The 111,988-nt window shown below is 66.0% G+C and carries 103 protein-coding genes and 3 tRNA genes (2 of these 106 running past the window's edge); 46 read left to right on the top strand and 60 right to left on the bottom strand.

Annotated features, from left to right (window positions below):
• From ACYX4S_RS16020 to ACYX4S_RS16000, 5 genes are all read right to left on the bottom strand, one after another.
• A protein-coding gene (locus ACYX4S_RS16020) for a hypothetical protein (RefSeq protein ID WP_293719126.1) crosses the window boundary here: on the bottom strand, positions 1-158 show its 5' portion. The gene continues 52 nt to the left of window position 1, outside the view; the window shows 158 of its 210 coding nt (coding positions 1-158); the start codon lies at positions 156-158; the stop codon falls past the left edge of the window.
• Positions 159-413: 255 nt separating this feature from the next.
• The gene (locus ACYX4S_RS16015; protein ID WP_476360925.1) at positions 414-2,054 is read right to left on the bottom strand and encodes an NTP transferase domain-containing protein; all 1,641 of its coding nucleotides are present in this window, start codon (positions 2,052-2,054) and stop codon (positions 414-416) included.
• Entirely contained in the window at positions 2,051-2,764 is a 714-nt protein-coding gene (locus ACYX4S_RS16010; RefSeq protein ID WP_476360924.1) for an XdhC family protein, read from the bottom strand. The genes ACYX4S_RS16015 and ACYX4S_RS16010 overlap by 4 nt, the downstream gene beginning before the upstream one ends.
• A gap of 6 nt (positions 2,765-2,770) precedes the next feature.
• Positions 2,771-3,130, bottom strand: coding sequence for an XdhC family protein (locus ACYX4S_RS16005; RefSeq protein WP_422067667.1), 360 nt, complete (start codon positions 3,128-3,130; stop codon positions 2,771-2,773).
• A 248-nt stretch (positions 3,131-3,378) separates the two neighbouring features.
• A complete protein-coding gene (locus ACYX4S_RS16000; RefSeq protein ID WP_476360923.1) occupies positions 3,379-4,992 on the bottom strand; it encodes a phosphoenolpyruvate carboxykinase in 1,614 nt (537 codons plus the stop codon).
• A 420-nt stretch (positions 4,993-5,412) separates the two neighbouring features.
• Here ACYX4S_RS16000 and ACYX4S_RS15995 point away from each other — a divergent pair, with 420 nt between their 5' ends.
• The 16 genes from ACYX4S_RS15995 to ACYX4S_RS15920 all read left to right on the top strand — a co-directional run bounded on the left by ACYX4S_RS15995 (position 5,413) and on the right by ACYX4S_RS15920 (position 27,015).
• On the top strand, positions 5,413-6,810 hold the full coding sequence (locus tag ACYX4S_RS15995) for an MATE family efflux transporter (protein ID WP_476360922.1): 1,398 nt from the start codon (positions 5,413-5,415) through the stop codon (positions 6,808-6,810).
• Positions 6,811-6,971: 161 nt separating this feature from the next.
• A complete protein-coding gene (locus ACYX4S_RS15990) occupies positions 6,972-7,670 on the top strand; it encodes a response regulator transcription factor (RefSeq protein WP_293719114.1) in 699 nt (232 codons plus the stop codon).
• A 73-nt stretch (positions 7,671-7,743) separates the two neighbouring features.
• Positions 7,744-9,576, top strand: a complete 1,833-nt coding sequence (locus ACYX4S_RS15985; RefSeq protein ID WP_476360921.1) for a stimulus-sensing domain-containing protein — start codon at positions 7,744-7,746, stop codon at positions 9,574-9,576.
• Positions 9,573-10,022, top strand: a complete 450-nt coding sequence (locus ACYX4S_RS15980; protein ID WP_476360920.1) for an HPr kinase/phosphorylase — start codon at positions 9,573-9,575, stop codon at positions 10,020-10,022. The genes ACYX4S_RS15985 and ACYX4S_RS15980 overlap by 4 nt, the downstream gene beginning before the upstream one ends.
• A gap of 177 nt (positions 10,023-10,199) precedes the next feature.
• On the top strand, positions 10,200-10,604 hold the full coding sequence (locus ACYX4S_RS15975) for a PTS sugar transporter subunit IIA (protein WP_293719109.1): 405 nt from the start codon (positions 10,200-10,202) through the stop codon (positions 10,602-10,604).
• A 14-nt stretch (positions 10,605-10,618) separates the two neighbouring features.
• Complete coding sequence (locus ACYX4S_RS15970; protein ID WP_476362880.1) at positions 10,619-10,909, top strand: HPr family phosphocarrier protein; 291 nt, start codon at positions 10,619-10,621, stop codon at positions 10,907-10,909.
• A gap of 250 nt (positions 10,910-11,159) precedes the next feature.
• Positions 11,160-11,534, top strand: coding sequence for a VOC family protein (locus ACYX4S_RS15965; RefSeq protein ID WP_476360919.1), 375 nt, complete (start codon positions 11,160-11,162; stop codon positions 11,532-11,534).
• A 239-nt stretch (positions 11,535-11,773) separates the two neighbouring features.
• Positions 11,774-13,171, top strand: a complete 1,398-nt coding sequence (gene ahcY, locus ACYX4S_RS15960; RefSeq protein ID WP_476360918.1) for an adenosylhomocysteinase — start codon at positions 11,774-11,776, stop codon at positions 13,169-13,171.
• A 306-nt stretch (positions 13,172-13,477) separates the two neighbouring features.
• Positions 13,478-15,907, top strand: coding sequence for a sensor histidine kinase (locus tag ACYX4S_RS15955; RefSeq protein WP_476360917.1), 2,430 nt, complete (start codon positions 13,478-13,480; stop codon positions 15,905-15,907).
• Positions 15,908-15,916: 9 nt separating this feature from the next.
• The gene (gene tsaE / locus ACYX4S_RS15950; RefSeq protein WP_476360916.1) at positions 15,917-17,524 is read left to right on the top strand and encodes a tRNA (adenosine(37)-N6)-threonylcarbamoyltransferase complex ATPase subunit type 1 TsaE; all 1,608 of its coding nucleotides are present in this window, start codon (positions 15,917-15,919) and stop codon (positions 17,522-17,524) included.
• A 24-nt stretch (positions 17,525-17,548) separates the two neighbouring features.
• Positions 17,549-18,274 (top strand): nucleotidyltransferase family protein, encoded by a 726-nt coding sequence (locus tag ACYX4S_RS15945; protein WP_476360915.1) that lies wholly within the window; start codon positions 17,549-17,551, stop codon positions 18,272-18,274.
• Positions 18,275-18,322: 48 nt separating this feature from the next.
• Positions 18,323-21,505 (top strand): double-strand break repair protein AddB, encoded by a 3,183-nt coding sequence (addB, locus tag ACYX4S_RS15940; RefSeq protein WP_476360914.1) that lies wholly within the window; start codon positions 18,323-18,325, stop codon positions 21,503-21,505.
• Positions 21,502-25,074, top strand: a complete 3,573-nt coding sequence (gene addA, locus ACYX4S_RS15935; protein WP_476360913.1) for a double-strand break repair helicase AddA — start codon at positions 21,502-21,504, stop codon at positions 25,072-25,074. The genes addB and addA overlap by 4 nt, the downstream gene beginning before the upstream one ends.
• A 90-nt stretch (positions 25,075-25,164) precedes the next feature.
• A complete protein-coding gene (trxA, locus tag ACYX4S_RS15930; protein WP_293719093.1) occupies positions 25,165-25,485 on the top strand; it encodes a thioredoxin in 321 nt (106 codons plus the stop codon).
• Positions 25,486-25,638: 153 nt separating this feature from the next.
• The gene (grpE, locus tag ACYX4S_RS15925; RefSeq protein WP_476360912.1) at positions 25,639-26,271 is read left to right on the top strand and encodes a nucleotide exchange factor GrpE; all 633 of its coding nucleotides are present in this window, start codon (positions 25,639-25,641) and stop codon (positions 26,269-26,271) included.
• A gap of 114 nt (positions 26,272-26,385) precedes the next feature.
• A complete protein-coding gene (locus ACYX4S_RS15920; protein ID WP_476360911.1) occupies positions 26,386-27,015 on the top strand; it encodes a trimeric intracellular cation channel family protein in 630 nt (209 codons plus the stop codon).
• A 117-nt stretch (positions 27,016-27,132) separates the two neighbouring features.
• Here ACYX4S_RS15920 and ACYX4S_RS15915 read toward each other — a convergent pair whose 3' ends face one another.
• The 3 genes from ACYX4S_RS15915 to sppA all read right to left on the bottom strand — a co-directional run bounded on the left by ACYX4S_RS15915 (position 27,133) and on the right by sppA (position 28,962).
• On the bottom strand, positions 27,133-27,492 hold the full coding sequence (locus ACYX4S_RS15915; protein ID WP_476360910.1) for a LapA family protein: 360 nt from the start codon (positions 27,490-27,492) through the stop codon (positions 27,133-27,135).
• A 166-nt stretch (positions 27,493-27,658) separates the two neighbouring features.
• Complete coding sequence (locus ACYX4S_RS15910) at positions 27,659-27,961, bottom strand: integration host factor subunit beta (protein ID WP_293719087.1); 303 nt, start codon at positions 27,959-27,961, stop codon at positions 27,659-27,661.
• On the bottom strand, positions 27,958-28,962 hold the full coding sequence (gene sppA, locus ACYX4S_RS15905) for a signal peptide peptidase SppA (protein WP_476360909.1): 1,005 nt from the start codon (positions 28,960-28,962) through the stop codon (positions 27,958-27,960). The genes ACYX4S_RS15910 and sppA overlap by 4 nt, the downstream gene beginning before the upstream one ends.
• Before the next feature lie 177 nt (positions 28,963-29,139).
• On the opposite strand from sppA, the gene panB reads away from it, so the two are divergent.
• Positions 29,140-29,949, top strand: a complete 810-nt coding sequence (panB, locus tag ACYX4S_RS15900; RefSeq protein ID WP_476360908.1) for a 3-methyl-2-oxobutanoate hydroxymethyltransferase — start codon at positions 29,140-29,142, stop codon at positions 29,947-29,949.
• Positions 29,950-30,056: 107 nt separating this feature from the next.
• Here the strand turns inward: panB and rpsA are convergent, their stop codons facing one another.
• The 3 genes from rpsA to aroA form a co-directional block, all read right to left on the bottom strand.
• Entirely contained in the window at positions 30,057-31,766 is a 1,710-nt protein-coding gene (gene rpsA, locus ACYX4S_RS15895; RefSeq protein ID WP_293719081.1) for a 30S ribosomal protein S1, read from the bottom strand.
• A gap of 365 nt (positions 31,767-32,131) precedes the next feature.
• Complete coding sequence (gene cmk, locus ACYX4S_RS15890; protein ID WP_476360907.1) at positions 32,132-32,758, bottom strand: (d)CMP kinase; 627 nt, start codon at positions 32,756-32,758, stop codon at positions 32,132-32,134.
• Positions 32,755-34,110: a 3-phosphoshikimate 1-carboxyvinyltransferase gene (gene aroA, locus ACYX4S_RS15885; RefSeq protein ID WP_476360906.1), complete on the bottom strand. Its 1,356-nt coding sequence runs from the start codon at positions 34,108-34,110 to the stop codon at positions 32,755-32,757. Before aroA ends, cmk begins: the two co-directional genes overlap by 4 nt.
• Before the next feature lie 277 nt (positions 34,111-34,387).
• On the opposite strand from aroA, the gene ACYX4S_RS15880 reads away from it, so the two are divergent.
• Positions 34,388-34,780, top strand: a complete 393-nt coding sequence (locus ACYX4S_RS15880) for a TIGR02300 family protein (protein WP_293719076.1) — start codon at positions 34,388-34,390, stop codon at positions 34,778-34,780.
• Positions 34,781-34,997: 217 nt separating this feature from the next.
• Positions 34,998-35,073, top strand: a tRNA-Ala gene (locus tag ACYX4S_RS15875).
• Between the two features lie 100 nt (positions 35,074-35,173).
• Here the strand turns inward: ACYX4S_RS15875 and ACYX4S_RS15870 are convergent.
• The 3 genes from ACYX4S_RS15870 to ACYX4S_RS15860 form a co-directional block, all read right to left on the bottom strand.
• Entirely contained in the window at positions 35,174-35,527 is a 354-nt protein-coding gene (locus ACYX4S_RS15870; RefSeq protein WP_476360905.1) for a YqaA family protein, read from the bottom strand.
• 126 nt (positions 35,528-35,653) lie between these two features.
• Positions 35,654-37,342: a methyl-accepting chemotaxis protein gene (locus tag ACYX4S_RS15865; protein WP_476360904.1), complete on the bottom strand. Its 1,689-nt coding sequence runs from the start codon at positions 37,340-37,342 to the stop codon at positions 35,654-35,656.
• Between the two features lie 16 nt (positions 37,343-37,358).
• Complete coding sequence (locus ACYX4S_RS15860; protein ID WP_476360903.1) at positions 37,359-37,964, bottom strand: hypothetical protein; 606 nt, start codon at positions 37,962-37,964, stop codon at positions 37,359-37,361.
• A 396-nt stretch (positions 37,965-38,360) separates the two neighbouring features.
• On the opposite strand from ACYX4S_RS15860, the gene ACYX4S_RS15855 reads away from it, so the two are divergent.
• Together ACYX4S_RS15855 and ACYX4S_RS15850 are read left to right on the top strand one after the other, a co-directional pair.
• Positions 38,361-38,789: an Hsp20 family protein gene (locus tag ACYX4S_RS15855; RefSeq protein WP_293719070.1), complete on the top strand. Its 429-nt coding sequence runs from the start codon at positions 38,361-38,363 to the stop codon at positions 38,787-38,789.
• Positions 38,790-38,899: 110 nt separating this feature from the next.
• The gene (locus tag ACYX4S_RS15850; protein WP_476360902.1) at positions 38,900-39,160 is read left to right on the top strand and encodes a BQ00720 family protein; all 261 of its coding nucleotides are present in this window, start codon (positions 38,900-38,902) and stop codon (positions 39,158-39,160) included.
• Positions 39,161-39,232: 72 nt separating this feature from the next.
• Here the strand turns inward: ACYX4S_RS15850 and ptsN are convergent, their stop codons facing one another.
• The 8 genes from ptsN to ACYX4S_RS15810 all read right to left on the bottom strand — a co-directional run bounded on the left by ptsN (position 39,233) and on the right by ACYX4S_RS15810 (position 45,751).
• Complete coding sequence (ptsN, locus tag ACYX4S_RS15845; protein WP_293719066.1) at positions 39,233-39,697, bottom strand: PTS IIA-like nitrogen regulatory protein PtsN; 465 nt, start codon at positions 39,695-39,697, stop codon at positions 39,233-39,235.
• Between the two features lie 78 nt (positions 39,698-39,775).
• Positions 39,776-40,351 (bottom strand): ribosome hibernation-promoting factor, HPF/YfiA family, encoded by a 576-nt coding sequence (gene hpf / locus ACYX4S_RS15840; protein WP_293719064.1) that lies wholly within the window; start codon positions 40,349-40,351, stop codon positions 39,776-39,778.
• A 431-nt stretch (positions 40,352-40,782) separates the two neighbouring features.
• On the bottom strand, positions 40,783-42,330 hold the full coding sequence (rpoN, locus tag ACYX4S_RS15835; RefSeq protein WP_476360901.1) for an RNA polymerase factor sigma-54: 1,548 nt from the start codon (positions 42,328-42,330) through the stop codon (positions 40,783-40,785).
• A gap of 136 nt (positions 42,331-42,466) precedes the next feature.
• A complete protein-coding gene (gene lptB, locus ACYX4S_RS15830) occupies positions 42,467-43,345 on the bottom strand; it encodes an LPS export ABC transporter ATP-binding protein (protein WP_422067684.1) in 879 nt (292 codons plus the stop codon).
• Between the two features lie 42 nt (positions 43,346-43,387).
• Positions 43,388-43,966, bottom strand: a complete 579-nt coding sequence (gene lptA, locus ACYX4S_RS15825) for a lipopolysaccharide transport periplasmic protein LptA (protein ID WP_476360900.1) — start codon at positions 43,964-43,966, stop codon at positions 43,388-43,390.
• Complete coding sequence (gene lptC / locus ACYX4S_RS15820; protein WP_476360899.1) at positions 43,963-44,691, bottom strand: LPS export ABC transporter periplasmic protein LptC; 729 nt, start codon at positions 44,689-44,691, stop codon at positions 43,963-43,965. Before lptC ends, lptA begins: the two co-directional genes overlap by 4 nt.
• A 48-nt stretch (positions 44,692-44,739) precedes the next feature.
• Entirely contained in the window at positions 44,740-45,375 is a 636-nt protein-coding gene (locus tag ACYX4S_RS15815) for a ribonuclease D (protein ID WP_293719056.1), read from the bottom strand.
• 289 nt (positions 45,376-45,664) lie between these two features.
• A tRNA-Leu gene (locus ACYX4S_RS15810) sits at positions 45,665-45,751 on the bottom strand.
• A gap of 241 nt (positions 45,752-45,992) precedes the next feature.
• On the opposite strand from ACYX4S_RS15810, the gene ACYX4S_RS15805 reads away from it, so the two are divergent.
• A complete protein-coding gene (locus tag ACYX4S_RS15805; RefSeq protein ID WP_476360898.1) occupies positions 45,993-47,006 on the top strand; it encodes a complex I NDUFA9 subunit family protein in 1,014 nt (337 codons plus the stop codon).
• A 78-nt stretch (positions 47,007-47,084) separates the two neighbouring features.
• Here ACYX4S_RS15805 and ACYX4S_RS15800 read toward each other — a convergent pair whose 3' ends face one another.
• Positions 47,085-47,351: a DUF1127 domain-containing protein gene (locus tag ACYX4S_RS15800; RefSeq protein ID WP_476360897.1), complete on the bottom strand. Its 267-nt coding sequence runs from the start codon at positions 47,349-47,351 to the stop codon at positions 47,085-47,087.
• Positions 47,352-47,526: 175 nt separating this feature from the next.
• On the opposite strand from ACYX4S_RS15800, the gene ACYX4S_RS15795 reads away from it, so the two are divergent.
• Complete coding sequence (locus tag ACYX4S_RS15795) at positions 47,527-48,549, top strand: helix-turn-helix transcriptional regulator (RefSeq protein ID WP_476360896.1); 1,023 nt, start codon at positions 47,527-47,529, stop codon at positions 48,547-48,549.
• Here ACYX4S_RS15795 and ACYX4S_RS15790 read toward each other — a convergent pair.
• Positions 48,534-49,340: an undecaprenyl-diphosphate phosphatase gene (locus ACYX4S_RS15790; protein ID WP_293719048.1), complete on the bottom strand. Its 807-nt coding sequence runs from the start codon at positions 49,338-49,340 to the stop codon at positions 48,534-48,536. The two genes, ACYX4S_RS15795 and ACYX4S_RS15790, sit on opposite strands and share 16 nt — an antisense overlap.
• Before the next feature lie 157 nt (positions 49,341-49,497).
• Between ACYX4S_RS15790 and ACYX4S_RS15785 the strand changes: the two genes are divergently transcribed.
• Both ACYX4S_RS15785 and queG read left to right on the top strand, forming a co-directional pair.
• Positions 49,498-50,190, top strand: coding sequence for a glutathione S-transferase family protein (locus ACYX4S_RS15785; protein ID WP_422067690.1), 693 nt, complete (start codon positions 49,498-49,500; stop codon positions 50,188-50,190).
• Entirely contained in the window at positions 50,088-51,347 is a 1,260-nt protein-coding gene (gene queG / locus ACYX4S_RS15780; RefSeq protein WP_476360895.1) for a tRNA epoxyqueuosine(34) reductase QueG, read from the top strand. The genes ACYX4S_RS15785 and queG overlap by 103 nt, the downstream gene beginning before the upstream one ends.
• Here the strand turns inward: queG and ACYX4S_RS15775 are convergent.
• The 14 genes from ACYX4S_RS15775 to ACYX4S_RS15710 all read right to left on the bottom strand — a co-directional run bounded on the left by ACYX4S_RS15775 (position 51,337) and on the right by ACYX4S_RS15710 (position 64,483).
• Positions 51,337-51,828 carry an RNA pyrophosphohydrolase gene (locus tag ACYX4S_RS15775; RefSeq protein ID WP_293719042.1) on the bottom strand — a complete coding sequence of 164 codons (492 nt, stop codon included), beginning with the start codon at positions 51,826-51,828 and terminating at the stop codon, positions 51,337-51,339. The genes queG and ACYX4S_RS15775 overlap by 11 nt on opposite strands.
• 132 nt (positions 51,829-51,960) lie before the next feature.
• Complete coding sequence (locus ACYX4S_RS15770; protein ID WP_476360894.1) at positions 51,961-53,139, bottom strand: divergent polysaccharide deacetylase family protein; 1,179 nt, start codon at positions 53,137-53,139, stop codon at positions 51,961-51,963.
• Between the two features lie 267 nt (positions 53,140-53,406).
• Positions 53,407-54,741: a S41 family peptidase gene (locus ACYX4S_RS15765; RefSeq protein ID WP_293719039.1), complete on the bottom strand. Its 1,335-nt coding sequence runs from the start codon at positions 54,739-54,741 to the stop codon at positions 53,407-53,409.
• Positions 54,738-56,192, bottom strand: a complete 1,455-nt coding sequence (locus tag ACYX4S_RS15760; protein WP_476360893.1) for a murein hydrolase activator EnvC family protein — start codon at positions 56,190-56,192, stop codon at positions 54,738-54,740. Before ACYX4S_RS15760 ends, ACYX4S_RS15765 begins: the two co-directional genes overlap by 4 nt.
• A gap of 316 nt (positions 56,193-56,508) precedes the next feature.
• A complete protein-coding gene (gene rlmH, locus ACYX4S_RS15755; RefSeq protein ID WP_293719035.1) occupies positions 56,509-56,991 on the bottom strand; it encodes a 23S rRNA (pseudouridine(1915)-N(3))-methyltransferase RlmH in 483 nt (160 codons plus the stop codon).
• Positions 56,992-57,130: 139 nt separating this feature from the next.
• The gene (gene rsfS / locus ACYX4S_RS15750) at positions 57,131-57,541 is read right to left on the bottom strand and encodes a ribosome silencing factor (RefSeq protein WP_293719023.1); all 411 of its coding nucleotides are present in this window, start codon (positions 57,539-57,541) and stop codon (positions 57,131-57,133) included.
• 202 nt (positions 57,542-57,743) lie between these two features.
• On the bottom strand, positions 57,744-58,388 hold the full coding sequence (locus ACYX4S_RS15745) for a nicotinate-nucleotide adenylyltransferase (RefSeq protein ID WP_476360892.1): 645 nt from the start codon (positions 58,386-58,388) through the stop codon (positions 57,744-57,746).
• Positions 58,388-59,671 carry a glutamate-5-semialdehyde dehydrogenase gene (locus ACYX4S_RS15740; protein ID WP_476360891.1) on the bottom strand — a complete coding sequence of 428 codons (1,284 nt, stop codon included), beginning with the start codon at positions 59,669-59,671 and terminating at the stop codon, positions 58,388-58,390. Before ACYX4S_RS15740 ends, ACYX4S_RS15745 begins: the two co-directional genes overlap by 1 nt.
• Entirely contained in the window at positions 59,664-60,881 is a 1,218-nt protein-coding gene (proB, locus tag ACYX4S_RS15735) for a glutamate 5-kinase (protein WP_293719020.1), read from the bottom strand. Before proB ends, ACYX4S_RS15740 begins: the two co-directional genes overlap by 8 nt.
• A gap of 121 nt (positions 60,882-61,002) precedes the next feature.
• Complete coding sequence (gene obgE / locus ACYX4S_RS15730) at positions 61,003-62,046, bottom strand: GTPase ObgE (RefSeq protein WP_476360890.1); 1,044 nt, start codon at positions 62,044-62,046, stop codon at positions 61,003-61,005.
• A 143-nt stretch (positions 62,047-62,189) separates the two neighbouring features.
• Positions 62,190-62,768 (bottom strand): GNAT family N-acetyltransferase, encoded by a 579-nt coding sequence (locus tag ACYX4S_RS15725; RefSeq protein WP_476360889.1) that lies wholly within the window; start codon positions 62,766-62,768, stop codon positions 62,190-62,192.
• Complete coding sequence (locus ACYX4S_RS15720; RefSeq protein ID WP_293719017.1) at positions 62,765-63,385, bottom strand: GNAT family N-acetyltransferase; 621 nt, start codon at positions 63,383-63,385, stop codon at positions 62,765-62,767. Before ACYX4S_RS15720 ends, ACYX4S_RS15725 begins: the two co-directional genes overlap by 4 nt.
• A 134-nt stretch (positions 63,386-63,519) precedes the next feature.
• The gene (gene rpmA, locus ACYX4S_RS15715; protein ID WP_293719016.1) at positions 63,520-63,789 is read right to left on the bottom strand and encodes a 50S ribosomal protein L27; all 270 of its coding nucleotides are present in this window, start codon (positions 63,787-63,789) and stop codon (positions 63,520-63,522) included.
• Positions 63,790-63,868: 79 nt separating this feature from the next.
• Entirely contained in the window at positions 63,869-64,483 is a 615-nt protein-coding gene (locus ACYX4S_RS15710; RefSeq protein WP_293719015.1) for a 50S ribosomal protein L21, read from the bottom strand.
• A 501-nt stretch (positions 64,484-64,984) separates the two neighbouring features.
• On the opposite strand from ACYX4S_RS15710, the gene ACYX4S_RS15705 reads away from it, so the two are divergent.
• Both ACYX4S_RS15705 and ACYX4S_RS15700 read left to right on the top strand, forming a co-directional pair.
• Positions 64,985-65,074, top strand: a tRNA-Ser gene (locus ACYX4S_RS15705).
• 612 nt (positions 65,075-65,686) lie between these two features.
• Positions 65,687-66,823: a hypothetical protein gene (locus ACYX4S_RS15700; protein ID WP_476360888.1), complete on the top strand. Its 1,137-nt coding sequence runs from the start codon at positions 65,687-65,689 to the stop codon at positions 66,821-66,823.
• 163 nt (positions 66,824-66,986) lie between these two features.
• Here ACYX4S_RS15700 and ACYX4S_RS15695 read toward each other — a convergent pair whose 3' ends face one another.
• The 6 genes from ACYX4S_RS15695 to ACYX4S_RS15670 all read right to left on the bottom strand — a co-directional run bounded on the left by ACYX4S_RS15695 (position 66,987) and on the right by ACYX4S_RS15670 (position 72,803).
• The gene (locus ACYX4S_RS15695) at positions 66,987-67,484 is read right to left on the bottom strand and encodes a hypothetical protein (protein WP_476360887.1); all 498 of its coding nucleotides are present in this window, start codon (positions 67,482-67,484) and stop codon (positions 66,987-66,989) included.
• Positions 67,485-67,915: 431 nt separating this feature from the next.
• Positions 67,916-68,458 (bottom strand): flavin reductase family protein, encoded by a 543-nt coding sequence (locus ACYX4S_RS15690; protein WP_422067707.1) that lies wholly within the window; start codon positions 68,456-68,458, stop codon positions 67,916-67,918.
• A 79-nt stretch (positions 68,459-68,537) separates the two neighbouring features.
• A complete protein-coding gene (locus ACYX4S_RS15685) occupies positions 68,538-69,350 on the bottom strand; it encodes an IclR family transcriptional regulator (RefSeq protein WP_476360886.1) in 813 nt (270 codons plus the stop codon).
• A gap of 42 nt (positions 69,351-69,392) precedes the next feature.
• Complete coding sequence (locus ACYX4S_RS15680) at positions 69,393-70,331, bottom strand: DMT family transporter (RefSeq protein WP_476360885.1); 939 nt, start codon at positions 70,329-70,331, stop codon at positions 69,393-69,395.
• The gene (locus ACYX4S_RS15675; protein ID WP_476362879.1) at positions 70,324-72,033 is read right to left on the bottom strand and encodes an FAD-dependent oxidoreductase; all 1,710 of its coding nucleotides are present in this window, start codon (positions 72,031-72,033) and stop codon (positions 70,324-70,326) included. The genes ACYX4S_RS15680 and ACYX4S_RS15675 overlap by 8 nt, the downstream gene beginning before the upstream one ends.
• Positions 72,034-72,050: 17 nt before the next feature.
• Positions 72,051-72,803, bottom strand: a complete 753-nt coding sequence (locus tag ACYX4S_RS15670) for an SDR family NAD(P)-dependent oxidoreductase (protein WP_476360884.1) — start codon at positions 72,801-72,803, stop codon at positions 72,051-72,053.
• Between the two features lie 212 nt (positions 72,804-73,015).
• Between ACYX4S_RS15670 and ACYX4S_RS15665 the strand changes: the two genes are divergently transcribed.
• From ACYX4S_RS15665 to ACYX4S_RS15650, 4 genes are all read left to right on the top strand, one after another.
• Positions 73,016-74,056, top strand: coding sequence for a TRAP transporter substrate-binding protein (locus tag ACYX4S_RS15665; protein ID WP_422067712.1), 1,041 nt, complete (start codon positions 73,016-73,018; stop codon positions 74,054-74,056).
• A gap of 174 nt (positions 74,057-74,230) precedes the next feature.
• On the top strand, positions 74,231-74,815 hold the full coding sequence (locus tag ACYX4S_RS15660) for a TRAP transporter small permease subunit (protein WP_422067713.1): 585 nt from the start codon (positions 74,231-74,233) through the stop codon (positions 74,813-74,815).
• A 1-nt stretch (position 74,816) separates the two neighbouring features.
• On the top strand, positions 74,817-76,151 hold the full coding sequence (locus ACYX4S_RS15655) for a TRAP transporter large permease (protein ID WP_476360883.1): 1,335 nt from the start codon (positions 74,817-74,819) through the stop codon (positions 76,149-76,151).
• Positions 76,152-76,219: 68 nt separating this feature from the next.
• Positions 76,220-77,170: an MBL fold metallo-hydrolase gene (locus tag ACYX4S_RS15650; protein WP_422067715.1), complete on the top strand. Its 951-nt coding sequence runs from the start codon at positions 76,220-76,222 to the stop codon at positions 77,168-77,170.
• A gap of 73 nt (positions 77,171-77,243) precedes the next feature.
• On the opposite strand, the gene ACYX4S_RS15645 is transcribed toward ACYX4S_RS15650, so the two are convergent.
• The 3 genes from ACYX4S_RS15645 to ACYX4S_RS15635 are packed head-to-tail and all read right to left on the bottom strand — an operon-like array spanning position 77,244 to position 78,638.
• On the bottom strand, positions 77,244-77,786 hold the full coding sequence (locus ACYX4S_RS15645) for a helix-turn-helix transcriptional regulator (RefSeq protein ID WP_476360882.1): 543 nt from the start codon (positions 77,784-77,786) through the stop codon (positions 77,244-77,246).
• Entirely contained in the window at positions 77,783-78,373 is a 591-nt protein-coding gene (locus ACYX4S_RS15640; RefSeq protein WP_476360881.1) for a cytochrome b/b6 domain-containing protein, read from the bottom strand. Before ACYX4S_RS15640 ends, ACYX4S_RS15645 begins: the two co-directional genes overlap by 4 nt.
• Positions 78,374-78,380: 7 nt before the next feature.
• A complete protein-coding gene (locus tag ACYX4S_RS15635; RefSeq protein ID WP_476360880.1) occupies positions 78,381-78,638 on the bottom strand; it encodes a PepSY domain-containing protein in 258 nt (85 codons plus the stop codon).
• A 272-nt stretch (positions 78,639-78,910) separates the two neighbouring features.
• Here ACYX4S_RS15635 and ACYX4S_RS15630 point away from each other — a divergent pair, with 272 nt between their 5' ends.
• The 8 genes from ACYX4S_RS15630 to ACYX4S_RS15595 all read left to right on the top strand — a co-directional run bounded on the left by ACYX4S_RS15630 (position 78,911) and on the right by ACYX4S_RS15595 (position 89,013).
• On the top strand, positions 78,911-79,669 hold the full coding sequence (locus ACYX4S_RS15630; RefSeq protein WP_476360879.1) for a MauE/DoxX family redox-associated membrane protein: 759 nt from the start codon (positions 78,911-78,913) through the stop codon (positions 79,667-79,669).
• 386 nt (positions 79,670-80,055) lie between these two features.
• The gene (locus ACYX4S_RS15625; RefSeq protein ID WP_476360878.1) at positions 80,056-81,078 is read left to right on the top strand and encodes an ABC transporter permease; all 1,023 of its coding nucleotides are present in this window, start codon (positions 80,056-80,058) and stop codon (positions 81,076-81,078) included.
• Between the two features lie 44 nt (positions 81,079-81,122).
• Positions 81,123-82,139 (top strand): sugar ABC transporter substrate-binding protein, encoded by a 1,017-nt coding sequence (locus ACYX4S_RS15620; protein ID WP_476360877.1) that lies wholly within the window; start codon positions 81,123-81,125, stop codon positions 82,137-82,139.
• 17 nt (positions 82,140-82,156) lie between these two features.
• A complete protein-coding gene (locus ACYX4S_RS15615; protein ID WP_476360876.1) occupies positions 82,157-84,274 on the top strand; it encodes an ABC transporter permease in 2,118 nt (705 codons plus the stop codon).
• The gene (locus tag ACYX4S_RS15610) at positions 84,271-85,368 is read left to right on the top strand and encodes a YncE family protein (protein WP_476360875.1); all 1,098 of its coding nucleotides are present in this window, start codon (positions 84,271-84,273) and stop codon (positions 85,366-85,368) included. Before ACYX4S_RS15615 ends, ACYX4S_RS15610 begins: the two co-directional genes overlap by 4 nt.
• A gap of 66 nt (positions 85,369-85,434) precedes the next feature.
• Complete coding sequence (locus tag ACYX4S_RS15605) at positions 85,435-86,928, top strand: sugar ABC transporter ATP-binding protein (protein ID WP_476360874.1); 1,494 nt, start codon at positions 85,435-85,437, stop codon at positions 86,926-86,928.
• 306 nt (positions 86,929-87,234) lie between these two features.
• Positions 87,235-88,131: a LysR family transcriptional regulator gene (locus ACYX4S_RS15600; RefSeq protein ID WP_476360873.1), complete on the top strand. Its 897-nt coding sequence runs from the start codon at positions 87,235-87,237 to the stop codon at positions 88,129-88,131.
• Between the two features lie 135 nt (positions 88,132-88,266).
• A complete protein-coding gene (locus ACYX4S_RS15595; protein ID WP_422067726.1) occupies positions 88,267-89,013 on the top strand; it encodes a glucose 1-dehydrogenase in 747 nt (248 codons plus the stop codon).
• Between the two features lie 37 nt (positions 89,014-89,050).
• On the opposite strand, the gene ACYX4S_RS15590 is transcribed toward ACYX4S_RS15595, so the two are convergent.
• The 7 genes from ACYX4S_RS15590 to ACYX4S_RS15560 all read right to left on the bottom strand — a co-directional run bounded on the left by ACYX4S_RS15590 (position 89,051) and on the right by ACYX4S_RS15560 (position 95,843).
• Positions 89,051-89,662, bottom strand: coding sequence for a hypothetical protein (locus ACYX4S_RS15590; protein ID WP_422067727.1), 612 nt, complete (start codon positions 89,660-89,662; stop codon positions 89,051-89,053).
• The gene (locus ACYX4S_RS15585; protein WP_476360872.1) at positions 89,655-90,419 is read right to left on the bottom strand and encodes a hypothetical protein; all 765 of its coding nucleotides are present in this window, start codon (positions 90,417-90,419) and stop codon (positions 89,655-89,657) included. The genes ACYX4S_RS15590 and ACYX4S_RS15585 overlap by 8 nt, the downstream gene beginning before the upstream one ends.
• Before the next feature lie 36 nt (positions 90,420-90,455).
• Positions 90,456-91,439: a carbohydrate kinase family protein gene (locus ACYX4S_RS15580; protein ID WP_476360871.1), complete on the bottom strand. Its 984-nt coding sequence runs from the start codon at positions 91,437-91,439 to the stop codon at positions 90,456-90,458.
• Positions 91,436-92,482, bottom strand: coding sequence for an ABC transporter ATP-binding protein (locus ACYX4S_RS15575; protein WP_476360870.1), 1,047 nt, complete (start codon positions 92,480-92,482; stop codon positions 91,436-91,438). The genes ACYX4S_RS15580 and ACYX4S_RS15575 overlap by 4 nt, the downstream gene beginning before the upstream one ends.
• A 3-nt stretch (positions 92,483-92,485) precedes the next feature.
• Positions 92,486-93,328: a carbohydrate ABC transporter permease gene (locus ACYX4S_RS15570; protein WP_422067731.1), complete on the bottom strand. Its 843-nt coding sequence runs from the start codon at positions 93,326-93,328 to the stop codon at positions 92,486-92,488.
• Positions 93,328-94,203, bottom strand: a complete 876-nt coding sequence (locus ACYX4S_RS15565) for a carbohydrate ABC transporter permease (RefSeq protein WP_422070290.1) — start codon at positions 94,201-94,203, stop codon at positions 93,328-93,330. Before ACYX4S_RS15565 ends, ACYX4S_RS15570 begins: the two co-directional genes overlap by 1 nt.
• Positions 94,204-94,289: 86 nt before the next feature.
• Positions 94,290-95,843: an ABC transporter substrate-binding protein gene (locus ACYX4S_RS15560; protein WP_422067732.1), complete on the bottom strand. Its 1,554-nt coding sequence runs from the start codon at positions 95,841-95,843 to the stop codon at positions 94,290-94,292.
• A 261-nt stretch (positions 95,844-96,104) separates the two neighbouring features.
• Between ACYX4S_RS15560 and ACYX4S_RS15555 the strand changes: the two genes are divergently transcribed.
• Genes ACYX4S_RS15555 through ACYX4S_RS15535 form a run of 5 tightly spaced genes read left to right on the top strand, consistent with a single transcriptional unit; the run spans position 96,105 to position 101,913 of the window.
• A complete protein-coding gene (locus tag ACYX4S_RS15555) occupies positions 96,105-97,424 on the top strand; it encodes an NAD(P)H-dependent oxidoreductase (RefSeq protein ID WP_476360869.1) in 1,320 nt (439 codons plus the stop codon).
• A 2-nt stretch (positions 97,425-97,426) separates the two neighbouring features.
• Positions 97,427-98,449: a thiamine pyrophosphate-dependent dehydrogenase E1 component subunit alpha gene (locus ACYX4S_RS15550; RefSeq protein ID WP_476360868.1), complete on the top strand. Its 1,023-nt coding sequence runs from the start codon at positions 97,427-97,429 to the stop codon at positions 98,447-98,449.
• Between the two features lies 1 nt (position 98,450).
• Positions 98,451-99,488 (top strand): alpha-ketoacid dehydrogenase subunit beta, encoded by a 1,038-nt coding sequence (locus ACYX4S_RS15545; protein ID WP_476360867.1) that lies wholly within the window; start codon positions 98,451-98,453, stop codon positions 99,486-99,488.
• A 2-nt stretch (positions 99,489-99,490) separates the two neighbouring features.
• A complete protein-coding gene (locus ACYX4S_RS15540) occupies positions 99,491-100,906 on the top strand; it encodes an acetoin dehydrogenase dihydrolipoyllysine-residue acetyltransferase subunit (RefSeq protein WP_476360866.1) in 1,416 nt (471 codons plus the stop codon).
• A gap of 38 nt (positions 100,907-100,944) precedes the next feature.
• Positions 100,945-101,913, top strand: coding sequence for a sugar-binding transcriptional regulator (locus ACYX4S_RS15535; protein ID WP_476360865.1), 969 nt, complete (start codon positions 100,945-100,947; stop codon positions 101,911-101,913).
• A 174-nt stretch (positions 101,914-102,087) separates the two neighbouring features.
• Here ACYX4S_RS15535 and ACYX4S_RS15530 read toward each other — a convergent pair whose 3' ends face one another.
• From ACYX4S_RS15530 to ACYX4S_RS15520, 3 genes are all read right to left on the bottom strand, one after another.
• The gene (locus ACYX4S_RS15530; RefSeq protein WP_476360864.1) at positions 102,088-105,237 is read right to left on the bottom strand and encodes a multidrug efflux RND transporter permease subunit; all 3,150 of its coding nucleotides are present in this window, start codon (positions 105,235-105,237) and stop codon (positions 102,088-102,090) included.
• Between the two features lie 135 nt (positions 105,238-105,372).
• On the bottom strand, positions 105,373-106,542 hold the full coding sequence (locus tag ACYX4S_RS15525) for an efflux RND transporter periplasmic adaptor subunit (RefSeq protein WP_476360863.1): 1,170 nt from the start codon (positions 106,540-106,542) through the stop codon (positions 105,373-105,375).
• Positions 106,543-106,647: 105 nt separating this feature from the next.
• Positions 106,648-107,268 carry a TetR/AcrR family transcriptional regulator gene (locus ACYX4S_RS15520; RefSeq protein ID WP_476360862.1) on the bottom strand — a complete coding sequence of 207 codons (621 nt, stop codon included), beginning with the start codon at positions 107,266-107,268 and terminating at the stop codon, positions 106,648-106,650.
• A gap of 294 nt (positions 107,269-107,562) precedes the next feature.
• Between ACYX4S_RS15520 and ACYX4S_RS15515 the strand changes: the two genes are divergently transcribed.
• Positions 107,563-108,126 (top strand): invasion associated locus B family protein, encoded by a 564-nt coding sequence (locus tag ACYX4S_RS15515; RefSeq protein ID WP_422067741.1) that lies wholly within the window; start codon positions 107,563-107,565, stop codon positions 108,124-108,126.
• A gap of 77 nt (positions 108,127-108,203) precedes the next feature.
• Here the strand turns inward: ACYX4S_RS15515 and ACYX4S_RS15510 are convergent, their stop codons facing one another.
• The 3 genes from ACYX4S_RS15510 to ACYX4S_RS15500 form a co-directional block, all read right to left on the bottom strand.
• Positions 108,204-108,695, bottom strand: a complete 492-nt coding sequence (locus ACYX4S_RS15510) for a glyoxalase superfamily protein (protein ID WP_476360861.1) — start codon at positions 108,693-108,695, stop codon at positions 108,204-108,206.
• Entirely contained in the window at positions 108,692-110,134 is a 1,443-nt protein-coding gene (locus ACYX4S_RS15505) for an MATE family efflux transporter (protein WP_476360860.1), read from the bottom strand. The genes ACYX4S_RS15510 and ACYX4S_RS15505 overlap by 4 nt, the downstream gene beginning before the upstream one ends.
• 289 nt (positions 110,135-110,423) lie before the next feature.
• Positions 110,424-111,176: a SapC family protein gene (locus ACYX4S_RS15500; RefSeq protein ID WP_476360859.1), complete on the bottom strand. Its 753-nt coding sequence runs from the start codon at positions 111,174-111,176 to the stop codon at positions 110,424-110,426.
• A 381-nt stretch (positions 111,177-111,557) separates the two neighbouring features.
• Here ACYX4S_RS15500 and ACYX4S_RS15495 point away from each other — a divergent pair, with 381 nt between their 5' ends.
• Positions 111,558-111,988: the 5' portion of a hypothetical protein gene (locus tag ACYX4S_RS15495; protein ID WP_476360858.1), read on the top strand. The gene runs 7 nt beyond the window's last position; 431 of the gene's 438 nt are visible here — the first part of the coding sequence; it begins with the start codon at positions 111,558-111,560; the stop codon falls past the right edge of the window.

The raw sequence follows: 111,988 nt of genomic DNA, 5'->3' as shown, positions 1-111,988 counted from the left end.
CGGCGGCGCTCTTCCGGCGCGATGTAGACAAGCGCGTGGTGCTCGACGCAATAGGAAACGCCGGGCTCGACCCGGTTGCTGCACGGGAACGTGTAGTTTCCGCCAGTGCCCTCGGCCCATTTGCATTGGCCGGAGCGCGGCAGGCGAAGTTCGGTCATGATCATTGCCTCTTCGATGAACGCGAAGGACCGCTGCCCGAACGGGATGTCGCCCTTGACGGGCGCCGGCCGGAGTAGGGGAACTTGCGATCCGCGACAGGCCCGATGTCTTGTGCAGACGCGGCCTCGTGAAAAACACCATGGTTATATAAGTGTCACAACCGATGCGGCCAAGTGCGACCTCGGCATGGGAGCCATGCTTTTTTCGCGGTGCAGCATCATGGTAAACGCGGGGCTTCATCGCAAGGCCAGCCCTCAGGCGCCAGAGGGTGCCCCGTCGTCGAGGTCGGCACCTGCCGCAACGAGGGCTGCCCGGGTGTCGAGGTCGTGACGGGCCACCGCGCCGATCTCGACCTCGGCCACGAGCCCGGCGTTCTCGACGATCAGCCTGCGGGCGCCCGTATCGCCTTCCAGCCGTGCCAGACTTGCGAAGAACAGCCGGTCGAAGAGCACGGGGTTGCCACGCGTGCCCTCATGCGTGGCGGCAATGATCGCGCGCCCGGCTTCCGGGCGGTAGGCCCGGATCAGGCGGTCGATTGCCGTGGCGTCGATCCCGGGCATGTCGGCCAGCAGAATGGCGACGGCCTCGGCGCTTTCGGGCAGGGCCCGCATCCCGGTGCGGATCGAGCCGCCCATGCCCTCGGCAAAATCGGGGTTGTGCACGATATCGACGTCGAGACCGGCAAGAGCGTCGCGGATCTCGCCCTGCATGTGGCCGGTCACGACGACGAGGCGCGATAGCCCGCTTTCAAGCGCGTTCTCGGCGGCGATGCGGACGAGCGGTTTTCCGCCAAGGCGTGCCAGAAGCTTGTTGGCGCCCTCCGCCCGGCTGGAGCGGCCGGCGGCCAGAAGGAGACCGGCGATCTCGCGCGTTCGGTCCCGTGGTCCATTCCGGTCGCGCTTGCCCTCTCGCGGTTGGGGGCGCGATCCGATCTCCATCAGAAGGCCGCCAACGCCGAGACCGGTGATGTCCGCCTCGGTGACCGGAAGGTCGGCCATCAGTCGGTCGAGGACCCAGTCGAATCCGTTCTCGCTCGGGCTTCTCGCACAACCCGGCGCGCCGATCACGGGAACGCCGTCGATCTCGCCGACAAGCAGCAGGTTGCCCGGATCGACCGGCATCCCGAAGTGCGCAACCGTCCCTCCCGCGTGCTCGATTGCCGCCGGGATCACGTCGCCGCGGTCGACGATGGCGGATGCGCCGAAGACGAGCAGCATCTCGGCGCCCCCGTGCAGGAGCTTCGTCAGCGCGGACGCCACGGCCTCCGTTTCGTGGGCGACGCGGTGTTCGGCGACCAGCGTGGAACCGGACACATCCAGACGCGCCTCGGTGATGCGTCGCGTCTTGTCCATGACGGAGGGCTTGAGGTGGGGCAGGAGGGTCGCGACGAGGCCGACCTTGCGGGCCCTGAAGGGGGCAACGCGCACCGCGCGCCGGGCAGCGGCTTCCGCGCGCGCCACGGCGTCCTCGCCGACCGCGAAGGGGATCACCTTCGCGGTCGCGACCATCCGTCCGCGCGTCACCCGCGCAAAGGCGGGAAGCGTCGCCAGCGTCAGGGCGGGATCCACACGGTTCGCCGCATCCACCGCCGCTTCGTCGATCACAAGGACGCCGTTGCCGGCGGCCAGAAAATTGACCCGGCCGGTAAACGGCGGTTCCAGCGTCAGGCCACCGCCGTCGGCGGCCCGGGCCAGACGCTCCGCCGCACGGTCCTCGTGACAGTCCCCGGTCTCGAGGCTGGCGGCCACGATGGCATCGATCCCGGCGGTTGAGAGGCGGTCGACATCGGCTGCAGAGAGACGTTGACCCTTCTTGAGGGCGCCGTCCTCCAGGCGGATCGTATGGGCGAGGATCGCACCCTCGGCGTTTCGGGTCGCGACGGAGCCGAACTTCACGGCCGCTTCCTTTCCCCCTTGCGCAACGCCAGGATCACGTTCGCCAGAACCGCGACGGCGATCTCGGCCGGGGACGCGGCGCCGATGTCTGCGCCGACGGGCGCGTCGATCCGCGCCAGCGCCGCCTCGGACACGCCGGCCTGTGTCAGTCGTTCCACCCGGCGACCGTGCGTCTTGCGACTGCCGAGCGCACCGACGTAGAAGCATCCGGCCTCAAGTGCCGCCTGCAGCGGAACGTCGTCGATCTTCGGGTCATGGGTGAGCGCGGCGACGGCGGTGTACGGATCAAGGGCCACCTCGTCGAGAACGTCCTGCGGCCATTCCGCCAGAAGCCGTCCGCCCGAAAAGCGCTCGGGTGTTGCGAAGGCGGTGCGCGGATCGATCACGGTGACGTCGAAGCCGGCAAGCTCGGCCATCGGCAGCAATGCCTGGCTGATGTGCACCGCGCCGATGAGAACCAGCCGGGGAGGCGGTACGCTCACCGTCAGGAAGGCGCTTTCGCCACCGCGTCCGGTCACGATGCCGGAGCGCCCCGAGCGGAAGGCCGCGCTGAGCGGTTCCGCGAAGGGATCGTCTGCGAGGTCGTCGGTCTCGGCGACAAGGCGCTGGTGCCCGGACGTTGCACCCTGCGGATCCATCGGCGTGACGAGAATGGCCGCGCGCCGGCCGCTGCGCGCGGCGTTGAACCGCGCGAGAAGGTCGAGGTCCATGGTCGTTCAGCCCCCGTGGCCGATCGGCTCGACGAGAACGCGGATGCGTCCGCCGCACGAAAGACCCACCTGCCATGCCGTTTCGTCGGCGACGCCGAACTCGAGCATCGCGGGTTTGCCCGTCTCGATGACGTCGGCGGCCTCCGCGACCACCGCGCCTTCGACGCAGCCGCCCGAAACGGAGCCCTCAAAATTGCCCTCGGCGTCGATCACCAGATGCGCGCCGACGGGGCGCGGTGCCGAGCCCCAGGTCTCGACCACCGTGGCCAGCGCCACCGGGCGGCCCTCGCGCGCCCACGCCTCCGCCAGCGTCAGCGGATCGATCACGCTGGCCGCCGGGCCATCCTGCCCTGCTTCCTGCTGCATGTGCCCTCCAGTCCCGAACCGGGAAATCTCCGCGACACACACGCGGACGGGTTTGTCCGCCGGTGCCCTGTCGCGGGAACTATAGGCATCATTTGGGGCTGGTGCACGGGGGAGACAATGCGAGGTCCGTGGCGAAACGCCTCCCGGGCGCTTCGGAGACCCTCAAGGCATGGGCGAAACGCAAACGGGCGAAGCCATGGCTTCGCCCGTCCGGCAAGAGATCCGTGCGGCCGCTGCCGCGATGATGCCTACTCGGCCGCTGCCGCCAGGGTCGGAGCCGCGGCAAGCACCGTGCCGTCCACATGCTCCTCGAACTTGGCGAAATTGGCGACGAACATCTCCACCAGACGCGCGGCCTGGCGGTCATAGGCAATCGGGTCTGCCCAGGTCGAACGCGGATCGAGGATCGTGCTGTCGACACCCGGCACCGCCACCGGGACGGCGAAGCCGAAATGCGGGTCCGTACGGCATTCCGCCTCACGCAGGGAGCCGTCGAGCGCGGCGCCGAGCAGCGCGCGCGTGGCACGGATCGGCATCCGGTAGCCGGTGCCATAGGCCCCGCTCGTCCAGCCGGTGTTGACGAGCCAGCAATCGACTTCGTGACGCGCGATCAGTTCGCGCAGGAGATTGCCGTATTCGGAGGGATGACGCGGCATGAAGGGAGCGCCGAAACAGGTCGAGAAGGTCGCCTGGGGCTCGGTGACGCCCTTTTCGGTGCCCGCGACCTTCGCTGTGTAGCCCGAGAGGAAGTGATACATCGCCTGGGCCGGCGTCAGCTTGGCAATCGGGGGAAGAACACCGAAGGCGTCCGCCGTCAGCATGATGATGTTCTTCGGATGCGGCGCGCGCCCGGTCTCGCTGGCGTTGGAGATGAACTCGATGGGATAGGCGCAGCGCGTGTTCTCGGTCTTCGAACCGTCATCGAAGTCCACGGTGCGCGTGACCGGATCCATCACCACGTTCTCGAGCACCGTTCCGAAGCGCTGCGTCGTGGAGAAGATTTCCGGTTCGGCCTCCGCCGAGAGCTTGATTGTCTTGGCGTAGCAGCCGCCCTCGAAGTTGAAGATGCCGTCCGGGCCCCAGCCGTGCTCGTCGTCGCCCACGAGCGTGCGCGACGGGTCGGCGGAGAGCGTGGTCTTTCCGGTGCCCGACAGGCCGAAGAAAACGGCCGAGTCGCCGTCGGCGCCGACGTTCGCCGAGCAGTGCATCGGCATCACGTCGCGGCCCGGCAGCAGGAAGTTGAGAAGCGAGAAGACCGACTTCTTCATCTCGCCCGCATAGGACGTTCCCGCGATCAGGACGATCTTGCGGGTAAAGTCGCAGGCGATCACCGTATCGGTGCGACAGCCGTGCCGCTCCGGATCGGCCTTGAAGCTCGGCAGGTCGATGATCGTCATTTCCGGGTCGAAACCGGCGAGCTCGGAAGCATCCGGGCGGATTAGCAGGTTGCGGATGAAGAGCGAGTGCCAGGCGTACTCGGTGAAGACACGCACGGAGATCCGCTCGTCCGGATCCGCGCCGCCGTAAAGATCCTGCGCGTAAAGCGTCATGCCGCGCACGTGCTCGCGTATGTCGGCATGAAGGCGTGCAAAGGCCTCCGGGGTCATGGACGCGGTGTTGTCCCACCACACGGTGTCATGGGTGGTTTCGTCGACAACGACGAACTTGTCCTTGGGGGAGCGCCCGGTGTGAACGCCGGTCTCGACCACCAGCGCGCCGCCGGCCGCGATGTCGCCCTCGCCCCGGGCGATGGCATGCTCATAGAGCGCAGATGCCGTGAGATTGTGGTGAAGCCCCGCAAGCCCGGCAAGCCCGCACGTGTCCACGGGAGCCGATTGCTGCCCTACGCCCTTGTCCGCCATGTTTCCTTGGATCCCTGTCTCGGTTTGCCGGGCGCTTGTCCGCTGGTGGTTCGAGCGAGACGGATTTTCCCCGCCGGGTTCCGGTTGCCCGGCGCAACCGATCCCGCCTCTGGTCCGCGAGGTATCCATCTTCGTTTTGAGCAAGGCGAACCTAGTTGATGCGATTTCGATCAACAAGCGGAACAGGGCGCGAGACTTGTCGTTTAAATCGATTTAGTACTTGATAGGCGCAAAATATATTATTTCATCCGGCAAATTAATTATGGGACCGAACATGTCCGTATGGAATATTCGCTTCATTCGGTCCGCGCGCAGGGCCGTACATGCGGGCTCGGGATTCTTGTTCATGGGGAACGCTCAAACGTGGTCGTCGGTCCTGGCGGGGCCGGGTGGGGAGAGAGCGTGCGCCGGGGGTGTCTCATGAGTGTGGCCGGAACCGACGCCGCACCGACGCTGCTGCGTCACGGACTTTTCACCGCCCGCCTGGCACTGCCCATCATCGTTGCCCGCGCGGCACTGTTGCTGATGGTCACGGTGGACACGGTCATGGTTGGCCGGGCCGGGGCGGCGGAGCTTGCGTATTTCGGCCTGGGTGTCGCGCCCCAGGTCACGCTGATGCTTGTCGCGGTCGGCGGCCTTCAGGCAACGGCCGTCCTTGCCGCGCAGGCGCTGGGCGCCAATGACGCCTTTCGCGCCGGGGCGGTCGCGCGTGCCGCTCTCGTGCATGGCGTGCTCTTGGGGCTGGCCATCCTCGTGCTGTCCCGGTTTGCCGAGGGCTTCTTTCTCGCCGTGGGGCAGACGCCGGACCTGAGCGCGGGCGCGGCGCGGGTTTCCGGTGCCTTCGGCTATGGCATGCCGGGCATTCTTGTCTTCGTTGCCGGCAATCTCTTTCTCGAGGCGACCGGACGGCCGAAGACGGGCATGCTCATCATGCTCCTTGCCAATCTGATCAATGTTCCCCTCAACGCCGTCTTCGGCTTCGGCTGGGGCGGCTTCGTCGAGCCCGGCGGAGCGGAGGGCATCATGACGGCGAGCAGTCTGGCGCGCAGTTTCGCCGGCGTTGCCATCCTGGTCGTGCTCATGCGCGCCGCCCGGCGCGATGACGCCTTCAGCCTGATCCCGCGCCGTCCGCCGCTTGCGGCACTGGCCGGAGCGCTGCGTGACCCGGATGCGCGCGAACTGCGCCGTCTCGGGTTGCCCATGGGACTTGCGCAGGGCGTCGAGAGCGCCGCCTTCGCCACGGTCGTCATGATGGCGGGGTGGCTCGGAACGGCCCAGTTGGCCGCCTATCAGACCACGATGACGCTGGTGAGCCTGGCATTCATGATGGCGATCGGCACCGCCGGAGCGACCTCCATCCGGGTCGGTCGCGCACTTGGCGGCGGCGATACCGTGGGGATGCGCCGGGCGGGCTGGGCCGGCATCCTGCTCGGCGGACTCTGGCCTGTGCCGGTGGCGGTGCTGTTTTTCTTCGCGCCCGAGCGCGCCGCCACGCTCATCTCGCAGGATCCGGCGACCATCGAGGCCGCATCCCGTGCCCTGTCCGTTGCCGCCTTCATGCTGTGTGCGGATGCGTCCATGGTGGTGGCGATCGGCGCCCTGCGCGGGCTTGGCGATGTCTGGTGGCCGACGCTCCTGCAGATCGGGGCCTTCTGGCTGGTGGCCATTCCGGTCGCCTATGCAACGGCCATCGCCCTGCAGCTCGGCGCGGGCGGACTGATCGTCGGCCTGATCTGTGGCGTCGTGGTCTCGCTTGCCGGGCTCTGCCTTCGCTTCGCGGCGAAAACGAGAGCGCCGCAGCCCTTGCACTCGCCATAATTTATGCGCATTTGCAACGGCAAGCCTGATACATCGACCGTCCGGGTGCAGATACGGCCCGGAACGGACGGGTCGTGTTCCGCGCGGGTCGGAGCCAAGGCCGACCGGTGCCGTCGAGCGGGCCGGACGGGAAACACAAGAATGGGAGCTGGTATCGAACCATGCCGACGATCGCGCTGGTAGACGACGACCGCAACATCCTGACCTCCGTTTCGATCGCGCTCGAGAGCGAGGGCTACCGGGTCTTCACCTACACCGATGGCACCTCGGCGCTGGACCGGCTCATCACCGATCCGCCCGACCTTGCAATCTTCGATATCAAGATGCCGCGCATGGATGGCATGGAACTTCTGCGCCGCCTGCGCCAGAAGTCCGATCTGCCCGTCATCTTCCTCACCTCCAAGGATGACGAGATCGATGAACTCTTCGGTCTCAAGATGGGCGCCGACGATTTCATCCGCAAACCGTTCTCCCAGCGCCTCTTGGTGGAACGGGTGAAGGCGGTGCTGCGTCGGGTGCAGCCGCGCGATGCCACCACGGCGAAGCCCGAGAGCGACAAGCTCCTCGAGCGCGGCGACCTGGTCATGGACCAGGAACGTCACACCTCGACGTGGAAGGGGCAGCCTGTCACGCTGACGGTGACGGAGTTCCTGATCCTCTATGCGCTGGCGCAGCGCCCGGGAGTGGTCAAGAGCCGCAATGCGCTGATGGACGCCGCCTATGACGATCAGGTCTATGTGGACGATCGCACCATCGACAGCCACATCAAGAGGCTGAGGAAGAAGTTCAAGCTGGTTGACGACAGCTTCGACATGATCGAGACGCTTTACGGCGTCGGCTACCGCTTCCGCGAGGGCTGAGGCGGCTGCGGCTCCGCCCGGGAGCGCGATGCACGAGGGACACGAGGCGCGCCCGCGCGCCGGAGAAGGCGAAATGAGCGCGGAGGCTGGGACAGACAACGCACCCGATGCCGGCACAGGCCCACGATCCGAAACGGCGCGGGGCGATCGTCCGGCCGCGTTGCGCACGCTCGGCAATCGCCGCATCCGCCGTCGTTTTTTCGGGCGCATCGGCGGGTTCCTCGGCCCCTATCTGACGTCCTCCCTCACCCGTCGCATTCTCGTTCTCAACCTTGCCGCCCTGTGCGCCATGGTTGGCGGCATCCTCTATCTGAACCAGTTCCGTGCCGGCCTGATCGATGCCCGGGTGCAGAGCCTCCTCACCCAGGGCGAGATCATCGCCGGCGCCATCGCCGCCTCCGCGACGGTCGAGACCGACGGGCTGATGGTCGATCCCGAGCAACTCCTCCAGCTGCAGGCGGGAGAGAGCATCTCGCCGACCGACAGCGGGCGGCTGACCGATTTTCCCATCAACCCCGAGCGTGTCGCCCCGGTTCTGCGCCGGCTGATCTCGCCGACACGCACGCGGGCCCGGATCTACGACCCGGAAGGCATTCTCATCCTCGATTCGCGCCACCTCTATGCGCGCGGTCAGATCCTCCGCTTCGACCTGCCGCCGCCGGCCTCTGACGAACCGGGGCTCTGGGACAAGTTCTGGGCCGACGTGAAGCTGTGGTTCCGTCGTGGCGACCTGCCGCTTTACGAGGAGATCGGCGCTGGGAACGGGCGCGCCTATCCCGAGGTCGAGGCGGCCCTTGCCGGGTCTCCCGCAAGTGTCGTGCGCGTCTCGCCCCGTGGCGAGCTGATCGTTTCCGTCGCGGTTCCGGTGCAGCGCTTCCGTGCGGTTCTGGGCTCCCTGCTCCTGTCCACGCAGGGCGGCGACATCGATGCCATCGTGCGTGCCGAGCGTATCGCCATCGTGCGTGTCTTCCTGGTGGCCGCCACGGTTACCATGGTGCTCTCGATCCTGCTTGCCGGCACGATCGCCGGACCGGTTCGTCGCCTGGCGGCGGCGGCGGAACGCGTGCGCCGTGGGATCAAGTCGCGCGAGGAAATCCCGCAGTTCTCCGAACGGCGCGACGAGATCGGACACCTTGCGCGAACCCTGCGCGAGATGACCAATGCGCTTTACAACCGGATGGACGCGATCGAATCCTTTGCCGCCGATGTGGCCCACGAACTGAAGAACCCGCTCACCTCGCTGCGGAGCGCGGTCGAGACACTTCCGCTTGCGCGCAAGCCCGAGGCGCAGGAGCGCCTCATGGAGGTGATCCAGCACGACGTGCGTCGTCTCGACAGGCTCATCACGGATATTTCCGACGCTTCGAGACTGGATGCCGAACTCGCCCGTGCCGATGCCGCGCCGGTGGATGTCGCGACGCTTCTGCGCACGGTCGCCGATTTCGCCAATGATCGTGGCGACCCCGATCTTGCGCGGGTCGAACTGGCGATCACGCCTTCGAGGCGCGACCACCCCTATCGTGTCATCGGTCACGACAGCCGTCTCGCCCAGGTCATCAACAATCTGGTCGACAATGCCCGTTCCTTCTCGCCGCCCGATTCCCGTGTGCTGATCACCGCGACGCGCACCGCGGATGCGGTGGTCGTGACGGTCGAGGACGAGGGGCCGGGCATTCGCGCGGAGCTGCGGGACCGCATCTTCGAGCGTTTCTACACGGACCGTCCCGAGGCCGAGGGCTTCGGCAACAACTCGGGCCTCGGCCTGTCCATCTCGCGCCAGATCATCGAGGCCCATCGCGGAACCATCGCGGTGGAGAACCGGGAGGAATCCGACCCGGATACCGGCGAGACACGCGTCCTGGGCGCGCGCTTCATCGTTTCGCTGCCGGCGGAGAAGAAGGCGTGAGCGGAGGCGGGACCAACGTTCATGCCTCCTGCGTTCTCATCGGCGCGTCCGGTGTCCTGCTCCGCGGCGGTTCGGGAGCCGGCAAGTCCCGGCTCGGCGATCTTCTGGTCCTGCAGGCGCGAGCGGAAGGGCGCTTTGCAGCCCATGTGGCCGATGACCGCGTGGAACTCGCGGTTGCTCACGGGCGGGTCGTCGCGACAGCTCCGCATATGCTGAGCGGTCTTTGGGAGCGCCGGGGCGAGGGCATCTGTCGTGTGGCGGTTGAACCGCGTGCCCTCCTGCGCCTGGTCGTCGACCTGGAAAACGCTTCGGAGATCGAACGGATGCCGGACGAGCAGGCAATGGGAGAGACGCTTCTGGGAGTGCGTCTGCCGCGCCTTGTGCTGGCCGGTGCGGAACCGCATCTTGCGGCCCTGAGAATTCTGACAGGGCTCGGGAAAGCCTGACCCGGTCCGCGACTGGCGAAAAACCATGCAGATCGCGCCGATTTTTCTTGCACTGCAATGCAGGCTTGCGGACATTGGGCGCCCGGTCGCGCGAAGACCGGCACCTTGCGGCGCAAGATAAGCGCGCGGGTGCAATCGACCCGGGCGTGGGGCGCATCAACGAATGACGGACAGGGCATGATCGGACTGGTACTGGTCACACACGGACGTTTGGCGGAAGAATTCAAGTCGGCGCTCGAGCATGTCGTCGGTCCGCAGGACCGGATCGCCACCATCTGCATCGGCCCCGACGACGACATGGAGCAGCGCCGCCAGGACATCCTTGCCGCCGTGGAGGCGGTGAACGACGGTCAGGGCGTTGTGCTTCTCACGGATATGTTTGGCGGCACGCCCTCCAACCTCGCCATCTCGGTGATGGACGGCACCCAGATCGAGGTGATCGCCGGCGTGAACCTGCCCATGCTCATCAAGCTGGCCAGCGTGCGGGCGGATGCCGCCGTGGCCGATGCCGTGGAGGAAGCCCGCAAGGCCGGCCAGAAATACATCTCGGTCGCAAGCCAGGTTCTGTCCGGTCACGGGTGAGGACGACGATGGATATGACCCAAGCCGCCAGCGCCGATGAGGCGCGAGAGCTCGTCATCGTGAACAGGCGTGGCCTTCATGCCCGTGCCTCGGCCAAGCTGGTGAAGCTTGTGGAGACGTTTGACGCCGAGGTGACCGTCACCAAGGACGGACAGTCTGTCGGCGGCACCTCGATCATGGGCTTGATGATGCTCGCCGCAAGCCCCGGCTGCTGTATCCGGGTGAGTGCCACGGGCGCCGAGGCCGAGGCGGCGCTGGCCGCGATCAGCGAACTGGTCGAGGGCGGTTTCGGCGAGACCGACTGACCTGCTCCCCCCCCCCCACACACACATGCAGGATTTCCGGAGCATGGCCTGTGCCTTCCGCCGCACCTCTTGAGCGGAGGAGCGCGAGGCTGCTAGAACTCCCCCGGGCACCGTCCCGAAGCTCATGCGCGCCTGGCCGGTGCGCCTTCCCGGACACTGTCGCTGACGGGATCACCGTGTTCCGCGCGAGACGTCCGGCCGACCCCTGGGGTGTTTCGTGACCTCTCCATCAACTTCGAATTCACGTGGTTTGCCCGAGCCCGCGCGCTTCGGTCGAATCGCGGCGACGCTTCCCGTTGCGGACATGGACCGCGCACTTGCGTTCTGGGAAGGCGGCCTCGGCTTCGAGCGTGTCTTCGCCAATGGGGATCCGATCGGCTTCGTGATCCTCAAACGGGAGGCGGCGGAGGTGCATCTCACCCTTCAGCCGGATCACCGTCCGCCGGCCTTTGCCGTCGCGCACATGATGGTCGGGGACATTGACGCCCTGCATGATGTGGTCCGCGCCTTCGGCCTGCGCATCCTGAAGGGCCTGAGAACCCACGACTACGGACTGCGTGCCTTCGTGTTCGCCGATCCCGACGGAAACCGCATAGACGCGGCCGCGCCGGCAGGAGAATGTTAAGGATAAGGACATAAAGAAATCTTTATATCCTTATTGCCTTGTATTGCGCTGCCCCCTATAAGTCTTGTGGGATTTCGCGGGTCGGAATGCGGCGGTGGCCGTTTCTTCCGCCTGCCAGAAGGGGCCGGACCGGCATGGGCGGGTCCGGTCGTCCGTAGGGAACGTATGTCCCGCACGACCCTGTGAGGTCGGTGGGCGGGGCAGCGCATTTCAATCGAAAAAGCGAGTGAACGATACCGATGAGCACCGCAACGGACTACTACGTGAAGGACATCTCCCTGGCTGACTATGGCCGCAAGGAGATCGACATCGCCGAGACGGAGATGCCGGGCCTGATGGCCTGCCGTGAGGAGTTTGGCGAGAAGAAGCCGCTCAAGGGCGCGCGTATCGCCGGGTCCCTGCACATGACCATCCAGACGGCGGTCCTGATCGAGACCCTCGTTGCTCTTGGCGCCGACGTGCGCTGGGCTTCGTGCAACATCTTTTCCACCCAGGACCATGCCGCTTCGGCCATCGCCGCCGCCGGCGTGCCGGTCTTCGCCGAGAAGGGGGAGACGCTGGAGGAGTACTGGGACTATTGCGACCGCATCTTCCAGTTCGAGGAAGGCACGGCCAACATGATCCTCGACGATGGTGGCGACGCCACCATGTACATTCTGCTCGGCGCCCGTGCCGAGGCCGGCGAGGACGTCCTGTCCAACCCGCACTCGGAGGAGGAGAAGGTCCTCTTCGCGCAGATCCGCAAGCGCCTTGCCGCGAGCCCGGGCTGGTTCACGAAGCAGCGTGACGACATCCAGGGCGTCTCCGAGGAGACCACGACCGGCGTCAACCGCCTGTATCAGCTCAAGGCCAAGGGTCTGCTGCCGTTCCCGGCGATCAACGTCAACGATAGCGTGACCAAGTCGAAGTTCGACAACAAGTACGGCTGCAAGGAAAGCCTCGTCGACGGCATCCGTCGCGGGACCGACGTGATGATGGCCGGCAAGGTCGCCGTCGTTTGCGGCTATGGTGACGTGGGCAAGGGCTCGGCCGCCAGCCTTCGCGGCGCGGGTGCGCGTGTGAAGGTGACCGAGGTCGACCCGATCTGCGCCCTGCAGGCCTCCATGGACGGCTTCGAGGTCACCACGCTGGAGAAGGCGGCTCCGGTCGCCGACATCGTCATCACGACGACCGGCAACAAGGACGTCGTCACCGTCGATGACATGCGCGCCCTCAAGGACATGGCGATCGTCGGCAACATCGGCCACTTCGACAACGAGATCCAGGTCGAGGGTCTGCGCAACTTCAAGTGGACCAACATCAAGCCTCAGGTCGACATGATCGAGTTCCCGGACGGCAAGCGCATGATCCTTCTCTCCGAAGGGCGTCTGCTGAACCTGGGCAACGCAACCGGTCATCCGAGCTTCGTTATGTCGGCGAGCTTCACCAACCAGGTGCTGGCCCAGATCGAACTGTGGACGCGTCCGGATGCCTACGAGAAGGACGTCTACGTCCTGCCGAAGCACCTCGACGAGCGCGTCGCGCGTCTGCACCTGGAGAAGCTGGGTGTCGAGCTGACCGAACTCAGCACGGAACAGGCCGATTACATCGGCGTGTCGGTGACGGGGCCCTACAAGCCCGAACACTACCGCTACTGATATCCCGCAAGGGGCCTCGCGCCCCTTGCCGCGACCTGTCCTTGCAGGGCACATGGACGGGGGCTGTGGACGACACGGCTCCCGTTTACTTTTCGGTAACGCACCCTTCTTCGCGATTCGCCTTTGCGCTATGGTCTTTGCGAATCGGTCGGTTCGTGAGGCAGAACTGACCGTGTGGGCCCGAGTGCCCGATGCGGCGGTTAAAGGATCATGCGGATGCCGGGGGACGGCTGTCAGCACGCGCGTGCCACTCGCGCGTGGCAAAATTGGAGTCGAAAATCAGTCCTGCGGGCTGGGGCATCCACGGTGTCCCTTCTCTCCACGACGATTGGCGCCGCCGCGCAGAGCGCGGTGACTGCCGCCGATGCGTTGGAGCCGTTTCCCCTCGATGCCACCAAGGTCGTCTGGATTGCCGCCATCGGCGGGGCGGTCACTTTCGCCGTGGCGTCGGCTGTCGCCCTCCTCAGACACAATCGCTCCTCCAGCGGAGACCTTGCGGCCGCCCGTCAGAAGAGCGCGGCCCTGGCGGCGCGTCTCGATCGTCTTGAAAGCCTGATCGCGTCCGACGACCAGCGCATCGTCGTCTGGCAGGACGGCGAGGAACCGATGGTCGCGGGTGTTCTGGACGAGACGTCCGGAGTTCCCCGTTCTCCCGCCCGCCTGCTTGCCTTCGGGTCCTGGCTCGACGCGCGTGAAGCGGAAATGCTCGAGCATGCGGTCGAGCGGCTGCGCCGGCATGGTGAAGCCTTTCGTCTCGTTCTTCCCACGACCCTGGACGGTCTGGTCGAGGTGCGGGGCCGTGTCGCGGCCAGTGCCCCCGTGATGCGCCTGCGCGACCTGACCGGCGAGCGGCGCAGCCATGCCCTTCTCGCCGGCAGGCACGAGGCGCAGACGCATGAACTCGAGACGCTGCGCTCGATCCTCGACGGCTTCGCCGGGCCGGCCTGGCTGCGCGACGGTGAGGGCGCCCTGATCTGGGCCAATGCAGCCTTTGCGCGCGCGGTCGAGGCCGCAGACGCGAAAACGGCGGTGGACGGGGGCACCGAGTTTCTGGATTCCAAGGGACTCCAGACCATCGAGAAGGAGCGCGGCGCCGACGGTTTCGCCCGTGCCCGCATGCCGGTCGTCGCGGCCGGCGCGCGCCGGATCTTCGATGTCACCCATTTCGTTGCCGAAGGCGGTGCGGGCGGTATCGCGGTCGATGTCAGCGAGCTCGAGAACGTGCGCCAGGAACTTGGCCGCACCATCGACTTTCACGCCCGTACGCTCGACCAGCTCGCGACGGCCGTGGCCATCTTCGGTTCGGACCGCAAGCTTCAGTTCTACAATGCCGCCTTCCGTGCATTGTGGGACCTGGACACCGGTTTTCTGGAGCAGATGCCTTCCGACGGCGCGCTTCTCGACGCGCTGCGCGCGGCCCGCAAGCTGCCGGAGCAGGCCGACTATCGCGGCTGGCGCAACAAGTTGCTGGAAAGCTACACCTCGCTCGAGCCGCGCGAGTTCTGGTGGCACCTGCCGGACGGTCGGACGCTGCGCGTCATCGCCAACCCCCATCCCCAGGGCGGCGTGACCTACATCTACGAGAACGTGACGGAACGGCTTGATCTCGAAAGCCGCTACAACTCGCTGATCCGGGTGCAGGGCGAGACGCTGGACAATCTCTCCGAGGCGGTCGCCGTGTTCGGTTCCGACGGGCGCCTGCGTCTGTGGAATCCGGCCTTCGAAATGATCTGGGACCTTGCCGACGACCGGCTCGGCGACAGTCCGCACATCACCCGTATCGTCAATGCGGACGGGCTGGAGCCGGACGAGGCGACGACATGGCAGCGGCTCGTCACCGCTGTCACCAGCCTCGCCGACAACCGCGAGCCGGTCTATGGCCGTCTGGAGCGCGACAGCGGCGAGGTCATCGACTATGCGACGGTGCCGCTGCCCGACGGCGGCACGCTCATCACCTTCGTCAACGTGACGGACTCGGTGAACGTGGAGCGCGCACTTCTCGACAAGAACGAGGCGCTGGAACAGGCCGATCAGCTCAAGAACGCCTTCATCCAGCACGTCTCCTACGAACTGCGCTCGCCCCTGACCAACATCATCGGCTTCGCGCAGCTCTTGTCGGATCCGAAGTTCGGCCCCCTCACGCTCAAGCAGAACGAGTATGTGGACTACATCCTGTCGTCCTCCTCGGCGCTTCTGGCGATCATCAACGACATTCTGGACCTGGCGACAATCGATGCCGGCATCATGGAGCTCGATGTCTCCGCGGTGGACGTGGCGCGCACCGTTCAGGCGGCCGTCGAGGGCCTGAAGGACCGGCTGACCGAAAGCGGCATCACGCTCAAACTGGAGGTCGCGCCCGACGTCGGCGTGATCGAGGCCGACGAGCGGCGCCTGCGCCAGGTCTTGTTCAACCTCTTGTCCAATGCGCTGCGGTTTTCGGATGTGGGGGGCGAGATCGACGTCGCCTGCCGTCGGGACGACGACGCGCTGGAGTTCGAGGTCCGTGACCACGGATGCGGAATTCCCGAGGACATGCTCGATCAGGTCTTCGCGCGTTTCGTCGGACGGGATGCCGGAGTGCGTCGTCGCGGCGCCGGTCTCGGCCTGTCCATCGTCAAGAGCTTCGTGGAGCTGCATGGCGGCACGGTGAGCATCGAGTCGGAAGAGGGGGTCGGCACACGTGTCGTCTGCCGATTTCCCGTCTCTCCCGCAGTCCTCAAGCACGCCGCCGAATAGCTGACGCCGATGACTTCCGACGACGCGCGCCCCCTGCAGGACCGGCCCGGCGAGGCGCTCGCCGGCGAAGTCGTGATCACCTGTGAGGATGAGGCGGCGACCTGCCGGGTCGCCGACGATCTGGCCATGGCGCTTCGCCCCGGCGACTGCGTCTGTCTCGTCGGCGATCTGGGGGCCGGCAAGTCCACATTCGCCCGCGCGCTGATACGGGCACTGGCCGACGACGACGCGCTCGACGTGCCCAGTCCCACCTTCACTCTCGTGCAGTCCTACACGCTGCCGCGCTTTGCCGTCGCCCATTTCGATCTCTACCGTCTCGAGGATCCGGAAGAGGTCGATGAACTGGGGCTCGAGGATGCGCTGGAAACCGGCGTCGCGCTCGTCGAGTGGCCCGAGCGCGCGGCCGCAGCCATCCCGCGCTCACGACTTGTGCTGCGCATCTATGCCGACGTGCAGGAAGGTGCGCGCCGTCTCGCCTTTTCCTGGGGGGAAGGCGACTGGGGACATCGGATCGCGCGGACGTTCGCCATTCGCGATCTCGTCGTTCAAGCGGGAATGGAGCGTGCGACGCGCCGGTATTTTCAGGGCGATGCATCTCCACGCCGGTTCGAAACGGTGGTCGATGGTGAGCGCAGGGCCATTCTGGTGAATGCGGACCCGGCCCTGCGCCCGCCCGCGCCGGTGCTGCGGGACGGGCTGTCCTACGCGGAAATCGTGCATCTGGCGGACCAGTCCTCCGAGGCCGTCGTCGCCGTGGCGCACGCGTTGCGCGAGCGCGGTTTCGCCACGCCGGCGCTTCTCGGAGCGGATCTGCCGGCCGGCATCCTCCTTCAGGAGGATCTCGGTCGGGGCAAGGTGATCGACGCCGAGGGAAACCCGGTGCCGGAGCGCTATGCGGCGGCGATGGACGTGCTCGCCGACCTTCACGCCATGCCCCCCGAAAACCCGTTGCCGCTGCCCGAGGCCGCGCAGGCGTCCCCGGATGCCTCATGGCATTTGCCGTCCTTTGACCTGCGGGCTTTTCTTGTCGAGGTCGAACTGTTTCTCGACTGGTCGTTGCCGGAGGCCGGTATTACGGCCGATGACGGCCTGCGTGCCGAATTCGCGGCGCTCTGGACACCGCTTCTCGAAAGCGCGTTGGCAGGTTCACGCACCTGGGTTTTGCGGGACTACCATTCACCGAATCTCATCTGGCGCGCGGAGCGCAAGGGGCATGAACGCATAGGCATCGTCGATACGCAGGACACGGTGATTGGCCCCGATGCCTATGACGTCGCCTCGCTCGCCCAGGACGCGCGCGTCGACATTCCCCGTCAGCTCGAAACCGACCTCGTGGCTCGCTATGTCGCCCGGCGTCTGGAGATCTATCCGGCCTTCGACACGGAGCGCTTCGCGCGCGACTATGCGATTGTCGCGGCACAGCGCGCGACCCGGATCCTCGGGGTCTTCCGCCGTCTTCACCGTCGCGATGGCAAACCCGCCTATCTCCGTCACCTGCCGAGGGTGCGCGACTATCTTGTCCGCGCGCTCGAGACCGGCGACCTGGCGGAGCTGCGGGAGTGGTTTGCCGGACATGACCCGGACCTTGCCGACCGTCTCGGGCGGACCGCTCACTAGGGCACGACAACGGGGGAACACGACGTGGCTATCCGGCCCACCCATGCCATCATTCTCTCCGCCGGTCTTGGAACGCGGATGCGCCCGCTCACGGACCGGATGCCGAAGCCGCTCGTTCCGGTGGCGGGCCGCACGCTGCTCGACCGCGCGCGCGACAAGCTTGCCGTCGCAGGCGTTGGAACATGCGTCGTCAATGTCCACTACCTCGCGGACCAGATCGAGGCGCATGTCGCGGACTGGCGTGGAGCACCGGCCCCGGTGATCTCTGACGAACGCGATACCCTTCTCGAAACCGGCGGCGGGATCGTGAAGGCGTTGCCGTTGCTGGGCGACGAGCCCTTCTTCCTGCTCAACTCCGACAGCACGTGGACCGAAGGGGAAACCCCGGCCCTCGAAAGGCTTGCGAGCGCATGGGACAGTGACAGGATGGATGCCCTGCTGCTTCTTGCCGGGCATGACAGGTCGGTGGGCTTTTCCGGCGCGGGCGACTTTCTGATGGACGACGCGGGGCGGCTGGAGCGGCGTGGCGCGCGCGCAAATGCGCCTTTCGCCTATGCCGGTGGCGCGATCCTGCATCCGCGCCTCTTCGCGGGTTCCGCGCCCGAACCCTTCTCCCTGAACCGCCTGTTCGACGTGGCAATCGCTGCGGGCAGGCTCTACGGTGTCGCCATGGACGGCACCTGGCTACATGTCGGAACGCCGGACGCCGTCGGCGAGGCGGAGGCCGTGCTGGCACGCGAGGCGACCTGAACCCGGCGCGTTCGAAGGGGGCCCGCCGGGCGGGGTGAAGGGGAGAACATGTCCGAAAGTCTCGGATCACATCGGCACGTGGCGGAAGCACGTTCGCCGCGCCTGTTCACGCTTCCGCCGTCGGTTCCCTTTCTGTCGCGAATTGTCGACGCCCTGCTCGACGGTGAACTGATCCCGGGCTTTGCCCCGCGCGAGGATCCGCTGGCACTGGCCTCCGTGACCATCTACGTGCCCACGCGTCGTGCGGCGCGCGGGCTTCCGGCCCTTTTCCAGAAGAAGCTTGGAACCCGCGCGGCCCTGTTGCCCGCGATCCGTCCGCTTGGCGACGTGGACGAGGATGCGCTCCTTCTGGCCCCGGCACCCGCCGTGGACGGACTGCCCCCCGCGCTGCCGGACATGGAGCGGCGCATGGCGATGACCCGCCTCGTCTATGCCTGGGAGGGGGCACTTCGCCGCGAGATCCTGGAACTTCCGCCGGGCGCCGTGCTCAAGGCCCCGGCCTCCGCCGCCGACGCGGCCTGGCTGGCCACGGCGCTGGTCGCGCTCATGGACGAGGTGGAGACGGAAGAGGTCGACTGGGCGGGTTTGCTCGGACTGGTGCCCGAGGATCACGCCCGCTACTGGCAGATCACGCTGGATTTCCTCAAGATCGCCATGGAGCACTGGCCTGCCTATCTGGCGAGTCGTGGCGCCATGGATCCGAAGGCCCGGCGTTCCGCGCTCATTCGGCGCGAGGCGCGGCGCCTTGCGGCCTCGCCGCCAGACGGGCCGATCATCGTCGCGGGCACGACCGGCTCGATCCCGGCAACGGCCGAACTCCTGTCCGTTGTGGCGGGCCTGCCGCAGGGCGCGATTGTGTTGCCGGGGTTCGATCCGCTGATGTCGCGGCGCGCGCGTGACGTCATCCTCGGAAGGGGCGAGGAAGCGGATGCAACCGGCGCCCCGAGCCATCCCCAGCACGGCATGTTGCGTCTGGTCGATGCCCTGGGGGCATCGCCCGATGGCATTCGCGACCTTGGGCCGGGCACGTTCGGGCAGGCGGACCGGGAGGCCCTGTCACTTCGCGACAGACTGGTTGGTCATGCACTTTGCCCGGCCGAGATCACAGATGAATGGCCGCGGGTCATGGCCGCCATTCCCGTGGACGAGCGTCGACGTGCCTTTGCCGGTGTTTCGCTGGTCGGTGCGCGCAACGAGGCGGACGAGGCACTTACCATCGCGCTCGCGCTGCGTGAGGCGATCGGGCAGGGGCGCACCGCCGCTCTCGTGACGCCGGACAGGACGCTTGCGCGCCGCGTAATCGGCGAGCTGGCACGCTGGCAGATCGTTGCCGACGACAGTGCCGGACGCCCGCTCGACCAGACGGCCCCCGGCGTCCTAGCACGCCTTGCGGCCGGGCTCGCACTCGAGGGGCTCGACCCGGTCGCCCTGCTCGCTCTGCTGAAGCACCCGCTGTCACGCCTCGGGTTGCCGGCTAAGGAGATCCGCTCGGCTGCGCGCGCACTCGAGCGGGCCGTGCTTCGCGGACCACGCCCGCGCGGCGGAAGCGAGGGGCTTCGCCAGGCCGTCGTCGCCGCGCGCGACCTGGCTCTTTCGGACGACCCCGGTCACATGCCGCGCTGGAAGGATATCCACGATGACGACTGGAAGGCGGTCGTCGATCTCGTGGAGCGCCTCTGCGCGGCGCTGGAGCCGCTCGAAAGTCTCGCGGACGAACGCGGCGGTCCCGTGGATGTGTCGCGCCTCGTCACGGCGCACGAACGGGTTCTCGCGGCAATCGCGCGTGACGAGACCGGCGATGTCTCGGAACTCTATGCCGGCGAGGCGGGGGAGGGACTCGCGGGCGCATTTGCCGAGATGCTGGCGGCGCACCCCGCAGGACTCGCTGTGCCGCCACGCGACTGGCCGGCCGTCTTCCAGGCGCTGGTGTCCGGTATCAACGTGCGCAGGAGCCTGCCCGGCGATCCCCGCATCGCCATTCTCGGGCCCATGGAAGCCAGGCTCCAGGCCTTCGACCGGGTGGTTCTGGGAGGACTCAACGAGGGGACCTGGCCGCAGTCGACCCGAAACGACCCCTGGCTCAGCCGGCCGATGAAGCACGGCATTGGCCTTGATCCGCCCGAACGGCGCATCGGGGGAGCGGCGCATGATTTCACGCAAGGGCTGGGCGCGGGCGAGGTGATCCTTTCACGCGCCGAACGTGCCGACGGTGCTCCGACCGTGCCCTCACGCTGGCTGCTGCGGCTGACCACGCTTCTCGGTGCCGAGGTGAGCGGGGAAATGCGCGTGCGTGGCGAAAGGCTGCGCACGCTTGCCGCCCATCTCGATGTCTCGGCGTCACCCGTGCCCGCTTTGCGTCCGGAGCCGGTGCCGCCGGTCGAGGCCCGTCCGCCGCGTATTTCGGTCACCGAGGTGGAGACCCTGATCCGTGATCCCTACGCGGTCTATGCAAGGCGTGTGCTGGCGCTCGATCCGGTCGACCCGATCGGAGGAGATCCGGGAGCAGCGGAGAAGGGGACACTCATCCACGACTGCCTTGCCGCGTTTCTGGCCGAGGACCCGCCGCTCGATCAAACCGCGCTGCCGCGCCTGCTTGCCATCGGGCGGGAGAAGTTCGCCCCTCTCGACGCCTTTCCCGAGGTGCGTGCCATCTGGTGGCTGCGGTTCCAGCGCATTGCCGAGGCGTTTGTCGCCTACGAGACCGCGCGTGCCAGGCATGTCCGGCACCGGTATCTCGAAATTGCCGGGCGCATGGAGATCGACCTGGCTCCGGGACGGATCGTCACGCTGAGCGGTCGCGCCGACCGCATCGACCTGATGGAGGATGGAACGCTCTCCATCCTCGACTACAAGACCGGGCAGATGCCGAGCGGCAAGCAGGTCGCGTCGCTTCTAGCGCCGCAGTTGCCCCTCGAGGCAGCGATGGTCGGTGCCGGCGCCTTCGAGGGTATCGATCCGGGCGCGCCGGTGGAGGAGCTTCTCTACCTCAGGCTTTCCGGCGGACGCGAGCCGCTGGAGAAGGGCGCGCGCGGCCCGGCAAAGGACCAGACAATGGCGGAATTCACCGCCGAGGCGCTGGCGCGCACCCGTGCCCTCCTGGCCACCTATGAGAACCCATCGAGGGGTTATCTCTCCCGTGCACGTGTCATGAGCGAGGGTGAAATGAACGGCCCCTACGATCACCTCGCGCGCGTGGCGGAATGGGCGCTCGGTGGGGGAGACGACGCATGAGCGCATTTCAGGTCCCCGAGCGCACGCGCGAACGTCAGGCCCTGGCAGCCGACCCGACGCGTTCCGCCTGGGTGAGTGCCAATGCCGGATCCGGCAAGACTTTCGTACTGGCACGCCGTGTGATCCGGTTGCTGCTGGCCGGCACTGCCCCGTCCCGTCTGCTGTGCCTCACCTTCACTAAGGCGGCGGCGGCGGAGATGGCGACCCGCGTTTTCGACACGCTGGGCGCGTGGACGGCGCTTGACGACGAGGCCTTGGCGACGGAGATTGAGGCCATCGAGGGCAGGCGCCCCGGCGCCGCGCGCCTGTCTCTTGCACGCCATCTCTTCGCCACCGCGCTGGAGACGCCGGGCGGGCTCAAGATCCAGACGATCCATGCCTTCTGCGAGGCGTTGCTGCACCAGTTTCCGCTGGAGGCGAATGTCGCCGGCCACTTCCAGGTGCTGGATGATCGCCAGGCCGCCGACCTCATGGCGAGAGCGCGGGCCGGCGTTCTCGCCGCCGCGGAGGACGTTCCCGAAGGGCCGCTCGGAAGGGCGTTGTCCTTTCTTGTCGCGGAACTCTCCGACAAGGCGGTTGAGGACATGCTCGCCGATCTGGTCGCCCGCAGGAACGACCTTCGGGAATGGCTGCACGAGGCCGGTGGCGTGGATGCGGCGCTTGGTGAGCTTGCCCGCGCCTTTTCTCTCGCGCCCGGAGAAACCCTGCACGGGATCGAGCGCCGGATGCGCGAGGAAAGCGTATTCGACCAGGCAGGTGCGCGTCGCGCGGTCGACATTCTCGCAAAGGGCGGCAAGCGTGACGTCGAGAGGGCGGAGAAGCTGAGGGCAGGGTCTGTCGCGGGCAGTTTTTCGGAGTGGCGCGCCACGTGGCTTGCCGCCTTTTTCACGGCAAAACTGGAACCGGCAAAGTCGCTCGCGGCAAAGGCGATCAGTGAGGAACATCCCGATCTTCTTGTCGATCTCGAGGCCGAGCAGGCGCGTCTCGCGGCGCTGCTTGAAACGCGCCGCGCAGCCTATGGCCTCGCCGGAACCGAGGCCGCCCTCAGGCTGGCGGATGCGATGCTTGATGCATATGAGGCGGAGAAGACCCGGCGCGGACTGATGGACTTCGAGGACCTCATCATCCGGACGGCGGCGCTTCTGTCGCGATCAGACGCGGCCCTTTGGGTGCAGTACAAGCTCGACAACGGCCTCGACCACATTCTCGTCGACGAGGCCCAGGACACGAGCCCGCAGCAATGGGACGTGGTACAGGCGCTCGCCGAGGAGTTTTTTGCCGGCGAAACATCAAACCCCAGGCGCCGGACCCTCTTCGCGGTCGGCGACGAGAAGCAGTCGATTTACTCCTTCCAGGGCGCGGTGCCGGCCTACTTCGACCGGATGCGGCGCCACTTCGCCCGCAAGGCGGAAGAGTCGGAAAGCGCGTTCTCCCGCCTTGAGCTGACGCTGTCGTTCCGCTCGCGTCCCGATGTCCTGTCGGCCGTCGATACCGTTTTCGCGGACGCGGCTGCTCACAAGGGGCTCTCGCAGGAAAACGTCGCGCCGGCGCATGAGGCGATCAGGCGCAACGAGCCGGGCCACGTCGAAATCTGGCCGCCGGAGGAGCGGGAGGAGCTTGTCGAACCCGATGACTGGACCGAGCCGCTGGACCGACTCTCGGCCTCCAGTCCCGTGGCGCGGCTGGCGGCGAAGCTCGCCGAAACCATCGGGGCATGGTGGCGCCGGGGGGAAGCCGATCCCGGCGATGTTCTGGTGCTGGTGCGCAAGCGCGGCCCGTTCGTCGATGCGCTCACCCGCCAGCTCAAGCAGGCAGGCATTCCCGTCGCGGGCAGCGACCGTCTGCTTCTGGGGGAACATATCGCGGTTCGCGATCTCGTCGCGCTCGGCCGGTTCCTGCTTCTCGCGGAGGACGATCTGTCGCTGGCCGCCGTTCTCAGGAGCCCGCTCTTCGGCATTTCCGAAGAGGCGCTGTTCGCGCTGGCGAGGCCGGAGCCTGCCCGGCCGCGGTCGGGCACGTTGTGGCAGTCTCTCCTGCGCCTGAGCGAGGGGAGCGAAAGCTGGATGGGCATTCGCCGGACGCTGGAGGGATGGCGTGCACGTGCCGATTTCATGCCGCCGTTCGAGTTCTTTTCCAGGCTGCTTGGGGCCGATGGTGGGCGCAAGGCGTTCCGTGCAAGGCTCGGTGAGGAGGTCGATGACGTTCTGGACGAGTTTCTGGCGCTGACCATCGCCTTCGAGCAGACCGGCACACCGGGGCTCGAAGGGTTCCTCGCCTGGATCTCGGCCTCGCCCACGCCTGTGAAGCGCGAATTGAACGCCGCGCGGGGCGTGGTGCGCATCATGACAGTGCATGGCGCAAAGGGGCTCGAGGCGCCACTCGTCGTGCTCGTGGACAGCGGCGGGGCACCGGCGCCCGCACAGCATGACAAGCCCTTCGTCTCCATGTCGCGTGGTGAGGGACGACGCCCGGGGCTTGTCTGGCTGCCGCCCTCGACGGATCGAACGACCTGGCACGGGGAAGCCGTGGAAGGCCTGCGCGACGCAGCGGAAGAGGAGTACCGCAGGCTTCTCTATGTGGCGATGACGCGTGCCCGCGACCGGCTGGTTGTCTGCGGCTGGGCGCCTGCTCGGGGACAGGTGGCGGGATGCTGGCACGATCTGGTGACCCGAGGCCTTCAACCCACAGCGCGCGAGGATGTGACGGCGACCGGTGCGCCGTGCCTCGTCTGGCAGGCGGAAGGCACGCAGTCTCCGCCGCCGGCTCTTGGCAAGCGTGGGCCGGAAGCCGATGAGGGCCATCTTCGGGACATCACGCCGGCGACAAGCGGGATTGACCCGGACGAAATGCCCGACTGGCTGTTTGCGCCGGTTGATCCGGCGCCACGTCCGCGCCGCCTCAATCCCTCCACCGCCTTCGAGGCTATGGAGGCCAAGGAGGGGCCGCAGGCGATTGCCGCGCGCGAGCGTCTGGAGAGGGCGCTGCTGGAAACGGCGGATGGGGAAAGGGCACCTTCCGCACCGGCGCTTGCGCTTGAACGTGGACGGCACATGCACCGACTTCTGGAAATCCTGCCCGATCTGCCGGTGCACGAAAGACGGTCCGCGGCCTTGCGCTATGTGGAGGCGGGGCTGCCCGGACATCTTGCCGCCCATGCGGATGAACTTGTGGCGGAAGCCATTGCGCTTCTCGAACACCCCGACTTCACGGAGGTCTTCGGCGAACGCGCACGTGCCGAAGTGTCGCTCGTGGGGCGGATCGCGGCTCCGGACGGGACCGAGGTGGAGGTCAGCGGCCAGATCGACCGTCTCTGCGTAACCGCTGACGAGGTGCTGATCGTCGATTTCAAGACGGACCGCCTTGTGCCGACCGATTCGGCGGATGTCGGCGAAAACTACGTCACTCAGCTCGCGGTCTATGCGGACCTGGTGGCGCGCCTCTATCCGGCGCACAAGGTTCGCACTGCCCTGGTTTACACCGCCGGTCCCAGCCTTGTGGAAATCCCGGGAGAACGGCGGGCGGGCGCACTTGCAGCGCTTTCCCCGGCCCAGGCCGGAACGCTTGCTTGACGGCGGGTGACGGCGTTCCTACCTTTCGGTCAACAGTGGCGTGATGCGCGGCAAGGCGTATCCGCCCGACCCATGTGGAAAGGGAAAGACATGGCCACCACAGTCGTTACCGATGAGTCCTTCGATACTGACGTCCTGAAGGCCTCAGGCACGGTCGTCGTCGATTTCTGGGCGGAGTGGTGCGGTCCCTGCAAGATGATCGCCCCCGCGCTTGAGGAGATTTCCGAGGAGATGGGCGAGCAGGTGAAGATCGCCAAGCTCAACATCGACGAGAACCAGAACATGGCGATGAAGTACGGCGTGCGGTCGATCCCGACGCTGATTCTGTTCAAGGACGGCGAGCCGGTCTCCACCCAGATCGGCGCGGCGCCCAAGAACAAGCTTGCCGACTGGATCCGCACCGCGTCCTGACGCCTGCCGATCCAGAGCCGGTTCGCGCCGGACGAAACGTTGCCCGCGCATCCGGATGAATATCGTCCGGGTGCGCCTTCGCATGAGGGACCGCCGGCCCGTCAAGCCGCCGGCGCCCGATCCAAGACATGACTTTCGAGAGTTCCAAGCATCATGACCGAGACGCGCAAACCTGAAACCGAGATGGAAGAAACCGCGAATGCCGCCGACGCGGGTGCGAGCGAGGCGGGCGCGACCGAGGCTGGCCAGGAGCTGGACCCGATCGAGGCGCTTCAGGCCGAGAATGCCGAGCTCAAGGACCGGATGCTTCGCACCATGGCGGAGATGGAAAACCTCCGTCGCCGGACCGAGAAGGAACTGTCCGAGGGACGCCAGTATGCGGTGTCCAGCTTCGCCCGTGACATGCTGGGTGTTGGCGACAACCTTCGTCGCGCGCTTGAAACCGTCTCCGACGAGGCCCGTGCGGCCGCCAACGAGGCGCTGGGTGCGCTTATCGAGGGGGTGGAGATGACCGAGCGCGATCTTCTCAACCAGCTTGAGAAGCATGGTGTGAAGAAGGTCGATCCCGCCGGTGAGAAGTTCGATCCGAACTACCATCAGGCCATGTTCGAGGTGCCGAACCCGGATGTGCCCAACAATACCGTCGTGCAGGTCATGCAGGCCGGCTACAAGATCGGCGAGCGCGTGCTGCGCCCGGCCATGGTCGGCGTCTCCAAGGGTGGGCCGAAGGAGCGCAAGTCCGACACTGGCGCCACTCCCGGTGCGACGGTCGACAAGACCGCCTGACGCCAGGTCTCGGGCCTCCTCTCGGGGGGCTGCAGTGCCGATGTGTGAAATCCGGCCGGCTGGGATACCCCAGTCGGCCGTTTTCGTGGGATCCGCTTCGGGAGGGGCGCGGCCATGACGGGAATGTTGCAGGTCCTGGACTTTCTGGGGGTGGCGGTTTTCGCGGTGACCGGTGCCATCGTCGCCTCCCGGCTCAGGCTCGACATGCTTGCCTTTCTCTTCTTCGCCGTCTTCACCGGGGTCGGAGGGGGGACGCTGCGGGATCTGTTGCTTGGGGCGCCGGTGTTCTGGGTCGAAAACCAGATCTACCTGATCGTGTGCGTCGCGATCGGCGCGGCCATGTGGGGGCTGGCGCCGTTCGTCGAGCGCATCAGCAAACCCTTGCGCTGGGCCGATGCGCTCGGACTTTCCGCCTATTCCGTACTGGGGGCTGCCAAGGCTCTCAGCCTTGGCCATGGAGCGATGGTGGCGGTGCTCATGGGGGTTTCGACGGCAACCTTCGGCGGGATCGTCCGCGATACGGTCGCGGGCCTGCCGTCAGCCATTCTCAAGCGCGAGATCTACATCACCGCGGCCTTCGCGGGCGCGGGTGGCTATGTGCTGCTGTGGTCGCTCGGCATCCCGGGCTGGCCGTCGGCGCTCGGCGGCTTTGCCCTCGCTCTCGGGCTGCGGGGAGGCGCAATCATGCGCGAGTGGTCGCTGCCCTCCTATCAACCGCCGGAAGACAGGACGAAAGATCCGTAGACGCAAAATCCGGCCATGCCGCTCGTGCTGTGCCGCCGGGAACGTCCCGAGTTACCACGTCAGCGAAAGAGGGAGCGGCTGGTCCAATCGGAGGGGGGCAAGTGCGGACGACCGGCCTCAGGCCGCGTTGCGGGATCCTGCCGGCGGCAAAGCGGGGCCAGCCGGTTTTTCGGGAAGAGCCGCTTTCATCCGGTCCGCTTCCTCGTGCCAGCGATTGGCCTCGCGACGCTTCACGCGGGCCTCCTTGCGCCATTTGCCCTGACGCGCCCAGGAGGCCACGCCGCCGATGAACACGCCGAAGGCGACGGCCGCGAACAGGAACCAGAACAGCGGTGCCTGGATGCTGACCGCCGGGTCCGCCTTGTTGAACGGGTCGAGCGACAGGGTGACCTCATGCCGGTTCGCGACCGCGAGGGTCACGAGCACGATGGCGATCGGAAGCAGGACCAGGTTCTTGAGGAAACGGATCAGGGTCATTGTTCCATGTCTGCGCTGCGGCCGGGAGTCGAGGCCGGGCCGGACGGCCGAAGATGCGTCAGGATCGCTCCCGTGAAAGCGTGAAAGTCCCTGACGCGGCTTTCGGTCAAACTAGGTCTTTGACGTTCAGTCATGCGTTCAAGGGCGATCCGCGCACAAGCGCGGATCAATCGTCCTCGCCGTGATCGACACCGTCATTGAGCCGCTCACGCATTTCCTTGCCGGTCTTGAAGAAGGGAACGTATTTCTCTTCCACCTCGACCTTCTGGCCCGTGCGCGGGTTGCGCCCGGTGCGCGCGGGGCGGTTCTTGACCGAAAAGGCACCGAAGCCGCGCAATTCGACACGATTGCCGTGTCTGAGCGCGTTCGTGACCTCGTCGAGAATGGCATTGACGATGTTTTCGACATCGCGCTGGTAGAGATGCGGGTTCTGCTCGGCAATCCGCTGCACCAGTTCCGACTTTATCATTCGCGAGCCCCCGTTCCATCGTCATTGTCCGCCGCGCCTTGAGCGTGCCAAACGGATACGAGACCGTCAAGCTCGCCTCCCGGACCGACAAGACCTTTTGCCTGATGCAGGGCTTGCGAAAGCCCGTCGGACAGGCCGGCGCCGAAGCTCCTGGCAAGCCCTGCGGCAAACGGCAGCCCATCGCCTTCGCGCTTGACGCGCCACGTGACGATGGGTGTGTCCTCGTCCAGCGACTGTTCCTTCACCAGCCAGTCGCGAGCCTCGCTCTCGCCGCCGATCGCATCGATGAGCCCGGATGTCTTGGCGCGTTCCCCGGAGTAGATGCCCCCCTGCGCCAGACCCAGGACGACATCCCTGTCCATGGCACGCCGCTCGGCGACACGGTCGACGAACCAGGCATAGCTGTCGTCGATGACCGCCTGAAGGTTCTGCCGGGCGGCTTCGGGAGCGCGGTCGTAGAAGTTCGGTTCGCCCTTGAGGGGACCCGAGCGGACCATGTCGAACTCGACACCGATGGTGTCGAGCAGGCCCTTGATGTTGCCGTACTGGATGTAGACGCCGATGGAACCGGCAAGCGACGTGGACCGCGCGTAGATGCGGTCCGCCGCGATTGCGGTCATGTAGCCGGCGGAGGCGCCCAGGGTGCCGATTGTCGCGACGACCGGCTTCTTCTCGGCGAGCTTGCGCAGCGCCAGATAAAGCGACTCGCCGCCGACGGTGGAGCCACCGGGCGAGTTGATGTCGAGGATCACCGCACGGACGTTTTCGTTTCGGGTGATCTCGTCGATGAGCTTCAGCCGGTCACGGTCGTCGATGATGACGCCGCTGATCTCGAGGCGGGCGATATGCGACGAGCGTTTGGACAGTCCGCCAAAGGCACCGCTGAAGTAGGCACCGGCAATGACGGCGACGACCGCCACCAGAACCGCGACGATACGCCAAAACACGACCTTTCGTCTCAGGCGACGCCGGTCGATGATCGCATCGGCATCAAGGGCCATCGGTGTCACCTTTCTTCCGGATCTTCACGGTGCCTATGGCTACATGGCTGCGTGAGCCTTGAAAAGCCCATTCTTTTTGGCAATTGCTGCCCCGGCAAGCCGAACAGGATACCTCGGCCCTGTCGTGTCGGGTTGCCGGCGGGCCTGGAGGTGCCGAACGAAAAGGGGGCGGACGCCATGTCGCAGGTCACGGTTTCGAAACTTCGTGCGCTCAAGGAGAGGGGCGAGCGGTTCGCCATGCTCACTGCCTATGATGCCACTTTCGCGACATTGATCGCGGATGCGGGCATCGCCACGATCCTGGTCGGCGACAGTCTCGGCATGACGGTGCAGGGGCATGGCGCCACCGTCGCCGTCACCATGGAAGACATGGTCTATCACACCCGGTGCGTCGCCCGTGGCGTCAGCCGGTCGGATGCCGAACGACCGCTCATCGTAGCCGACATGCCGCTGGGCAGCGCCTATACAGTGGAGGATGCGGCCCGAAACGCCGCGCGTCTCGTCCGTGCCGGGGCCAATGTGGTCAAACTCGAGGGTGGCCTCTGGCTCGCGCCGGTCGTGCGCTTCCTGACGGAGCGTGGCCTTCCGGTGTGCTGCCATATGGGACTGACGCCGCAAACCGCCGACATGCTTGGTGGCTTCCGTCTGCAGGGACGCGCTGAGGAAGACGCAGCGCGCATCCGCGAGGAAGCACGCGCGCTGGAGGAGGCGGGCGCCCGACTTCTCCTGCTCGAATGCGTGCCGAACGCGCTCGGCAAGGACGTGAGCGAAGGTTCCAGTGTGCCGGTGATCGGCATCGGAGCCGGCCCCTCGACCGATGCGCAGGTCCTCGTCCTGCATGACATGCTCGGGCTCACGCCGGGGCGCAAGGCCCGTTTCGTGAAGGATTTCCTGGCGGACGCGGGAACCGTGCCAGCCGCCCTCGCGGCCTTTGGCAAGGCGGTTGCCGAAGGGACCTATCCGGCTGCCGAGCATTGCTACGGCTGATCGCCGCTCGTGCATGAAGGTTGGGGTGGAAACGAAAAGACCCCGGCCGGGGCCGGGGTCTTCGCAACCTCACGCGGCCGCCTGAGAGCGGCCGCGAAGTGGTTTCATCAATCGTCGGTGTCGCGGGCCTTGAGGGCCGCACCGAGGATGTCGCCGAGCGACGCGCCCGAGTCGGACGAGCCGTACTGTGCGACTGCTTCCTTCTCCTCGGCGATTTCAAGCGCCTTGATGGAGACGGAAACCCGACGGGTCTTCTTGTCGAACTGCGTGATGCGCGCGTCGAACTTCTCGCCAACGGCGAACCGCTCCGGACGCTGCTCCGCACGATCGCGCGACAGGTCCGAACGACGCACGAAGGTGGTCAGGTCGCTGTCGGCGATCTTCGCCTCCAGGCCACCGTCCTTCACCTCGGTTACTTCGCAGGTCACGATGGCGCCCTTGCGGATCTCACCGGCGGCCGCGGTCTCGAACGGATCACCGCCGAGCTGCTTGATGCCGAGCGAAATGCGCTCCTTGTCCATGTCGACGTCGAGCACGACGGCGCGAACAACGTCGCCCTTCTTGTACTCTTCGATGACCTGCTCGCCCGGACGGTTCCAGTCGAGATCGGACAGGTGGACCATGCCGTCGACGTCGCCCTCGAGACCGATGAACAGACCAAACTCGGTCTTGTTCTTGACCTCGCCCTCGACCTCGGTGCCCGACGGGAACTTCTCGGCGAAGGCCTCCCACGGGTTCTGCAGGGTCTGCTTCAGACCGAGCGAGATGCGACGCTTGACCGGATCGACCTCCAGGATCATCACGTCGACCTCCTGGGAGGTGGACACGATCTTGCCCGGATGGACGTTCTTCTTGGTCCAGGACATCTCGGAGACGTGGATCAGACCCTCGATGCCCGGCTCCAGCTCCACGAACGCACCGTAGTCGGTGATGTTCGTGACGCGGCCCGTGAACTTGGCTCCGACCGGGTACTTGGCCTCGATGCCGTCCCACGGATCCGCCTCGAGCTGCTTCATGCCCAGGGAGATGCGGTGCGTCTCCTGGTTGACGCGGATGATCTGCACCTTGACGGTCTGGCCGATCGAGAGAACCTCGCTCGGGTGGTTGATGCGGCGCCACGCGATGTCGGTGACGTGCAGCAGGCCGTCGATGCCGCCGAGGTCCACGAACGCACCGTAGTCGGTAATGTTCTTGACCACGCCTTCCATGACCTGGCCTTCCTCGAGGCTCTGGACCAGCTCGGAGCGCTGCTCCGCACGGGTCTCCTCGAGAACGACACGGCGCGACACGACGATGTTGCCGCGACGCTTGTCCATCTTGAGGATCTGGAACGGCTGCGGGGTATGCATCAGCGGAGCGACGTCGCGCACCGGACGGATGTCCACCTGGCTGCGCGGCAGGAACGCCACGGCACCGTCCAGGTCGACGGTGAAGCCGCCCTTGACCTGGTTGAAGATCTGGCCGGTGACCTTCTCGTTCGCCTCGAAGGCGACCTCGAGACGGATCCAGCTCTCCTCGCGACGGGCCTTGTCGCGCGACAGGACAGCCTCGCCGAGCGCGTTCTCGACGCGCTCCAGGTAGACCTCGACCTTGTCGCCGATGGACACGCCGGCATCTTCACCGTCGCGACCCTTGGTACCGAATTCCTTGAGCGCGATGCGACCTTCGACCTTGAGGCCGACATCGATCACCGCGAGATCCTTCTCGATGGCGATCACCGTGCCGGTGACAACGGAGCCTTCCTGATGCTCCTGCTCCTGGAAGCTCTCTTCCAGAAGGGCGGCAAATTCATCGCGAGTGGGGTTCAAACTGTTCATCGAAACTCCTGGCAGCCAGATCTGGCTCGTCGCCGGCGGGTTTGTGTTGCTCCTGACGGCTTCCCGCGTCCGGCAGGATCCTTTCGGATCCGTGCATCCACCCCGCGCGTCCCTTCATGTCTTGGACGAACCCGGGGCTGGCCGGCGAAGCGGAGGCAAGAAACCGCGCTTAATTTTGGGTGCCAAGCATCCTTGATGCGACGTGCGACCCGGCCGCGGAGGCCGCCGGACATGCCTGCCCCGCAAGGGCTTTCGCATGTCGGTCGCAGGCACGGGACCGGCAAGAAGGGGAGGCGATACCATGACGGCACACGACCCGGGACCTTGCCCGATCAGCTCACGGAAAAAACGCCGAACCGTGCCCGCTATCCCGCGCGCACGCTGTCGACGATATCCACAGCCGCCTTGAACGCCGCTTCTATATCCATTTCCGACGTGTCGAGCAAGTGCGCATCGTCCGCCTGACGCAACGGAGCCACAGCGCGTCCCGCGTCTCGCGCGTCGCGCCTGACAAGATCGGAAAGCACGTCCGCGAATTCGGCGTCCTTGCCCTTCGCCTGCAGCTCCTGTGTCCGCCTTCGCGCCCGCACCTCCGGGGACGCGGTCGCATAAAGCTTTACTTGTGCACCGGGGCAGACGACGGTGCCGATGTCGCGCCCGTCCAGGACGGCGCCGGGGTCTTCCTCGGCGAAGGCGCGCTGCAGGTGCACCAGTTCCTCGCGCAAGGCGGGAAGGACCGCGATGCGGGAGGCGGCCTCGCCGATTTCATGGGCGGACAGCACGTCGCGGTCGAGGCGGGAGAGATCGAGGTTGCGAGCGGTCGCGACGGCGACATCCTCGTCGCCCAGGGGCAGGCCGCGTGCGAGAAGTGCCGCGGCGACCGCCCGGAAGGTCAGTCCGGTGTCGAGGTGCCTCAGTCCGTAGTGGGTCGCAAGTCGCCGGGCAAGCGTTCCCTTGCCCGATGCGGCGGGACCGTCGATTGCGATGATCATGCCGCACGCTCCCCGCTCTCGGCGATGTCGGCCCCAAGCCCGGCGAAGAGCGTTCGGAACGAGGGAAAGCTCGTTGCTATCACGGCGCCGTCGTCCACGCTCACGGGGCGGTCCGCCGCGAGGCCGAGTACCAGGAAGCTCATGGCGATACGGTGATCGAGATGGGTGACGACACTGCCGCCGCCGATGGCGCCCTTGCGGCCTTCGACAGCAAGGCTGTCCTCGCCCTCCTGGCAGGTGATGCCGTTTGCCTTTAGACCGGCTGCGACGGCGGCCAGACGATCTGACTCCTTCACCCGGAGTTCTTCCAGTCCGGGCATGTGCGTGGTGCCCTCCGCGAAGGCTGCGGCAACGGCCAGGACAGGGTATTCGTCGATCATCGAAGGCGCCCGTTCGGCCGGAACGGTGATGCCCTTGAGTTTCGAATGCCGGGCACGAATGTCGCCAAGCCGCTCGCCGCCGGTCTCGCGTACGTTCTCGATCACGAGATCGGCACCCATTTCCTGCAAGGTCAGGAGCAGTCCGGTGCGGTTCTCGTTGAGAAGCACGTTCTCGACGACGACATCCGATCCTCCGGTGACGAGGGCGGCGACGATCGGAAAGGCGGCGGAGGAGGGGTCCGCCGGCACGACGATGTCCTGGGGCTTCAGTTCGGGCTGGCCGGCGAGGGTGATAATGCGCTGGCCGGCATCGTCCGTCTCCACCGACAGGTCCGCGCCGAAGCCGACGAGCATGCGTTCGGTATGGTCGCGGGTTGCCACGGGCTCGATCACCACGGTCTCGCCGGGCGCGTTGAGACCGGCGAGCAGGACCGCCGATTTCACCTGGGCGGACGGCACGGGGACGCGGTAGCGGATCGGCGAGGCGGTCGCCGCGCCCCGGATCGTCAGGGGCAGGCGGTCACCGGCCCGCGAGACGACCTGGGCACCCATCTGGCGCAACGGATCGAGAACGCGGCCCATGGGGCGCTTGATGAGAGAGGCGTCACCGGTGAAGGTCGCGGCGACCGGGTGGGATCCCACGAGGCCGAGCGCCAGCCGCACGCCGGTTCCCGCGTTGCCGTAATCGATGACGCCTTCCGGTTCCAGGAGACTGCCGAGCCCCGCGCCCTCGATCTGCCAGGTTCCGTCGTCCAGGCGCTCGACGCGGGCGCCGAAAGCGCGCATCGCCGAGGCCGTGTTGACGACATCTTCCGATTCCAGCAGCCCTTCGACACGTGTCCGACCGATCGCAAGCGCGCCGAACATGAGCGCGCGATGGGAAATCGACTTGTCGCCGGGGACCGTGACACGCCCTTTCAGCGCGGAGCCCGGGCGGGCGATCAACGGTGTCACAGAAGGCGTGTGGGGCATGGGCAAATCCGAAAGCGTGAGAGCCAGTGTTGCATCGAACCTCGTATCATGCTGGAAACGATCCGTCACCGTGAAGCGGAAGGCTTGAAAGGCTCCTTGCCGGTCTCTCCGGAACCCCGGCGGAACCGGGTGAGACAGAGGGCGCGAGCGTAACGGAAGATTGGTGGCGAACCGTTTGGCGGGCCACCCTGCTTTTGGCTTTGACAGAACCCGTGTCAGCCTTTATGCGAACGCCCGATCAAGCGATACAAGACCAACCGAGACAAGGGTTGAAACCGTGGCTAAACCCGAACTTGGCACGAAGCGGCTGTGCGGCGGCTGCGGTGCCAAATATTATGACCTGAACCGTGATCCGATCACCTGCCCCAAGTGCGGGACGGTGTTCATCGTCGCGCAGGCGCAGCGCGTCCAGAAGGCGGCCAAGGCCGCTGCCGTCGTCGAGGACGACGAGGATGACGAGACCGAGGACGACAGCGCCGAGATCGTCAGCCTCGAGGAAGCCGACGCGGAAGCCGAAGGCGACACCTCCGATATCGACGACGACGACGAGGAAGTCGAGGGCGACATTGGCGGTGGCGACGATGACGTGTTCATCGACGATGAGGATGAGGACGAGGAAAACGTCCCCGGAATCGTCGTGGAGCGCGACGACGAGGACACCGACCGCTAAACCGGTTTCCGGCTCCCGGAAAAGAGTTGTCCACAGAGCGGGCGGCTGATTTCCGGGAACCTTGCTGGGCGAGACGTCCGGGCGGATTATTCCGCTTGACTTGAATGGCGGAACACGTATTTTCCGCCCGCATCGGCCGGGGCGATCCCAATGCCTCGCCGACCTGATCCGGAGATAAAGGCCAGACTGGCCACACCGGATCTAAGCACTGGAAGACGGGGCCATAGCTCAGTTGGGAGAGCGCTTGAATGGCATTCAAGAGGTCAGGGGTTCGACTCCCCTTGGCTCCACCAGTCTTCCCCTTCATCTCCTGAAAACATGAAGTCACCGCCCTTCGGGCGAAGGTTGCCGTCTGGTGGCGCGTTGCGTTCGTCCGCGATCTTGCGTCCTGTTTCAGGCGAAGCCCGAAGCCGCCAGCGCGATGACCACATAGCGCGCCGTCTTCCCGATCGCGACGAGCAGGCTCCAGCGTCCGTAGCGGCCATACCAGGCCTGCGCGCGGGCGAGCGCACGCTCCGAGACCGGAAACCATCTGCGGTCCCGCAGCGACGTGACGGCGCGCCCCAGAAGCCAGTTCACCACCGCGCCCAGAACATTGCCCGCACTCGCCACTGCGACGAGCAGCCACAAGGGCCATGTGCCGGATATCGTCAGCACCGCCAGAACGCTTTCTGACTGCGCGGGCAGCAGTGTCGCGGCCAGAAAGGCCGACAGGAACAGCCCGCCAAGCGCGGCCACATCGTTCATCTTCAAGATCCTGGAGCAGGCGCCAGGAGCGGCAGGGCGGATGTCACGTCATATCGTGTCGCCCCCAATGCGAAAAGGCCGGGCGATGCCCGGCCTTTCCCGATGTCCTTGAACGCAAGCTGGTCCTCAGGCGGCGCGCACCGTCTGGAGGAACTCGCCCATGGCACCCTGCATGCGGTGCGACTGGTCGAGAAGGCTTCCGATCGCGGCGCGCATCTCGGTGCTGAGTTCGCCCGTCTGCGTCGCTGAATCGCTCACGTCGACGATGGACGCGCTGACGCTACGCGTGCCCTGTGCCGCCTCGGCGACATTGCGGGCAATGTCGGCGGTCGCCGCGTTCTGCTGTTCCGTTGCCGCCGCCATGGCCGAGGTGCGCTGGTGGATCGCCTGAACCATCTCGGCGACGCTGCCGGTCGCCATGATGGAATCGTCCGCTGCCTGGCGCATCTCGGAGATCTGAAGGTCGATCTCCTCGGTTGCCTTCGCGGTCTGCTCCGCAAGCGCCTTAACCTCGGATGCCACGACGGCGAACCCGCGTCCGGCCTCGCCTGCGCGCGCTGCCTCGATGGTGGCGTTGAGCGCCAGCAAGTTGGTCTGCTCGGCGATGTCGGTGATGAGCTTCGTCACGTCACCGATCTTGCCGACGACTTCCTGCAGCTTGCCGACGGCGCGGTTGGACCGCTCCACCTCGCTCGAGGCATCCGTGACCGCCTTGGCGGAGGCATGCACCTGGGTGTTGATCTCGGCGATGGACGCGGAGAGTTCCTCGGTCGCGCTCGCCACCGTGTTGACGTTCTCGGTTGCCTGCTGGGACGCGGAACTGACCGAAAGCGACCGGCTGGTGGTCCCCGTCGCGATCTCCGCCAGGCTGGTGGCTGACAGGTTGAGCGTGTCGAGACCCGCCGCCATCTCCTGGCTGAGTCCGAGCACGGTTTCCTCGAAGCTGGCCGCCACGCGGGCCATTTCCTCGCGGCGCTGCTCCTCGGATGCAAGGCGCTGACGGGCCGTTTCCTCTTCCAGTTCGCGGGTGCGGGCGAGATTCTCGCGGAAGACACCAAGTGCCGCGCCAAGCTGGCCGATTTCGTCGGATCGCTTTCCGAAATCGAGCTGGGCGCCGTCGTCCTCACCATTGGCGAGCTTACGGACGACGTCGGCCAGACGGCCAAGGGGACGCGAGACAATGGAGTGGTTGAGGAAGCCGAGCAGTCCCGCGAATGCGATCATCACCAGGCAGCTGCCGAGCGCGATCATCTGGGCGGTGCCGAGCGCGGCGTTCTGGGTCGCGATCAGTTCGGCCTGCCGTGCATTGAGATCCTGCTTGAGGGCGTCGCTTTCGGTGAAGATCCGGTCGAGAAGATCCGATCCCTGGCGTGTCAGCTCCATGGCGCGGGCAAGATCGACGGTGTCGGGCTTGTGCATGAGTTGGAACTGCTGCTCGACATACTGCATACGCCACTGCTCCCACGCGGAGCGGATCGTGTCGGCGCGTCCGGCGAGATTGCCCGGCAGGGAGGCCAGGGCGGTCTCAAGCTTGTCAAACCCGGCGGAGACGATCGGGTTGTGGTCTTCGACTTCCTTCACGAGGTCGCGATTGCCGGTGAGAAGAAAGGTCTTGGCCCAAAGGGCCTGCTCGAGAATGTCGGCACGCAGGCTGTTGGCATCCTCGGCGATTTCGGTCAGGCGAACAGCCTGGGATACGGAATCGTCCGCCGTCAGCGTACGCTGGTAGGTGAAGGCGCCGGCCAGTGCGCCTATCAGCGCCAGGAGTGCGAAGGCGATCGCGCCTTTGGCCGAAACGGAAAGATTGGAAAGCATTTTTTTCTCCCGAAGATCAGCTTGCCGGCTGCGAGCGCCGCATCAGTTCCGTCAGGTTGACTTCGACTGTGGCGGCGCCGATGGGGGTCTTGCCGTCTTCGTCGGCGAGCGTGAGGTTGAGCTGGCTGATCCAGATCTTGCGCTCGTCATCCCACTCGGGGTCGTCGATGAACACGGCATCTGCGCCGGTCGGAAAGGTCTTCTGGTACTTGGCCTCGTCACCCTGCCAGTAATCGCCGGTGATGGAGCTTTGCCCCACGTTCAGGCCCTTGGCGTCCATGACGAAGATCTCCGTGTAGAGGCCGAGATTTCGGGCCTGGATCCGGAGGAGATAGATGGACAGGGGGGCGGAGAGCGTTGCCGAAATCAGCGGCTTGTCGTCGACTTCGCGCTCATGCACCCACTGCTTGTCCAGTGCATCGATTTCCGCCTGGCCAATATTGCCGATGCGTTCATTCTGCGCCTTTACGGAAAGCGGAACGATCGGATTGGCCAGCCACGTCCGTGTCTTTGCGATGAAGTCCTGCGAGATGAGGGCTTTCGCATCGGGGGCCGGTCCCGCCGCGACGGCAGGAAGTGCCGAAACGGCCAGAATGGCGAGGGCGTTCGTGAGCAGCTTCATCGGCATCATCTCCTGCCTTGATTTTCAGCAGACAGTGCCATTGACAAATTAACGGGGCCTTTATTTGCGGAAACGCGCATTATTCTCCATCGGTGATTTTCGCGATGTTGCGCTGACGTAAGGGATTTCACGAGGGGGTAATGGTTCCGCCCTCGTCTCTTGCGGGAAAAAGGTCTTGTTTTTCACTCTCTCTGCGGGAGCCCCTTGCGCCCGTCGAGCGTGGTCTTGTCACGTGTGTTTCTTGAAACGGTCAGGGGCTGCCGCCATATTGAGGGGGCCGGGGGCGCAATGCTCCGGCCGGATGCCGGGTTCGGGTCCGATCAGACGCAAGTGACTGCCTCCCTCGTGGAAGAGGAGCTTTTGCCTGCAAGGCCGCTTTGAACAAGGGCTGTGACAATGACGCGCGTATCGGCGTTTTCTAGCCCCTTGCTTCTCGGGTTCGAGGACCTGGAGAGAATGCTCGACAGGGTCAGCAAGGGATCGAACGACGGGTATCCACCCTACAATATCGAGCGACTTCCCAAGACGGAGGCTCGTGGCGAGATCATTCGCATCACCCTGGCCGTGGCCGGGTTTACCCGGGAGCAACTCGACGTCAGTGTCGAGGAAAGCCAGCTTGTGATCCGGGGGCGCCAGGAAGATGACAAGTCGCGCCAGTTTTTGCATCGCGGTATCGCGGCGCGCCAGTTCCAGCGCGCGTTCGTTCTTGCCGAGGGGATCGAGATCCTCGGCGCGGAGCTCAAGGACGGGCTGTTGTCGATCGATCTGGCCAGGCCGGAGCCGGAACGGGTTGTCCGGCGCATCTCGATCGAGGCGCGTGATTGACGGCCTTGGTGGGCCGTTACCAGGCAGCAACCGCTTGCAATTAGGATTTCCGCGAAGATGCGGAAGCGGACGGACGCCCCTTGCGGGTCCGTCGGACAAGGAGTCATGCCATGACCTGCAATGACCGTACCCCCGCCATGATGGAGCCGCGTGAGCTCAAGGAGCTCGGCGCCGGCCAGATCGCTTACGTCAAGCCGATGAAGTCGGAGGATCTTGCGGCGCTCTTTCCCGATGCGCCCGAGGTCGAGCCGGGGTTGCGGCTGTGGGTCCTGCTCAATGCGGACGGAACGCCCATCATGCTCTCGGACAGCCGCGACGTGGCGATTGCCAATGCCGAGGAGCACGACCTGCGCACGGTTGCGCTCCACTGAGCGCATACGGCACGGCTTTCCGCAAGGAATGCAACGGGCCCGGCCTGTCGTGCCGGACCCGGTTTGCCGGCATCAGGCGGCGTTCGAGGCCGCCGGTTGTGTCAGGATGGTGTAAAGCGCATCTGCGTCGGCCGTCGCGCGGAGTTTCGCGACCGTTCCTGGGTCGCGCAGGCGCCGGGCGATGCGCGCCAGTGCCTTGAGATGATCCGCTCCCGCTCCTTCAGGCGCCAGCAGAACGAACACGAGGTCCACGGGCTGGTCATCAAGCGCGTCGAAGTCGATGGGCCTGTCGAGGCGTGCAAACAGTCCCACGAGCTTGTCCAGCCGCACGAGCTTGCCGTGCGGGATCGCGATGCCGTTGCCGACGCCGGTGGAGCCCAGCCGCTCCCGCTGGAGCAGCGTGTCGAAGATGTCGCGCTCGGGCAGCCCCGTGACGGTGGCAGCCTTCGCGGCCAGTTCCTGAAGGGCCTGCTTCTTGCTATTGGCCTTGAGGCTCGGAACGATCGCTTTCGAGGAGATGAGATCGTTGAGATCCATGAGACGCTCGTGAGGGGTTGAGGAAAAGGGGCCGGGGCGAGGCTGCGCCCGTATCCGGGCGCAGCACGACCGCGAAAGCTATTTCGCGGCGTTTTCCGGGTCGATCCACCCGTAATTGCCATCGGCGCGGCGGTAGACGACGTTCACGGTGCCGTTGCCCGCGTTGCGGAACACGACGACCGGCGCCTCTGCGAGATCGAGCTGCATGACGGCCATTCCGACGGTCATGGTCTTCACCTTGGCCGACGTCTCGGCGACGACCAGCGGCGTGAAGTCGGCGGGAACCTCTTCCTCGTCTTCCACGGAGGCAAGAACGTAGGATGCGGCTTCCATCACGTCACGGCCGTTGGCCGCGTTTGCATGATGATCCTTGAGCTTGCGCTTGTAGCGGCGCAGGCGCTTCTCGAAGCGCTCTGCCGCGGCATCAAAGCTCTGGCGCGGGTCCTGGCTGTCACCGGAAACCTGAAGGTCGATGCCGGTGTCCAGGTGCAGGAGGCATTCCGTCCTGTAGCCCGATCCCTCGCGCCCTACGGTCACGTGTCCCGTGAAACCGCCGTCGAAATACTTCGACACGCCCTCAGCGACCCGTTCCTCGATATGGCTGCGCAGGGCATCACCGACATCAACATTCTTCCCTGAAACCCGCAGTGTCATGGGAACCTCTTCTTGTTCTGGACCACGCCGCCTCGGGCCTCCGGGGCCGGGGACCGAACTTGCGCCGATCTCTCATCCCTTGCCCGGTCGGCTGTGCTCGCTCTGCACCAGAGAACGAAGACATCGGGTCCGATTCGCAACCCGGTTCCTCGCTCCCTCAAGACCCTAGCATGTGCCGTGCGGCACAGGCGAGCATGCGTTTCGTCGAGACGCGACCTGCGCGCTTGTGTCCAGTCTGCCTCTCCAGATCGTGTGCGCCGTCCGGTGCCTTCGTGTCGCAGCCTGCTCATGAGCGCCGCGCGCAACCGGTTTCGCCGGGTCCGGAGCATCGGGAAACCCCGATCGGCACGCGGCCCGAAGCTGCGCGCGCTGCTATAAGCGCAAGGGAAGGCGAAGTCAAACGCGGAGGCGGGCCTTTTGCCGCATCCCCGTCAGCCGAGGCGGGCGCGCTTCTCCCTGCGCCGCTGGACGGAGGAGCCAATGCGCATGGATTCCCGGTACTTGGCGACCGTCCGCCTTGCGATGTCGACACCGTCGTCTCGCAGGATCTTCACGATCGTGTCGTCCGACAGAATCGCGTCCGGGGCTTCCGCGTCGATGAGGGCCTTGATGCGGTGACGCACCGCTTCCGCCGAATGTGCGTCGCCGCCCTCGCTCGAGGAAATGGCTGCGGAGAAGAAATACTTCAGTTCGAATATGCCGCGTGGCGTGGACATGTACTTGTTGGAGGTCACGCGGCTCACGGTGGACTCGTGCATGGAAATCGCGTCGGCGATCGTGCGCAGGTTCAGCGGCTTGAGGTATTGCACGCCCCTGGTCAGGAAGGCGTCCTGCTGCCGTACGATCTCCGAGGAAACCTTGAGGATCGTGCGGGCCCGCTGATCGAGGCTTTTCGCAAGCCAATTGGCCGTCTGCAGGCACTCGCTCAGGAAGGCCTTTTCGGTGTCGTCTCGGGTGCGCGTCGAGATTTCCGCGTAGTAGGTCTGGTTCACGAGCACCTTGGGCAGTGTCTCGCTGTTGAGCTCCACGCTCCAGCTTCCGTCGCGTGCCGGGCGGACCAGAACATCGGGCACCACCGGCTGCACCAGGGCATCGCCGAAGGAACTTCCGGGCTTCGGGTCGAGCGCACGGAGTTCGGAGATCATGTCGGCCAGGTCTTCGTCATCGACGCCGCATGCGCTCCGCAGTCCCTGAAGGTCGTGGCGGGCGAGAAGGTCGATGTTTTCGATCAGGGCCTCCATGGCCGGATCGAAGCGGTTCTTCTCGATGAGCTGGAGCTTCAGGCACTCGGGCAGGGACGTGGCGAAGACGCCGGTTGGCTCCAGTGTCTGGAGAACGCGAAGCACCGCGTCGAGATTTTCGCGCGGCAGGCCCATGCGCTCAGCCGTTTCGTCGAGATCGAGGCGCAGGTATCCCGCCTCGTCGACGTTGTCGACCATGACCTGCGCGACGATGCGCTCCACGGGGTCCGTCACGGCGAGGATCATCTGGGCGCTCAGATGATCCTGAAGACTGGTGCCGGACGCAACGAAGGCCTCCAGATTGTAGTCCTCGCCGGAGGCTGTCGCCCCTCCTCCGCCGCCAAGGCCAAGCTGCCAGGCGTCCCTGTCTGTGGGCTCCGGGCGTGGTGCTTCTTCGGAGCCTGTCGAGGGGTCGTCGGGATAGAGGTTGCCGAGGTCGGCGTCGAGGCGGTCCGTGATGTCACGCGAGTTGTCGGGAAGTTCCGCCTGGATCCAGTCGCTGTCACCTTCCGCGCCGCGATCGGTGTCCTGGCGTTCGTCGCCTCCGCCCTCGCCGTCGTCCGCACGCTCACCTTCGCCGTCGCCGCGCTCCAGGAGCGGATTGCGCTCCATCTCCGCCTCGACATAGGTCGTCAGGTCGAGGCTGGACATTTGCAGGAGCTTGATCGCCTGCATGAGCTGCGGCGTCATGATCAGGGTCTGGCCCTGACGGATCTCCAGCTTTGGCGATAGGGCCATGAAGGCTCCCGATTTCCTCCCGATCCCGACAATGGTGCCGTCCGGAGCTGCCCGGGGCAAGTTGCCGCGCATGCGCGGAGGCGGACCCGGGAAAATTGGTCCGCTTCTTGCTTTCTATCCTATCGGGGGAATGCGATCAAAGCGTAAACTGTTCGCCGAGATAGAGCCGTCGCACGTCGGGGTCCGCAACGATCTCGTAGGGGGAGCCCTCCGTCAGCACATCACCGGCGGCGATGATGTAGGCCCGGTCGATGAGCCCGAGCGTCTCCCGCACGTTGTGGTCCGTGATGAGAACGCCGATGCCGCGCTGCGTGAGGTGTCGCACGAGCTGCTGGATATCTCCGACCGCAATCGGGTCGATGCCCGCGAAGGGCTCGTCAAGGAGCATGAAGGTGGGCCTGCTTGCGAGCGCGCGCGCGATCTCCACACGCCTGCGCTCGCCGCCCGAAAGCGCGATGGCGGGCGATTTGCGCAAGTGGGTGACGCCGAACTCTTCCAGCAGGTCTTCCAGGTCCGCCGCGCGGCGGCGCTTGTCCGGTTCCACGACCTCGAGCACGGCGCGGATGTTGTCTTCCACCGAGAGGCCGCGAAAGATGGAGGCTTCCTGGGGCAGGTAGCCGATGCCCAGTCTCGCCCTGCGGTACATGGGCAGGCGGGTGATGTCGAACCCGTCGAGCCGGATATTGCCGTGGTCGGGCTGGATCAGACCGGTGATCATGTAGAAGCAGGTGGTCTTGCCCGCGCCATTGGGACCGAGCAGGCCGACGGCCTCGCCGCGTTGCACGAAAAGGCTGACGTGCCTCACCACCTGACGCTTCTTGTAGCTCTTGCCGATGCCGTCGACGATCAGCAGGCCATCCTCGTCCGGGGCGGTCTGGTCCGACTGCGCGGTCTCGCCGGGAACGCCGGGCCGTGAGGAGAAGAACGGAAAAAGCTTCAAGGTATCATCCGGAGCAATCGGCCATACGAAGAGCGGCGGGGCTGTCCGGTACACGCCGGACCCGCGCCCAAGCAATAGGGGGTTGGTGTTTTTGTGTCGAGCCCAAAGCCGCCCGCGTTACTGGGTACGAGGGGCGCTGTTGGGCTGGATCAGGACCTTCACCCGCCCGCTCTTGGGGGCTTCGAGATCTGCCTGGCCGGTTTTCAGGTTCACCGTGAGGCGGCTGCCGACCACCACGTTGGGCCCTTGCGAAAGCACGACCTGCTTGCCGGTCATCACCATGCGCTCGCGTTTCATGTCGAAGCTGGCGTGCTCGCCGGTCGCTGTCTGGTCCTTGGACGAGATATAGACGCGGCCCGAGGCCTCGAGGCTGGCGATCTTCTGGTTCACGCCGCCAGCGGCCGAGCCGTCGTAGCGTACCACGAGGCGCTGGGTCTTGAGCACCGCGTCGCCCTGGGTCACGACCACGTCGCCGGAAAAGACCGCACTCTGGTTCTTGTCCTGAACCTGAAGCTCCTTGGCCTCGATCTGGATCGGCTCGCGCTCGTTGGAGCCGAAGCCGGCGAAGGCGTCGGAGAAGGTCTGTGCGGCGGCGGGAAGGCCGCCGGTGGCGACAAGTGCGAGTGCGAGCGTTGCGCCGCGCACGATGTGGCCGAGACGCGTTCCGGCCGTGTTGAGGCTATTTGCGCAGGTCATGGCGACTGCTCCGCTTTGGACGGGTCGATTGTCATCCGAATTCCGTCGGTGAATGTCAGTGTACTGCCATCGCGGTCGAAACGCATCCGCGAAGCGGTCAGTTCGCCGAAGGAGGAGGTGAGGGTGGTGGCCTCCGGCGTATCGATCTCTCCGCTCTTCATGTTGATGAACAGCGAGCCGAAGCGGGCCGTGTAGCCCTCGCTTGTCCTCACGTCCACGCCGTCGGAAAGCGCCAGGGTTTCTTCGGTGCTGTTGTAGATGCCGCGTACCGCGTTAACGCTCAGGTGCTGGTCCGCGGACAGTGTCAGTTCGGCCCGGATGCGTTCCAGGTCGATGATGCGCGGATCGCTGATGCGCTGGATCGCACGGGAGGCCGAAACCCTGTAGGAACGATCTCCGTCGTGGCCGGACAGTTCGGGGCTGTCCATGACGAGGCCGTCGGTCGTCAAGGTGATGGCACCGAAACCGAGGCCGTCGAGATAGCTGCTTACCGCCATCATGGCCACGATCGCCAGCACGAGCAGGCCGCCAATGCCCGGCACCACGAAACGCAACCTGCGTACGCGCCGCGTATGGCGGCGGGCGGCGTCGCGCGCTTTGGCCCGCTCGGCGCCGGAAGCCACCGGGGGCTCGCCCGGTCCGTCGATGACTAGCCTCTGTTCCAAGACTGCTCGTTCCGCATCCTGATGGTCATCGCCGGATCGCCGCAGCGCCGCGATGTCCACCCGTGTCATTTCCCCTGATATGGGGACGGGACCGCAGGGTCCTCAAGGTCAGGAATGGGCAAAGATGTCCGTGTCGTCCCAACCTGCAAGGTCGAGTGTCGCACGTGTCGGCAGGAATTCGAAACAGGCCGCGGCGATATCGCTACGCCCCTCGCGGGCAAGGCGGGCTTCGAGCTTCTCCTTCAGAGCATGAAGATGCAGCACGTCGGAAGCGGCATAGGCGAGTTGTGCCTCGCTGAGCTCTTCGGCCGCCCAGTCGGAGCTTTGCTGCTGCTTGGAGATTTCCGCGCCGAGCAGTTCGCGCACGAGATCCTTCAGACCGTGACGATCGGTGTAGGTGCGCGTCAGCTTTGACGCGATCTTGGTGCACCAGACCGGGCGGCAATCGATGCCAAGCGCGTGCGAGAGCACGGCGACGTCGAAGCGCGCGAAGTGGAAGATGACCGTGCGCGCCGGATCGGACAGGAGTTTCGCGAGGTTCGGCGCCTCCTGCTGTCCGGCGGCGATCTGGACCACGTCCGCCGAACCGTCTCCGGCGGAAAGCTGCACGACGCAGAGACGGTCGCGATGTGGCTTCAACCCGAGCGTCTCGGTGTCGACGGCCACGGAGGTCGCCTTGGCATATGCGGCCATCTCTGGCGCCGAAAGGTCGGGCAGGTCGCCACGGTGCAGGCGGATGGTCATGGGGATCCTCGTCAGAAATCGCTGGGTCTGCCGGTCTTGTTAGCGGCGTTTGCGGCTTGCGTCCATGCACAGGACGGACGAAGCACGCAGCGCGTGGCGGCCGTGATGCCGTTTCCGGTGTCCGCGTTGCCCGTCTCCGGAGGCTGGCTCACGCGGCGGCTGCCCTGCAACTTGATGTGAAAATGAGCGCCCGCCTGCATCGAGCGGTGCTTGAAACGAAAAAAGGTCCGGCGAACCGGACCTTTTTGAACTCGCATCCCGCAATCGTGTAGACTGCGGAACCGGGAATTGGTGCCCAGGAGAGGACTCGAACCTCCACGCCCTTGCGAGCGCTAGCACCTGAAGCTAGTGCGTCTACCAATTCCGCCACCTGGGCTGTGAGGGGGGCTTGTAAGGAACGCTGCTGGGCTTGTCAACGCCCCTTTCGCGGCGAAACGTCCGCGATGCACAACTGGCCTTGAGGGAAAGGGGCTCAGGGGCTAAGAGACCTTGGAAAAGGTCGTTTCGCGCGCGCTCCCCGTGGTCGGAGTTATCCACCGGAAGAACTGGGGCGTGCGGTGCGGGCAACACACAAGGGCACTCATGTTCCGGCGGTAGCCGGCGAGGGAGCAACGCGAATGGCAAGCGCATCCGGTACTTCTGCAAACGGCGCGACCGCGCTCAACGGCAAGCTGGTCACGGTTTTCGGCGGCTCCGGTTTCATCGGACGCCATGTGGTGCGTGCGCTGGCGCGGCGCGGCTATCGGGTCCGCGTCGCCGTGCGCCGGCCGGATCTGGCGGAGCACGTGCAGCCGCTCGGCGCCGTCGGGCAGATCATGCCCGTGCAGGCGAATCTCCGTCATCGCTGGTCGGTCGACCGCGCGGTCGAGGGCGCCGATGCCGTGGTGAATCTCGTCGGCATCCTGGCCGAGAGCGGTCAGCAGACGTTCGATTCCGTGCAGGCGTTCGGGGCGCGTGCCGTGGCCGAGGCCGCGCGTGCCGCCGGCATCTCCAACGTGGTGCATATCTCTGCCCTTGGAGCCGACCCGGATTCCCCGTCCGTCTATGCGCGCACAAAGGCAATGGGCGAGGCTGCGGTGCGCGAGACCGTGCCGGAAGCGGTGATTCTGCGGCCCTCGATCGTGTTCGGCCCCGAGGATGACTTCTTCAACCGCTTCGCCGCGATGGCACGCCTGTCGCCGGCCCTGCCGCTGATCGGCGGCGGCGAGACGAAGTTCCAGCCGGTTTTCGTGGGGGATGTGGCGGAAGTCGCCGCACGAGCCGTCGATGGAGAGCTTTCGGCCGGCGCCGTCTATGAACTCGGCGGGCCCGAGGTTGCTTCCTTCCGAAGCTGCATGGAACTGATGCTCAAGGTGATCCGGCGCAAGCGCCTGCTGGTGCCGCTTCCCTTCGGTCTTGCCACGATGAAGGCGCGGGTGCTCCAGATGCTGCCGGGCAAGCTGCTGACCGTCGACCAGGTCGAATTGCTCAAGGACGACAATGTGGTGAGCGAGGCCGCGATCTCTGAGGGACGCACCCTCGAGGCCCTGGGCATCGAACCGCGCGCCATGGCGGCAATTCTTCCAAGTTACCTCGAAAGGTTCCGCGAACACGGGCAGTATGACGCCCATCGCCCGCTTGCCGAGGGATAACCGTTCCCCGGACATGGCGGTTTGCATCTGGAAGGCGGGCGCTGTGGCGTCCGCCTTCCTGCGTTTGGGCTTCCCTGTCTAGCGAAACAGTCCGAACGAGGTTCCCAACGCCTGGATGCGGCGGCGATGAATGTCGGAGACGCCGGGCGCGGGACCATAGCCCGTGGCATTCCGTTCAAGGCCGATGTCCCTGAGGGTCGTTTCATCGAGCCCGTCGAGCGTCTTGCGCATCTTCGCCCGTGCCCGCCACGCGAGCCAGATCCTCGCGAGCGCGGCAAGCGAACGGGACCTGGGGTGGAACCAGCCGCCGGTGAAGCGAGGGGTGTCGAGCCGGATTTCGGTCATTGTGTCTGCCTTTCGCGCTGCCCGCCTGTTTCTGTGAAAAGCGGGGGATGTCGAAAGGATGGCGGACCATACCTGACAACAGGGCGTCAGGTTTGTTTGCCTCTCATGTCGCAAGGACGAAAATAGGTGTGCCGGACGCATCCGGTGCGCGGGTGACCGGCGGAGGGGAAACGGCATGAACGCGATCGAACGGGCGCTCGGGCTATTGTTGTTGCTGAGCGGTGGCCAGCGCAGCGCGGCGGAACTCGCCGAGCGATTCCAGGTGTCCGTGCGCACGATCTACCGGGATGTGGACCGCCTGCTTGCGCTCGGCATTCCGGTCGAGGCCGAACGAGGAACGGACGGCGGGTACAGGCTTGCCCGCGATTTTCTGCAGCCGCCGGTCGCCCTGACACGCAGCGAGACGGCGGCCCTTCTCGTTGCCCTGGCTCTTGCCCGTGGTCTCAATGCGACACCGCTGCTCTCCGACCTCGATACGGCTCAGGCAAAGCTCCTTGCGTCCCTGCCGCGTCCGGCGCGTGAAGTGTTTGCACAAGGCAGCCGTATCGTCGGGATCGAGAAGCCGCCTGTCGACATCTTCCATCCCGAGCCGGATGCCGTGCATCCCGGCCGGATGCAGGCGGCCGTGGACGCCTTTCTGAACGGAATGCTTACGGGTCGCCGGGTGAGACTGTCGCATGAAAACCCTTACAGGGGGCGGGTCGCCGAGTTCGACCTTGAGCCGCATGGCATCCTCTTCGACCGGGACCGCTGGTATCTCTATGGCCACGACGTCGATCAGGATGGCGAGCGCTTCATGCGGGCCGACCGGGTCCGCGAGGCGGTGGTGAGTGGCATGGGATTTCGCTCCCGTGCCGATCTGTCTGTGGAAAGCCAGATCGGGCGCAAGTGGCTGTCACGCGCCATGCGCCGCTGGGAGGACGAGGGAACCGTAAGCGTTCTGGAAATGGGGGAGGCACAGGCGGGGCGCCTGGCCCGCGATTGGTACTACCGCCATGCCACCGTGGAGCCGGCCGGACCCGGTCGGCTGCATGTGCGCATACCGAGCCACGATCCGGCGATCATCCTGCCGTTGGCACGTTGGCTGGGGCCTGGCGCGGAGCTTCTGTCGCCACCGGACCTTAGAACCCGCCTTGCGGACGAACTCGCCGCGATGGCCGGTGCCTATGTGCCCAGCCAGCGTCAGCCGACGAAATAGAGCCCGGCAAAGCCCGCCAGGCCGACGGCAATGCGCCACCAGGCGAAGGGAGCGAAGCCGTGCCGGGTGACGAAGTCCAGCAGCCCGCGCACGACGAAGACAGCAGTCACGAAGGCCGCGACGAAGCCGATCGCGATCAGTGTCAGGTCATCGAAGGAAAGCGCGTTGCGGTTCTTGAACAGATCGTACGCGAAGGCGCCTGCCATGGTCGGCATTGCGAGGAAGAAGGAGAATTCGGCCGCCGAGCGCTTGTCCGTGCCGAGCAGAAGCGCGCCCGCGATGGTCGCTCCGGAGCGCGATACGCCGGGCACCATGGCGAGCGTCTGGCAGAAGCCGATCGCAAGGCACAGCCAGAGCGGATAGTCCATGGCATCACTGTAGCGCGGCTTGAGCGGCATCCTGTCGATGAAGAGTAGGATGATGCCGCCGACCAGAAGCGTTGTGCAGATGAGGGCCGGCGACTCGAACAGGACGGACTTGATGAAACCGTGTGCCAGGACGCCGATCACGGCCGCCGGCAGGAAAGCGAGCAGAATACCCGCGACGAAGCGCCTTGCATTGGCATCGCTGGGCAGGGCGAGCGCGATACGCGTCAGGCGCTGGGCGTAGACAGTGAGAATCGCCAGGATCGCCCCAAGCTGGATCAGCACTTCGAACGTCTTGCCGGTGCTGTCGAATCCGATGAAATGTCCAAGTAGAAGGATGTGTCCCGTTGAGGAAACGGGGATGAACTCCGTGAGGCCCTCGACGAGGCCGAGAACGAGGGCGCCGACAATCGTGTCAGAAGTCATTCCTGAAAATCTCCTGGGCTCGGCCCATGGCAAGGCGCCGATCGTGCCGCACTGCCATCCACAGCCGCGTTGTGCAGTGCGTCCGCTCGGCGTATACGGGCCGCTCGCGGCGCACAAGCGCATCGTTTGATTAACCGTGTTCGGTTACGATCCTGTTATGCTGACCCTCTATCGCCACCCTTTCTCGCCGGCCTCCCGCTTCGTCCAGCTTGTGCTGGCCGAATACGGCGCGAAGACGGAATTCGCCACCGAGCGCCCCTGGGAGCGCCGGCGGGATTTCCTTATCCTGAATCCGGCCGGCACCGTTCCGGTGCTGCAGGAAAACGACGGCCCGCCGGTCTGCGGCGCGCTGGCGATCATGGAATATCTTGACGAAACGCGCGGATATGCCGTCGGCGATCGCCGCCTGATGCCCGATCATCCCGATGCGCGCGCGGAGACGCGTCGCCTGGTCGACTGGGCTCTCAACAAGCTCGATTCCGAAGTGGTCGGTCCCTTTGTGCGCGAGCGGATCTACAAGCAGGAGATGGCGGCCTCGGTCGGAGGCGGATCGCCTGATTCGGCCGTGCTCCGGGTTGCCCGCGCCAACATCGGGCACCACCTGAGGTACTTCGGCTACCTTGCCGCGACGCGGAACTGGCTCGGCGGCGACCGGCTGACCTTTGCCGACTTCGCCGTGGCGGCGGAGTTGTCCTGCGCCGACTATCTCGGGGAAGTGCCATGGGCGGAAGAGGAGAACGTGAAGGCGTGGTACGCCCGTATCAAATCCCGGCCAAGCTTCCGCCCGCTTCTGGCGGAAAAGATCCTGGGGATGCCGGCGGCGGCGAGCTACGCGGACCTGGACTTCTGACCCCACGCATTGGCGAGCGTCTGGTCGCCTCGCTCCGCACGAAGGCGGAACGCCTCGGCTTCTCCGATTGCAAGATTGCCGATGCACGCGGCATCCCGGAAGCGCCGGCGCGTCTGGAGCGTTTCCTGGCGGACGGCCATCACGCGACGATGGACTGGATGGAGGAAACGGCGGAGCGTCGCGGTGCGCCGCGCGCGCTCTGGCCGGACGCCCTCCGGATTGTCACGCTGGCCTTTTCCTACGGCCCCGACGAGGACCCGCTAGCCGTGCTGTCCCGTCCCGACCGGGCGGCGATTTCCGTCTATGCGCGCCACCGCGACTACCACGATGTGGTCAAGGGCAAGCTCAAGGAACTGGCCCAGCACCTGCTCGCCGACGCGCGTCGCGCGGGTCATGCTGGTGAGGTGAAGGTCTTCGTCGACACGGCCCCGGTGATGGAAAAGCCGCTTGCGGAGGCCGCCGGGCTCGGCTGGCAGGGCAAGCACACCAACCTCGTCTCACGCCGGCTCGGGTCCTGGTTTTTCCTTGCGGAGATCTTCACCGATCTGCCTTTGCCCGCGGACGAACCCGAGCGGGATCATTGCGGCTCCTGCCGGGCCTGTCTCGACGCCTGTCCGACCGACGCCTTCCCCGCGCCCTACAGGCTCGATGCGCGCCGCTGCATTTCCTATCTCACCATCGAGCACAAGGGGCCTGTCCCGGAGCGGTTTCGTGTTGCGATGGGCAACCGCATCTACGGTTGTGACGATTGTCTGGCCGCGTGCCCGTGGAACAAGTTCGCGCAGGCCGCCCGGGAGGCGAAGCTTGTGGCGCGTGACGATTTGCGCGCGCCGGATCTGGCGAGCCTGCTGGACCTTGATGACACGGGCTTTCGGACCCTGTTCTCGGGCTCGCCGATCAAGCGCATCGGCCGCGACCGTTTCTTGCGAAACGTGCTGATCGCGGCAGGTAACTCGGCGGATCAGGCATTGCGCGAGAAGGTCGCGTCATTGCTTCAAGACGAATCCGCCCTGGTGCGCGGCGCGGCCGTCTGGGCGCTGTCCCGTCTCGAGCGGCCAGAGCGGCTCCAGGCCCTTCACGCCGAATTCGCTCCCGCCGAGAGGGACCCGGACGCCCTGGCGGAATGGGCCTCCGCCTTGAACACCCTCAAGCGGTGAAGGGCGAAAAGGCGCGCATGACCTTGTCGTAAACCGGACGCTTGAACGGGATCACAAGCCCTGGAACCTCGCTCGCGTTGGCCCAGCGCCAGTCGCAGAATTCCGGACGGTGTCCGTCCGGCGGGGTCAGGATATCGATCTCGCTCTCCTCGCCCTCGAAGCGGAAGGCGTACCACTTCTGTGTCTGGCCACGGTATTTCGCGGTCCGCTTGTTGGCCTGTACGTCGGCGGGATAATCGTAGTCGAACCAGCCTGGCGCCTCGGCCACGAGGCTCACGGAGCGCACCGAGGTTTCCTCGTACAGCTCCCGGCGAGCGGCCGTGAGAGGGTCTTCGCCGGCATCGATTCCCCCCTGGGGCATCTGCCAGCAGAATTGCGGGTCTGTGCCGGTGGAGGGCTCGCGCTTTCCGATCCACACGAGACCCTGGGCGTTGAGGAGCATGATGCCGACACAGGGCCGGTAGGGGCGGGAGGTGGGCATGAGGGGCCTCGTGCTGGACGGGCGCGCGAACGCGTCTGGATGCGCTCTTGATAGACCGGAGGGCGGGGGGCGTTCAATCGGGTCCGACTGTCACGAACACCGGTCGCGGGCATCTGTCGCAGCCACCGCCCGTCAGGGCTGGCGGCTTCGGTCGATCGACGCGCTGACGGGGATGAGCTGCAGCCCGCGTTCCTCGAGATCCTTCGACCAGCGCACGAGTTCCTCGACGGTGACGGGCAACGCCGTCGCCACGCCAACCGCTATTCCCTGCGCGCGGGCGGTTCCCTCAAGCTGCAGCAGCCGTGCGGCGATGTCCTTGGGACGGGGAACATCGTCGATGACGATATCCGAGCGCGAGAAGGGCGTGCGCAGACCACTCGCCGTTGCAGCCGCGGTGCTGCGCGAAGACGTGCCGTCATCGACATACATCAGCCCCCGCCTCGTGACTTCCTTCATGAAGAGCTGCAGCGAGGGCTCGGACGCGGTGAAGCGTGCGCCCATGTAGTTCATGACGCCGACGTAGTTGGTCATGCGGGCCAGAAGCCAGGAGAGACGGTCGGTCATTTCCTGGTTCGTGTGATTGACGAGAAGGGTGTGCGGGCCCGGATCGTTATCGGGATAGTCGAACGGCTCCATGGGGAGCTGCATGAGAAGCTCGTGACCTTCCTGGCGTGCCTTCTGCATCCAGCGGTCAAGGCTGGAGCCATAGGGCGCGAAGGCGAGCGTCACGTCGGCGGGAAGCTTCTCGATGGCGTTCTGCGTGCCGGTCTGTGACAGGCCGAGGCCGCCGACCACGATCGCGATCTTGGGAACGGAAGTATAGGTCTCGCTTGCCGGGCGGGCATAGATGTCGAGCGGTCGCAAGCCCTGGTCGGACACGATCGGCAGATCGCCGTGCGGGCCGCGCTCGGTCACGCGTGCATCGGGACGGATCGACAGACCACCATTCGCCTGTCGGGTCTGCACGGGCGGTGTATCGGCCGTCTCGGCGACGTTCTTGGGTTCGAAGCGGGGGCCGAGCCCTTTCTCCTCGCGCGCCGCACGCGCCGCGTCAGGATCGGACAGCCCGTCGTTGAGGGCAGGCCGGATCTCGACCACGCCGAAATCGCGGGCCGAAAGACCGTCGATGGACCGCTCAAGGGGAACGGTGGCCGTTGGCTCGCCACCGAAGGGATCATCGACCGCACTGATCCAGACGAGCACGCCGGTTCCCAGAACGGCAATGAGGCCGGCGCCGATCAGCCCCAGGGGAAGATTGAAGTATCTACGTTTGCCCAGCCCCAGCGGAGCCGACAGGTCATTCCCCGCCATCGTTCAGCTCTCGCGTTTGCATCCGTCAAGACGACGGTCGCGTCCTCTCGGCGGGGTCGTTCGCCACCGCTGTCCGTGGGCGCGGGGTCGATCTTCCACGCTCCACCACCAAGATCTAGACCAATTCGCGATTCGTCCCAACCGCATTGTGCCGATCCGGGACATCGCCAGGCTCCGCGCAGAAACGCAAGGGCATGAATCACGCGGCGCCCGGCCATGTCTCCCGCAGGAGCACGACCGGGCGCCGGAACCGTCAGGCCGGTGGCCTCAATTCGGGACCTGGGCCTTCTCGTCGCCCACCGGCGGGAAGGCGCTGTTGACCTGCACGCCGTTGAGAAGGTCGAGGGCAAACTTGAGCTGCACGTCGTCCTTCGGGTCCGGCGGAACATAGGCCTGGCTGCCCGAGGCTTCCTCACCGTCACCGGTGAGGTGGCCCTTCAGCCCGGCCTCGCCCTTGGTCTCGACAACCTCGCTCTGCAGCTCCTCGGGAAGCTTCTGCAAAAGCTCGATGTCCGGCGTGATGCCCTTGGCCTGGATCGACACGCCCGAGGGGGTGTAGTAGCGGGCCGTCGTGAGGCGGATCGCTCCGTTGGCGCCAAGCGGCACGATGGTCTGCACCGACCCCTTGCCGAAGGAGCGGGTGCCCAGGATCGTCGCGCGCTTGTGGTCCTGCAGGGCGCCGGCCACGATCTCCGAGGCGGAAGCGGAGCCGCCGTTGATCAGCACGATTACCGGAAGCCCCTCGGCCAGATCGCCGGAGCGGGCGTTGTAGCGCTGCGTTTCGGCGGTGTTGCGTCCGCGGGTGGAGACGATCTCGCCCCGCTCGAGGAAGGCGTCCGACACCGCGATGGCCTGATCGAGCAATCCGCCCGGGTTGTTGCGCAGGTCGAGCACGACACCCTTGAGCTTGTCCTTGCCGATCTTCTCGGCCATCTCGTCCATGGCGTCCTTGACGCCGTCGTACGTCTGCTCATTGAACTGGGTCACGCGCACATAGGCCACGTCCCCTTCCTGACGGTGACGCACGGAGCGGATGCGGATCACGTCACGCGTGATATCGAGCTTCACCGGCTTGGCCTGACCGTCACGGCGGATGGTCAGTTCGATCTCGGTGTTGACCGGGCCGCGCATCTTCTCGACCGCGTCGGAGAGCGTCATGCCCTGCACCTGCTCCCCGTCGAGATGGGTGATGAGGTCGCCGGCAAGGACACCGGCCTTGTAGGCCGGCGTGTCGTCGATCGGGGTGACGACCTTCACCAGGCCGTCTTCCATGGTGACCTCGATGCCGAGCCCGCCGAACTCGCCGCGCGTCTGCACCTGCATGTCGCGATAGTGCTTCGGCGACAGGTAGCTCGAATGCGGGTCGAGCGAGCTCAACATGCCGTTGATCGCGGACTCGACGAGCGCCGCGTCGTCGGGAACCTCGACATAGTCGGAGCGAACGCGTTCGAACACGTCGCCGAAGAGGTTCAACTGCCGATAGGTGTCCGAGGCGGCCGCATTGGCAACACCGCTTACACGCACCGGCATCTGCGAAAGGGCGGTCACAGTCGCGCCCCCGATGAGCGCGCCAACCAGCAGGAGGGAAGCTTTCCGAATCATCCGCGAACCTTTTCCTCTTCGGGCCGAGCCCACCAGGCGGTGGGATCGATCGAAACGCCGTCTTTTCTGAACTCTACATAAAGCACCGGCTGGGGCGCCGAAAGATCAAGTGTTGCCGCGCTTGCCACACGCGTTTCACCCATCGCGGCAACCGGTTCGCCGGCAAGAACGAACTGCCCCTGCTCGACGCTCGTCCTGTCCATGCCCGCAAGAAGGATATGATATCCGTCGCCGACATTCAGGATCAAGACCTGGCCGTAGGATCGGAACGGGCCGGCGTAGACCACCCATCCGTCCGCGGGCGAAACCACCTGGGCGCCTGCGCGGGTCGCGATCGAGCGCCCCTGCGTCAGTCCGCCAAAACCGTCGTCCACACCGAAATCGCGCATCACGGCGCCGGTGACCGGCATGGACAGCGTGCCTTTCGTCTCGACGAACGGCATGGCCGGGGCGAGACGCCCGGGGTCGTTGCGTCCCGCAACGTCCCTGCCGCCCGGTCGGGCCGTTCGCGCTTCCTCAGCCGCCCGTCGCGCGCTCTCGATTTCGCTCTCGAGCGTTGCGATGAGCTCCTTCAGCGTACCCGCCTGACGCGCCAGTTCCTCCGAACGCGCCTGTTCGTCGGAGAGCTGCGCCTCGCTTGTCTCGCGCTCGCGGCGCTTCGACGCCACGAGAAGTTCCACGCGCGTGCGCTCCTCGGTGAGCCGGCGCGCATCCTCGACCAGCCGGTCGCGTTCCGCCGCGCTCGATACCTTGAGCTGGCGCAGGGCGGCCAGGTCACTGGCCAGCGCCTGGGCTTCCAGGTTGAGATCCGGCATCACCGCGTTCAGAAGCAGCGCGCCGCGCACGGCGGACAGAGCGTCTTCCGGCCGCACCGCAAGCGCAGGCGGCGGGTGACGTCCGATCCGCTGCAGGGCGGAAAGGACCTCGGCCAGAACATCCTGACGTTCGACCAGCGAGGCGCGCACCTTGTCCTCGTTCTCTCCCAGGCGGCGCAACCGGTCCTCGGTCGCCGCCAGTTGCTCTTCCAGGCGCGTCACGCGCTGCGCCGTGCGCAGCAGATCGGCGTTCAGAGCCTGTCGATCACGCTCGATGGCGCGTATCTCGCGGGCCAGGGTTGCTTGCCTGTCGCTCGAAAGCGAAAGGTTCTCCGACAATCTGGCCAGTTCCGCTTCCCGTCTGGCCTTTCGCTCGGCCAGGGAGAGTTTCGCATCGGGGGCGGTCAGATCGTCCGCCACGCTCCCGGTCGTTTCGCCGCCTTGTTCCGCGGCGCCGTCGTCCATCGTCGTGCCTTCAAGCCCTTGCGCGGCGTCGGACGTGGCGGAGGCCCCGTCCTGGGCCCAGGCGTCGCTTGAGGGCACGCCCGCCGTCATGGTGGCGACACCCGTTGCAATCACCGCGGCCATCAGCCCGGCAACAGCACGACTGTGACCGGGCGCGCGTCCCGGTCTCATGTTTCTTCGCAGGAGTCCGTTCTGGTTCTCGTGCATCCACCACCCCGGCCCGCGCCCTGCGGCGCAAGCTTTCGCCCGGTCGTCTTCACGGGCTTCGAAGGAGCCTCGATCGCGAGCGACAAAATCGTGGTGAGCTTGCCCCAGCCGGGTTAACGAACCGTCAACCCTAATGAAAGGTAAACCCTCATCTCCTGCCTGCCATGCAAGCCCTAGAGGAAGAATGGGGCGGAATACGGGCAATTCCCTGACGTTTAGGGGCCGCTTTCGGCGAACTCATGCCGCGTCATTTGACCGTCTGCTTGTCGGGGCGAGACGTTCAGGCGCGATGATAGGGGTGTCCTGCGAGGATCGTGATGGCACGGTAGACCTGTTCCGCAATCAGCGCGCGCGCGATCTGGTGCGGCCAGGTCATCGGCCCCAGGGCAAGCGTCATGCGCGCGGCCGCGAGCAGCTCCGCGCCATGGCCGTCGGGCCCGCCGATGGCGAAGGCAAGGTCGGAGACGCCGGAGTCGCGCCAGTCGGCGATGCGTTCGGCGAAAGTCTCGCTCGAGACCGTCTTTCCCGTCTCGTCGAGTGCCACGATGAGTGCCCCGGCCGGTATGGCGGCGAGAAGCGCCCGCGCTTCCTCGTCCTTGCGGTCGGCGGCGCGCTGGGCACGCGACTCGGCAATCTCGCTGATCTCGATCGGGCCAAGCGAAAGCGCGCGTCCGGCCTTGCCGACCCGGTCCGTGTAGCGCGCGAAGAGATCACGCTCGGGGCCGGCCTTCAGCCGGCCGATGCAGGCAATGTGAAAACGCATCGGAGTCCGTATGGCGCGGGTATGGGGCGACCCGCGGACGATTTCGCCTGTCGGCGGTCCCGGGACAAGCCGGCAAGCGCGCACTTCTTTCCCGCCGACCGGTCAGGCCGGCCGGGGCCACCGCCAAGCACGCCCGGCGTCAGCCGGAGTAGTGCACCGGTGCCGTCAGATCGGCCGACCACAACTTTTCGATGTTGTAGAAGGCGCGAACCTCGGGTCTGAAAACGTGGACGACGACGTCGCCCGCATCGATCAGAACCCAGTCGCACTGGGGCACGCCCTCGACCTGCGCTCCGCCATGTCCGGCGTCCTTGATGTCACGCAGCAGGTGATCGGCGATCGCGCCCACGTGGCGGTGGGAACGACCGGAGGCCACGATGACCTGATCGGCCATCGGCGACTTGCCGGTGATGTCGATGGTGACGACGTCCTCTGCCTTGGAATCCTCCAGCGAGGCAAGGACGGTTTCAAGCAGGTCCGCACGCTGCGGCGTGCCGGAGGCTGCGGAGTGGGAGGTGGCGGAGGACGCCCCCTCGCTTTCAAAGGTCATGCTCAGACGTTATGCCTTTCGTGCCGTGTTTCGGACCGACCATCGACGGAAGCCGTCATGGCCGCCGCCGGGGCAAGTCCTTTACGCCATATCGCGACAATGCGCGACTCCCTGACGCAAGATATAGAGTGACGTTGCTTGGTGGCGTTTTCAAGACGCTTCCTTGCGGTCGCCCGCAATCTTCCGCAACGTCGAGCTTGTTTCAGGCCTCCTGGCCGGGCTCAGCAAGCCGGCGCAGGTCCGTGGACGAGGCCGGATCGCGCGGGCCATGCAGGAACACCCAGGCCGGCGGCCAGGCGCCTGCAAGCCGTGCCGCCGCTGTCTCCGGCCAGCGATGGCGCGCAAACGCCTGCGCGGCCGGCGCCGAAACGGCGGACAGGGTTGCTCCCGGCCGGTCGACGACCGCCACCGGAACGCTCTCCATGATGCCCCGCCAGTCCTGCCAGCGGTGAAAACCGGCGAGATTGTCGGCCCCCATTACCCAGACGAAGGAAAGGCCCGGCCGCAGGGCCTTGAGCCGGGCGATGGTACGCGCGCTGAAGCTCGAGCCGAGTCCCGCCTCGAGTGCGGTCACCCGCATCGCCGGATGGCGGGCAAGCTGCTTCACCTTCGCGACGCGCGTGCCGAGGTCGGCAAGCCCGCTGTGGTCCTTGAGCGGGTTGCCCGGTGTCACCAGCCACCAGACCTGATCGAGGCGGAGGCGTTTCAACGCAATGTCCGCGACGAGCCTGTGCCCGGAGTGCGGCGGATTGAACGATCCTCCGAACAGACCGATCCGGTTTCCCCGCTCCGCGTAGGGAATGCGCAGATGGCTGTCGGCGACGTCCCCGCCGCCGCGCGTCACCATCAGGGTCGCACCTGTCCCGTACCGCGAACACGGTACTTGAAGCTCGTGAGCTGCTCCACGCCGACCGGGCCGCGCGCATGCATTCGTCCGGTGGCGATGCCGATCTCCGCTCCCATGCCGAACTCGCCGCCGTCGGCGAACTGGGTCGAGGCATTGTGGGTGAGGATCGCGGAATCGACCTCGGCGAAGAAGCGTTCCGCCGCCGCCTGATCGTCCGTGATGATGCCGTCCGTGTGATGCGAGCCATAGGCCTCGATGTGGTCGATCGCGGCCTCCAGATCGTCTACGACCTTGATCGAGACGATGGCGTCCAGATACTCCGTGCTCCAGTCCTCGGCGCGTGCGGGCACGGCCTGGGGAATGGCGGCGCATACGGTTTCGTCGCCACGGATCTCGCAGCCGGCCTCGATCAGCGCGCGACAGATCGGCTCGAGATGGGTGGCGATGACAGCGCGGTCCACAAGCAGCGTTTCCACCGCGCCACACACGCCGGTGCGGCGCATCTTGGCGTTGCGAACCACTTCCACCGCCATGTCGCGGTCGGCCGCCTTGTCGATCACGAGGTGGCACAGACCCTCCAGATGGGCGAACACGGGAACCCGCGCATCGGCCTGAACGCGTGCCACGAGGCTCTTGCCGCCACGCGGCACGATCACGTCGAGCGTACCTTCCAGGCCCTTGAGCATCTCGCCGACGGCGGCGCGATCGGTCACCGGCACCACCTGGATGGCGTCCTCCGGCAGGCCGGCCTCCGCAAGTCCATGCGCAAGAGCCGCATGGAGTGCCAGGTTGGAGCGGATTGTGTCCGAGCCGCCGCGCAGGATCACCGCGTTGCCCGCCTTCAGGCACAATGCTCCGGCATCGGCCGTCACGTTGGGCCGGCTCTCGTAGATGACGCCGATGACACCCAGCGGCGTGCGCACACGCTCGATCTTCAGGCCGTTCGGGCGATCCCATGCGGCGGTCACCTCGCCGACAGGGTCGGCGAGGGCGGCAATGGCCTCAAGCCCCTGCGCGATGGCTTCGATGCGCTCGTCGTCCAGCCGGCCCCGGTCGAGATATGCCGCAGTCTGGCCGTTGGCGGTCATGGCCTCCACGTCCAGGGCATTGGCGGCAAGGATCTCCGCACGCTTCGCGCGCACGGCCGTTGCCATGGCCCAAAGGGCTTCGTTCTTCTGCGCGGACGGCAGGGTGGCCAGCTTGCGCGCCGCCTTGCGCGCGCGCCTGCCGATTCCGTTCATCAGACCGGCGATATCCGCCGTTGTTTCCACCCGCTCAAGCATTGCCTTCGCTCCCCTGAGTGTTGTCTTGCGTCTTGTGCATGTCGCTTGTTTTTGTCGCGCCGAGCGTGTGATCGCTCAGAACGAGATCGTCGCGATGGATCATTTCCGCGCGGCCCGCGTATCCGAGGATCGTCTCTATCTCGCGGCTGTTGCGGCCCATGATCAACAGTGCCTCCGGGTGATCGTAGGCAACAAGACCGCGCCCGATGTCACGTCCGTCGGGATCCACGATCCTGACGGTGTCGCCGCGCGAGAATTCGCCCTCGATCGCCTTCACGCCCGCCGGCAAGAGGCTCTTGCCCGAGACGACGGCCCTGATCGCGCCGGCGTCCACCTGAAGCGTTCCGCGTGGCTCGAGATGCCCGCCGATCCAGGCGTGACGCGCGCTTGCGGGCGTTGAGCGGGCCGCAAACCACGTGGCCCTGGCCCCGTCCTCGATCCGTGCCAGCGGGTTGAGCTCCTTGCCGCTGGCGATGACCATCACGGTGCCCGCCGAGGTCGCGATCTTCGCGGCGTCGATCTTGGTGCGCATGCCGCCGCGTGACAGTTCCGAGCCCGCGGCACCGGCCATCGCCTCGATCTCGGCGGTAATGGCGGCCACCTCCGGCAGGAACACGGCGTCCGGATCTTGCGCCGGCGGCGCGGTGTAGAGGCCGTCCACGTCGGACAGCAGCACGAGGCAGTCGGCGCTTGCCATGGTGGCGACACGTGCCGCGAGCCGGTCATTGTCGCCGTAGCGGATTTCGGAGGTGGCGACCGTGTCGTTCTCGTTGACGATCGGCACCGCGCCGAGCTTGAGCAGGGTACCCAGCGTCTCGCGTGCGTTGAGATAGCGCCGGCGCTCTTCGGTGTCGCCGAGTGTGAGCAGCACCTGCCCCGCCACGATGCCGCGCGCGCCGAGGGCCTCCGCATAGGCCCGTGCCAGAGCGATCTGCCCGACGGAGGCTGCCGCCTGGGCCTGTTCGAGCCTCAACGCGCCGCTCGGCAGCGAGAGAACGCCACGCCCGAGGGCGATGGCGCCCGACGAAACGACGATCAGCTCCGCGCCGCCGCGTGCAAGTCGCGAAAGGTCCTCGGCCAGCGCGTCGAGCCAGGCCCGTTTGAGCTTGCCGTTCTCGACGAGCAGCGCGGAGCCGATCTTGACGACGATGCGCTTGTAGCTGGAAAGCCGGCCCGTTTCGGCCGTGGACGAGGGAGCAATGCTGGACATGTCCGATTTCACTTCATGAAAGGAACGCCCGAGGAAGGGCGGCGCGCCAATCGGCCCGCCGCGGGGAAGACGGAACGCGGGCGCGGCCCGTCGGACACCGGGCCTGCGTCGCGCACGTTCATCATGGTCGCCAGGGTTCGCTGGGCACCGAGGGAACCGAATTCGCCTCGTCCTCGCGGTCGCGGTCGATGGAGCGCTGCAACATGCGCAGAACCCGGTCGACGTTCTCGCCGCTGGCGGAGGACAGCAGCACGGGCTTCGTTCCGCTGGCCGCCTCGAGCTGCGCAAGGCGCTCGTCCCGCGTCTCGGGATCCAGGGCATCGGCCTTCGAGAGTGCGACGACCTCGGGCTTCTCGTCGAGGCCGTGTCCGTAAGCGGCAAGTTCGCCACGCACGACACGATAGGCCTCGCCTGGGTCCTCCTGCGTGCCGTCGACGAGATGCAGCAGGGTGCGCGTGCGCTCCACGTGGCCGAGGAAGCGGTCGCCGAGGCCGACCCCTTCATGGGCCCCCTCGATGAGGCCGGGAATGTCGGCAATCACGAAGCCGCGCCCGTCGATCTCGCAGACCCCCAGGTTGGGGTGCAGCGTGGTGAAGGGATAGTCGGCGATCTTGGGGCGTGCCGCCGAGACGGCGGCAAGGAAGGTCGACTTGCCCGCGTTGGGCAGTCCCACGAGCCCGGCATCGGCGATCAGCTTCAGGCGCAGCCAGATCCACTTTTCCTCGCCCGCGAGACCGGGGTTGGCGTGGCGCGGAGCCTGGTTGGTCGAGGACTTGAAGTGGGCGTTGCCGAACCCGCCGTTGCCCCCCTTGAGCAGCAGCAGCCTCTCGCCGACGCGGGTCAGGTCCGCGAGCACCGTCTCGTTGTCCTCTTCAAGGATCTCGGTGCCCACAGGAACGCGCAAGACCACATCGTCGCCCTTTGCGCCGGTGCGGTTGCGGCCCATGCCGTGCATTCCGGTCTTGGCCTTGAAATGCTGGTGGAAGCGGAAGTCGATCAGCGTGTTGAGCCCGTCGACGCATTCCACGAAGACATCGCCGCCGCGTCCGCCGTCGCCACCGTCCGGTCCGCCGAACTCGATGTATTTCTCGCGGCGGAACGACACCGACCCGGCGCCGCCGTCGCCGGACCGGACGTAGATCTTCGCCTGGTCGAGAAACTTCATGTCATGTTCCGTTCGCGTCTGGCGCCATCGCGGCGCTCGAGAAAAGGCGTCATCGTGCCGGGTGCGGACCCGGAAGGGACACGCAATAGCCGATCACCGGGCTTTCGTCCAATGCGGCGGCGAGAGTGTCGCCGCCGTGCATGTCAGGCAGCGGCCGACGGCCAGGCGAAGGCTGTCTTCTCGCAGTGCATCACCAGGCTCTCGCGCTCTTCCCCAAGCGGACGCGCAAAACTGGTCATGCGTCCGCGTGCCGTGAAGCCGAGCGCGTTCAAAAGGCCCTGCGAACGGATATTGTCGACAAACACCCTCGCCGCAAGTGCCGATGTACCCGAAGCCTCGAACGCCCAGGCGCAGGCGGCCGCAACGGCTTCGCGTCCATAGCCGAAGCCCTGAAACGGCCTGCCGATCCAGTAGCCCAGCGTCGGCAGGCCCTCTTCGCCCGGAAGCATCTCGTCAGCCCTGATCGCGACCACGCCGATCACGACGCCGCCGAGCGTTATGGCGAACTCGCCGGCTCCGTTCGCGGGCGGGGTGGCGGATGCCGTGCGGGCGAAGGCTTCCGCGGAGCCCTCCTCATAGGGCCAGGGCGGCGAGGTCAGCCAGCGCACGACCTCGAAGTCACGCCCGCACAGGGCTTCGAGCGCCAGCGCATCGCCCGGCTCCAGCGGGCGAAGGACGAGGCGTCGCGTCGCGAGGCGGATCTGTTCCCGGTTCCCGCTCATGCGCTTTCCAGACAGGAATTGCGCCCCCAGCGCTTCAGCGCGCGCCAGGTGCTGCGGTCGAGCATGAAACGGTCGACGGAGATGGGCCCGCCCGCACCGCGCGAGGAGATCATGCCCTGATCCGAGAACTGGAAACCGCACTTGACGAGCACCCGCCGCGAGGCCGGGTTGGTGACCCTGGCAGCTCCCGCAAGCACATGCATCGGCGTGGTGGAGAAGACATGGTCGACCATCGCCTGGGCGGCCTCGGTAGCGAAGCCCTGGCCCCAGAAGGGTTCCCCGATCCAGTAGCCGAGGTGGACGGGGCCACCCTCGTCGAGCACCGAGTAGCCGACGGCGCCGATGATGCGGCCGGTCGAACGCATGCGCACGGCGAACTTGGCGCGGTTCGCCGTGTGACGCGCGGCGTTGGCGATATAGGCCCGCCCGTCGGCGATCGTGAAGGGGTGCGGCAGATGCGCGAGCATCGTCGCGATGCGGCGGTTGTTGGCGAGGAAGACCAGATCGGCCAGATCGTCGGCGCGCGGCAGGTCGAGCCGCAGCCGGTCGGTGTCCTGCGGCAACAGCGCCGCCTCCAGACTTTCTTCCTCTAAACTATCCTCGAGATCGGCAACCATGGGTGTTCTCCGGCGATGGACAAAAGAAAAGGGGAGATGGCGGCCCATCTCCCCTGATCTCTCGAGATCATGCCGGTTTTCGAGAAACCGCCGGGTCGATGGGACGCCGGCGGGTTACTCGGAACACGTCGGCGTTACTCTGCTGCGTCTACAAGCGGCATGACGGAAATAAACGTTCGGTTGTTGGCTTTTGCTCGGAAGCTCACCGTGCCCTCGATCGTGGCAAAGATCGTATGGTCCTTGCCCATGCCAACACCCGTGCCCGGATGCCACTTGGTGCCGCGCTGGCGCGCGATGATGTTGCCCGGAATGACGGCCTCGCCACCGAACTTCTTGATGCCCAGACGGCGGCCGGCGGAATCGCGGCCGTTACGGGACGAGCCACCTGCTTTTTTGTGTGCCATGACGAAAACTCCTCGTCGAACGTGTCTTCAGTCTGGAAGGAAGTGCGCGTCCCGCTTGCCGGAACGCGCCCGCGACCGCTTACTTGGCCGCCAGTTCCTTCGCCTGATCGATCCAGTTGTCGCGCTCGATGCGACCCTTGAAGGAAAGGGCCTCGTCGACGCGGGCGATGTCCTCGGCGGAGAAGCCCGCCACCTGGGCATAGGTCGTGATGCCGAGAGCGTTGAGCTTCTTCTCGAGCACCGGACCGACGCCGGAAATCTTCTTCAGGTCGTCCGCCGGGGCGTCCGGAGCCGTGAAGAGCACCGGAAGCTCGCCCTCGGAAGCCTCTTCCTTGGCGGCGGCCTTCGGAGCGGCCTTCTTCTTCGCGGAGGGCTTGGCGCCCTTGGTCAGGATCTCGGTGATCTTGACCAGCGTCACGCTCTGGCGATGGCCATTGCGGCGGCGGGAGTTCTGGCGGCGGCGCTTCTTGAAGATGATGATCTTGCGGTTGCGGGCCTGGTCGACCACCTCACCGACAACGCTCGCGCCCTCGACGAGGGGAGCGCCGATCATGGTCTCGGTGTCGCCACCGACCATGAGAACATCCTCGAAAGTCACCGTCTCGCCGGGCTCGCCGGCCAGCTTTTCAACCTTCAGCACGTCATCCTGGGCGACGCGGTACTGCTTGCCGCCCGTCTTGATCACTGCGAACATGTCTCGCACGTCCTTCTTTTCGTTCTGTGGGCGACCGGCCGCTCCCGGCGAAACCGCAGGTATCCTGCGGGAACTCGCTCCGGCGGCCAGCCGGCTTTGCCACGTGCCCTGCGGCGCCCCGTTGAGGGGACTTTGAAAAAGCGCGTCCACCTGATGCGGACATGCGCTCTGCCGCCATGGCGCCACCGGCTCCCGAACGGGAAGCTTTTGAGGGTGGACGACAGGGACGGCGGAATGCCTCGGGCAACGATCAGGGGAGTACCCCTTTTGCGAAGCAGCGCGACTATACGGATCGGCAAGGCAAAGTCAATCGCGCGCGGCAGGTCCGGCCAAGGGTTTTTGGCCATTTGTGGCCATGGTGCACGGCATATGTGCGGGCTTCGTGGTTCCCGCCGGCGGAGCGCGGGATCAAAGTGCTGGAAAATTCCACACTGCCCCTTGCAGGGCGCGCCGGTCTTGGTTATGTAGCCTTCCACTCGAGACCACGACATCTCGTTTTGCGGAGAGGTGCCGGAGTGGTTGAACGGGGCGGTCTCGAAAACCGTTGAGCGCGCAAGCGTTCCGAGGGTTCGAATCCCTCTCTCTCCGCCATTTTCCATAAAACGATATTGTCTCCGGCGCGAGCTCTCCCACTAGAGCAAAGTTGCTCGATTTTCGAGACACGATAATCCTGACTACTTTTGTAAGCGGGCGTTCTCCGGGCGACAACGCAAAAGCTCTTAATCAGACGCTTTACGCCCGACGGTAACCTTTAGACACGCAAACGAATGGCAGCTATTCGCCCCCATTTCGGACGTTCACCGACTCGCTACTTAATCCTGAAAACTGCCATTCGTTGCGGGTCGAGCGAATGCCCTTAGAGGGCGGGAAGCGGGCGTTCACTGCGACGTTTTTGCGTTCACTGCGACGTTTTTGAAGGTCCGGATTGCGTTAGAAACTGTGCATGCAACGCACATTATTTGCCTTCTTCCAGCTCTTATCGCGCACCATCATATTTGATACATCATGCCCCTTCGGCGACAGGCGCACTCGAGACGAGAGAGAACCGCCGAACCACCTCGGCACACGGCTTACCCATAGGACGCCAGACCAAACTTCGTACAAGCACGATATTTGACGGATCGGCGCAATTTCAAGTGTAGTCAGCCACGGTGGATGTAGTATTAAAAGTCTGACAGCGTTCCAAAGTTCAAAGGCTTAGTTATGATTATTTTCGCTCGAGGCACCGCAATAATTGAGCATCGCGAATCCGGAGAACAATTCGAAATTTACGATGATGAATTGGATTGGGAGCCGGTTGGTGGTGAAGACCGTGGCATGGGACCCGAGGCAATCTATGAAGCATTGGTCGAACATGGCGAACTTGGCGATTTGCGCTGGACGATTTCGGAGTATCCTGCTGGAGCCGAGAACTTCAAGGAAACCAACGTTGGCGTTCATCGGGTTGTCCAAGACTTTGATTATGGACTCGAACCTGAACCCGAGTTTGACGACGGTGATCTGGCAAACCTACCAGATAGGTTTAAGAGCAATCCCGAGTGGACGAAGGATCTGGCCAAAGCCACGGTGGTAAAATACTTGGTGGATTGGTTTCACTATTTCTACGAGGACCCTGCGAACGAAACTCCATACAACAGCCGTGAAGGGGGTTACCTCTACATCAAAGGCGGGCCGTATTCGGCGGAAGAGGAACTCCGTAGCGATTTCGAAAACCTGGTGCCGGAAGATGCCATTCTTGAGGCCGTTGATGAAATTCAAAGCGATGGCCTGTTCGATTGGGCTCCCTCGCATCGGCATCCAGACAGCATCGACTTCTATGAAGACGCAGTTGCAAAAGACTATGCGCAGGCAGAATTCTCGTTTGAGGAACTCAAAGAGATTGCCAGCGAGGGCCAAAGAGCAGGCCTCGGTAGCGAGGAAGAGAAGGCTGCACGAGCAGCAGTCTTGGAGCAACTTGCCGCTCTGAAAGACGACCTGCCTAAGCCCACTTCACATGGAGGCATCGGCCACAATCACCCACCCGAAGAATTTGAACTGCAAGGGGATGAACTCGAGGAAGCTGCTGAGAGCCTTGAGACGATTGAGGTGGAACTTGCCTCGGGTGAGCCGAATGTCGAGGTTGTGGCCCAAAAGGCATCGGTTCTCAGGAAGGCGGTTGGTTGGGTCGCAGGCAAGATTGACACGACAGTCGATGCGTTCTGCAAGTCGTTCGGGGCGACTCTAGGCGCCGCAGCTGCTGTTGCCGTTCCTGCCGCAGTTCTCGCACTACCTTACTGGGGCAAACTGGCGGTGTTGCTTGGAAGCCTGAAAGAGTGGCTTCTGCTTGCCTTAGCATTGTGACCCGATTTCGCGCTTTCTGAGTATCGTGCATTGAGTTCAGCGGGCCATTGGCCTCAAGAGCGGAATGAGGGCAGCTCAGCCCTCTTACTCTCGGCAGTCACGGCCACATTGGGTTCGCTCCTGCCGTTCGCTGCTCGCCGGACCAAAGTCCGTTGTGGGCCGGTCAGGCAAACAGTTGTTTCGGAGGGGACAGCCGAAATCGAAGCTGTTCAATCCTCGCAGCCGTGCGATGCGCCATCTGAATGTAGTCTTCCAGCGCGGCAACATCCATAGTTCCCAGTTCAGACAAACCGAGTTCAAGGGGCCCTAGCAGCGTGCGTCCTTCGTTTTCGATTTCCGAGATGTGACGCGTGTCGTCTTGGCGAAAATCTCGGCTTCCAAGCGTGGGACAATGGTGATCATGATGAAGGCTCCATTGACTGCGCGTATCGTGACAGGCTGATTGCAAAGAAAGGAAACTCTGTTCGGCCCGTTCACGCCCCTCATGTGCTTTCAACTTTAGTGTTGCCACGTCGGACATTTTAGCAGTTACGAGTGCTTGCTTGGCGACACGAAGTGCGAGCGCCGTGTAAATGAGTGCACCAGCTGCGAGTAGCAGAGAAGCTCCGTCAAAAAAGTGATCTGTAATAAAGCTTAAAACGCCATCCATTGCCCTGCCCATAGTCAACCTCCTCCTCGTGCCCACTTCATATTGTACTTGGGGATGTCTTCTGCAAGGTAAGGTTGCCGAAGTTTCAAGGGACGTCGAATGTCCGGTCTGGCGTGCCGCAACGTAGTATCATGGGTATCAGTTAAACGGCAGGTATGGGCCGGAATCGACACCACAACCAGGTCCGATGAATGTCAGCTAATCACGATCGGAGCACGTAAGCCGACAGTCTCTTCCCGGCCCCGAAACTACCGTTTACGACACCTTCAATTGGGTTCCTGGGTTGGTACGCAACTTTCATCTACATCCAAGTCAGGCAGCGCATTCAATATCGCTTCCCAATTCTCCAGGTCCTTGAAAGGATCGTCTTCAAGATAACCAAGGCGGTTCGAAGTTTCTCCTCGACTCCCCGGCAATGCACCGGCGTGGCGTCGGCTGCGGGCTCACACGCCCGGAGGGAGTTTGGAGCGCATCATCTCCCTGCGATCCAGCCTGTTGCCGTCCACGATGAAGGTTCCGTCGCCAACGGCGTGCAGCGTGCGTCGTTCCTCGCGGGTCTCGTCCAGATAGGCCGCGACACCTTCCAGCACCACGATGTCGTGCCGGTCGACGAAGTCGGTGACACGACATTCAATGTTGGCGAGACAGTCCGCGATGAGGGGAGCGCCCACATGTCTTGCGGGCGCGGCGGTCAGTCCGAACGTCTCGAACTTGTCGGTGTCCTCGCCCGAGCAGGTTCCGATCCCGACGACGGTGTCGATCAGGTCGACCGTCGGGATCGAGATCACGCATTCGCGTGTCGACCGCAGGGCGGCGTAGGAGTGATTCCAGGCGCCGGTGGTGATCGCGAAATTCGCCGAAAAGCCCATGACCATCGTCCAGGTGATGGTCATGATGTTGTTCTTCACGCCATCGTTGGTGGTGACCAGAACCACCGGTCCCGGCTCGACAAGGGTGAACGCCTTTTCCAGTGCGAGCGTTTGCATGTCGTGATCCCCTGCTTTTGTGCAGGGGGCATTGTACACGCATCTGTCCCGCGCTCACCGTTTGTCCGTCGAGGGCTGCCTAACGGTCCGCGCCCGTGTCCTCGCGATAGTATCCAAGGTCCGCCGAAAGCTTTTCGGTAAAGTCGGTGAGCCTGGTGATCGCTGTGCCGTCCGGATGCATGTCGACCGCGGGGCTCGGGCCGATCAGGGTGATGCCGAGCTGCAGGCGTTGCGTATGGTCGAAGACCGGCGCCGCGATGGCGCTGACGCCGGGGATGGGAATGTCCGTCGTCGTCTCGTAGCCCCTGGCGCGGATCGTCTCGAGCCTATCCCGGAACCAGGCTTCGTCGATGCCGTAATGCGCGCTCTGGGAGCTCTCCAGCGCCTCGAATTCCGCCCGGATGAGCGCGTCGGTGCGCGCCACCGGCAGGAACGCGGCGAACAGCCGTCCGGTCGCGGTCAGGCTGAGCTGGAAGATGTTGCCCGGCCGCACGTAGGAGTGAATCAGCTTGGGGCTGTCGCGCACGTAGACGATCGTCGTGCCATGGGCGCCCCAGACGGAGATCGCCACCATGAGATCGGTCGCCTCCGCGAGTTCCCCGATGCGGCGGATCGCTTCGGGGTAGGCGTCCTGGCCGCGCAGCCGGGCAAGGCCGAGTTCGAGCGCGAAGGGGCCGAGCGTGTAGAGCGCGCCCTCGATCTGTTCGACGAGATCCGCGTTGCGCAGGCTTACCAGATAGGGGTGAAGCTGCGAGGGAGCGATGCCGGTGGCATCCGCCAGTTCGCGCAGCTTCATGGGCTGGGGCGTGCGGGCAAAGGCCCGCAGGATCGCTCCGGCCGTCTCGACCGTCTGAACCCTGCGCTGCGTCTTTGCCGGCTTTTCGTCGCTCATTCCGCTCGTCCTCCACCCGCCCGGGAAACCGGGGTCGAAGTCCTATCCCCTTGTCGCCGGAGCGGCAATCCCGCCTTTCAGGTCAAGCGAGATCGCAAGCCCGAGCGTTGCCAGCCCCACGCTTGCCCACTGGATCGGCGCCGGCCAGACACCGGCGACCGGTATGGCGAGAAGCACTGCCGTGGGCGGAACGAGCGCGGAGAAGAGTGCCGCGCGTCCGGCACCGAGCCGCAGCACCGTGGCCGCCTGGATCATGAAGGCCAGGGCTCCGCCGATGATGCCCTGGAAGAAGGCCTGCGCCAGCCATTGCGAGGCGGGAAGGGAGGGAATGCCGCCTTGCGCGAGCCACAGCGGCGCATAGCCGAGGCACGACACGAGCGCGATTGCCGCCGTCGTCTGCACCGGCTCCAGCCGCCAGCGGCCCATGGCGAAAACATAGGAGCCCCACAACATCCCGGTGCAGATGAAGCACAGGTCCCCGACCAGGACCGACAGGCCCTCGCGCTTGGGTGGCGGGGCGTCGAACGCGATCGCCAGGAGTCCGGCCAGCAGCAGCACGATGCCGACGATGCGATTGGCGCTCGGCAGCTTGCGGCCGGTCAGATGCACCAGCGTGTTGGCGGTGAGCATGGACATGCCCGGGCTCACCACCACCGCGTGACTGAGGGGCGCATGCTGGAAGCCGGCGTTGAGCAGCAGCGAGAACAGCGGCCCGACGAGAACCGAGAGCGCCAGCACCTTGAGGACCGGCGGACGACCCTTGCGCGCCATAAGCAGCACGGGAAGCAGCAGGAGGCTCGCGACGGAAAACCGCAGGAAGGTGAGGTCCGAGGGGCGGAACCCGGCCGCCTGGCCGAGTTCCGAACCCACGTTGAAGATGCCCCAGGCAAGCGAGGCGGTGCAGCCGAGCAGGACGCCGCCCGCCAGTCCGCTCCGCAAGCCCGTTGCGAGCCCGCCGGCCTGGGTGTCCCGGTCAGTCATTCGCCCCGGCCATGTGCCGCGCGGCGATCCAGCCGAAGGTGATCGCGGGGCCGAGCGTGATGCCGCCGCCGGGATAGTTGCCGCCCATGATCGAGGCGGCATCGTTGCCGGCGGAGTAGAGCCCGGGGATCGGGCGCCCGTCGCGATCGAGGACCTGTGCGTTCTCGTTGGCCTTCAGACCCGCGAAGGTGCCCAGGTCGCCCACATAAAGCCGGACCGCGAAGTAGGGGCCCTTCTCGATCGGTGCCAGACACGGGTTGGGACCGTGATCGGGATCGCCAAGGGAGCGGTTGTAGCTGGTCGTGCCCTTGCCGAATTCCGGATCCTCACCCTTGCGGGCGGTTTCGTTGAACCGGGTAACGGTGCGCTCCAGCTCGCCCGCGTCGGCGCCGATCTGGGTCGCAAGATCCGCAAGCGTCCTGCCCTCGATCAGGTATCCGTTGCGCACCAGATGGCCATAGGGCACGGGCGCGGGCTTGGCGAAGCCCAGCCCGTACTTGCGGAAGGCGCGATGGTCGGTGACGAACCAGGCGGCGATCTCCGCCTCCTCGCCGCCTTCCTCGCGGCAGCGGCGAACCATTGCCTGACAGAAGTCGTGGTAGCTGTTTGCCTCGTTGACGAAGCGCCGTCCCGAGCGCGTCACGGCGATGACGCCGGGCTTCGAACGGTCGACGAAATGCGGGAAGGTGCCGAGTGTTCCGTCGCCGTTTGGCGGACGCGAGATCGGCACCCAGGCCGCGGAGTGGGGCAGGGAGGTGTCGACCACCGCACCCGCGCTCTCGCCGAGACGCAAGCCGTCACCGGTGTTGCCGGGAGGGGCCGGCGACACATGCTCGTAGCCCGAGGGCGAGTGCGGCATCAGTTCCTTGCGGCGTACCGGATCCTGCGGGAAGCCACCGGCCGCCAGAACGACCCCCTTGGACGCGTAGACCTCGACCGGACCGTCCGGCCGGTCGATGCGGGCGCCGATCACGCGGCCCGCGTCGTCGCGCAGGAGCTGGCGCACGGGGGAGGACGTCCAGATCGGGACGTTCTTGTCGATGGCGGACTTGGCCAGGCGACCAACCAGCGCGTTGCCGTTCATCAGCCGCATCGGACGCCCGTGGAAGGCCATGTCGCGCAGGAATTTCAGGAACAGCTTCGCGACGTAGAAGGCGGAAACGGGTGAGCGGGTCACATTGAAGAAGTGAAGCAGCTCCTTGCCCGACCCGATCATCATGCCGAGGAAGGTGATTTCCTTGAGCGGCGGCCGCAGGCGGCGGATCTCGGGTCCCAGTTCACGTCCGTCGAAGGGGCGCGCGACGATGGAGCGCCCGCCGTCCATGCCGCCGGGAGCGGTGGGGTGGTAGTCCGCGAAGAACGGTCCGAGGTCGAACTGGAGCGAGGTTTCGCTCTCGAAGAAGTCGACGGCCCGGGGACCCGAATCCAGGAATGCCGCAACGCGGGCCGCATCGAAGTGCTCGCCGGCCTCATGCTTGAGATAGGTGGTGGCCTTCTCCTTGCTGTCCTCGACGCCGGCGCGCCGTGCAGGGGCATTGCAGGGGATCCACATCCAGCCGCCGGAGCGTGCGGTCGTGCCGCCGAACACGGGCTCCTTTTCAGCAACAATGACATTGAGCCGGCGATGGGCGGCGGAAACGGCGCTTGCAAGCCCGCCCGCGCCCGAGCCGACGACGAGGACGTCGGTATCGATACGCTTCATGGTGTTCATGTCTCCCTTCAGGCGGCCAGGTAGCCGCCGTCGACCGGCAGGAGGGCGCCGGTCACATAGCTCGATGCGTCGGATGCGAGGAACAGGACGGGGCCGACCAGTTCCTCCGGCTTGCCCGGCCGCTTCATTGGCGTGTGCGCCATGAACCGTCCGATGGCTTCGGGGTTTGCCCGTGTGACCACGGTCATCGGGGTTTCGATCACGCCGGGGGCGATCGCGTTGACACGGATTCCGTCATCGGCGAGGTCGTGCGCCAGCGCCTTGGTCATTTGCAGGACCGCGCCCTTCGAGGCGGCATAGGCGGTCTGCCCCGGTCCGGCGGCAACGGACATGATCGAGGCGATGTTGACGATCCGGCCCCGGTTGGCGCGAAGCTGGGGCAGGAAGGCGCGGATCATCTGGATGGTGCCGGTGGCGTTGACCGACATGATCGCGCTCCAGTCGTCGGGAAAGCTTTCGGCGTCGGGCGGCGTGCGGCGGATGATGCCGGCGTTGTTGACCAGAATGGCCGCGTCCCCGAGCTCCGCCCTCACCTGGAGGGCCGCGTCGGCACAGGCCGCCTCGTCGGAAATATCCAGACGCACGGCAATCGCCGTTCCACCCGCCCGGGTGATGAGGTCGACCGTTTCGGCAAGCGCTTCCGTATTGATGTCACAGCAGGCGACTCGCGCGCCCGCCGCGGCCAGCCCTATGGCGATGGCGCGGCCATTGCCTTGCGCGGCGCCTGTAACCACCGATGTCTGTTGGGAAATTCCCTGCATGCTGTCCTCCCTTGTCCGAACCGGGATGCACGGCTCCGCTTCGGTTGCTTGGCCGCAAACATGGACAAGGAATTTGGATCTTGCAAATAAATTTGAATATAACTAACACTTGGCAGCGCCGAAGGAACATTGCACCCTCGGCAAAACCCCGGAGGACCACCGTCCTTCGAAAGGGCCCCGCCCGAGGCGGGAGAGGATTTGGGAGGAATTCGATGAAGCGGACCCTGACCGCGGCCCTGCTGGCCGCGACCACCTGCCTTGCGCTGCCCCAGGCCGCCTCGGCGGAGAGCTATGACCTGCAGAGCGTTTTCGGCCTCAACACGCCGTCGATCGGCCCGAGCCCGAAGCTGTGGGCCGAGCGCGTGGAGCGTGCCACGAACGGCGACGTGACGATCAAGGTGCATGGCGCGGGCGACTTTGTGCCGCCGTTCGAGGTGTTCGGTGCCGTGTCCTCGGGCGCGCTGCCGATGGGCTTCGACTGGATCGGCTATTGGGCGCAGCAGATCCCGGTCGCCAACCTGGTCGGATCCATGCCCTTCGGTCCGTCTCCGGACGTGGCGCTGGGCTGGATGTTCGAGGGCGGCGGTCTGGAGATCATCCAGAAAGCCTATGATCCCTTCAACGTGAAGGTGCTGCCTTGCCATCTGGTCGGCGCGGAAGCCGGCGGCTGGTTCAACAAGGAGATCAACTCGGTCGAGGATCTCAAGGGCCTGAACATGCGCATCGCCGGTCTCGGCGGGCTGACCATGGCCAAGCTCGGCGCCAACACCCAACTCGTGCCGGCCGGCGAGATCTTCCTCTCGCTCGAGACGGGCCGGATCGACGCGGCGGAGTTCTCCGCGCCGCAGCTCGATGTCGGCCTCGGCTTCCAGCGCGTGACGAAGTACTACTACTTCCCGGGCTGGCACCAGCCGTCGAGCTGGGACAGCATCATCATCAACATGGATGTGTGGAACGGCTTCGACGAGCGCACCCAGCAGATCATGACCGACGCGTGTCAGGCCAACATCGCGTACAATCTGGGCAACCAGATCGACGCCCAGGCCGACGCGATCGCCGAGATCCGCAAGGCCGGCGTCGAGGTCAAGCGCTTCCCGGACGAGGTGCTCCTGAAGCTGCGTGAGGCGTCCGCCGAGGTGATGCAGGAACAGGCCGAGGCCGATCCGATCTTCGCCGAGGCTCTGGAGTCGCTGAACGCCTACATGGACTCGGTCGGCGAGTGGAGCTCGCTGCAGGCGCTTCCGCCGCGCTGATGAGCTGACGGATGCGGACGGCCGGTACGTCGGCCGTCCGCCACTCCGGCTTTCCTGCCGGTCCGAGGGACCGGCGTGGCCGGCATCGAAGGATAAGGCACGCGGGCCCCAAGGCGCCGCGCTGCCGGTCCCGGACCGTCCTTCGCGTCATGCCTCAAACGCACAGGACGCCTCATGCCCCGCTTCTGCACGCGCATCCTCGACCTGCTTTGCCTTCCGGGCCGCCTGCTGAGCTGGCTCACCTTGCCGCTTGTCCTGGCGATTCTCGTATCGGTTCTGTCGGCGGCGGCCGGCATCACCCATCTCGCTGACTGGGAGGGATCCGTTCCGGTGCTCGGCAAGGCCGTCACGGTCAACACGCTCACCGACGTCCAGTGGTACATCTTCGCGCTGCTCGTGCTCTTCGGAGGCATCTGCGCGCTCAGGGACAATGCCCATGTCTCGGTCGACTTCCTGTCGCTGATGATGACGCATCGCCAGCGCCTGTGGGTGCGCGTCGTCGGCGACCTGGTCTTCCTGCTTCCCTTCTGCCTGATCATCTGCTGGTACGGCTGGTCGTTCGCCGCGACAGCCTGGCGCACGGGCGAGGGGTCGACCCAGGGCGGGCTTGGCGCGCGCTGGCTCATCAAGGGCGCGCTGCCGGTGTGTTTCGCCATGCTTGCCACCTTCGGCCTCGTGCGGGGCATCGGCACGCTGATCTGGCTGGCGCGTGGCGGCGATCCGGCGCATGAGGCCGGAAAGCCGGCAGGGGAGATCTGAGATGGGTGAGTATTTCTGGCCCCTGCTCATGCTTTGCGGCCTCATCCTCGGCATCTTCTCCGGCTATCCGGTCGCATTCATCCTGGCCGGGACGGGCGTGCTTTTCGCCGTCATGGCGGACGTGCCCATGCTGTTCCTGTCCATGGGCGTTCAGCGCATCTATTCCGGCACCCTGACCAACTGGCTGCTGGTTGCCATCCCGCTCTTCGTCTTCATGGGGCTGATGCTGGAGAGATCGGGCATCGCCGAGCGCCTCATGCGCTCGCTTGCGGCACTGTTTCGCGGCCTGCCCGGTGGTTACGCCTTCGCCGTCGCCATCATCGGCGTGATCATGGCGGCGTCCACCGGCATCATCGGCGCCTCGGTGGTGCTGATGGGCATGATGGCGATGCCGGCCATGCGCGAGGCGAAGTACGACATGCGTCTCGCCTCGGGGCTCATCGCCTCCTCGGGGACGCTCGGCATCCTGCTGCCGCCCTCGATCATGCTGATCATCCTGGGCGACCAGATGCGGCTGTCCGTGGGCGACCTGTTCATGGGCGCGATCTATCCGGGACTTCTGCTGGCCGGGCTCTACTTTTTCTATCTGCTCGTGGTCGCGATCTTCACGCCCCACCGCATGCCGCCGCCGGAGAAGCGCGAGACGGTTGCCTTCGGCAAGGCGGTCTGGGGCCTTGTGCGCGATCTTCTGGCACCGATGCTGCTGATCCTTTCCGTGCTCGGCACGATCATCACGGGCCTTGCCACGCCGACGGAGTCCGCCGCCATCGGCGCTGCCGGCGCCATGCTGCTGGCACTGGTCTCGGGACGTCTCAATCTGGAGACCCTGCGGGCTTCGCTCTACGACACGTGCAAGACAACGGCCATGATCGTCTTCGTGATGATTGGTGCGTCGATCTTCTCCGTCGTGTTCCGCAGGCTCGGCGGCGACGACATGATCATCGACTTCTTCGACATCCACGAGAGCAATCCCTATTTCGTGCTCTTCATCGTGATGGCGCTGATCTTCGTGCTCGGGTTCTTCCTGGACTGGGTGGAGATCACGCTGGTCGTCGTGCCGATCGTCGCGCCGGTGATCGCGGCACTGGACTTCGGCCTGCCGGGGGACCAGGTGATGATCTGGTTCGCCATCGCCCTGGCGGTGAACCTGCAGACCTCTTTCCTGACCCCGCCTTTCGGCTACGCGTTGTTCTACCTGCGTGGGGTGGCCCCTGAATTGCCCATATCGACCATCTACAAGGGAGTGACACCCTTCGTGCTGATCCAGATCATCGCGCTGTTGATGGTGATCTTCTTCCCCGCCATCGTGCTTCATCTGCCGATGAGCATGCGCTGAGGCGGGACGACCCGAACCCGGCCGGCTCCCTCGCGGTGCCGGCCCGCAAACCGACCAAAGGAGCACTCATGTCCAAGGCATTTGCCTCACAGGGCGATCTTTCCGAGAAGAAGACGAGCTTCACCGAGATCGGCGAGGGGCTCTACGCCTTCACCGCCGAGGGCGACCCGAACTCCGGCGTCATCATCGGCGACGACAGCGTCATGGTGATCGAGGCGCAGGCGACCCCGCGTCTCGCGCGCAAGGTCATCGAGGCCGTGCGCAGCGTCACCGACAAGCCGATCACCCATCTGGTGCTGACCCACTATCATGCGGTCCGCGTGCTCGGCGCCTCGGCCTACGGCGCGCGCGAGATCATCATGTCGGACGCGGCCCGTGCCCAGGTCGTGGAGCGCGGCCAGGAAGACTGGGACAGCGAGTTCGGCCGCTTCCCGCGCCTCTTCCAGGGGCATGAGGAAATCCCCGGCCTGACCTGGCCGACCACCACCTTCTCCGACCGCATGACGGTCTGGCTCGGCAACCGCCGCGTCGACATCATGCACCTCGGTCGCGCCCACACCGCGGGCGACGCGGTCGTCTGGGTCCCGGATCAGGAGGTGATGTTTACGGGCGACATCGTCGAGTACCATTCCGCCTGCTACTGCGGCGACGGTCACTATCAGGACTGGGGCAACACGCTCGACGAGATCCTGGCCTATGATCCGGCCTCCATCGCGCCGGGGCGCGGTGACGCGCTTGTCGGGCGCGAGATGGTCGCCAGGGCGGTCGCCAACACCCGCGACTTCGTCGAGAGCACCTACAACGCGGTTGCGCGCATCGCCGCGCGCGGTGGCACGCTCGAGGAGGCAACGGCCGCCGTGCGCGCGGCCTGCGACCCGAAGTTCGCCGACTACGCGATCTACGAGCACTGCCTGCCGTTCAACATCGGCCGTGCATGGGACGAGGCGCGCGGCATCGAGACGCCGCGCATCTGGACCGCCGAGCGCGACCAGATGATGTGGAAGATGGTTCAGGGCTGATCCTGACCGCTCCTGACCGAATACTGACGCCCTGCCGGTTCGCCGGCGGGGCGTTTTCGTGTCGGCGCGCGCCTCAGGCCGGGGAAGTGTCCCCGGACGGGGCGAGAGGGTGGTCGCCGGCCAGGAGCTCTTCCATGAAGACGCTGAAGAGCTGGGCGCGCCCGTCGACGCCGGCTTTCGCGTAGATCCGCGTGCACTGCGCGCGCACAGTACCGGGTGCAGTTCCCCGAAGGCTGGCGATGGTGTCGTTGTCGATGCCCTTGAGGACCATCAACGCGACGTCCCGCTCCGAGGGGGTGAGCGCCCAGCGGTCGAAGAAATCGTCCAGCAGGTGGGCCATCTCGCCCCGGGCCGCCCTCAGGCCGGTCGTCATCGTGTCCATGCGCGCGAGCATGCGTCTCAGTTCGAACATCAGGAAAATCACGCCGCCGGAAAGCGACAGTGCCGCGACGGCTTCGAGAAACATGTGCAGGTGGTCGAGGTGGTCCCCGTCGTTCAGGTCGATCATCACGTCGGCCATGAAGAACAGGGCGCAAAGGCCCTGCAGCAGGATGAGAGCGGCAAGCGTCATCGCCCGCCGCTCTCGCGTGAAGACAGGAAGCCACCAACCGTTCATTCAATCTTCGCTCCGTCGGGCACGCGCTTGCGTCCGTCGATCATCGCCCGCACCAGAGGCACCTTCGAGAGCCAGGTGTCGAAGGCGACGCCGCCAACATGCAGCGCCACGGAGATCACAAGCCAGTTGAACGCGGCCTCGTGAACCTCCTTCACCCAGTCGATCCCGAAGAACCTCACCGTGCCCATCATGTATCCGGTCACCGCCATCGCGGCGACGGTGGCCCAGATGTTGTAGACCATCAGGGCCCCGAGTGGATTGTGCGACAGATGTACGGTCCTGTCGCCCCGTCGCAGCGCGGCGAGGTGGCGCAGGGCGCGTGCGGGGCTCGGTGGAAACGAGGTAAAGCGCGCCGGGCACGGTCCGATCAGGCCCCAAAGCAGCCTGACCGCCAGCAGGCCGGCGGCCGTGTAGCCGACCCATATGTGCAGGTTCTCCTCGGGGTCGGTGAACACCCCGTTGAGAAGGATGCACAGTGCAAGGCTCCAGTGAATGAGCCGCACCAGCGGATCCCAGACGGCAAACTCGCGGGGCTGCCCGTCGCGGGCGCCGAAGCGCCCGCCGATCCGTTCGTCCACGGTGTTCATGGCCGGCTCACTTGATCTTGAGCTTGGCGACCTTGCCGGTCGAGGCGTCGACGTAGACCTCGCCCATCTTGCCGTCCTTGACGAAATAGACCTCGATCCGGCCGTCTTCCATTTCGGACTTGCGAACCTCGTACCCCATCTCCGTGAGGCTGGCCTTCACCGCGTCCATCGTGGTGCCGAGGATGCTGTCCATCGTCAGGTCGGCGGCCAGCGCCGGGGTGGCGAGGGCGACGGTGGTGGCGAGAATGACGAGAAGCTTGCGCATGGGACTTGTCCTTGGGTTGGTGCCCCCATGTGTCGTCCATGCGAGGAGACCGGGCGGCACGATGCGTTGGCCGGTCCGATATCGGGCCGGTGCCGTCGATCTGGCCCGGGCGGGATGCCTTGCGCCATTGGCGCGGCGTTTAGGAGGAGGCCCGTAAGCGTGTGCTTACGGGTCTGAGGCCGCCGTGGAACGGATCGGCGGCCCGCCGCGTTGGTCTGTGGGGCCACACCCTAGCGAAGCACCTTGCGACGTCGAACACGCAGGAGGTCGCCATGACCACCGGTTCCCCCACACGCAAACATGCCACCCTCTGGCGGATGGTGATGCCCGGGCATCTGTGCCCCTTCGGTCTCAAGTCGAAATGGCTGCTGCGGCACAAGGGGTACACGGTTGAGGATCATCATCTGACGAGCCGCGCCGAGACGGATGCCTTCATGCGCGACGAGGGCGTGGAGACGACGCCCCAGACCTTCATCGGTGGCGAACGTATCGGCGGCTATGACGCGTTGCGCGCGCATTTCGGCTATCGCGTGATGAAGGAGGGCGACACGTCCTATCGGCCGGTCATTGCGATCTTCGCGGTTGCCGCACTCATGTCGCTCGCGCTTGCATGGCTTGTGGAGGGCACGCTTTTTGTCCCGGGCGTGCCCGAGCGCTTCATTGCCATCTCGATGGTTCTCCTCGGACTGCAGAAGCTCCAGGACGTGGAGGGCTTCTCGACCATGTTCCTGAACTACGACCTGCTCGCCCGCCGCTTCGTGCCCTATGGCTATGTGTACCCTTACGCGGAAACCGGTGCCGGCCTGCTGATGCTGGCGGGGCTGCTGCCCTGGCTGTCGGCGCCCGTGGCGCTGGCCATCGGCACGGTGGGAGCGGTGTCCGTGTTCAAGGCGGTCTATGTCGAGCGTCGCGAACTGAAGTGCGCCTGCGTCGGCGGCGGCTCGAGCGTGCCGCTCGGCTTTGTTTCCCTGACCGAAAACCTGATGATGATCGTCATGGCACTCTGGGTCGGCCTTCGCGCGCTCGCCTGATCTGAAAGGCTTGCGCGATGTGACGTGGCATGTCCCGCGCGCCCCGCCCTGGGCGACTGTGGGGGCGACAGGGGGGCGGTCGCCGTCTGTCGAAAGCAGGGCATTTGCAACATGGAAATGGACGGGAGAACCTCTGATTCTCTCGTCCAAATTGCCTATGAAAGACAATTTCCGTAGCGCGAATATGGCGTTGCACACTGCATCAGAAAAACGGATTTGATAACTCGATCAGACGTCTATGATGATCGACGACGCTCTGGCCGGGGAGGGCCGGAGCCGAGGGAGGCTTGCAGAACATGCGATGACGTGCCGGCGCGGCTGCCATGTGGCCGTGAGCAGGGACACGCGTCTGCCGGCCGCCTTCAGGATCAAGACGGGAGGATGACGTGACCGGAGCACCAAAGGCTGCGGGCGGAGGAAGCAGTGCACGCTGGTTCGGCGCGGGATCGCGCAAGATCAGCCAGGAAGCGGTCGTGATCGCGATCTCGTGCGTCCTGTTTGTTCTCTTCTCCCTGTTCCTGAACAAGTTTCTCACGCAGGGCAATATCGTCACCCTGCTCAAGAACGTGTCGATCCTGGGAACGCTTGCCGTCGGCATGGGCTTCATCGTGGTCGGTCGCGGCATCGATCTGACCATGGTTGCGGTCATGGTGGTCGGCGTCGCGTTCAGCATCTGGCTGTCGACGCTGGGGGTGAACTTCACGACCGCGATTCTGATCGGTGCGGTGCTGGTCGCGCTGATCGGGCTATTCACCGGCATCATGGTCGCGGTTGCGGAAATTCCGCCGATCTTCGCCACTCTCGCGATTGCCTCGACGGTCTACGGAGCCGGCCGGATCCTGTTCAATTCGGACGTTCTCTACGCGCCGTCCGATGCGAAATGGCTCACCTTCGTCGGCGGCGGAAGCATCTTCGGCATTCCGGTTTCGGTCGTCGTCTTCGCGCTCGTGGCGTTTGTCATGAGCCTGTTCCTGAAGCGCACGCGGTTTGGCCGTTTCGTCTACGCGACCGGTGACAATCCGCACGCCGCGCGCACGTCCGGCCTGCCGACCCGGCCGGTCATCATCACCCAGTATGTGGTCAGCGCCCTGATCGCGTTCGTCGCCGGCATCATTCTCACCGGCCTGGTGACCGGCATCAACACGCGCCTCTACAACTCGACGCTGATCTACGACGTGCTGCTTGTCGTGGTGCTTGGCGGCATCGGCCTGTCCGGCGGTCAGGGCGGTGTCCGCAACGTGATCGTGGGCACGATCCTCGTCGGCATTCTCATCAATGGCATGACGATCCTGAACATCAGCTACACGAGCCAGAGCCTCATCAAGAGCGTGATCCTGCTGCTCGCGCTGGTGCTCGACGCGCTGATCAATCCGCGAGACGAGCAGACCTCGCAAAGCGGGGACATCTGAAGTCCGACCAGTTCAACAGCATGCATATGCGGGAGGAAACAAGCATGGGTATTGCAAGGAAGATGTTGTGGGGGGCCCTGGCGGCGGTAACCCTTTTCGCTCACCCCCAGGTGACGCAGGCGCGTGACATCGAGCAGATCGGCCGGTCCGCCTATCTCGAGGCGATGAAGGGCAAGAAGGTCATCTTCGTGCCGATCTCGCAGGGGTTCGACCTCAACCAGGCCTGGGTCGCGGTGTGGCAGCGTCATGCGGAGCGCTACGGCTTCACGCTCGAGGTGCGCGACCCGAACATGGACACGAATGCCGGCATTCGCGCGCTTCAGGGCGCGATCTCCGAGCGTCCGGATCTTCTGATCGTTCAGAACCCCGACGTGCAGACCTATGCGCGCATGCTCAAGCAGGCGCAGGCGTCCGGCATCCGGGTCATCCAGGTCAACATGCAGTCGGCCACCCAGACCGACAGCTACGTCGGCAACGACTGGATCGAGATGGGGCTGCTCGAGGCGCGCGAACTTGCGAAGGCCTGCACGGGGCCGGACGCCCCCTCGGGCAAGATCGTCTGGCTCGCCGGCGTGCAGACGGGCGCAGCCAACATCTTCATGCGTGCCGGCATCGACCAGGTCCTGGCGGAGAACCCGGAGCTCGAACTCGTCTCCGACCAGCCGGCCGACTATGACAGCGAGAAGGCCCGCCAGATCACGGAGACGGTGCTCCAGCAGCATCCCGACCTGTGCGGCATCATGGGCATCTGGGACAATGCCGAGGTTGGCGCCGGAGCCGCGGTCCTCGCCGCCGGCAAGCAGGACCAGGTGACCATCGTCACCAATGGGGCGGGCAGCGCGACGGGCTGCGACAGCATCCACAAGGGCCTGCTCGACGTGATCTACAACTTCAATGCGCCGATCCAGGGCGAGATCGCGGCGCAGCAGATCTCCGAGCTTCTGCAGCATCCCGAGCGTGAGGCCGGCGCGCAGAAGACGGTCTTCTTCGGCCCCGTGACCCGTGTCGACAAGTCCAATGCATCCGGCCGCAACTGCTGGAAGCTTGAAGACCTCAACTGAAGACGGAAAAGCACGGCATGGCCTTGTCTGAAAGCATCGTACGCTGGCGCTACCGGTATCTCCCCGACCATGTGGTCGGGGAGGTTCTCAGCAAGAAGTGGATCGACAGTGTCATCCCCTTCCTGGCGCTGCTGATACTGGTATCCCTGTTCGGCAGCATCGTGCCGCGCTTCTTCCATCTGACGACCCTGGCCGACCTGAGCGGTCAGGTGGCGGAACTCGGTCTCGTGGTCCTGGGGCTGACCATCGTGATGATGTCGGGCGGTATCGACCTGTCGGTCGGCTCGACCTTCGCCATCACGGTGCTGACCGCGCTGTACGGCATGAACGTCGGCCAGTGGGACTTCGGGACCGGCCTTGCCGCCACCCTGGGCGTGGGGGCGCTCTGCGGTGCGATCAACGGCTTTCTGGTCGGCATTCTCAGAATGCGGGCCTTCCTGACGACGCTCGTCACGCTGATCATATTCCGCTCGGTCTTCGAGATCGTCTTTCCCATGGTCTCCACCGACCTGGTGATGAATTTCCCGGATTCGCCCCTCTACGATCTGCTCGGCATCGGCAGGCTATGGGGCATGCCGGTCTCCTTCCTCGTCTTCGCCGTCATCGCCCTGGCCCTTCACGTGGTCCTGTCGCGCGGGCGCTACGGCTGGCGGCTGCTGGCGGTGGGCGGCGCGCGGCGCTCGGCGTACAACGCCGGCGTCAATGTCCGTTTCACCGTTTTCAGTGCCTATCTCGTCTGCTCGATGTTCGTGGCGCTCTCGGCGTTCTTCTTCTCCGCGCGCATCGGCAGCGCCGCCTCGGACGTCGGGTCCGGCCTCGAGCTTCAGGCGCTGACGGCGACCGTGCTCGGCGGCATCTCGCTCGGCGGCGGGCGCGGGTCCGTTTCCAAGGCGCTGATGGGCACGGTGTTCGTGCTGATCCTGTCGAACGGTCTCCTGACCCTCTCGGTTCCAGGCCCGGTCAACGACCTGATCCTGGGACTGGTGCTGGTCGCGGCGGTCTTCCTCGACGTGCGCTGGGTGAAGAACCGCCACAAGATCCTGCGCAGCGTCTACATCTCGCCGACCTACAACAAGATGCCGCCGGCGATCTCCACCGAACCGGGCTCCCCCATGGCGCCCAACGACAGGCTGCGTGACGTCGGCGTGATCGGCCTCGGGGTTCTGGACGGCGCCGAGGACGTGATCTTCGATCGCGACGACAACCTGTACACCGGCAGCCGGCAGGGGGACATCCTGCGCTGGTTTCCGCCGGACTACACCCGCCACGAGGTCTTCGCCCATATCGGCGGGGCGCCGATGGGCATGGTGTTCGACGAGGTCGGCAACATGGCCGTCTGCGTCGGCGGCATGGGTCTCTACCGGATCACGCCGGAGGGTGAGGTGAGCCTGCTCACGGCGGAGACCAACCGCAGCCTGACCTCGGTCGCCGATGACAGCTCGATGCGGCTTGCCGACGACTGCGACATTCTCCCCGACGGACGCATCATCTTCTCCGAGGCGACGGTGCGCTTCGAGATGCACGACTGGTATGCCGACGCGCTGGAGAGCCGCGGCAACGGGCGCCTGATCTGTTACGATCCCAGGACCGGGGGAACGCGGACGCTGATCAACGGCCTGGTGTTCCCGAACGGTGTCTGCACCTCCTATGACGGGGAATCCGTCCTCTTCGCCGAAAGCTGGGCCTGCCGCATCAACCGCTACTATTATGCCGGACCGAAGAAGGGACGCGTCGAGCGGGTGATCGAGGGCCTGCCCGGGTATCCCGACAACATCAACCGCGCCTCCGACGGCACCTACTGGCTCGCGCTGATGGGGATGCGCACGCCGGCGCTGGACCTCTCCCTGGAGATGCCCGGCTTCCGCCGGCGCATGGCGCGATGGGTTTCGGAGGACGCCTGGCTCATGCCCAACCTCAACACGGGCTGCGTGCTGCGGTTCAACGAGAAGGGCGAGATCCTGGAAAGCTTCTGGGACCAGGGCGGCCGGAAACACCCGATGATCACCTCGATGCGCGAGCACAAGGGCGTCCTTTATCTGTGCGGCATCTTCAACAATCGCATGGGCACGCTCACGCTGCCCGACGCCGATCCGGACTGGTGCGGTGTCGACACCTACTGGAGGAAGCCGTCATGACGTTCCTCGGAGGATTTCTCGATCGCCTGCTGGGGCGTGGCGACTGGTCGATCACGCTCCCGGTTCTGGACGGGCCGCTGCTGCCGAACCAGGCGCTCGAGGAGGCGGAAACCTTCGCGACCCTCGAGGCGGCCGACAATCTCGTCGCGAGCGGCAAGCACCTCTATGCCAGCTCCGGCAATTGCCTCCATCGGTATCCGGTATGGGGCGGTCCCGGAGAGGTGGTCGAGGACTACGGGCGTCGCGTGTGTGCGCTTGCCGGCGCCAAGGACATGCTCGCGGTGGGCATCGACGGATGCGGCGTGGTCATCCGGGGCGGGCCGCATGACGGAAGATCCTTTTCCGAAACCGAGGGGCGGAGCTTCGGGGCCGTCACCGCGCTTGCCTTCTTCGATGCGGACACGCTCCTGATGGCCAACGGGTCCGGGGAGGTCGGTGCCGGCGAGTGGCGGCGGGACCTGATGCAGAAGGGGAGTTCCGGCAGCATCTGGAAACTCGACCTGCGCACCGGGACGGTGCAGAATCTCGCCGACGGTCTGGCCTGGCCGGCGGGCATCGCGGTGACCGGTTCGAGCATCGTCTATCTGTCGGAGGCATGGCGTCATCGCATCCTCTCGCTCGACATCGCGACGGGAGAGCTGCGGCCGGTTCTCGAGCACCTTCCCGCCTACCCGGCGCGCATCGCGCCGGCGTACAACGCGGGCTACTGGCTCTCCTTCTATTCCATCCGCAATCAGCTGGTGGAGTTCATCCTGCGCGAGGACGGTTTCCGGGCCCGCATGCTGGAGGAGGTGCCGGAGCCGTTCTGGATGGCCCCGTCGCTGGCGTCTGGCCAGGATTTCCGCGAGCCGATGCAGGGTAGCCAGTTGAAGCAGATGGGCGTTCTCAAACCCTATGCGACGACCCGCTCCTACGGTCTTGTCGTTGCCTGCAACGCGCGGATGCAACCCTACGCCAGCTTCCATTCGCGCGCGGACGGAAGCGCGCACGGCACGGTCTCCGCTTGCGAGATGGGAGACGACCTCATGGTCGCCTCGCGCGGCGGCGGGCGGATCCTGCGCCTTTCCGCCGTTGCCGGTGGCAAGTCCGGGTGAGGGGCAGCGGATCATGACGAAAACGAGCGCTGCGAAAACCAACCGCGAGATTCCCGGGGAGGCGAGATGAGCGACATCGTCCGGTTGCGTGGAGCGACCAAGACTTTCGGCGGAAATTCGGCCTTCCGGAACGTGGACATCAGTCTGCGCAAGGGCGAGATCCACGCGCTGCTCGGCGAGAACGGCGCCGGCAAGTCGACCCTGACCAAGGTGATGGCCGGTGTGCACAAGCTGACGTCCGGCCAATTGCTGCTCGACGGCGAGCCCGTGGAGTTCTCCTCGCCCGCCGATGCCCTTGCCGCCGGCATCGTCATGGTGTTCCAGGAGACCAATCTCGTTCCGGCGATGACGGTTGCCCAGAATATCTATCTCGGCGAGGAAAAGGTCTTCAACCGGCTGCGCGGGCTCTATGTCGAGGCACGGCAGTTTCTCGTCGGCATGGGCTTCCAGGTGGACCCGACCGCCCAGGTGTCGACCCTGGGGGCGGCCCACAAGCAGATGGTGGAGATCGCGCGCGCCGTGCATCACAAGGCGCGGGTCATCATCTTCGACGAGCCCACGGCGACCCTCACGCCGGAGGAAAAGCGTCACTTCTTCAACCTGGTCGACCGGCTGGTGGCGAGTGGCGTGACCATTGTCTTCATCAGCCATGCGCTGGAGGAGGCGCTCGAGGTTTCCGACCGGATCACCGTGATGCGCGACGGCGAGATCGTCGCCAGCGGCGCGGCCGGGGAGTTCACCCGTGCCTCCATCGTTCAGGCGATGGTTGGTCGCAGCCTGACGGAGACCCTGCACGGCGAAGCCGCCCGCGCGCCCCGCCCTTACGGCGAAAAGGTGCTGTCGGTGGAGAACCTCTCCTATGCCGGGCTTGTCCGGAATTCGTCGTTCTCGGTCTTTGCCGGGCAGGTGACGGGCATGTTCGGCCTGGTGGGTGCCGGGCGCACGGAGATGGCCAAGGTCGTGTCCGGCGTCCTGAAGCGGAACCTCTTCCATGGCGGCGAGGTCCGCCTCAACGGGCGCTCCGTGCGTTACCGCGTCCCCCGGCAGGCCATGCTCGACGGCATCGTCTACGTGACGGAAGACCGCAAGCAGGACGGCTTTTTCGAGACCATGACCGTGGGCGAGAACCTGCATCTCGGCGAACTGTCGAACGGGTCCAATCCGGTCAGCGTCGTCTCCATGGCACGGGCGCGCAAGCTGGCCGCCGAGTGGGGCGAGAAGCTGCATCTCAAGTCGATCAGCGACCGGGCGCGAATGATCGAGCTGTCGGGCGGAAACCAGCAGAAGATCGTGATCGCCAAGGCCCTGATCCAGAAACCCAGGCTGATCATCTTCGACGAACCGACACGTGGCGTCGACGTCGGTGCCATCGTGGAGATTCACCAGCTCATCAGCGATCTTGCGGACCAGGGCATGGCGGTGGTCGTGATCTCCTCCTATCTGCCGGAGATCATGGCCGTCGCGGATCGCATCCTGGTTGCCAAGCGCGGTCGTATCGTGGAGGAAATGATGGTCTCCGACGCGACGGAGGAGCGGGTCATGTTTGCCGCGGTTCATTGACGCAAAGGCAAGCGGGAGACCGGATCGCGCCTGGCGCCGGCGGCTCGATACGTGGCGCCTGGCCAGGACTTGCATCCGCCGTGCGGAGCGGGCCTAATCGCACGTCCCACCTGACCGCATCCCGGGGTGCGGGCTCATGAACGAGGCATCCACGGCGTGAAAACAGCTTCGATCCGCAGTGTCGAAGCCCCTGGCCGGGCAGCAGCGTTGCAAGCCCTTGAAACACGGTTGGTTTCACGCAGTCTTGCGCCTCGTGTTCGGCCCGGCGAACAGGCAGGATGCGTCTTGCGTTGGTTTGCACCCTAGATGAGCAACATAAACCTGAAGCTTCTCCAGACGTTTCTGCTCGCGGCCGAGCATGGAAGCTTTCGCCGCGCGGCGGAAGAGAGCAATCGCTCGGCCTCGGCGGTCTCCATGCAGATCCGCGATCTGGAGGAACAGATCGGCATCAGCCTGTTCCTGCGCACGCCCCGTCGGGCGAACCTGACCCCGGAGGGGCGTATCCTGTTCGACCAGGTGCGGCGCGCCATGCAGGACGTGCAAAGCGGTCTCGACCGGCTGGCCGAGATCGCGGTGCAGCGGCAGGGCCGGGTCCGCATCGCCTGCGCGCCCACGCTTGCCTCCAGCCGCCTGCCGGACATTCTCGCCACGTTCAAGGTCCGCTATCCGCGCAGCACCGTCGAGGTCAAGGAGACCTCGCCGACCGCGGCGCTGGAGCTTCTGAAAGACCAGGAAGTCGAGTTCTACATCGGTCCCGAAGTGCCGCATCTGGCTGATTTCCAGTTCGAATCGATCATCGACGATCCGCTGATGGTCTGCATGCCACCGGCCCACGAGATCCTTGCGCAGACACTCACCTTGGCGGAAATCAGCAACGCGCCCCTGATCCTGCTGAACGACAAGACGGCGGTGCGCGGGCTGATCGACCGCATCATCGCCGATGAGGGAGTGGTGCTGGCTCCGCAGTACGAGGTTGAAAGCGCCCAGACCGCACTGGCGCTGGCGTCCGCCGGACTTGGCGTCTGCATCCTGCCGAGCATCGCGATCGGTGGCGGTCGTGAGGACGGCCTGCGCGTCGTGCCGCTTTCCCATCACCAGGCCCACCGGGCCGTCGGCATCATCACGGCGCGCGGCTATGTGCAGCACGGGTTTTCCGAGCAGCTCATGGCGCTGATCAGGACCAATCTTCGCGAGATGGCCTGACAGCATTCGCGCCGACGGGACGGTTCGGCGCATGGCCGGCAAACCGACAGGAAACCTCAAGGCCTGTTCAGATATTTCGTCTGTTCAGCCTGTGTTCCTCTCCGTATGCCTTGCCCGACCAAGGAGGACGACATCATGCGACTTGAAGGCAGGACTGCGATTGTGACCGGCGGTGGCTCCGGGTTCGGCGAGGGGATCGTGCGAAAGTTCGTCGCCGAGGGAGCCCGGGTCGTGCTGGTCGACCGCGATGGCGATGGAGCGCGCCGGGTCGCGGCGGAAGCACCGGACCAGATCGCACCGCTGGTGGCCGATGTGTCGCGGGCCGAGGGCTTCGCGAGCGCGCGCGACATCGCGCTGTCCCGCTTCGGCCGCCTCGACATTCTCGTCAATAACGCCGGCGTCGGTCATACGCCAAAGCCGCTCGACGAACTGGACGAGGCGGACTTCGACCGCATCGCCAACGTGAACATGCGCTCCATCTATCACGGCGCGCGGGCGATCGTTCCCCACTTCAAGGAAAAGGGCTACGGGGCGATCCTCAACGTGGCGTCGACCGGCGGTGTCTCGCCGCGTCCGAACCTGACCTGGTACAACGCCTCCAAGGGTTGGGTGATCACCGCGACGCGCGCCATGGCGGTGGAACTCGCGCCCTTCGGCATCCGCGTGAACGCGATCAATCCGGTCGCGGGCGACACGCCGCTGCTCAAGACCTTCATGGGCGCGGATACGCCCGACGTGCGCGAGAAGTTCCTCGCGACCATCCCCATCGGGCGCTTCTCCACGCCCGAGGACATGGGCAATGCCGCCTGCTTCCTGTGTTCGGACGAGGCGTCCATGGTCACGGGTATCGCGATGGAAGTGGACGGCGGTCGCTGCATCTGAGGCGTGACGCCATCAAGGACGCCTCCGGCAGGGGGTGTCAGCCGCGTGCGGCGACTTCCTGCCGGATCCGGGCGCGAAAGACGTCCGGCATCGCCCAGTTCGGCTGATGGCCGAGCAGCATCTGCAGGAACCCGGCGGAGAAGCTCGCGTTCTGCCGGGCGTTTTCCTTCAGCGACCACCAGTGGCGCAGGTCCTCGATGGCGGCGCTCGGCTCCGGCTCGACGCGAAACTCCTCGCGCGCCGCAGCGGCATGAACCGACAGGCAGAACAGCACGGCGACGTAGCCTTCCGGCCAGAAGGCGGCGGCACTGTCGGGCTCGGCCCTGGTCGGTGCCGAGACCGCGCGCAGCGGCATGTCGGCGGTCAACTCGCGGAGCATGATCGCCGCCGCGAAATCGAAGTACTCCTTGCGTGCCGTCTTGTCGGAGGGCTTCTGCTTTTCCACCGTCCTCAGCCAGCGCACGAAAATGCCGGCGAGCTTCGCGTCGTCGACGTCGAAGCGGCACCCCATGTCGGCGCCGAAGGCCTCCACGTGTCGGTGAAAGGCGGTGGTGAACCAGCGCAGGCGCCGGACCGCGATCCTCAGCGGTTCGTTGGTGCGCGGGAAGGCCTCCGGGTGACGCGGCAGAACGCGGGCGGTGTCAGACATGGGAGGCGAATTCCGTATAGAGCGCGGCGAGCCGGTCCGTGTCGCGCGCGGCGGTCGCCGCCGTAATGTCGTCGGCCAGCACCACCGCAAGGTCGGTCGCGGCCAGAAGCGCTGCCGCGTTTTCCTCTTCCCGGGCGCCGGATTGCAGCCACAGCATCAGGGAGAAGAGCGCGACCGGCTCCAGGGCGGCCGCCGGCACGCGGGTGTTCGTCGCACCGGAAAGTCCGCGCAGCGCGCGGGTCCCGATCATGGCGAGTGTCAGCCGCGCGGCAAGACGGGCCTGGGCGTTCGCGCTCCGCTCCTGCGGCTCCCGGATGTCCATCTGTTCGCCAAGGGACTGACGCTCGCCGGAACCGGCCACCGCTTGGGCGAAGGCGGAGCGCGCCGCCGCCTCGCTGACGAAGGCATCCTCCACGCCGAGACGTCCGAGAATGCTGCCAAGGGCCGGATAGGCTCCGGCCGCGAACAACGCGCCGTCGTTGCCGGCGGCCGCGAGATCGTCGAGAGAGGCGGGTGAGAGCTCGGTGCCGCCGAGCACTTTCTTTGCCAGGTCCGAGGCGATCCGGTCCGCGCCGCGCGCCAGATGCTCCGCGTCGCGCAGCACGCTTCCGGCAAGGTCGGCGGCCGGACGCGGCAGAACGTCGACGCTCAGCGTGTCGCGAAACGTCGCGCCGCCCCGGCGCATGACGTGGCGCAGCCCGCGCAGCGCCTCGCGCAGCGGCATCGGATCGGGTCGAAGAGGCGGATGGCTGGTCAAGGCGGTGATCCCTCGATCTGAGGCCGAGACCTTATCCTATCCGCCGTGCGACACCAAGTGGTCCGCGTGGGCGCGAAGGGGTGTTTCGCGAATGAAGGCGCGCGTGGTCTCGTAGTCGACCACGCCGGCCTGACTGCCGAGCCCGGTGGCGTTCTGGGCCGAGCTTGCCTGGGCGATGCGAACGCAGTCTTCCGGGTCCAGCCCCTTCACCAGCCCGGTCGCGAAGCCGCCGTTGAAGCAGTCGCCGCAGCCGCAGGTGCACTTCACGTCGATGACGAAGGAGGGGGTGTGGAACTCGTGCCCGGCGCGGTCGCGGTAGAAGGCTCCGTCCGCGCCGAGCGTGAGGATGACGCAGTTCGCGCCACGCTCGAGCAGGAAGTCGGCGAGATCCCGGTTGTCCGTGAGGCCGGACAGCGCCTGCGCCTCTTCCTCAGAGGGGAGAAAGAAGTCGGTGTGCGGCAGAAGCCGTTCCACCTTCGGCAGGTCGTCGGGGGTGGAGGCGAAGACGTCGAGGGTCGTGATGACGCCGCGCCGCTTCGCCTCGGCCATGATTTCTTCCGTGCGGCCGCTGTCGTCCATCCGGTTCATGAGGCCGACACCGCCCACATGCAGGATCCTTGTGTCGAGCAGGTCGTCGACCTGATCGTCGTGGATGAAGAAGCCGTCCGTGGCACCGCGCTTGTGCAGGGCGGGACGGGCGCCGTCCGGACGCGTGGTGACGATGGAGGACGAGGTGGTGAACTCCGGGCATCTGGCCATCAGCGACGTATCGACGCCGAATTTCGCCAGCTTCATCATCACCCAGTCGCCCATGTCGTCATTGCCGACGCCGCCGACGGCCCGGGCCTTCAGTCCGTGCTTGGCGGCGACGATGACGGCCGATCCGGCCGCCCCCGAGACGGCGAGCGTCAGCTCCTCGACGAAGAGCGTTCCCCCGCCCGGCGGGATCTGCTCCACCGGACGACACAGGGCGTCGAAGGTGATGAAGCCCATGGAGGTGAAATCGAAGCGCGGGGTCATGTGAGATCCCTGATGCGATTGCCGTTTGCGTCGAAGAAGTAGAGCCGCTCGGGATCGAAGCCGATGGTGATCGGGCTGTCGATCGCGGCGCGGAAGTCACGCGCGGCCTTGACCTCGATCTGCCGCGTTCCCGTGTCAACGGTCAGATAGGTCACGTCGCCGGTCGGTTCCACGCCGTAGGCGGTGCCGGTAAGTTCCTGCCCGCCGACCGTGCAGTCCTCGGGGCGGATGCCGAGGGTGACGGGTCCCGCCAGCGCCTGCGGACAGGCGCAGGACACGCCCTCCGCCGTGAAGCGTCCGTCGCCGGCCTCGCCCGCGATCAGGTTCATCGGGGGAGAGCCGATGAACCCGGCCACGAAGGTGTTTGCCGGATCGCCGTAGATGTCGTCTGGCGTGCCCACCTGCTGGATCTCGCCCCGGTTCATGATGACGATGCGGTCGGCCAGCGTCATCGCCTCGATCTGGTCGTGGGTGACATAGACCGTGGTGACCCTGAGCTGGCGCTGCATGTGCTTGATCTGCACGCGCATGGAGGCGCGCAGCTTCGCGTCCAGGTTGGACAGGGGTTCGTCCATGAGGAACACCTGCGGCTGGCGCACCACCGCGCGGGCAAGCGCCGCGCGCTGGCGCTGGCCGCCCGACAGGGCGCCCGGCTTGCGCTCCAGGTAGTCGCCAAGCTCGACCATTTCCGCCGCCCGGCGGATGAGCGCGTCCTGGTCGCCCTTCGCCACGCCGCGCATCCGCAGGGGAAAGCGGATGTTTTCGTAGATCGTCATGTTGGGATAGAGCGCGTAGCCCTGGAAGACCATGGCCACGTCCCGGTCGCGGGCGTCGATCTTGTTGACGACCTCGTCGGCGATGATCACCTCGCCCTCGGTCGGATCCTCCAGACCGGCGATCATGCGCATGGTCGTGGTCTTGCCGCAGCCCGAGGGGCCGAGCAGGACGAGAAACTCCTCGTCCGCGATTTCCAGCGACATGTGCTTCACGCCCGTGAAGGTTCCGTATCGCTTGACGATATTCTCAAGACGGATGGAGGCCATGGCTCACCCTTTCACCGCGCCCATCGTCAGTCCGCGCGAGAGGTGCTTCTGGATCGCGATCACGAGGATCAGGATCGGCACGAAGGCGAGGAAGGAGACGAGGGCGATTGCATTGTAGATGACGCCGTCGGAGCCGCCGGTGAAGTTCGCCAGCGCCACGGACATCGTGTAGGCGTTGGCGGTGGAGGCGATGAGCAGCGTGAACAGGAATTCGTTGATCGCGAAGATCGCCGCGATGACGGCCGCGGTGATGATGCCGGGCAGACAGGCGGGAATGATGATCTCCCGCAGGATGGTGAGATCGCCGGCGCCGTCGGTGCGGGCCGCGTCTTCCAGTTCCTTCGGGATGTCGAGCATGTAGCTGCGGATGATCCAGGTCACCAGGCTGAGGTTGATGGCCGCGTAGACCATCATCAGCGCGAAGACCGAATCCAGCAGCCCGATCTGGCGGAACAGGAAGAAGATCGGCACCGCGACGATCGCCGGAGCCATCATCCGCGTCGACAGGATGTAGAAGCCGATGTCGTCGCGGCCGCGGAACTCGTAGCGCGACAGCGCGTAGGCGGCCGGGATCGCCAGCACCAGGTCGATGACCACCGAGCCCGAGACGGCCAGCAGCGAGTTGATGAGGTACCTGGCGACCGGCCAGTCGCTGATCAGCAGCCGCCAGGCGTCGAGCGAGAAGGTCGGCCAGTAGATCGGCTCCGGCACGATGATTTCCGTGCGCGGGCGGAAGCCGATGGTGAGGAACCACAGGATCGGTGCCAGGCACACCAGAGCCCACATGCCGAGAATGAGGTAGCGCAGGAGGCGGTTTTCGCCGCGCTTGCGTCTGAGACTGGCCATCACGACCTCCCCGAGCGGAATGCGCGTTTCACCACGGTCTGGGCAATGACGAGGGTCAGCGCCAGCATCAGTACCGAGGCGGCGGAGGCATAGCCGAAGTTGAACATGCGGAAGCCCTGCCGGTAGATGAAGAAGCTCATCGTTTCTGTGGCCCCGCCCGGCGAGCCCTGCGTCATGATGTAGACGTTGGTGAACATGGTGGTGATGTCGATGCCGCGCAGCGTGATGGCGACGACGATGATCGGCCGCATCATGGGCAGGGAGATGTTCCAGAAGATCGCCGGCCAGCTCGCGCCGTCGAGGCGGGCGGCCTCCTCGATCTCCTGGTCCTGCCCCTGCAGGGCGGCGACGAAGATGATGAAGAGGAATGGCGTCCACTGCCACACGTCGGCGACGATGAGCGTCAGCCGTGCCAGCCAGATGGACGAGAGCCAGTCGACGTTGCCGTCGACGAGGCCGAGTGCCATGAGAAGGTCGGAGATGACCCGCCCGTCATTGAAGGCGAGCTTCCAGATGTAGGCCACCGCCGAGGGCATGAAGAGCATCGGCATCAGGAACACGATGCGCCAGCCACGGATCATGGGGTCGCGATAGGCGAAATACGCCAGCGACATGGCGATGACAGCCTGCAGAACGAGCGAGATGCCGCCGATGACGGCTGTGTTGCCGAGCGCGGCCCAGAATTCCCGGTCCGTGAGCAACTGCTCGTAGTTGCCGAGCCCCGTGAAGGTCCAGTTCACGAAGCGGACCACATAGAGGCTCTGATAGACGGCGAAGATGCCGGGATAGAGCGTTATGGCAAGGAGATAGACCACCGCTGGCCCGACCAGAAGGTAGGGCAGGGCGCGCTTCAGCCGGGCCGAGCGCCGGCGCATCGGCCGGCGCGTGCCCGAGCGGTCGCCGGGGATGGGCGTTGCCATCCCCGGCCTGTCGTTTGCGGATGCGATCGACATGCGTGTCCTCAGAACGGCAGCGGCTTGCCGCCGCCCACATACATGCCCGGCGCCACGTCGGCATAGGAAACGGGGCCCTTGCCGCCGGAGAAGCCGTTCTTCTGCATGATGCGCTTCCAGGCGCTTTCGCCGTTCTCGAGCGCTTCCTTTGCCGAGATCTGGCCGGTCACGGCCCGGTTGATCTCGTTGCCGAGCACCTGCTCCATCTCGAACATGCCGGGCAGGCGCGGAGCGCACCAGGCGTGCTCCAGGCTGTCGGCCCACACCTTCATCGGCTGGCTGACGGCCCTGAGGCGTTCGTTGGCGAGCACCGACTTGTAGCCCGGGCCGACGCCGTTTGCGTTGGCCTCGTTCATGGCCATGATCGAGGCGGTGGTCAGGAAGGCGAGCATCAGGAACGCGCCTTCCGGGTTCTGCGACGACGCGGCCACGCAGGACGTGGAGCCGGCGATGTTCGGCGGGGCGAACACGCCGCCCTCGATACGAGGCTCGTAGATGGTGACGAAGTCGCCGACGATCTTGGACTGGTCCGGGCGCATGGCCTGGGTGCCGCTGTCCTGCCAGGAGACGGAGGAAGCGATCTGCCCGCCGAGCCAGGCGGCGCGGTTCTCGCCCCAGCCGGCGCCGGCCGTGCCTTCGATCGCGTTCTTCTGAAGCGCCATGATGATGTCCATGGCCTTCATGCCCGCGTCGCCGGCAAGGGTCGGGTTCCAGTTCTCGTCGAAGAGCTTCAGGCCGGCCTGGGCCGCAATGTGCTCCCAGGTGTAGGTGGCCCAGAAGCCGCGCGCGAGCATCAGGCCGACGCCCGCGACGCCGCCGCCGAGCTTGTTGGCCTCGCCGGAGATGCGGATCAACTCGTCATAGGTCGGCACGGAGGTCGCCCGGTCGATCTCGCCGCCCAGGATCGGTTCCATGATCGACTTGCGCAGATGCACCATCTGGATGTCGCAGTCGAACGGGATGCCCACAAGCTGGCCGCCGAAATAGCCGTAGTTCAGGCGGTAGGTGTCATAGAAGTCGTCGAGCGGCAGGCCCCACTTGGCGGCATAGTCGTCGAGCGGCGCGAGGAAGCCCGGCGCCGCGAAGTCGCCGAGCCACGGCGAGAAGAACTGCAGCGCGTCGAAGGAGGCGTTGCCGGAGATGAACTCGGCCACGGCCTTGTCGTAGAAGCTGTCGTCCGGGATCGGGACCAGCTCGACCTTGATGCCGGAGAGCTGCTCGAAGGGCTTCAGACCCTCGGCCGCGGACTCCTGGTCGGCCGCGCCGATGGCGAAGCGCACGGTCTTGCCGGCCTGCTCCTGGCGCACCTTTTCCCAGTCGACGGTACGGATCCAGTCCATGGCCGGATCCCAGAGCGGCTCGTCGGACATGTCGTAGAGCTTGCGGTAGTCGGCACGCACGTAGTCCTTGACGGAAATGCCGTCGAGAACCGTCTGGATGTCCGGCAGGCCCGACTGGGCAAAGGCGGGCATCTTCAGGCCGAGGGCGCCGGAGGCAACCCCGAGGGCCGCGCCGGCGCGCATGAACGAGCGACGGGACAGGCCCGTCTTCTGCACTGTCATTTTCTGCATCCTCCCTTGCGATCAATAAAGCAGGTGACCTGCAGCCCGACAAGCCGCTCGGGGGCGTGCGCTCCTCAACGCGCGCCTGGCTCGTGAAAGGCTTGTGTGAACTTTCGTTACACAAAAACATCATGTGTGCACGCGCATGAGCGTGTCAACAGGTTTCGGCTCGGCAAATATGCTGCGATGCAGAATGAACTTTTGATTGACAGAAAAACACATGTGCATACTTTTGGGCTCCGGAACTGGAGGAGAAACAACATGCCCACGAATGTCGCCCTCACGGGCCTCGCCCGCGACCTTGCCGCCCGCGCAGAGGGCGGAAAGCCGATCCGCATCGGGCTTGTCGGGGCGGGCGAGATGGGCACCGACATCGTCAGCCGCGTCGCGCACATGCAGGGAATCACTGTCGGCGCGATCAGCGAGCTGAAGCCCGGCGCCGGCGCGAAGGCAGTGGAGATCGCCTGGGGCGATGCCGACCGTACCCGTGCGGTCGGCACGGTCGATGCCGCCAACGCGGCGATGGAGGACGGACGGGTCGCGCTCACCGAGGATGTGAACGTGCTGCTCGAATCGGGCCTCATCGACGTGGTGGTCGACGCCACCGGCGTTCCCGCCGTCGGCGCCGAGATCGGCCTGTCGGCCATGGAGCGCGGCAAGCATCTGGTCATGATGAATGTCGAGGCCGACGTGACCATCGGCGCCTATCTGCGCGCGGAGGCCGAGCGCCTTGGCGTCGTCTACTCGCTCGGCGCGGGAGACGAGCCTTCGAGCTGCATGGAACTGATCGAGTTCGTGTCCGCCATGGGCCACCGCATCGTGTCGGCCGGCAAGGGCAAGAACAACCCCCTCAACATCGACGCGACGCCGGATGCCTATGAGGAAGAGGCGCATCGCCGTCACATGAATCCGCGGATGCTGGTCGAGTTCGTCGACGGCTCCAAGACCATGGTCGAGATGGCGGCGATCGCCAATGCGACCGGCCTGGTGCCGGACAAGCCGGGGATGCACGGGCCGGCCTGCTCGCGCGAGGAACTGAATCAGGTTCTGGTGCCCGAAAGCGCGGGCGGCGTTCTCTCCTCCGGCGAGGGCCGGGTCGACTACACCATTGGCAAGGGCGTGGCGCCGGGTGTCTTCGTGGTTGCGGAGATGGATCATCCGCGCATCTGGGAGCGGATGGAGGACCTGAAGATGGGCAAGGGGCCCTACTTCACATTCTTCCGTCCCTACCACCTGACCTCGCTTGAGGTGCCGCTCACCTGCGCCCGCGTCGTGCTCTACGGCAAGGCCGACATGGTGCCGCTGGAGCGTCCCGTCGCCGAGGTCTGCGCGGTCGCCAAGCGCGATCTGCTGCCGGGCGAGAAGCTCGACCAGATCGGTGAGTATTGCTACCGCGCCTGGATCATGACCGCCGAGGAGGCGCGCGCCGGTTCGGCCATTCCCTGCGGGCTGCTCGCGGGTGCCACCGTCACGGCGTCGATCGCGAAGGGCGCCCTCATCACCACCGCCAATGCATCCGTGCCGGCCGACAGCCGGATCGCCGCGCTGCGCGCGCGCCAGGATGCCATGCTGGGTCTTTGAACATGACGAAACGAGACGATACCGCGCAGGAGGGAAGCGACAACCGCCCCTTCGCGATCCGCACCTACGCGCCCGAGACGCTGCGTGAGGCGCTGAAGCGCATGTACCTGATCCGCCGCTTCGAGGAAGGCGCCGAGCAGAGCTACATGCGCGGGCTCATTCACGGCACCATGCACCTGTCCATCGGCCAGGAAGCGAGCGCCATGGCAAGCTGCATCGAGCTTACCGACGCGGACAAGATCACCTCCACCCATCGCGGGCACGGTCACTGCATCGCAAAGGGCGCGGACGTGGCGCGCATGTTCGCCGAGTTCTTCGGCAAGGAGACGGGCTATTGCCACGGGCGCGGCGGGTCGATGCACATCGCCGACGTGGCCACCGGCAACCTGGGAGCCAACGGCATCGTCGGTGGCGGACTTCCCATCGCCGTCGGCGCGGCGCTTTCGGCGAAGCGGCTCGGGCGCGACGACGTGACGATCTGTTTCTTCGGGGACGGGGCCAACAACGAGGGGGCCTTCCACGAGGCCCTCAACATGGCCGCCATCTGGAAACTCCCCGTCATTTTCGTCTGCGAAAACAACAAGTACGGCATGTCCACCTCGATCGAGCGTGCCACCGCCGTCAAGCGCATCTCCGAGCGCGCGGCCGCCTATTCGATGCCGGGCGTGACCGTGGATGGAAACGACTTCTCGGCCGTTGCAGAAGCCGTGCATGTCGCCATCGCCCGGGCACGCTCCGGGGAAGGGCCTAGCCTGGTGGAGAATATGACCTACCGCTGGCGCGGACATTCGAAGTCCGACCGAAACAGGTATCGCACCAAGCAGGAGATCGAGGACTGGATGGAGCGTGATCCGATCTGTCGCTTCGAGGAGGAACTCGTGGCCCATGGCGTGATCGACGCCGAGGAGGCGGCGGCGATTGCCGCGGAGGCCGAGCAGCTCGTCGAGGCCGGCATCGAGTTCGCCAAGTCGAGCCCGTCCCCGAGGCTGGACGACCTGACAGCCAATGTCTACGCGGAGGCATGAGATGAACGCTCCCCAGGCGACCCCTGCCGTGCCGGCCGACACCGCTGGCGCCCCCCGCATCCTGTCCTATGCCGAGGCGGTGCGCGAAGCGATGGCGATCGCGCTCGAGAGCGATCCCGCCGTCGTGCTGATGGGCGAGGATATCGGTGTCTACGGCGGCGCCTTTCAGGTGACCCTCGACCTTGTCGACCGCTTCGGACCCGAGCGGGTGATGGACACGCCGATCTCGGAGCTCGGCGGTGCCGGCGTCGCGGTCGGTGCCGCGCTCACCGGCCTCAAGCCGATCTTCGAGTTCCAGTTCTCCGATTTCGCCACGCTCGCCATGGAGCAGATCGTCAACCAGGCGGCGAAGCTGCGGTACATGCTCGGCGGCGAGGCGTCGGTTCCCGTCGTCTTCCGGATGCCGGCAGGATCGGGCACGGGGGCGGCCGCCCAGCACAGCCAGAGCCTCGAGGCCTGGTTCGGCCATGTTCCGGGCCTGAAGGTCGTTCAGCCGTCCACGCCGGAAGATGCCAAGGGCCTGCTGCTCGCGGCCCTGGCCGACCCGGACCCGGTCGTCATCTTCGAGCACAAGTTGCTTTACAAGATGAAAGGCGAGGTGCCGGAAGGCCACTACACGACGCCCATCGGCAAGGCGGCGGTGCGGCGGAAGGGCTCCGACCTCACCATTGTCGCGAGCTCCATCATGGTTCATCGCGCGCTCGAGGCCGCAGAGAAGCTTGCGGCGGACGGCATTGAATCGGAAATCGTCGATCTTCGATCCGTTCGCCCGATCGATCACGAGACCATTCTGGCGTCCGTGCGCAAGACCGGCCACCTCATGGTCGTGCACGAGGGCGTCAAGAGCTACGGCGTCGGCGCGGAGATCAGCGCGATGGTTTCCGAGAGCGATGCCTTCGACTTCCTCGACGCGCCCATCCTGAGGCTGGGCGGCGCGGAATCGCCGGTTCCCTACAATCCCGATCTGGAGCGCGCGGCGGTGCCGCAGGCCGACACCATCGAGGCCGCCGCACGGCGCCTGGCGCGCGGCGAGGTCTGACCATGCCGGTCGAGATCATCATGCCGAAGGTCGACATGGACATGAGCCACGGTACCGTGGCCGAATGGCATGTCGGCGAGGGAGAGATGGTGAAGAAGGGCGCGGCCCTTTTCGACATCGAGACCGACAAGGCGGCTATGGAAGTGGAGGCGCCCGCTGAGGGGCGTCTGCATCACATCCAGGCACAGGCCGGCGCGCGCATCGCGGTGGGCACCGTCATCGCCTGGCTCTATGCGGAAGGCGAGGAGGTCGGCGATCCGCCGGTCGTCGCGACACCTGACAATGAAACAACGCGCCCGGCGGACCAGCCGGAGCACCCCCCGGTCCCTGACGTGGGGGCGGCAACGACGGGCGCGGATGGCGCGCGCCAGGACGGGAGGAGCTCCGCCTCCACGCCCGCCCGTCCGGCGCCGCCTGTCATTTCCCGTGAGGGCAAGGTCGAGGGTGCCGCGTTGCGTGCGACGCCGGCCGCCCGGGCCTTGGCCCGCGAGCACGGGCTGGATCTTGCCGGTCTTGAGGGCTCGGGCCCGCGCGGTCGTCTGCAGAAGCAGGATGTGGAAGTCGCGGCGGAGCAGGCGCGTTCCGCTTCCGGATCGCAGGCGTTGCGTCCCGCATGGTCGCCCCAGCCCGGCCCGCTCTCGATCACCCGCAAGCCGGGCGAGGGAACGCCGATCGTCCTGCTGCACGGATTTGCTTCCGACGGTCCGTCCTTCCTGCCGCTCGAGAAGGCACTCGGGCGCGGGCGGCCGGTCATTCGCATCGAGCTTCCCGGCCATGGCCGCAGCCCGCGCCGCAAGGTGGAAAGCTTCGCCGCGCTGGCGCGCATGATGGTCGAGGCCTTCGACGAGGCAACCGCCGGGCACGACAAGGTGCATCTCGTCGGCCATTCGCTGGGCGGGGCGCTCGCCATGGCGATTGCCGACGTGCGGGGACGCGGGATCGCGAGCCTCGGTCTCATCGCGCCGGCGGGCCTTGGGCCCGAGATCGACGGTGAAACCGTGCGCGGCATCGCGCGGGCCAGCCGCGAGGACAGCCTGGCGCCCTGGCTGCGGCGGCTGGCGGCGGATCCCGCGACCATCGGCGATGACTTCGTCAAGGCCGCGATGGCTCCGCGCCGCGATCCGGCCCTGCGCGCGGCCCAGCTCGCGCTTGCCGACGTGCTGTTTCCCGACAATGTTCAGGCGTTCGACCTGCGCCCGGCCCTGCGCCGGATCGCGTCCGGCGAGGACAATCTTCCGGTTGCGATCCTCTGGGGACGCCATGATGCCGTGATTCCCTGGCGTCAGGTGCTTGCCGTCGGCGGGGAATACGGTATTCATCTGGTGGACGATGCGGGTCACGTGCCGCATATCGAGTGTCCCGGGCGCGTGGCGCGGGTGCTTGGCCGCCTGATGAACGCGGCCGGGTCCGCGCCCTGACCTCGCCGCCCGCCAAGGAGAGCCAGGAAGGAACCCGGATGGAGGATGCATCGCTTGCCGTCGGCGCCCAGAACGAGGCCGACCGCCTGCGGGCGCGTGCCGTCTGGCTCTACCATGTGGAGGGCTGCACCCAGAACGAGATCGCCCGGCAACTGGGCGTGAACCGGGTGATGGTGGTGCGTCTTCTGGCGGACGCGCGTCGACGGAACGAGGTGCGTGTCTCGATCTCGGCACCGCTTGCCGAGCTTGTCGAGCTCGAGCGGGCGGTCGAGCGGAAGCACGGCATCGCGCGGGTGATCGTGGCTCCCTTTTCGGACCCCGAGGGCGATCCGGTGAAGGTGATCGCCGCCGCCGCCGGAAGCTTCATCTCGTCGGAGATGCGGCCCGGCATGACGGTTGGCGTCGGCTGGGGGCGCACGCTTTACAACACGCTTCCCTTCATCGTCGGCCAGACGCTGGAGAACTTCCGCGTCGTGTCGCTGCTTGGCGGCATCGCGGCGGCCCGGCGCTTCAACCCGGCCGAGTTCGCCTGGCAGTTCGCCGAGCTGTTTCAGGGGGAGGGCTTCCTCATTCCGGCACCCGCGGTGGTGGACAGCCCCGAAACCAAGCACGCGCTTCTCGAGCGTTGCGGCCTGGCGGCGATCTTCGAGATGGCGGACAAGCTGGACATCGCGCTCATCTCGGTCGGCGGAATCTCCACCCTCACCACGAGCTATCGCACCGGCTACCTGTCGGAAGCGGACCGCCGTTCGCTGGTCGATGCGGGCGCGGTCGGCGACGTGCTGTACAATTTCATCGGCGAGGACGGAGCGCTGGTCGATCACGAGGTGAACGCCCGTGCCATCGCGGTCAGCCTCGACCGGTTGCGGCGCACGCCGGAGCGGGTCCTGATTTCCGGCGGCCGCGACAAGCTCGTGGCGCTGGCGGCGTCGATCCGCACGCTGGAGCCCACGACGCTGATCACGGACGAGCAGTCGGCGCTCTGGCTGGCCGGCCGCTCGGCCTGAAACCGCAAAATTCAAGGCAACTTCCGGCGCGATTTTTCGAAGAATTGCGCGAAAATTGAGTCGGCTTGACGTGACGCCGGCCGAAGCGGAACCAGAACACGAAAAGGGCCGCCGGAGGGATCCGGCGGCCCTTGTCGTTCATGTCGCGGTCTCTCCCGGAGGAGATGTCCCCGCCTATTCGGCCGGTGCCGGTTCGCCCTTGTCCCCGTCCTTGCGGTCGCTCGTCTTGTCGTCCTTCCAGCCGACCAGCCGCATGACGAACATGAAGAAGACCGGCACGAAGAACACGGCAAGCACCGTGCCCGAGATCATGCCGCCCATGACGCCGGTGCCGATGGCGTTCTGGCTGCCGGCGCTGGCGCCGGTGGCGATCGCGAGCGGCACCACGCCGAGGGTGAAGGCGAGCGAGGTCATGATGATCGGACGGAAGCGGAGCTTGGCCGCTTCCACCGTCGCCTCGAACAGGCCGTGGCCCTCCGCGACGAGATCCTTGGCGAACTCGATGATGAGGATCGCGTTCTTGGCCGACAGGCCGACGATCGCGATCAGGCCGACGGTGAAGTAGACGTCGTTCGGCATCCCGCGCAGGGTCACGGCGGCGACCGAGCCGATGACGCCGAGCGGCACCACGAGCATGACCGAGACCGGGATCGCCCAGCTTTCGTAGAGCGCTGCCAGAAGCAGGAACACGAAGAGCACCGACAGGCCGATCAGGTAGGGCGCCTGGGAGCCCGACTGGATCTCCTGGAGCGACTGGCCGGTCCATTCGTAGCCGAAGCCCTGCGGCAGGGTGGCCGCGATGCGTTCCATCTCGGCGATGGCGTCACCCGAGGAATAGCCCGGAGCCGCCTCGCCGGAGATGCGGACGGAGGGATAACCGTTGTAGCCAACGATCTGGGCCGGACCCTTGCTCCAGTCCGCGGTGGCGAAGGACGACAGCGGGACCATGCCGCCGTTGTGGTTGCGCACCGAGAGATTGAGCAGGTCGTCGGTCTGCATCCGTTCGTCCTGATCGGCCTGGATCGTCACGCGCTGCATCCGCCCGGCGTTCGGGAAGTCGTTGATGTAGCTCGAGCCGAGGTTGGCCGAAATGGTCGCGTTGATGTCGGAGAAGGCGACGCCGAGGGCGTTGGCCTTCTCGCGATCGATCTGCAGGTTGACCTGCGCCGCGTCGGGCAGGCCGTCGATGCGCAGGTTGGAAACGATCGAACTCTGCGAGGCGGCGGCCATGAACTGGTCGCGTGCCTGCGCGAGCGCCTCCGTGCCCCGGCCGCCACGATCCTGCAGGCGGAAGGTGAAGCCGTTCGACGTTCCGAGACCCTGGATCGCCGGTGGTGCCAGCGCGAAGGAGATCGCGTCCTTGATCTGGAAGAGCTGGCCGTTGGCCCGTCCGGCGATGGCGCCGGCGGAATCCTCGGGACCGCGCTCGGACCAGTCCTTTAGCGTCACGAAAGCGAGGCCCGCGTTCTGGCCCGATCCGGAGAAGGAGAAGCCGAGAATGCTGACGATGCGCGTGACGGCGCTTTCCTTGCCGAAGATCTCCTCGACCTGCTTCATGACCTCCAGCGTGCGGTTGGCCGAAGCTTCCGGCGGAGCCTGGACGTTGACGATCAGGAAGCCCTGGTCCTCGACGGGCAGGAAGGAGGCGGGCAGGCGCATGAACGCCCAGCCGAGCCCGACGAGAAGCGCGAGGTAGATGATCATCATCCGCCCCGCCCGGCGCGACATGAAGCCGACGACGCCGCCGTAGCCGCGCGTGGTCTTGTCGAAGCCGCGGTTGAACAGGCCGAAGAAGCCGCCCTTGGAGTGATGATGCCCCTTGGGGATCTGCTTCAGGATGCTGGCGCAGAGAGCCGGCGTGAAGGTCAGTGCAAGGAAGCCCGAGAACAGGATCGACACGACCATGGTCAGGCTGAACTGCTGGTAGATGACGCCGACCGCGCCGGGGAAGAAGGCCATCGGCACGAAGACCGCCGTCAGCACCAGCGTGATGCCGATGATGGCGCCGGAGATCTGGCCCATGGCCTTTCGGGTCGCCTCGCGCGGGGGGAGCCCCTCCTCGGCCATGATGCGTTCCACGTTTTCCACCACCACGATGGCGTCATCGACGAGAATGCCGATGGCCAGCACCATGGCGAACATGGTGAGCACGTTGATGGAGAAGCCGGATGCCAGCATCACCGCGCAGGTGCCCAGCAGCGCGACCGGAACCACCAGGGTCGGAATGACCGTGTAGCGGAAGCTCTGCAGGAACAGGAACATCACCACGAAGACGAGGCCCACCGCCTCGATCAGCGTATGGATCACCTTCTCGATCGAGGCCTCGACGAAGGGCGTCGTGTCATAGGGGATGTCGTAGGTGATGTTGGCGGGGAAGAAGCGGGACAGCTCGTCCATCTTGGCCCGGATCGCCTCCGACGTCGCCATGGCGTTGCCGGTGGGGGAAAGCTGGATGCCGATCGCCGCCGACGGCTTGCCGTTGAGGCGGGTCGAGAAGTTGTAGCTCTCGCCTCCGATCTCGATGCGGGCCACGTCCGACAGGCGCACGGTGGAGCCGTCCGGATTGGCGCGCAGCACCACGTCTCCGAAATCGTCGATCGTGCTGAGCTGGCCGCGCACCTGCACGGTGGCGGAAATCTGCTGCGTGATCGGGTTCGGCTGGGCGCCGATGCGTCCCGCCGCCACCTGGGCGTTCTGGGCCTGAAGCGCGGCGCGCACGTCGTCGGCCGTCAGGTTGAGGCCCAGCATCTTGTTCGGATCCATCCAGATGCGCATCGCGCGCTGGGTGGCGAAGAGCTCCGCCCGGCCGACACCGTCGACACGGCGCAGCTCGCCGATCACGTTGCGGCTGACATAGTCGCCAAGCCCGATCACGTCGAGCGACCCGTCGCTTGACGTCAGCGAGATCACCATGAGGAAGCCGGCGCCGGCCTCCTCGACGTCGACACCCTGCTGGGTCACGGCCTGGGGCAGGCGGCTTTCGACACGCCGGATCGCATTCTGCACGTCGACGGCAGCCTGGGACACGTTGGTGCCGGGCCGGAAGGTCGCGGTGATGGAGATGCGCCCCGAGGCCTCCGAGGTGGACTCGAAGTAGATCAGGCCCTCGACGCCGTTGATCTCTTCCTCGATCGGACGCGTCACACTCAGATAGACGTCATCCGGCGAGGCGCCGGGATAGTTGGTCGAGATCTGGATCTGCGGCGGTGCGACGCTTGGATATTGCGAAACGGGCAGGAAGGGGATCGCGATCACGCCCGCGAGCGTGATGAAGATCGCGATCACCCATGCAAAGACCGGCCGGTCGATGAAAAAGGAGGGCATTTCAATCCAACCTTGCTCGTGCCGGACCGCCTGTCACCGGGAGGAGTGGCGGGCGGCCGGAGAACGGGAAACGGCCCGGGACAAACATCCGGACCCGGAGCGGGAGGGCGCGCACGCGAGCGCGCGCCCGTCGCGTCACTTGGCGGCCACTTCGGGCTGTCCTTCGGGCTTCCACGGCGTGCCGGACACCGGAGCGCCCGGACGCAGCTTCTGGAAGCCTTCGACGATCACCTTGTCGCCGGCCGAAAGGCCCTTGGTGATGATCCAGCGGCTGCCGACCACCCTGCCGGCCTCGACGGGGCGCATTTCCGCCTTGTCGTCTTCACCGATCACATAGACCTGGGCCTGGCCACCGGCATTGCGCTGGACGGCCTGCTGGGGAACGGCGAGGGCATCCTTTTCCTCACCCTGCTCGATGCGCACCCGCACATAGAGACCGGGAAGCAGTTCCGCCTTGGGATTGGGGAACTGGCCGCGCAGCGTGACCTGGCCGGTGGTGGCATCCACCGAGGCCTCGGAGAAGAGCAGGCGGCCGGGATGGTCGTACGGCGTGCCGTCGTCGAAGAGCAGCGTGACATTGGCCTCGCTCTTCGCCGTGTCCTCGAACTCGTTGGAGTCGAGCAGGCGGCGCAGCTTGCGGATCTGGTTCGCGGACTGGGTGAAGTCGGCATAGACCGGATCGAGCTGCTGGATGGTGGCCAGCACCTCCGTCCCGTTCGGTCCCACCAGAGCCCCCTCGGTGAGCATCGCGCGACCGATGCGGCCCGAGATGGGCGCGCGAATGTCGGTGTAATGCAGGTTCAGCTCCGCCGCCCGCAGTCCGGCCCGCGCGGCCGCCACGTCGGCATCCGCCTGGGCGAGCGTCGCGATGGCGGTCTCGAGCTGCTGGGCGCTCGAGACGTTGCGCTGGCGCAGCTCCTTCTGGCGGTCCGCCTGCTGGCGGGCCTGAAGCTGGGCGGCCTCGGCGCGCTGCAGCGTGGCCTTGGCGCTTTCCACCTGGACCCGGAACGGTTCCGGGTCGATGCGGTAGAGCACGTCGCCTTCCTTCACCATGCCGCCCTGCTCGAAGACGCGCTCGACCAGGATGCCGGAGACGCGCGGACGCACCTCGGCGATGCGTGTCGGCGCGACACGGCCGGGCAACTCGTTGGTGATGGTCAGCGTCTCGGGCTGAACCTCGACGAAGCTCACGCCGACCGGAGGACGCGCCGGTGCGCCGCCGCCCTGCGACTGGCTCGCGCTCTCGTCGTTGCAACCGGCGAGAAGGACGGCAACCGCCGCAATGGCGATCAGGTTCTTTCGCATTCCCAGTACCTCTTCAACGGGCCGGGAGACCACGCCGGGGACCGCGTCTCGCGCAGCACCGTCCGGGCGTCCGTGACCGGCAAATTCCATGTTTCCGATTGAGCTTCACGCGCCCGTTTCCCGACAGCCGACGGTTTCCGTCGGTTGTCCTGTCGCCACGTCCGCGCCATCCGCCGGCTCCGGTCGCTGCGCAAGCAGCCGACCGATGTCGCTGAGCAGGGTGGCACGCTCCTCCTGCGCCCATGAATGAAGTCCGAGCCATTCCAGCGACCTGAGCCCCTCAAGGGCAAGGAAGGCCAGCATTGCACCGCGCGGCTCGGCGGCGGTGGTGCTGACCTCGCTCAGGGCTGAGCAATAGGCTTTCCGGATCGGTCCGCGCAGCTCCTCATCCTGCGCGAGCGAGGCCAGAAGCCCGAAGGTGAGAGCCCGATCCTTGTCCGGGAGCGGGTCCGATGCAAGAGCAATTCGCGCCCTGAGATACGCGTCCGGGCCGTCCAGGGAGGAGGCCTTCGTACGCACGCGGGTTTCCTTGCACTCGATGCAGCGCTCGATCACCGTGCGGATGAGCGCCTGCTTGCAGCCGTAGTCGTAGAGAACGCTGGCTTTGCTGATGCCGGCTTCAACGGCGACCGCGTCAAGCGTGAGCCGCGCGGCACCGTCGCGGATCACCACGCGCTCCGCCGCGTCGAGCACCGCTTCCCGGTCGATTGTCCGCCTGCGTCCCATGGGGCGTCTTTTCCGGTCTTCGAGTTCGTTTCCGACCGGGTGGTTATATATATTTTCGGACGCCCGGCAAGACGCGTATGCCGAGTTTTGCGGTCGCCTTCGCGCGTGTTGCAAAGATGCACGCCCGCAACCGTGAAGGGGCGGTCTCCGGCTCGCATCGCCGCGGCGCGATGCAGGCGGGAAATCCGCGCGAATGGGGCGGGAAAGTCGGTGTCCCGCCATTGACCCGTTCTTGCCGCGCCACGTAGACTTGCGCCCGTTTTCCACCCCCGCCGACAGGATGTGGTTTTTCCGATGATCGAGTTTTCCCAGCGTTTTGGCGCGCCGCTCGCACGCCTCGCCCGTTCCGCCGCCCGCGTTCTCGCGCTCGCCGGCGTCCTCGCCCTGGGGGCCGCACCTGGCTACGCGCAGACCGCGCCGGCAGCCGGGGATGGCGCCACCGCGCCGGCCGAGAACTGGGTCGTCCAGTGCGGCGAGGCGAAGGAAGGCGCGCCCAAGCAGTGCCGCGCGCTCCAGAACATCGTCATGAAGGACAGCGGCCAGCGGTTGCTGACCGTCGTGGTCGAGCCGCGCGAGGGGGCTCCCAATCATGCCATCGTCGTTGCCCTGCCTCACGGTGTCTTCCTGCCGGCCGGCGCGGTCATCAAGATCGATGACGGCGCGGAGCAGAAGATGGTGATCCAGACCAGCGATGCCAATGGTGCCTACGCCGGAATGGCGATCTCCGACGAGATGCTCGCCGCCATGAAGAAGGGGCAGCGGCTGGTCATCGGCTTCAAGACCGCGCAGCAGCAGGATCTCGCCATCCCGGTGACGCTGATCGGCTTCACCGCCGCCTACAACAAGCTGGCGCAGTAAGCGGCCGGGCCTTGCGGTCCGCCTGACGTTTCCGGTTTTGGGCCGGCGCCACCAGGCGCCGGCCCTTTCGTATCCGGTCAGGTGTCCTCCTCCGCGCGCAGCACCATGTGCGGCGTCCCGTCGGAGGTTGCGGAGGCCGAACAGCCCTGGCCGTCGAGCGTTGCCGTCACCTGGCGACGTAGTGCCGAGAAGCTCTCGAACCGCACCACGTCCACCGCCTCGTCGAAGCGCACCGTCACCCGCGTGCGTCCGGGCCCCACCCGCGAGAGCGCGATGATCTCGCCCCGGAACGGCTGCCCGAGATAGCGCCCGCGCACCCGCTGGCGCAGGCCGAAGGAGGATGGCGACGCCGGTGCCTTCGCCGGTGCCGCGGGTGGCGGCACCTCCGTCGCGGCGAGCCGGGCGTGCAGGGTGTTCCAGTCGCGCGCGCCGTGCTGGTGGGCGATAAGCTCCAGCGCCTGCGAGTGCGACACCGGCGTTCCGCGTGTGGCGAGTGCCTCGCGCAGGGCGCGCGCCTGCGCGCGGGCCGAGGCAAGGGCGGCGGGTTCCTGTCCGCGATCGCGTTTCATGCCGCTCCCTCCGCGTTGCCGGCTGCGGTGCCGGCTATCCGGCTGGCCATCTGGTCTCCTGCGGGCGTGTCCCTGCCGCCGGTGCGCCACAAGACGCACGCGAGGCCGACGGCGAGAGCCGCCATGGCCGCATCCGCCAAGGGAAAGGCGTACCAGATCGCCGTGCGACCGGCGAGCAGGGCCAGAAGCGCAACGAGTGCTGGAAGCATCAGGAACGGCTTGGTCAGCGTCAACACCGCCGCGCGCCCGGGCCGGCCGCTGCCCTGCAGGTAGAAGGCGGCCACCAGCAGCGGTCCGGATGTCACGTAGAGGGCGGCCATGACCGGCAGGATCCGCGTTGCCACGGCAACCGGACCGGGATCCGGCAGAAAGGCTGCGGACATGCCGCCGGCTCCCATGACGAAGGCGACCTGTACGGCGAGGCCGAAGGCGGCCGCGCCCGCAAGCGCCGTCACGAGCACCTTTCGCGCCCTCGCCGCGTCGCGGGCCCCGACGGCCGCGCCAGCCAGGGTCTGGGTCGCGAGCGCGAGTGCCAGGAACGGCAGGAAGGCGAAACCGAACAGGCGGGTCGCAAGCCCGTAGGCGGCGATCTCGTCGAGCGCCTGCGGGCCGCCGAAGCCGTTCAGCGTGGCAAGCACCGCCGTGGCGACCGTGGCGATGCCGGCAAGGCCGAGGCCGAGCGGCGCGCCCTCGCGCAGCATCGCGGACCAGTCGTCCCGCGAGAGCAACGCCCGCCAGTGCGGCCGCAGCGCGTCGGGCGTGCGGGCGCGCAGTCCGGCGAGCAGGGCAAGGCCGGCCACCTGGGCGAGAACCGTGCCGATGGCGGTGCCGGCCACCGCGAGACCGGCGCCCAGCACGAACAACGTGTCGAGGGCGATGTTCGCCCCGGTCACCACCACGGACAGGAGCGCCACGATGCCGGCCCGTCCTTCGGCGCGGAAGGCGTCCGCCTGAATGGCAAGCAGGAACTGCACCGGCGTGGCGCCGACGAGGATCGCCAGATAAAGCCAGCTTTCGTGCGCCACCGCGCCCGGAACACCGGGACCCGGCAGGGCGAGGCGCCAGCCGGCCAGCGCGAAGACGGCAATGGCGAATACGGCGAGCGCGAGCGCCAGTCCGTGTCCGCCGGCAAGAAGGGCCGCGCCCCGGGCGCGTTCACCGGCACCCAGATGACGGGACAGGCGGCCGGCCATGCCGCCGCCGACGATCATCGCGAGCGCGTTGATCAGCATGAGAACGGGAAAGGCGAGGCTGACGGCGGCCATCGCCTCCGCGCCCACGAAACGGCCAAGCAGCACCGCGTCGGCAAGGCCGAGCAGCCCGTTGAGGCTGAGGATCAGGGCAAGGGGAAGCGCCTGGCGCAGCAACGCAGGTGCGGGCGCGCTGTCAAGCAGGGCCGCCGGGCGCGGTTTCGGCGCCGGATCGGTCGGGGATGTCATGTCTCACTCCTCGCAAGGAGCGTTTCGTCTTGGGAGGGGGCCCGCATTGCCCACCGTCGAAACGCTTCGAGGGTGAGATGAAAGGGCGCCGCAGGGGCGCTTTCGACCGGCTTCACCAGGACGCGGGACGCGTCTGCGGGCGGCAGGTGCCGGCAACCTGTCCGCGCTATCTAGGCGCCAAGGCCGCATCTGTCAACGCCGGGGCGTCCGGAGAAAGGTGCCGGGAGCAAGGCAGGGGCAAGACAGAAGGGGGCGAGGGGGAGAACCCCCTCCGCCCGGATGCAGGGGATCAGGCGGCCTTGCCGGCTTCCAGAAGGCGCAGCAGCGTCGGCCAGTTGCGCATGGACAGCAGGTGGCAGTAGATCGCCGAGAGGGTGCCGGAATGGCGCAGGTCCAGGAAGGCCGCGTCGTCGAGCGCGTTGAAGCGGGTCTCGTCCACGACGCGGAAGTCGTTCACCGTCAGCACCTCGCCGGAGGGCAGGGTAAAGCGGCCCTCGTTGGGCACCAGCAGGTCATGCTCGGCGAGCTTGGCGAGCACCGCCTCGCTCTCGCGGGCCTCGCGCTGGTAGGCGGCGCAGAACTCCAGCGCCTTCTTGGTGATGTCGGAGGGCTCCAGGCCGTCGAACAGGGCCGTTTCCTTGTCCGTCCCCACCTTGTCGCTGTCCATGTCGAGGCAGAGCGTGAACTCGCTGCCCTCGTCGTTGCGCGCCAGGATGAAGGGATAACGGCGGATGTAGGAGGGGATATAGGTGTCCTCGACCCACTTTCCGGCCGCGTCGACGAAGACGTTCATGTCCCGGCGCAGGCCGAGCACGGCGATCGCCGCCGGCTTTTCCGTGGTGGCCGCGAAGACGATCGGGTAGTGACGCGAGGCGGATGCGAACTCGACCGCGTTCAGCGGCGCCGCATGCGTAGTGCCCGCGAACCGGTAGTCGGGGGCGAGCGTCACGCGGGTCTCGCCGTGCAGTTCCGCGCGCAGCGCCACCGGCCGGGAGTAGAAGAGCGGAAGTCCGGTCGGGGCAGGGGTGCTGGCGTCGCTCATGCGGTCTGGTCCTCGTGCAATCGGTTCAAATCCGTGGTCGCGGCAAAGGGCGGGATCTCGCCTCATGCACCCGCGCAATCGGCCCCCGGGAGAGAGCCGTGAAGAACAGGCGGCCGTTGACGCAAGGGTGCGCCGGTCCGCCACGCGCCCGTTCTAGCTGCATGGGCCCCGGTTGCCTAGGGTGTGGACCCACAAACGGCGCCTGAACGCCGTGAAAACGGTGGGGAGCGCGCGCCCCGTGGCCGACGAACCTCATGCACCCTCCGGGCAACGGCCTGTGCGCGGATCCCTCTTCCTCCCTTCCACCTCAGGCTGAAGACCTCTAGGATCGCGCGCAAGGCGTAGTCCGCATCTTGCACCGGCACAGGCGATCCGCATTCCATGACCGACAGACCAGACGAGCGCGACGCCGCGAAACGCCCCGTTGCAGCCGGTGTCGTCCATCGCGGGGAGACCTTTCGCGATGCCGAGATCCTGGTGGACGGACGTGCCTTCGAGGGGTGCGTCTTCGAGCGCTGCCGGCTGGTTTATGCCGGCGGGGCGACACCGGTCATCAACGGGTGCCGGTTCTCCGATTGCGCCTGGACGTTTTCGGGTGGAGCCGCCGACACGCTCGCCATGCTGGCCGGACTCCATCAGGGCGGTTTCGCGCCGATGGTGGAGGCAACGCTCGAGGCGGTGCGCAAGGGAGCGGTCGCAAGCCGGCCGGCCGCGCCGGCGGCGGAAGGCGGTGGTGGCAAGGCGCAGCGCATGATCGATCTGGGCTTCGGGCGCTTTCCGGTGCCACGTGTCCTGGTTCGCGGCCCGGGCCG

It is taken from the genome of Stappia sp. ABD4_338 (assembly GCF_056312175.1).
This window is presented reverse-complemented; position numbering and strand designations above follow the sequence as displayed.

Excerpts from the sequence above, each read along its gene's own strand:
- ACYX4S_RS16010 (WP_476360924.1), bottom strand. The coding sequence starts at position 2,764 with ATGGACCTCGACCTTCTCGCGCGGTTCAACGCCGCGCGCAGCGGCCGG.
- ACYX4S_RS16005 (WP_422067667.1), bottom strand. The coding sequence starts at position 3,130 with ATGCAGCAGGAAGCAGGGCAGGATGGCCCGGCGGCCAGCGTGATCGAT.
- ACYX4S_RS16000 (WP_476360923.1), bottom strand. The coding sequence starts at position 4,992 with ATGGCGGACAAGGGCGTAGGGCAGCAATCGGCTCCCGTGGACACGTGC.
- ACYX4S_RS15995 (WP_476360922.1), top strand. The coding sequence starts at position 5,413 with ATGAGTGTGGCCGGAACCGACGCCGCACCGACGCTGCTGCGTCACGGA.
- ACYX4S_RS15990 (WP_293719114.1), top strand. The coding sequence starts at position 6,972 with ATGCCGACGATCGCGCTGGTAGACGACGACCGCAACATCCTGACCTCC.
- ACYX4S_RS15985 (WP_476360921.1), top strand. The coding sequence starts at position 7,744 with ATGAGCGCGGAGGCTGGGACAGACAACGCACCCGATGCCGGCACAGGC.
- ACYX4S_RS15975 (WP_293719109.1), top strand. The coding sequence starts at position 10,200 with ATGATCGGACTGGTACTGGTCACACACGGACGTTTGGCGGAAGAATTC.
- ACYX4S_RS15970 (WP_476362880.1), top strand. The coding sequence starts at position 10,619 with ATGACCCAAGCCGCCAGCGCCGATGAGGCGCGAGAGCTCGTCATCGTG.
- ahcY (WP_476360918.1), top strand. The coding sequence starts at position 11,774 with ATGAGCACCGCAACGGACTACTACGTGAAGGACATCTCCCTGGCTGAC.
- tsaE (WP_476360916.1), top strand. The coding sequence starts at position 15,917 with ATGACTTCCGACGACGCGCGCCCCCTGCAGGACCGGCCCGGCGAGGCG.
- addB (WP_476360914.1), top strand. The coding sequence starts at position 18,323 with ATGTCCGAAAGTCTCGGATCACATCGGCACGTGGCGGAAGCACGTTCG.
- addA (WP_476360913.1), top strand. The coding sequence starts at position 21,502 with ATGAGCGCATTTCAGGTCCCCGAGCGCACGCGCGAACGTCAGGCCCTG.
- trxA (WP_293719093.1), top strand. The coding sequence starts at position 25,165 with ATGGCCACCACAGTCGTTACCGATGAGTCCTTCGATACTGACGTCCTG.
- grpE (WP_476360912.1), top strand. The coding sequence starts at position 25,639 with ATGACCGAGACGCGCAAACCTGAAACCGAGATGGAAGAAACCGCGAAT.
- ACYX4S_RS15920 (WP_476360911.1), top strand. The coding sequence starts at position 26,386 with ATGACGGGAATGTTGCAGGTCCTGGACTTTCTGGGGGTGGCGGTTTTC.
- ACYX4S_RS15915 (WP_476360910.1), bottom strand. The coding sequence starts at position 27,492 with ATGACCCTGATCCGTTTCCTCAAGAACCTGGTCCTGCTTCCGATCGCC.
- ACYX4S_RS15910 (WP_293719087.1), bottom strand. The coding sequence starts at position 27,961 with ATGATAAAGTCGGAACTGGTGCAGCGGATTGCCGAGCAGAACCCGCAT.
- sppA (WP_476360909.1), bottom strand. The coding sequence starts at position 28,962 with ATGGCCCTTGATGCCGATGCGATCATCGACCGGCGTCGCCTGAGACGA.
- panB (WP_476360908.1), top strand. The coding sequence starts at position 29,140 with ATGTCGCAGGTCACGGTTTCGAAACTTCGTGCGCTCAAGGAGAGGGGC.
- rpsA (WP_293719081.1), bottom strand. The coding sequence starts at position 31,766 with ATGAACAGTTTGAACCCCACTCGCGATGAATTTGCCGCCCTTCTGGAA.
- cmk (WP_476360907.1), bottom strand. The coding sequence starts at position 32,758 with ATGATCATCGCAATCGACGGTCCCGCCGCATCGGGCAAGGGAACGCTT.
- aroA (WP_476360906.1), bottom strand. The coding sequence starts at position 34,110 with ATGCCCCACACGCCTTCTGTGACACCGTTGATCGCCCGCCCGGGCTCC.
- ACYX4S_RS15870 (WP_476360905.1), bottom strand. The coding sequence starts at position 35,527 with ATGAACGATGTGGCCGCGCTTGGCGGGCTGTTCCTGTCGGCCTTTCTG.
- ACYX4S_RS15865 (WP_476360904.1), bottom strand. The coding sequence starts at position 37,342 with ATGCTTTCCAATCTTTCCGTTTCGGCCAAAGGCGCGATCGCCTTCGCA.
- ACYX4S_RS15860 (WP_476360903.1), bottom strand. The coding sequence starts at position 37,964 with ATGAAGCTGCTCACGAACGCCCTCGCCATTCTGGCCGTTTCGGCACTT.
- ACYX4S_RS15855 (WP_293719070.1), top strand. The coding sequence starts at position 38,361 with ATGACGCGCGTATCGGCGTTTTCTAGCCCCTTGCTTCTCGGGTTCGAG.
- ACYX4S_RS15850 (WP_476360902.1), top strand. The coding sequence starts at position 38,900 with ATGACCTGCAATGACCGTACCCCCGCCATGATGGAGCCGCGTGAGCTC.
- ptsN (WP_293719066.1), bottom strand. The coding sequence starts at position 39,697 with ATGGATCTCAACGATCTCATCTCCTCGAAAGCGATCGTTCCGAGCCTC.
- hpf (WP_293719064.1), bottom strand. The coding sequence starts at position 40,351 with ATGACACTGCGGGTTTCAGGGAAGAATGTTGATGTCGGTGATGCCCTG.
- rpoN (WP_476360901.1), bottom strand. The coding sequence starts at position 42,330 with ATGGCCCTATCGCCAAAGCTGGAGATCCGTCAGGGCCAGACCCTGATC.
- lptA (WP_476360900.1), bottom strand. The coding sequence starts at position 43,966 with ATGACCTGCGCAAATAGCCTCAACACGGCCGGAACGCGTCTCGGCCAC.
- ACYX4S_RS15815 (WP_293719056.1), bottom strand. The coding sequence starts at position 45,375 with ATGACCATCCGCCTGCACCGTGGCGACCTGCCCGACCTTTCGGCGCCA.
- ACYX4S_RS15805 (WP_476360898.1), top strand. The coding sequence starts at position 45,993 with ATGGCAAGCGCATCCGGTACTTCTGCAAACGGCGCGACCGCGCTCAAC.
- ACYX4S_RS15800 (WP_476360897.1), bottom strand. The coding sequence starts at position 47,351 with ATGACCGAAATCCGGCTCGACACCCCTCGCTTCACCGGCGGCTGGTTC.
- ACYX4S_RS15795 (WP_476360896.1), top strand. The coding sequence starts at position 47,527 with ATGAACGCGATCGAACGGGCGCTCGGGCTATTGTTGTTGCTGAGCGGT.
- ACYX4S_RS15790 (WP_293719048.1), bottom strand. The coding sequence starts at position 49,340 with ATGACTTCTGACACGATTGTCGGCGCCCTCGTTCTCGGCCTCGTCGAG.
- ACYX4S_RS15785 (WP_422067690.1), top strand. The coding sequence starts at position 49,498 with ATGCTGACCCTCTATCGCCACCCTTTCTCGCCGGCCTCCCGCTTCGTC.
- ACYX4S_RS15775 (WP_293719042.1), bottom strand. The coding sequence starts at position 51,828 with ATGCCCACCTCCCGCCCCTACCGGCCCTGTGTCGGCATCATGCTCCTC.
- ACYX4S_RS15770 (WP_476360894.1), bottom strand. The coding sequence starts at position 53,139 with ATGGCGGGGAATGACCTGTCGGCTCCGCTGGGGCTGGGCAAACGTAGA.
- ACYX4S_RS15765 (WP_293719039.1), bottom strand. The coding sequence starts at position 54,741 with ATGATTCGGAAAGCTTCCCTCCTGCTGGTTGGCGCGCTCATCGGGGGC.
- ACYX4S_RS15760 (WP_476360893.1), bottom strand. The coding sequence starts at position 56,192 with ATGAGACCGGGACGCGCGCCCGGTCACAGTCGTGCTGTTGCCGGGCTG.
- rlmH (WP_293719035.1), bottom strand. The coding sequence starts at position 56,991 with ATGCGTTTTCACATTGCCTGCATCGGCCGGCTGAAGGCCGGCCCCGAG.
- rsfS (WP_293719023.1), bottom strand. The coding sequence starts at position 57,541 with ATGACCTTTGAAAGCGAGGGGGCGTCCTCCGCCACCTCCCACTCCGCA.
- ACYX4S_RS15745 (WP_476360892.1), bottom strand. The coding sequence starts at position 58,388 with ATGGTGACGCGCGGCGGCGGGGACGTCGCCGACAGCCATCTGCGCATT.
- ACYX4S_RS15740 (WP_476360891.1), bottom strand. The coding sequence starts at position 59,671 with ATGCTTGAGCGGGTGGAAACAACGGCGGATATCGCCGGTCTGATGAAC.
- proB (WP_293719020.1), bottom strand. The coding sequence starts at position 60,881 with ATGTCCAGCATTGCTCCCTCGTCCACGGCCGAAACGGGCCGGCTTTCC.
- obgE (WP_476360890.1), bottom strand. The coding sequence starts at position 62,046 with ATGAAGTTTCTCGACCAGGCGAAGATCTACGTCCGGTCCGGCGACGGC.
- ACYX4S_RS15725 (WP_476360889.1), bottom strand. The coding sequence starts at position 62,768 with ATGAGCGGGAACCGGGAACAGATCCGCCTCGCGACGCGACGCCTCGTC.
- ACYX4S_RS15720 (WP_293719017.1), bottom strand. The coding sequence starts at position 63,385 with ATGGTTGCCGATCTCGAGGATAGTTTAGAGGAAGAAAGTCTGGAGGCG.
- rpmA (WP_293719016.1), bottom strand. The coding sequence starts at position 63,789 with ATGGCACACAAAAAAGCAGGTGGCTCGTCCCGTAACGGCCGCGATTCC.
- ACYX4S_RS15710 (WP_293719015.1), bottom strand. The coding sequence starts at position 64,483 with ATGTTCGCAGTGATCAAGACGGGCGGCAAGCAGTACCGCGTCGCCCAG.
- ACYX4S_RS15700 (WP_476360888.1), top strand. The coding sequence starts at position 65,687 with ATGATTATTTTCGCTCGAGGCACCGCAATAATTGAGCATCGCGAATCC.
- ACYX4S_RS15695 (WP_476360887.1), bottom strand. The coding sequence starts at position 67,484 with ATGGGCAGGGCAATGGATGGCGTTTTAAGCTTTATTACAGATCACTTT.
- ACYX4S_RS15690 (WP_422067707.1), bottom strand. The coding sequence starts at position 68,458 with ATGCAAACGCTCGCACTGGAAAAGGCGTTCACCCTTGTCGAGCCGGGA.
- ACYX4S_RS15685 (WP_476360886.1), bottom strand. The coding sequence starts at position 69,350 with ATGAGCGACGAAAAGCCGGCAAAGACGCAGCGCAGGGTTCAGACGGTC.
- ACYX4S_RS15680 (WP_476360885.1), bottom strand. The coding sequence starts at position 70,331 with ATGACTGACCGGGACACCCAGGCCGGCGGGCTCGCAACGGGCTTGCGG.
- ACYX4S_RS15675 (WP_476362879.1), bottom strand. The coding sequence starts at position 72,033 with ATGAAGCGTATCGATACCGACGTCCTCGTCGTCGGCTCGGGCGCGGGC.
- ACYX4S_RS15670 (WP_476360884.1), bottom strand. The coding sequence starts at position 72,803 with ATGCAGGGAATTTCCCAACAGACATCGGTGGTTACAGGCGCCGCGCAA.
- ACYX4S_RS15665 (WP_422067712.1), top strand. The coding sequence starts at position 73,016 with ATGAAGCGGACCCTGACCGCGGCCCTGCTGGCCGCGACCACCTGCCTT.
- ACYX4S_RS15660 (WP_422067713.1), top strand. The coding sequence starts at position 74,231 with ATGCCCCGCTTCTGCACGCGCATCCTCGACCTGCTTTGCCTTCCGGGC.
- ACYX4S_RS15655 (WP_476360883.1), top strand. The coding sequence starts at position 74,817 with ATGGGTGAGTATTTCTGGCCCCTGCTCATGCTTTGCGGCCTCATCCTC.
- ACYX4S_RS15650 (WP_422067715.1), top strand. The coding sequence starts at position 76,220 with ATGTCCAAGGCATTTGCCTCACAGGGCGATCTTTCCGAGAAGAAGACG.
- ACYX4S_RS15645 (WP_476360882.1), bottom strand. The coding sequence starts at position 77,786 with ATGAACGGTTGGTGGCTTCCTGTCTTCACGCGAGAGCGGCGGGCGATG.
- ACYX4S_RS15640 (WP_476360881.1), bottom strand. The coding sequence starts at position 78,373 with ATGAACACCGTGGACGAACGGATCGGCGGGCGCTTCGGCGCCCGCGAC.
- ACYX4S_RS15635 (WP_476360880.1), bottom strand. The coding sequence starts at position 78,638 with ATGCGCAAGCTTCTCGTCATTCTCGCCACCACCGTCGCCCTCGCCACC.
- ACYX4S_RS15630 (WP_476360879.1), top strand. The coding sequence starts at position 78,911 with ATGACCACCGGTTCCCCCACACGCAAACATGCCACCCTCTGGCGGATG.
- ACYX4S_RS15620 (WP_476360877.1), top strand. The coding sequence starts at position 81,123 with ATGGGTATTGCAAGGAAGATGTTGTGGGGGGCCCTGGCGGCGGTAACC.
- ACYX4S_RS15615 (WP_476360876.1), top strand. The coding sequence starts at position 82,157 with ATGGCCTTGTCTGAAAGCATCGTACGCTGGCGCTACCGGTATCTCCCC.
- ACYX4S_RS15610 (WP_476360875.1), top strand. The coding sequence starts at position 84,271 with ATGACGTTCCTCGGAGGATTTCTCGATCGCCTGCTGGGGCGTGGCGAC.
- ACYX4S_RS15605 (WP_476360874.1), top strand. The coding sequence starts at position 85,435 with ATGAGCGACATCGTCCGGTTGCGTGGAGCGACCAAGACTTTCGGCGGA.
- ACYX4S_RS15600 (WP_476360873.1), top strand. The coding sequence starts at position 87,235 with ATGAGCAACATAAACCTGAAGCTTCTCCAGACGTTTCTGCTCGCGGCC.
- ACYX4S_RS15595 (WP_422067726.1), top strand. The coding sequence starts at position 88,267 with ATGCGACTTGAAGGCAGGACTGCGATTGTGACCGGCGGTGGCTCCGGG.
- ACYX4S_RS15590 (WP_422067727.1), bottom strand. The coding sequence starts at position 89,662 with ATGTCTGACACCGCCCGCGTTCTGCCGCGTCACCCGGAGGCCTTCCCG.
- ACYX4S_RS15580 (WP_476360871.1), bottom strand. The coding sequence starts at position 91,439 with ATGACCCCGCGCTTCGATTTCACCTCCATGGGCTTCATCACCTTCGAC.
- ACYX4S_RS15575 (WP_476360870.1), bottom strand. The coding sequence starts at position 92,482 with ATGGCCTCCATCCGTCTTGAGAATATCGTCAAGCGATACGGAACCTTC.
- ACYX4S_RS15570 (WP_422067731.1), bottom strand. The coding sequence starts at position 93,328 with ATGGCCAGTCTCAGACGCAAGCGCGGCGAAAACCGCCTCCTGCGCTAC.
- ACYX4S_RS15565 (WP_422070290.1), bottom strand. The coding sequence starts at position 94,203 with ATGCGCCGGCGCTCGGCCCGGCTGAAGCGCGCCCTGCCCTACCTTCTG.
- ACYX4S_RS15560 (WP_422067732.1), bottom strand. The coding sequence starts at position 95,843 with ATGACAGTGCAGAAGACGGGCCTGTCCCGTCGCTCGTTCATGCGCGCC.
- ACYX4S_RS15555 (WP_476360869.1), top strand. The coding sequence starts at position 96,105 with ATGCCCACGAATGTCGCCCTCACGGGCCTCGCCCGCGACCTTGCCGCC.
- ACYX4S_RS15550 (WP_476360868.1), top strand. The coding sequence starts at position 97,427 with ATGACGAAACGAGACGATACCGCGCAGGAGGGAAGCGACAACCGCCCC.
- ACYX4S_RS15545 (WP_476360867.1), top strand. The coding sequence starts at position 98,451 with ATGAACGCTCCCCAGGCGACCCCTGCCGTGCCGGCCGACACCGCTGGC.
- ACYX4S_RS15540 (WP_476360866.1), top strand. The coding sequence starts at position 99,491 with ATGCCGGTCGAGATCATCATGCCGAAGGTCGACATGGACATGAGCCAC.
- ACYX4S_RS15535 (WP_476360865.1), top strand. The coding sequence starts at position 100,945 with ATGGAGGATGCATCGCTTGCCGTCGGCGCCCAGAACGAGGCCGACCGC.
- ACYX4S_RS15530 (WP_476360864.1), bottom strand. The coding sequence starts at position 105,237 with ATGCCCTCCTTTTTCATCGACCGGCCGGTCTTTGCATGGGTGATCGCG.
- ACYX4S_RS15525 (WP_476360863.1), bottom strand. The coding sequence starts at position 106,542 with ATGCGAAAGAACCTGATCGCCATTGCGGCGGTTGCCGTCCTTCTCGCC.
- ACYX4S_RS15520 (WP_476360862.1), bottom strand. The coding sequence starts at position 107,268 with ATGGGACGCAGGCGGACAATCGACCGGGAAGCGGTGCTCGACGCGGCG.
- ACYX4S_RS15515 (WP_422067741.1), top strand. The coding sequence starts at position 107,563 with ATGATCGAGTTTTCCCAGCGTTTTGGCGCGCCGCTCGCACGCCTCGCC.
- ACYX4S_RS15510 (WP_476360861.1), bottom strand. The coding sequence starts at position 108,695 with ATGAAACGCGATCGCGGACAGGAACCCGCCGCCCTTGCCTCGGCCCGC.
- ACYX4S_RS15505 (WP_476360860.1), bottom strand. The coding sequence starts at position 110,134 with ATGACATCCCCGACCGATCCGGCGCCGAAACCGCGCCCGGCGGCCCTG.
- ACYX4S_RS15500 (WP_476360859.1), bottom strand. The coding sequence starts at position 111,176 with ATGAGCGACGCCAGCACCCCTGCCCCGACCGGACTTCCGCTCTTCTAC.